The organism is Funiculus sociatus GB2-C1 (assembly GCF_039962115.1).
Taxonomy (GTDB): Bacteria; Cyanobacteriota; Cyanobacteriia; order Cyanobacteriales; family FACHB-T130; genus Funiculus; species Funiculus sociatus.
Genome location: NZ_JAMPKJ010000017.1, coordinates 1 through 95970 on the forward strand (window position 1 = coordinate 1; position 95970 = coordinate 95970).

Sequence of the window (95970 nt, forward strand, 5' to 3'; positions counted from 1 at the left end):
GTATTTCATCAGATATTCTTATGAATCAGACTGCGTGATCGCTCACCCGTTTTTTGCGAGCGCCTTTGTTTAGACCCCATATTACCTCAGCATCGACTTTTGCAAGAGGTCTAATCATCCAGCCTTGAAGACGACCGCTTGCACAGACATTGGCGGAAGTATAACCGTAGGTAACGCGAACCCAAGTATAACCATTGCCTTGCTGAGTGCCTCCGCTAGGATCGTTTAAAACATCGGCTCCCGGTCGAGCGACGCGCAAGATACGGCAGCTGGTGCTGGGACAAGAGCGGATATTAACGGTACTCAACACGTTATAAACCCGACCATCATCTGTCGCTGTCCCTGCCACACCTGCACCGAGTGCGTTTGCTGTACCTACTCTAGCTTTTATGGATTGGCGGACGGTATCGGCTTCACTAACCGCACCTCCTGCTTGTTCTGGTGCGACAGTTCTGGGAGCAAACTTATTACCTGCGTTAGATGGTTCGGCTAAATTTTTGGGAACGGCAACACTTAGTGTAATTCCTAATAGAGTAAAAGCTGTTAAGCCAGCGCCAATTTTTTTGAGAGTTCCTAGTTGCATAGCAGTTTTGTGTCCTTTAATTCAGTCTGCGAGTGTCTTTTCCTCGGCATGGTATTAGACACAAATACACAAACAAATTTTTCGGAATACAACACACTGTGCAATAGCAAATCACCCGAAAGGGTGATTCTTTATAAAGAAAGGAACATTTAAAGAGATAGACAGATCCCAGTGCTACCTAAAGGGTGAACCTTGGTGTTGTGGGTGTCAAAAAATCAACAGTTTGCTGTGGTAAAAATAGCGTCTTCAATCGCTTGAAGAGCATCTTTCAAGTCATCGTTGACGATCTGAATATCAAACTCGCTGGCGGCGGCAATTTCTGCTTGGGCGTGACTGAGACGGCGGGCGATCGCTACCTCAGAATCCTGTCCCCGGCCTCGTATCCGGTTTTCTAGCTCGCTTACAGAAGGAGGCATGATAAATATCCGCAATGCCTCTGGGAAATTTTTCCTGATCTGCCGCGCCCCTTCGAGTTCAATTTCTAAAATCACCCACTGTCCTTGCTGGATGTGTTCCTCTACCCGGCGTTTGGGAGTGCCGTAATAGTTTCCGGCAAACTCAGCCGATTCGAGTAGTTCACCAGCTGTTACCATTTCCTCAAACTGGCTGCGGCTGACAAAATAATAGTTTTTACCGTCAATCTCCCCAGGACGAGGGGAGCGAGTGGTGACAGATACAGAAAAATATAGTTCTGGATGACGCGCTAGAAGCGATCGCAGCAGCGTGCCTTTGCCTACTCCACTCGGCCCTGTCAAAACAATCAGTCTCCCTTTTCCCATACTCTTCTGACTCATGCAACAAACTGTAGACTTTCTACTTTAAAACATTGAATTGAGACTTTGGACTATAGGAACTATATATTTCCTTCGTCTCTCAATAAGAAAGCTTTCAGGCTATCCCCCAAGAAAGAAGCGCAGCAAAAATGAATAATTTTTGCCTTTTACATGATTGCCTTTTTAGTCTTTAGTTGTTGGCGCTACCGTCTTTGCCGATAACGAAGCGATGGGCAACAGTTTCCGGCTGAATAGCCGAGAGAATGACGTGGCTAGAATCAGTAATAATTACTGCTCTGGTACGACGCCCGTAAGTGGCATCAATCAGCTGGCCTCGATCCCTGGCATCGGTAATGATCCGTTTGATCGGGGCAGATTCTGGACTGACAATGGCAACAACTCGGTTTGCAGACACAATGTTACCAAAACCGATGTTGATTAGCTGGATGTCCATAAAAAACTAACGGCATAGCCGCATAAAAAGCTTCATAGAGTCTAGTTCCCATGTTATCTACAATAATATTGACTTACAAGCTTAAAATCCACGAAAAACCCCGTTTTTAGGTACTAACTGCTTTTTTTTACCTTTCAGTTCTTTTTAACTCTTCCAAAAGAAATAGATAAAAATACCGGTTTCATGTGAATTGCTTCCAGATCAGGTGACTTAGTTAGCAAGGATGGAAGTAAACTAATTGTGAGCTTGTAACAATAAAAACTACGTTCTCTCGTGCAACTTGTTGACTTTACTACCCTAACTGGTGCTTGTTGCGAACTGCGCGATGAATGGATACCAGCGCGCACCGAACAGGTTTATCAGCGCGATCGCTTTACAATATCTCTAGCACTGCGAACCTTGAAGCGACGGGGTTGGCTGACCATTTGTTGGCATCCGCAAGCGGCTAGAGTTTGTATAGGAAATCCACCGCCCCGGATACCGGATACATTTACCTTCAGCGACCAGCTGCGACACCAACTGGGAGGATTTGCCTTAGTGGCGATTGAAGCGATCGCGCCTTGGGAACGAGTGCTAGACCTGCAATTTGCCAAACGTCCCGGAGACCCGGTATTCTGGCACCTGTACGTCGAAGTCATAGGCAAATACAGCAACGTTATCCTCACAGGTGCAGACAACCTAATTGTCACCGTCGCCCATCAAGTTAGCAGCCAGCAGTCCAGTGTCCGTCCTATCCAAACCGGACAACCTTACGAAGTACCCCCAGCCCTCACCAATACTACTCCCAGTTTGAGAGAATCCCAAGAGCGCTGGCAAGAGCGAGTCAGTCTTGTACCAGGAACGCTGCGGCGGAACTTACTGAAAAACTACCGTGGTTTGAGTCCAGCGCTGGTGGTATCAATGGCACAAGCCGCAGGTCTAGATTCAGAGGCTACCACCGATAGCTTGATATCATCCGACTGGGATAAATTATTTCAAAAATGGCAAGAGTGGCTGCAAGTAGTTGAACTAGGGACTGGGGAAGAGGGGAACCGAGGTAGAGGGGAACAAGGAGAGAAGGAAGAAGCGTTGTCCTCCCTGTCCCCAGTCAACAGCCAGTTTGATCCCGGCTTTACACAAGATGGTTATAACGTCTTAGGTTGGGGTATTATCAAGCCTGCCTCATCAGTCCAAGAATTACTCAACCGCTACTACACCGACCAACTAAATCAACAAGAATTTAACCAGATCCGCCATCAGTTAAGTCAGAAACTCAGTAATATTCTGCAAAAATTGCGTCAGAAAGCTTCTACCTTCAAAGAACGCTTGCAGCAATCAGACCAAGCAGACCAGTACCGAGAACAAGCAGACTTGCTGATGGCTTACCTCCAAGACTGGGAACCAGGGATGAAGGCGATCGCACTCAACGATTTTGAAACAGGTAAGCCAGTCACAATTCCCCTAGATCCAGAAAAAAACGCTGTCCAAAATGCCCAATCTCTCTACAAGCGACACCAGAAACTAAAACGCGCTCGTACAGCCGTTGAACCTTTACTCCAACAGGTGCAAGAAGAAATTGACTACCTGGAGCAAGTAGAAGCAACCCTTACCCAGCTTGATGCTTACGACGACCCAGAAGATTTACAAACGCTCTTAGAAATCCGCGATGAACTGATTGGGCAGAAATATCTAGAAGATCCAGACAACCGCAGCCGTAGGGATGAGGAAGCGAGTCACCCCTACAATTACCAGACACCCAGCGGCTTTGAATTACTCATTGGGCGCAACAACCGCCAGAACGATCAGCTAACTTTTCGCATGGCTGGAGATTACGACCTCTGGTTCCACACTCAGGAAATTCCCGGAAGTCATGGCTTGCTGCGCGTCGCACCGGGAGAAGTCCCTGACGAAGCCGATTTGCAATTTGCCGCTGACCTAATTTCCTACTACAGCCGCGCCAGACAAAGTGACCAGGTTCCAGTGGTCTACACTCAGCCCAAACACCTCTACAAGCCTAAAGGTGCTAAACCTGGGATTGCGATTTATAAGCATGAGCGCATCATTTGGGGTCGTCCTCAGAAAGCCGTCAACTATCTTTAGTGTGAAGATTTCAACAAAATGTAAATTTTTATGATCCAAAGTTTGTATTTCCTGTTACAGTAAATATTAAGAAATCTTTTAGGCTGGCGGTTGGGAACGCGCAGGTTAGGATTTCCTCAGATCAACGACAACAGAATCAACGAGTTTTTTGCGCCAGCTGTGGTAACAGCTGGTCTTTTTTATTAGGTAGAGATAAATATCTATTGAAACATTAAATTTATCAATTAAAAACCCAATTAGTTTTCCGGCTTTTCGCCTTTTTTGAGCTTTTAACCCGTTCGCGCCAGTAGCAGACGGTATGGGTACGGTGTTACGCCCCAAAGCAACCAACTTGATCATCAAGCCTAACGACTAAAAATGGACGCGATCGCTATTGTTCAGAATATTACGCGATCGCTGCCCTGGATATCCTCTATTTTCGCTATTCACCTTTTTCCTAATCTGCCATCGGCATAGCCTTGCTTGAGCGGGGCTGTAACAATTAAGTTGCTAAAAATAACCAATACGGAGGGAAAACGGCTTTTTCTCTCCGTATTAGCTTTTTTAGCTTTCTCAGTCTTGCTCTGTCTAAACTTCAGCAGCAAATAAACATGAGAGTATGTAATAATTTATGACGCTAAAGTAATGATTTATTGCACCCAGCTAAGAATAACAACAAAATTGGCTGTATCCTAGCTTACAATTGGCAACAGAACCCCTGTGGAAATTACTGGCTGGGTTTATATATGCACCTAAACGGTTTGCCTATTCCTTCACTATCTCTAGAGCCTGCCATTGAGCGTCAACCTCTAACCGTTGCGCCTGACACACTTCTAGTCGATGTTCTGGCGCTCATGAGTCAGTTAAGGAGTAGTTGTGTGCTACCCAACAGGATAGAAACAGATGCCAATGACGTTTCAGAAGATCCCATAAGGAGGAATTATCAGAGAAGTGTCGCATCGTCCACCTCTGTGTTTCCAGAAAGGGAAAGTGTTCTTGACACCGCCGATTCTTCCGGTTGTTACGTATTGGTCATAAAAGGTACGCAGCTAGTGGGAGTATTCACAGAGCGGGATATAGTCCGACTGACTGCTGCTGGAACTTCCCTAATAAACGTAAAAATAGGCGATGTAGTAATAAAAACAGCGATTACACTGAGGAAATCGGAAGCTCAGGATGTTTTCACTGCCCTTTCTTTATTTCGTCAGCATCGGATTCGTCACTTGCCAATAATGGACGATAACGATCAAATTGTTGGGGTAGTGACAAACGACAGTATTCGCAAAGCGCTGCAACCCGTCAATCTCCTGACGCGATTGCGATATGTCTCTGATGTGATGACATCTAAAGTCGTTCATGCACCTTTAACCGCTTCTGTTCTAGATTTAGCCCAGCTCATGGCTCAGCAGCTAGTCAGCTGTGTAGTTATTACAGAACAGGGACTGGATATTGGGGACAAGGGACTAGGTAAGAGTCCTTGCAATCCCCAATCCCCAATCCCCAATCCCCAATCCCTAATCCCCAATCCCCAACCCCTAATTCCAGTGGGAATCGTTACAGAGCGAGACGTTGTGCAGTTCCAGGCGTTAGAGTTGGACTTATCAAAAACGCAGGCTCAAGATGTAATGAGTACGCCCTTGTTTTGCTTGCGTCCCTCAGATTCCCTATGGGATGCCCATCAAGAAATGCAACGGCGGCGTGTGCGGCGTTTGGTTGTAAGTAGCGATCGCGGACAACTACTAGGCATCGTTTCCCAAACCAGTTTGCTGCAAGTGCTGAACCCAGCAGATATGTATAATGTCATCGAAGTATTGCAGCAAGCAGTAGAAGAACGAACCAGCGCATTAAGAAACAGCAACGAGCGGCTGCGTTCCGAGATTGCTGAACGCAAACGAGCAGAAAATGCATTGCAGCAAGCACACGATGATTTAAAAATACAGGTAGAAGAACGAACTGCCGAACTCAATAAAGCCAATGCTCTCCTCAAACAAGACATTATTGAGCGCGTCTCAGTAGAAGCGGCATTGCGGCAATCAGAAGCGCAATTAAAACAACAAGCCCAGCATCTACAACAAACTCTTGACAAACTGCAAAAAACGCAAGCTCAGCTAATTCAAACAGAAAAGATGTCAAGTCTGGGGCAGCTAGTTGCTGGTGTTGCTCATGAAATCAACAACCCCATCAATTTTATCTATGGCAATCTCAACTACGCAGATAAATATGTCCAAGATTTGCTGAAGCTGCTGCAACTCTTTAGCAAGCACTATCCCCAGCCAACATCTGATATTCAGCGCCTTACTGAAGAAATTGACCTAGATTTTCTCAGTACAGACCTTCCGAAACTGTTAGCTTCGATGAAAGTGGGAGCGAACCGTATCCGGGATTTAGTGCTGTCACTGCGGAACTTCTCCCGATTAGATGAGAGTCTATTAAAATCTGTTAACATTCACGAAGGGCTAGATAGTACCCTTTTGATATTACAAAATCAGCTAGAAGCAAGAACAGGGCGTTTTGGAATTAGAGTTATTAAAGAGTACGGCAACCTGCCTCTTGTAGAGTGTTTAGGGGGTCAGCTTAATCAGGTATTTATGAATATACTGAGTAATGCGATTGATGCCTTGAAAATGCGGAGCGGAGAATTTGAAATTCCCTCTGAGGATAAGGGGCAATGGGAAATCAAGCATGGGGAGGAAAGTACCAATTACCAATTACCTACTATTCGGATTCGCACCGAAGTAGTAGACAAAAATCAAGTGGCGATTTGCATTGCAGACAACGGCATCGGTATGACAGAGGCAATCAGTCGTCAGATGTTTGACCCTTTCTTCACAACGAAACCTGTAGGCAAAGGCACTGGGTTGGGATTGTCAATTAGCTATCAAATTATTGTGGAAAAACACGGCGGTCAGCTTCAGTGTAATTCTGCGCTTGGTCATGGAACAGAGTTTATAATTCAAATTCCGATTAGACAGCAATCTCACCCCAAACCGGTTTATCGAAACCGACGATTAAAACCTACTATTGAACGAAGCGGAACACAGAAAATACACGAGAATGAGTGTGTTTGTGAGGGATTAAAAAGGCAAGATTAAAAATTAATAAAAAAATTCTATAGGAGCTTAATTTTTTGTGCTGGGGGCGATCGCATTCTGCCGTGAGAAATAACCCAAAAAAATGCGCGATCGCTATTTTATTATTTCTACAATTTCAATAGTAAATTGGTTACTCAATTTTATTCAGCAATTGAAGGGTTGGGTGTGATACGTATGTAGGGACATGGCATTGCCATGTTTTTACTAAGGTGGCGAAAACAAAACAATCGCGATATATTCCACCCGACTGAGAAACCCTATATTTCTACAGCCGTCTTATTTAATTTGTAACCTTTAGCCCTTTTAGCCTGTCGCTCTCGTGAGGAGACGCTACGAACGAAAAAATACTTTATAACTTCTGCAAGGATAGAGACAACTTCCCAACCTGCGAATTTTGTAGCGTCTGTCCTGGCTTAACAAGTGTGTCATTCTCTTTTGCAGCCTAGATATGCCCATAATGTCTGAGCTACTACAGAAACCGTATTCAGTCTATTTGCTGCTGCGGTGAAGAACTTTTTTGATTACAGTGGGATTATCTACTGTATTGCTGTCGTTCAGCGCAAAGAATATGAGTTTACTTGCCAAGCAGCTGACCACTTATCTCGCTTTGTTGGCTATCGGCGGTGGTGCAGGAATATATGCCAGTCGCTATTTTAATGCTGACGAAACTCGCGTTAGTAGCGGACAGCAGCAAATATTTCCCCCAGCGCTACAACAAATATCTCCAGGGCGCGGGTCGTCCCAAGATAACCTGAACTTTATTGCTGAAGCTGTAGAAAAAGTCGGCCCTGCGGTGGTCAGAATAGATTCGGCTCGTACCGTGTCCCAGCAAGTTCCGGATGCTTTCAGAAACCCCTTTTTCCGACGCTTTTTTGGCAACGAAATGCCAATTCCCCCAGAAGACCGAATTGAGCGGGGTACGGGTTCTGGATTCATTCTTAGCTCAGATGGCCGCTTGATGACAAATGCTCATGTTGTCGCTGGGGCAGATACAGTTAAGGTGACGCTCAAAGATGGCCGGATTTTGAATGGTCGTGTAGTGGGGACAGATCCAGTTACTGATGTGGCTGTGGTCAAAATTGATGCTAATAAGTTGCCGTGGGTACGGCTGGGAGATTCGGAAAATTTGATACCAGGTCAGTGGGCGATCGCTATTGGCAATCCCCTCGGACTAGATAACACTGTAACTGTAGGCATCGTCAGCGCTACAGGTCGTTCCAGTTTACAGGTGGGTGTCCCTGATAAGCGAGTAAGATTTATTCAAACTGATGCGGCAATTAACCCCGGAAACTCCGGCGGCCCGTTATTAAACGCCCGTGGCGAAGTCATTGGCATCAACACAGCAATTCGGGCAAATGCTCAGGGACTCGGTTTTGCTATCCCGATTGAAACTGCTTCGCGAGTCGGTAATCAGCTATTTAGCCAAGGTCGTGCTGAACATCCCTATTTGGGAATTCAAATGGTGACGATTACCCCAGACGTGAAAGAAGAAATTAACAAAAGTCCGGAAGTACAATTTAAACTCACTCAGGACAAAGGTGTTTTAATCGTGCGAGTCGTCAAAAACTCACCAGCAGACCGCGCTGGCTTACGTGAAGGAGATGTTATTAAAAGAATTAGCGGTCAACAAGTCAATAGTGCCGATCAAGTACAGGAACGGGTAGAAGCTAGTTCAGTTGGTGGCAAGCTGGAAGTAGAAATCAATCGCAACGGTCAAAACCAGAATGTCCAAGTCCAACCCGGTGCTTTCCCTGTTGAGTAGTTTGACGCTGACGATTTTCCCTCACTTCGCATCTAACCCAAATTCCGCACCTTCAATTGTCCTATGTGACAACTGGGGGTGCGGAATATAGGTAATAGGGCATTTGTTGGGTTTCGCGGTTGCACAGGCCCAAGCTACTAGGGCTTACTTGTCTACGATGTTAAAGGGCTTTGACATTGCCCCTGCTACTTACGACGACAGATAAGTGTACCGACTCAGACTCTGCTCGTAGTTTTGCAGTAAGCGCTGGGATTCTTGTATAGTAATCCGCTTGTCTAGTAGCGCCTGTTCGCATAGACGGCGAATCTGCTCAATCAAATCTTCAGAGTCGTACTGCACGTAACCCAACACTTCCGTCATCGTGTCTCCCTTGACTACGTGTTCAATTTTGTAGGCTTTGGGTGTCAGCTGAATGTGGACAGCGTTGGTGTCGCCAAACAAATTATGCAAATTGCCCATAATTTCCTGGTAAGCGCCATTCAGGAACATTCCCAGGTAGTAGGGTTCTCCCGGCTTTAGGTTGTGCAGCTCTAGAACTGACTTTACATCCCGCAGGTCAATAAAGCGGTCGATTTTGCCGTCGCTGTCGCAGGTGAGGTCTGCCAGAATCGCTCGCCGCGTAGGTTCTTCATCTAACCGATGAATTGGCATGATGGGGAATAGCTGGTCAATTGCCCAACAATCTGGCGCAGATTGGAATACAGACAGATTGATGTAGTAGATGCTCGCCATGATTTTTTCCAGGTCTTCCAGTTCGTCAGGAACGTATTCCTGCTTTCTGGTAATCGCCAGAATTTTCTCGCAACAAGCCCAGTAAAGCCGTTCGGCTCTGGCTCGTTCAGTCAGGCGTAAAATCCCCAAATTAAAGCGGCTGATGGCTTCTTCTTTGAATTGAGCCGCGTCGTGATACAGTTCTTGAAAGTTTTCCTCATTGATGGATTGGTAGGTTTCCCAGAGGTAACGAATAATTGCTGATTCGCCTTCTTGTGGGGGTTCGGGTGCGCCAGAGGGGACATCACTGGTGCCAAGAACATCAAAAATCAACACTGACTGATGGGAAGCGATCGCTCTGCCACTTTCACTAATCAGCGTTGGAACTGGCAAATTGTGTTCCGCGCAAGCTTCCTTCAACTCTGCCACGATATCGTTGGCATAGTTCTGCATATTGTAATTTTTGGAAGCGTAGAAGTTGGTTTGAGAACCATCGTAGTCCACTCCCAAACCGCCGCCGACATCGAGATATTTCATATCCGCTCCCAGATGGGCTAACTCGACGTAAATCTTGCTAGCTTCCTGAATTGCGTCTTTGATAACGTTAATAGCAGAAATTTGGGAACCAATGTGGAAGTGCAACAGCTGCAAACATCCCAGCAGATCGGCATCTCGTAACTCTTGTACCGCCTGGATAATTTCTGGAATGGTGAGTCCAAATTTAGCGCGATCGCCTGTAGAACTTCCCCAGCGCCCCACACCTTGGGTAGAGAGCTTAGCCCGGATACCCAAAATCGGTTTGATTCCTAACTGGCGACTAGCTTCAATACACAGCTGCACTTCTTCAATCTGCTCTAGCACAATCAGCGGCGTTTGTCCCAGTCTTGAAGCCAACATCGCAGTTTCGATGTATTCCCGGTCTTTGTAGCCATTGCAGATCAACAGCGCTCCTGGCGTATCCAACAATGCCAAAGCAATCATCATTTCTGGCTTAGAGCCAGCTTCCAAACCGAACTGATGCGGCTTGCCAAACCGCACCAGATCCTCAAGCAAGTGTCGCTGCTGGTTACACTTGACAGGGTACACCCCTTTGTAAGCACCGGGATAGTTGTAACGAGCGATCGCTTTAGCAAAGCAAGCATTCAATCGCTCGATCCGGTCTTCCAAAATATCAGAAAAGCGAATCAGCAATGGCAGTCCCAGATTACGCAACTTGAGGGCGTTAACCAGTTCAAATAAGTCTAAAGATCCACCGCGTTCCCCTTTGGGAGAAACCGTGACATGACCCGCTGCATTAATCGAGAAATACGGTTGACCCCAGCCTTCAATCCGGTATAAATTCTCACTATTTTCTATTGCCCAGGATTTAGGCGAGTCTTCGCGGGTCGTCCGCGACAAACTCATTTGAGGTTGTTTAACAATTGCCGATGCACGGTCATTTGATAACTTGTCCGTGTTGACTTCATCGGTTTGTGAATGTTCTGGAATTGCAGAAGTGACTTGCTCACCCATTTTCTTTCTAACCTCGCTATACCCTGTCGAGTAGCTAGTCTATCGTATCCTGCAAGATTAAACTGCCATTTTGTACCCAGCCTGTATCTATGGTTGGATGTCTAATAAACTCACCTCTATTGTTAACAAAATTTGCTGGGGGATTGGGGGCTGGGGACTAGGGGACTGGGGACTGGGGACTAGGGACTGGGTAAGATTCTTCGCAATTCCCAATTCTTAATTCCTAATCCCCAATCCCCAATCCCCAATTCTTAATTCCTAATTCCTAATTCCTAATCCCCAATCCCCAATCCCCAGTCCCCAATCCCTTCTTTTTGCAATTTGCCTCTGCTAAGTTATACCTGTTGTTCTAAACTTTGATATAAACTACCCAATGTTAGTCAGTTGTGCCAGTTGAGGGCGTTCAATGCTCAATCAGCCCGATAAGCCTCATAGACAGCGCCTCAGTGTTCATTTTCTGCACCAGATGCTCTACAACTACCCACTTGCCTTCTGGGGTGGCTTGTGGGCATCGGTAGTGGTAATTGGTGCAATAGCAGCGCTGGGTCTGGTCAGTACCGGCCCAATCAAGGAAGAGAAGCCTGTACTTGTTAATCCTGTACCTGCTCAAACAACGGTTCCGGAATCCTCAACGCCTCTACCCAGCTTGAGCCCGACTGAGGACTCCCAGACTGCCCTACCCGGCTTCACGGCGGTTCCAGAACCGGAAGTGGAAGCTCCAAAGAAAGAGAAAGTGCCTTCTTGGTTGTATGCTGCGATCGCGTTCGGCTTTTGTGGCGGTTCTCTTTTGATAGCGCTGAACGTAAATCGTACATCTCGGCGTAAATCGCTCAAACGTCCAAGGGCAGGTACAAAACCCGTCCCTAGTTCTAGTGTCGGCAAAAAGCGAATTGCTAAGAGCAACACCGCAACGCTGGCGCGCCCAATGCAACGCCGTCCCATGTTGCAAAATCAACCATCTGTAGATGGGATTCAAGTAGCGCCCATCCCAAGGACTGCATCCGCAAGGAGTGAAGTAACAGTGGTGCCTGCGGAGGAGAATCATCCTCTAGATTGGGGCGAGGAAAGTTTGGCAGAAGTTATGGATCTGCGAAAGCGGCAGCCTCTTGCAGCACTGCTAAAAAAGTAAAAAAAGAAGGGACTGGGAAATGGGGACTGGAGAATAGGGACTGGGTAAGATTTCTTCCAATTCCCAATTCCCAATAAAAATTCAAGAGGCAATTTTTAATTTTTATTGGCTTTTTGCCAATCTTGAATTATTTTTTCTGACCAGAGCCAGTTTTTACTAAGCGCCTCTGGTTGAAAATTAACGGGATCGTCTGTCATCACCTTTTGGCGAAGTTTTTTAGACTCGTCCAAAAGTTTTGTCCGCTTATCATCTGGCTGAGTTTTCGCCAATTCCTTCAGTCCCAGTGCTAAGCCAGCATAGGTAGTCAAGGTGTTTTGATTGGGCTTGTTTTCTCCAGTTAAATATAAAGCATCAAACAAAACCTCATTAGCACGCTTGAAATTGCCTTCAGCATAGTAAGCGAAACCCAAAGCATTGAGGTAGGCGATAGATTTGGGTTGTTTTTTGACAGCTACCTCCCAAAAACGACGGGCATCATCTAGACTGTAATCCTTGTTGCCAGTTTGAATAGATTGCCACGCCAAACGACCTCTCAAGAAACTAATTGCAGCGTCATCAATTTGCTGGCGAGAAACAGTATCTAGCGCTCCTTTGGCTTGCTGCAATGCTCCTCGGTTGAGCAATTCTTCTACAGCAGGAACTGCGGCGGCTAAGTTATTTTGACCGAACTGTTCAATTGCGGCAACTGTGACTGTGGAGGTGTTGGCTGTTTTCAAATCAACAGCTTTGAGATTTGAACTGGGTAGCTGGGTAACTGGCAAAGAGCTTCTTTGGGATTCTAAAAGTTCTCCAGGCTGGGGCGAGCGACTTTGGAAGAACCAGTATCCTAAAAGCGCGATCGCTACCGCCGATCCTAACGCCCCCAACACCACTGGAACGACCTTAACCCGTTGTCTCCCGCCCTCACCACGTCTCCAGAAGGGCGTTGGTGGCCTTATGGCACCAGAATATCCTAGTAGCGATGTCTCCGACACCGAATTCTTAGTAGGGGCTGACTGGGCAGTAGGGGCAGGCTGATTGGAGACTGGGGGCTGAGGGCTGGGGATTGGGGGTTGGGACACAGAGGGATGGAAAACTACATTGTCTCCCCCGCTCTGAGTCTCCCCAGCTGGCGTTCCCGGTTCAGGGTTGAGCTGGCGCAGCAAATCCGCGACTAGGGCGATGTCGTCCTCGTCGCCAGCATCGTCATATAGATCGTCAACCGGATCTGCCCAGTCTGGTTCGTCATACTCATCGTATAAATCATCATCCTTGGGCGGTAGATTTGAATTGTTGTCGGGAGTTAGGGAACCGGATCTAGACACAGGCGGGGCAACAAATGTAGCTTCTTCTTCCCCGGTGAGTGTACCAAGAATTCCCGCCCAAGGAAGGTCTGTACCAGCAGCGTCAGTCAACTGGAGGCGTTCGGCTCCCGCATTCATGGCGTGATGGGCTGGTGTCAAGTAACCGTCAAATTCCGGGTGCAGATAAAGGATGGGTAAAGCCCAGTAAAGCTGGCGAGAACCATAAGTAGATATTAAATTCTGCCGCGCTCGACTCAAGCTCAGGTCTATGGGATAACCTTGATTCAAATTGCTGTAAAACCGGCGCGCCAGCGTCAAAGCTACCCGATCCGGAATCCGTTCTGCCATCGCCAGCACGCTCTTGATTCCGCGCTTAACCAAAGCGTCTGCCAGGTTTCGCTCTGCTGCGCCATCGCCGGAATTTGACATTGCGGTATGAGCGCCGCGACAAGAGTTAAATACTGCCAGTTGAACGCCGTTATTTACCAGCAACCCAGCTAGGTCATCACCGCTTAAAGTCTCCGTTAAGCCAGTTTTGCGACTAACCAGGTAGAGAGCGCCGCCATCTGCGCCTTGGTCGCTATGCCCTGCATAGTGGAAAACTTGATACTGACCTTGTTCTAGTTCGTGCGTCAGTTGTTCTGAGCCTGGTTGATCCAAAACAGTGAGCTGAATTTCTGGCAAGCCATTATGAGAGCGTTTACTGAGTTCTGCTTGCAGATGGCTTGCTTCTTGTTTGAGATCCAAACTTTCCTGGTCAGTCGGGGCAGCGATCGCCATTAATATTTTTATTGGTTGATTTGCCTGGGAAGCTCCTGATAAGGCGGCACCTCTCAACCTGCTATTCACCTGATAACGGGAAAAGGCGACATCTGTGCCTGTTGCCAATGGGCGCTCGCCATCGTGCAGGACTTCCCAAGGTAGGCTGAGTAAGCGGGGGTCTTTGAGTCCCAGCCGCAACCGCAGCACTTCTTGTCGATGTTGCGCGATCGCTTGGGCAATCATCCAACTATCTCGCAGCGTACCTTGAAACAACGCCTCGTAAAGCTGCTGACCCAACGCCACCAGGTTTAGAGAAGATTGATGTGCCTGTGTGTTGTTCGATGCCGATCGAGAAGTGTCGCCTGGAGACAAAACCATCAACAACGGGTCATTCATCAAGTGCTTGGCATCGGCCAACCACCCCTCCACCTGCCACGTCACTTGCTCCTCGGCCAATGGCACAGCACCGGGTGTACCAACACATTCTGTCCGCACCCAATATTTATTTTCCCCTAAGGGATTTACAGAGATGTGAAATTCCTGAGCCACTGCTACCATGCACTCCTGCTTCAGTTAGAACATCTGTCTGCTCTGTTTTTGGAGGAGGAGTAATTTTTCCCCTCTTTTCCTAGATAGATTTAATTTACTTAAAGTTTCCATAAATTGCAGTTTCTCCTTCTCTGATGGTACATACCTGGTGAAGCGAACGAGAGAAGGATAAAAGACTTTTTTTTCTAAGTGCCTAGAAACGTAATTCTTGGAGGCTCTGCCTCCCCTAACGAGAGACGGAGTAGTAGTTTAAGTGAGGCGGTCGCCTCACAGCTGGCATTCCTTAGAACCAAAAAATTTTCCTGGGATTTCTCCGGATAAGTGGTGTAAGCCAGAGAAAAGTAGATTGGTAGATGCACCCTGATTGACATCCCCTGGCTCACCGGTTTGAGCCGGGGATTTTTTTTTCAAGGTCAGGATGGCTAACCAGAATACAATTAGCCATCCTGACCTTAGCCTTAGTCCGAACTCAGTTGCTCAAAAGAGTTGACTTCCAGAACCGGGCCAATCATGGCGAAAGTCATCACATCTTTTTTGACTTCACCTTTGACTTTTACTTTCAGTCCCGATTTGCGTAACTCTTCCGGGGGTTTCTGGAGTTCGTAGGTTTCGCCATCGTCGGTGACTAATGCCCAGGTTCCAGGGCCGAGTCCTTTGCGTTCGATGGTGCCTGTTACTGAAATGCTCATGCCGTTTGTTTCTCTCCTTGAGAGGCTAGATAGGCGAGTCCGTAACACAGAAGGGCGTTGGTAATCAGGAAGGTGCGAGCGATCGCGCCCTCACCCAACCACAATACTGCCGGATCTACTACGGCGCTCACCACTAAACAGGATGCCACACCGACGGCTGAACCGATAGCAAACCACTTCCAGCTGCGGTGTCCCAGTAGCAGTGCTACTAAAATAAAGGGAATTAACACGCTGGCAAAGATCGGATTCAATAAACCGCTTCCTTGAACTGCACTTCCCAACTCAGGAATCGAACTACCCATGACGCGGAACGGCCACTGGGGAAGATCGAAAATATAGAACCCTCGCAGGAAAAATAAGCCAGAACTCCCAGCAAGTAATCCACTGGCAAGCGACCAACTCCAACCGAAGGGGAAATAATTCCGCAAGAACCAAGCTAGGAGATAGGAACCCAGTACCATCGCCACTTTAGGCAACAGTGCCACAGCACCGCCATCAATCCAGAAGCGAGGATTGAGATAGCCATTGTCCCGCAGCCAGCGGAAGAAATCACGGAAGGTAATTTGTCCGCGCAGGGCAAGTTTTACAGCAGCACCAGCATCCAAATGGCCAGCACCGTAGTAGTTGAGTCCGTCATCCTGAACCGCCCGTGCTGACTCCTTAAGAACTTTCTCAATGTCATCTGGTTCTGTCACGCCAGCGGCTTTGATTAAAGCTGCAACTCCGGCTACGTGGGGAGATGCCATGCTGGTGCCTTGGAAGGCGGCAAAGACGGGGATTAAATTATCATTTTCGTCATAGCCGATGGTTTCTTGCAGAATTCCACCAGCTGCTGAATCTCCCTCTCCTTGCATTGCTCCACCGGGGGCGGAGATATCCACACCAGCACCATAGCTGGAGTAGAAGGCTTTTTCCCCAGATGAATCAATGGCGGAAACACCGATGACGTGGGGATAACGAGCTGGATAGGAGGCAGAATTCTCGTTAGAGTTGCCTGCTGCGGCGATGATGACGACACCTTTGCTGTGGGCGTAGTTAATCGCTTCTTGCATAATCTGGCTTTCACCGCCACCACCCAGGCTCATGTTAATCACATCAGCACCGTTATCGGCGGCAAACTTAATTGCTTCGGAAATATCGGCAACTGTACCGCCGCCACTGGAACTCAAAACCTTGAGGGGCATGAGGCTGGCTTCGTAGGCAACACCTGCGACACCGTAGTTGTTATTAGTAGATTGAGCTACGGTTCCGGCTACGTGGGTGCCGTGTCCGTTGTCGTCGTCGGCTTCTACTTTGTCGCTTACGAAGTCGTAGCCTTTGACGAATTTGGTATCTTTCAAGTCAGGGACTTGGCTGATTCCGGTGTCAATTACGGCAACTGTAATGCCTGCGCCTTTGGTTTCGTCCCAGGCTGGTTCAATGCTGACGTTACGCAGGTTCCACTGCTTGCCGTATAAGGGATCGTTAGCTCCTCTAAAGGCAGGCTGCGCCTCATCCTTGCTGGATGAGAATGCCCGGTAATTGGAGTTGCCGGGAGCTTCCGGCAACTTATACATATAATTCGGCTCGATGTATTCTGTCAGTTTGGCTAGACCGGATTTTCTCAAGGCTTTCAGGGTAGTGCGATCGCCTTTGACGATATACACATTATCCGCCTGGGAGAATTCGCTGTTTAGTTGTGCGCCGAGCGATCGCACCTGCTCCTGCCGCACCTCGGCTGGCACGTCCTCGCGGAAGTCCAGCACAATCGTCTCAAATTCTCCCTGAGCTGCTAATCCCTTGAAGTTAAACAGGGCAAATCCTAGCCCCAATAAAAACAAGCACGCTATCAAAAGCTTTCTCATAACCACCGTCTCGCGATCGCCAGTTTTCTCCCCACGATAACTCATGCCTCTGGCAGATGGTGTATTTATTTTTTTATTATTTTTTAGTTTTGAGATTTATATAACTCTTATGTTGATGTGCTTTATCGGCTTGTCTCCCTCTCCCCTAGCAAAGCAGCTGTTCTTTAACGCCTCCCTGCACCTTGGCTAATCTCTGGACTGCCATAATCGGCCGGTTCGTAGTTCTGAAATTCTATAATATTGTGCTGTTTTACTAGGGAAAATACCATTTTTATATTAATCATTTGCATCATAATAATTAAAAGAACTATACTTATAATTTTTAGGAAACACCCCATCACATCCCCTTGATAGTAGGTAACTTCTGCACTTTCAAATTGTTGAAAGGTAAAAAGCTTTTTGTTAGTTTGAATATTTTTTAAGGAATATGTTCCATAAGTTTTTCTCAGTGGTAATTAAGAAAAATTAACTTTTATAAATTAACAATTATTTGGCATTGTCAACTATCCAAAGTATGAGAAACATTTTGCTAAAATATAAATGCCTGGTAAAGTTAGACTCGGTTTTAATCGACAATTCTCAGTCTGCCAAGCTTCACAGCAACGAACATTTTGTCGATTAGAGTTTTCTCCAGGTCGCTGATGGAATCCTTGGATAGCAGCACTGACATCAGTAGATGCTGATCCATGCGGGAAATTCTACGAAAGGTAAATATCTGATGAATCACTTGTTCAATAGTGAACTGGGTTAGGTCAATTTGAGATTGCATCCTGATTCGTAAAATTCGATATTCTTAATATGAAGCTTTTATAAAGAACATCAAGTGATAGAAACCTGTAGCAAGATGTGACATTTTAGATGTAAATTTTTGATTGAAATCCCAAAGTTTAAGCGATCGCGTTGGCTAAGAGATTGTGACTACCTCTTACTGGCCCAAGTGATCCGGGTCACATTTGACTTTAGGGAAACCGGTCGTCTTCCTAAATTTTTCAGATAGCCTTAAGCCTCAAACCTTTACCTGGCAAAGGATTCGGATAATTTGATCGTCGTTCCCAGTCAGAAAATGGGAACGACGATCGGCGGTGAAAAGGAAACAGAGAATCTGAGGCGGCCGCCTTAGTGTAGGCATTCCCAGCCAGAAACTCCTCATGAGAGACAGCCCAAAAGTTTTGGATCTGGGCTTGCTTTACTTCCAACCTCTGCTAGGCTGCAAGATATTAGGATAATTTGAGGGCAAAAGTCCGACGATGGAACGAGGTCTCTTGTGGTTGCCCCTCTTGGCAGCATTTATCTGGCTGGCTTGGCAAGGGTGGAACGAGTATCAAAAAGTTGAAGCATATCGCCGCTGGGCAGGGCAGTTTGAACGGTCTAAGTATGATATCTATGCAGTGCTGGCGCAAAATGACAGTAATTTGACTTGGGGAAAACCCACGCGCAAAGGCCCGGTGGAGGTGCAGACATTTTCCCTGAATGATGTGCAAGCTATTCGGTTGCTGGTGGATGACAAGCAAGTTGACTTTGATTCACCGCCTAGTAAAGGTCGCGTTGCTTCGCTGGAATTTGTATTTCCACTTGCTGCTGTGAAAGTTCCTTTTACAGAAATCCCTCTGGCAGTGCAATGGGGAAAGTTTCTTCAGCAGGAATTAGAAAATATGGCAGAGGATAACGGGTAGCGATTTTTGTACCGTAGCTGTAGGTATTAGACAATAGCGTTTGGGATTAGCGACTGGAAAATGGGGACTGGGAAAGACTCTTCCCAATTCCCCATTTCTCTAGCTTGGTTGCAAGCCGTGATTGTGAATAATAGTGCAGATCCTGCGAGTTTATGAATGCGGCTCCAGAGGAGTTTGGAGCCGCATTCACAACAGCAGCATGGGCAGATCAAGCGCTCCAGAACTACTCGAAGGTTTCGAGTTAGATGTATTGTTGAGCGTGCAATGTCTGAAGATAACGACTACGCTTTAATCCGGAAAATTGCCAAATGATGCCAGACATGAAGATTGTAAACAAGCTCTCCTAGCAGGGTTCTAAATGCACGGTTGCCAGCCTATGGAACCTGCTAATTTAGTTGCATTAGTTGCGAAACTTGATGGACGTAATACAAAGGAGAGTTTCGATTTTTGAGTGACAAATTACTGGTTTGTAACTCCTGACTCTTGACGTGTTTTTGGGTGCTAAAATACAATTGCTTTATCAGGGTCTGAAGAAGCTTCCTGCATACGCGGACATACAGATGTAAACACTGGAATTGCCAATTGGCAACCTTGCCATCCAGCTTGAACTGAGACACCAAGAGTCTTACAACAGCCGCCTCTTCTTCCTATTGGATCGTAAAATTGACAGTACCGACAGGCTGAAACTGGAGAGTTTAAGGTGTTCATAAAAGCGTTTCCGTAAAAAAAGAATCACAAGTGCGATTGGTCTGTCTTTAATTAGTATGCAAGTAATTTTTTACAAGTAGCTATAAGTTGTACAGTTTCAACTTAAAACATTGCATTTCATCACAAAAAGTGATTAAGTTAGGTAACTCAATAGTGGTAGTTCACTGCAACGAAAGTTAAGCGATCGCAACATTCTTCTCGTTTCCGCGATCAGTCTGAAAACGCTTTTCAAGGGACGATTGCCTCCCATAAAGCAATAGAGTTCTCTTAAGAATATTTGTAGGAACGAAAGCCAAGACCCATAAGCACTTGTTGGTTGAGGTTATTGCGGCCCAACCTATAAAGGCTAAACATCTAAGCCCGGCAATTTTATTGGGTGAGGTTGCAAGGACTCAACCTACAACTGAAGCCCCATCCCTATTAAGGGTGGGGTTAGGGAGAGGTATAAATGAGCTATTTTTAAGTCAAAGTCTCCTATTAGGCATTCTCCAGGCTGAAGCCGGGGAACGCGGCACAAAAATGACTGCGAGTTGCCTTTTTTATAGAGAATTAAGTTTTTCAATCGCCGCAATCGGCAATAATAAAGTATCTTCAATATGCGATCGCACGGCGGGTGTCACTTCACAATCGCTATTTAAGCAATCTACAAGCAACTTATTGGCATCGTAGTATTGCCTCAACAAGTGCTTCTGCTGATTGCTGAACTGCCAATCGTAACTGGCATTATTATGTTCCACGATCGCGGCTGATAATAGCTCAGTCCAAGTTTGTCCCTGCGCTTGCCACCATGTCTTAAATCTTTGTAAACCTTTATCTGGATTAGGTAATTCAGCTTTGAGTTGTTGCAGGCTGCGCCGTAACTCGCGAGCGCGATCGCTATCCAAAGCCAGAGCAAAATCTATCGCACAATCTAGAACGCGATTAATCGCCCGATCCAGCGCATCAGTATTATTCAAACCAGAAGCATCGCGATTCAGAAAAAAGTCTAAGGCATAAGCAAAGTCATCATCCATCCCAACGTCACCGTCAATAGCTTGAGCAAGACAAAGGTAAAGCGGTAAGGGAAAGAAAGGAACGGTAGGAAAAGAAAAGCTAACAGGGCCAATGCTCAGGGTAGAAGCCAGAGAATGGTCAAAGGCGCAAGCAAGCGAAAAGTAAAATGCTCGAATAGCCGCAGGTTGCTGGATATATTCGACTGAAAGAGTTTTCTTATTGATACATCTGAGTAATTCCTGTACCTTTTCATCAGAAGCTGCGATCGCATCTATTTTTTGCTTCATCAATTGCAGCAAATGGTCAGCACTACGTAACATTCCCGTTGCCAGCAAAAACACTTCCCGCCAACGTTTTTCGCCAACATGATTAACCAAATGTTCCAAAGCTTGTGGATTAGAACTGGCAACAAATTGTCTCGCAGTCAAATACTCTTGAAAAGTTAAATGAGAAAACGAGTAAATTTGCCGCGCCCTTTCTACCAATAAACCATATTGAGACTCAATAGATTTCAGCACCGCTTCACTATCCAGGCGCAATGTTTCCGGATCGGACTGGGAATCGGGTAAAGTTCTCAAATAGTCTGCAATCAGTTGCTGGATTTTATTTTGTTCAAAAAAGTAATAACCTTGCTCAAAAGTGATAGCTGCAACCTGAGTCAGCAGCTTAATCTTGTGTGGCAAAGACAAATTTCGATAAACTTCATTTCGTTTAATGCCTTTAGCTTCATCTCGTTTAACAAGGAGAATATCTAATCCTTGCTCGTATAGATTAGAGCGTTTCGAGGGAAATTCTCCTTTCATCGCAAAAACTAAACAAGTCAAATTTAGTAAAATTGGCGTGACTGCTAGTTCTCGAATTTGTTTATTTTCTGGCCGCTTCAGCTTTTCTAGAAACCGATTTGCCGTAGCTAAACCTTCTGGGGGTGAACTTCTACCAACTTCTACAAACCACTTTTTTGAAAACGACTCAATCTGCTCTGGATTCAAGTCTGCAATTTCTACTTCTGTGAATCCCGGCAATCGAGGAAACTGGGCAGCAATTCGACAAGAGATAATTAGCTGATTCTTGTAATACTTTTGGGAAAATCTGCGAATTTGTTTCAGAACTTCTTCGCTATTTGGGTGCTGAACTTCATCCAAACCATCTAGCAAAATTAAAGCTTTACCTTGCAAAAGCAAAGTTTCCACAATAGCCTCCGAAACTCCGCAGCTACCAAGTTCTTGGCTAATGTAGTTTACTAAACTGAAACTGCCTTCATCGCTGGCATCCTCAGCAAAATTTTTTAGCCTAATAAAAATTGGTATTCGGTATTCTTGAAACTCGCCTTTATTACACTGAATAGCTACATATTTCAGAAATGTGGTTTTACCGGAACCCGGTTTACCCAGCACCATCAGCTTAGGATAACTTTCTACTGCCTCAAGCCCTAAAACTCTTGCTTGACGCACCCGACTCAAGCCAAAACGATCGAACTCGTCTGCATCTGGGTTGAACCCTTGCACCAAGTCCGAAATCTCCAACCAACGTTGGCTGGTGATCTCCTCTAGAATATTGACATCGATATAAATATTGTCTACGCCAACCCGTCGCGCAATATCCAACAGGCGCAGCGTACCGCACTGTTCTTGAATTTTGTCTCGGTAGAGCGATCGCACCTGCTCCACCAAAGTATCAATCTCCCAGCCATTGTTGCGAACATTCTCTATTTGCTCAGCTCCTTCACCTTTGATTGGATTGGCAATCTCTTCCCAATTGAGATCCAGCTGAAAGCAAAGTTCGATAAAGATCCGACGCTCCACAGGTTTGCCTGCCAAAAATCTCCCCACTGGCTGGCGAGTTCTTAACCCAACCTCAACAGCCAAATCTTCTTGCGTCCAGCCCTTGCGGGCAAAGGCTTGCCTTACGTGTTTGAGAGCTTGTGAAGAAACTTGAATAGAGCGTTTAGCCATAAATCAGAGGTCAACCCCTGTATTTTTTATATATTTTTTAGGCTACCATACTTTATTTTTTTAAATATACTGCGATTAATCTTAAGCTTCACTACGATTTTACAGCAATCTTTGTAAATAATTAAGAATTCTAAAACAAATGGTACAAATCATACATGATTTGATCCTTTGTCTAAACTTTATTTCATACACGAATATTTTATGCTATAAGGCAACCTGTGGAGGAGAGTCTATGCAGCAAGTTGAAGAACCAAGACCAGAGGTAGACAAACAATACTCCGTACAATCAGAATTTGCAAACCTGGAATCCATCTTTTTTGACACTGTAACTCAGCAATTTTACAGGTAGCTCAATGTCATCTTAGATGCGAATAAATCGCTAAAACGTGCCTGCGATCAATAGACGGAAGAATAAAAAGAATATTTTCGTCTGAGGTAATCGTCTGATCAAAAATTGCAGAAGCAACAAAACATTGCCTGATATTTATCAAGCCCATTAAAAACATTTTTGTCTTACTTCAACAAGAGTGGCTTGGCGAATCTAAATTTTTAGGAATATTACTAACTGTATTTACTACTTTAGCCCTTTTATTATCGAGGCGGAAGCTAAACTTACTCCAGCGGGTTACATTGATGATCTCGAAAAGGAAGGAACCAAAGGGATCGCCGTCCAAATTTAAAAGTCCAGCAAAAACAACTACTGTAGTTGAAAATGAAGTTTAATAAAACTTGAAAGGTAGATAAAATATTAGAAATAAATTATGAAGATATAAAGAATAATTATTTATACACATAAAATTTTTACTTGTTTAAAACTCGTTTTTGTGGGATTTTAAAATATGAGCATAACAGTTGTCAACCTAGCCTTGCCAATCGTAACTGATGAAATTGAAGCAACCTTAGATACTTATCCAGAAGACCCCTATCAAAAAGCCTTTGCTATTCCTGAGTTACGAGAAAAACTAATCGCTTATGTACTCAGCACAATTCCTAGCACTTACACAGTTGTTGAGGACGCGCAACCAGGAATAGTCTACCCTAAGTTTCCTTATCGTTCTTTAGAACTAAGACTCCACATAGAAAATCAAATTCATCAGGGTATAAAATACATTCTCCAATCTAATTTTGACTGGATCGTACACCATATCCCGCCAGAAACTTACCCAGGGAATGTTCCTTCTGACTGGTTTGGTTGATATCGATAGAGCTTATCTAGAATCGCTAGAGCAATTGGTTGGGTTGAAATGTAGGCTCAACTCAACCAACAATTGTCAGTGAATATTTACTCCTCGTTCCTAACTTTTTTATAATTCCTTAGTAAATCGCTGTAGAAGGTTTATATTTAACCATCAGTCGCGCTAATATTACTCCGAGCGCTAGTCCAATTCCATGCGCCCAGTAGGTAATATTAACTGGATTAACAGCGCTGGAAATTTTTAAGCTGCCAATTCCATAACATACCTGCTGTACAAACCACCAAAATAAGAAGAAGAGAGCAGGTAGTTCGATAGGAATAAAAACAACTATTAGGGGTAAAATAGTGTCAATTTTTGCTTTAGGGAAATTCAAAAGATAGGCACCAATGACAGATGCGATCGCTCCATTTGCCCCAACAGATGGCACACTTAAAGTAGGCTCAACTAAAACTTGCACAATCCCAGTAAGAAGACCGCTAATTAGGTAGAATATTAGATATCTCCTATGCCCTAAAACATTCTCTACACCCTTTCCAAAAACAAATAGAAATAAGAGATTACCCAGAATCTGACTAAAGCTGCTGTGGAGAAACATCGCTGATAACAGAGAACTAGAAACAATCAAAACAGCAAACCACGCAGCAGGATTATTCTCACTAAGTGCATCTGACATCACCGCACTTAAATGAGCTGGGACGATACCCCAATGTTGGATAAAATTGGTAAGTTCACCCGCAACTTCTAACTTTAGCTCCCACAAAAACAAAGCAATATTAATACCGATAAAGAAGTAATTAATAATCGGCTTGCGGCGACTGGCAATATTATCTGCAATAGGAATCATGAATTTTGGTGTTTTGAACGCCAAGGTAAGCAGAAAAATATTTTACTTTGCGTACCTTGGTGATTACCTTCGCTATCTGGAGCGTTTAAAAAAGATAATTTATTCCAACTGGCTAAACAAATCTGCCAAAATGACATTAGAAAACAAGAACCCCTCTGGATCGGTTAATTTTATCCGCCCTGATGCTGAGAGTTTCTGGGTTTGTGGTCTAATGGCTTCCCCATCGTCCGTTACGACTTCTACCCAACCTTGTTGATAGTAGGGTTGCAAACATTTGCCAATTTTTGAGAGCGTTTGTTCGCCAAACCGTTCAGCCAGGGTTGATAAACTTAAGCCTTCTGCCAAACGCAACCCTAACATCAATGTTTCTAACAATACCTCAGAGGCTGATATCTGAGGACAGTCCAACACCCCGCCAGCTTCACTCAGCTGTTGCACCCATTCGTAATATTCTCGTGTTTTGCGGGGACGGGTGAAACGGCACCCCTGCAAGTAACTTGCAGCACCCATACCAAAGGCGTAGTAAGGGCGATTCTCCCAGTAAACACGATTATGGCGGCATTGATGACCGGGCTGGGCGTAATTAGAAATTTCGTAATGTTCGTAACCAGCACCCGTAAGGATTTCGCTGGCTTGGCGATACATTTGGGCGGCGGTTTCATCCTCTGGTAAGGGTTTAGCGCCGGGTTGATATTGCCGCCCAAAGGCAGTTACAGGTTCTACTTGCAGATCGTAAATTGAAATATGGGTAGGAGCGATCGCAACTGCTTTAAAGAGAGAATCTTGCCACTGCTCTAAGGTTTGATGGGGCAATCCAGAAATTAAGTCCAAACTAAAGTTGGCAAACCCTACCTGACGGATTAGCTCCACAGATGCAAAAATGTCAGAGACAGTATGCGATCGCCCGCAGACTTCTAGCAACTTTTGCTCAAACGACTGCACCCCTAGACTGATTCGATTCACACCCGTTGAGCGGTAGCCTTGGAGTTGTTTCCCATCAAACGTCCCTGGATCTACCTCCATCGAGATTTCAGCGTCTGCGGCAATACCAAAGCAACCGTCTAGCTTATCCAAGATACGCCCCAGTTGTTCCACCGACAACAACGAAGGAGTACCGCCGCCAAAGAAAATTGTTTTCAAGGGAAATCCCAGCGCTGGTGTTATTTCAATTTCTTGCAATAGCACCTCAACATAATGCTCAATTGTGCCAGAGTTGTTGCCAGTCTTGCGATCCCCAACCACTGACACTGGAAAATCACAGTAAAAGCATCGCCTTCTACAAAATGGGATGTGTAGATAAGCGTTCCTGGGAACCTCAAAATCAATAAATTTCTTAGCTGGCTTTAAAGAATTTAATACCATGTTTGCATCAATACTCAATATAGCGATGAAATATTCAAAAATTTGATTAATAGTTGTAACTTTAATAAATTTATCGTCAGCTATTTAATTTTATACCTCACACCGCCCTAAGCTCAGACGCTAGTCTAGTCCAGGCTTCAGCAGGCTAAAAACTGCGAGAAATTTTTCGCTTCCCTATCTCTAATAAAAAACAATTGACTTCATTAAAAAAATCAAATTGTATAGAGATGCTGATATTAACTGAACCTCATCCAAAAAGTGAATGTCATAACACAAAAGATATAATATAACGGTAAATCTAAACAAGCATCAGTTTTTGAGATCCGCTCCCAGAAATTGAAGCATTCATCCCAATCAACTTGAAACAATGCTTGACGCACTCATAATTCTTTTATTCATCCTAGCAGCGGCGGGAGTCGGTTTCGACGCTATAGAATTGCTACCCAGTGGCATGCTGGATCAAGTCAGCAATCAGGACGCTTTACGCTGGGTATTCGCTGGGTTTGCCGCCATAATTGGGGGTGCATCTGGGCTGCTGGTGCAGACAACCTATCGCCGCCTAGAAAAGAAAGTCCGCGAAATGCCGATAGAGGTCATCCTGACTAGAGCAGTCGGCTTGGTGCTTGGCTTATTAATAGCAAACTTGATGCTGGCACCAGTTTTCCTGTTACCAATGCCCTTCGATTTTGCTTTTATTAAGCCTTTGGTTGCCATTTTAGGCAGCGTGATGTTTTCCTTCTTGGGTGTCACCTTAGCAGATACCCACGGTCGTTCCTTCTTGAGGCTGATTAGTCCCCACTCAGTAGAAACGATGTTGGTATCAGAAGGAACCCTCAAGCCTGCCTCCACAAAAGTTTTGGATACCAGCAGCATCATTGATGGTCGCATTGAAGAACTGCTGAACACTGGTTTTATAGAAGGTCAACTTTTAGTGCCGCAGTTTGTCTTGCAGGAACTGCAACAACTGGCAGATGGTTCCAACGATATGAAGCGCATCCGGGGACGACGAGGGTTAGATATCCTGAACCGAATGAAAACAGCTTACCAAGAACGCATTGTCATCCACCCAGCGGACTATGATGAAATCGCTACGGTAGATGCTAAGTTAGTGCGTTTGACGCAAGAAATTAATGGCACGCTGTTAACCAACGATTACAATCTCAGTAAAGTTGCCACCTTGCAGAAGGTGTCTGTACTGAATATTAACGACTTGGCTCAGGCAATTAGAGCAATTTATCTGCCTGGTGACACTCTTGAGCTGAAAATTCTCAAAGGTGGCAAGGAACCCGCGCAAGGTGTTGGCTATTTGGATGATGGCACTATGGTAGTTGTGGAAGATGGTCGCGACTACGTGGGTGGTGAAGTCCGGGTGGTGGTGACAAGTGCCTTGCAAACCTCGGCGGGACGGATGATTTTTGCCAGACCCCAGGCTTCTGTTCCTGTCTAGACAGATGTCGAGAGCCATACGAGTCAAATCATGCGACCGATGCAGCGAACCTGCATCGGTTCTTTTTCGAGTTCGTTATGATGAGTCTGAACAATGGATTTTTGTGTGCCAGCAGTGTTGGACTTCTATCAGCCAAAATAATCCATTTTACGTTTACGGCGGTACTTGGAAAGCTAGGAAAAAGGGATAGGGAGCGGGGATTTTATCGTGTTGAACATAGCGATCGCGCTTTCAAACGGATAATACCTGTCCTGCCGTTATATTTAACTCTGGGAAAGTCCGAGAGTTAAGCCGTTCAGTCCTGGTAAATTCCGTTGTTTCATAGCATTGCTCGTTTAAAAGCAATACAGAAACCTTGGATTGACGCAAGTCTACAATCCAATACTCATAAATCCCGACTGTTTTATACTCTTCCTGCTTGGTTTTGTAATCTGTCTTTTTAGAACCAGGGCTAACTATTTCCACAGCCAGTAACGGTGCAGTTCTCAAAACAGCGGCTCTAGTCTTATCTGCTTTAACAGTAGCCCACTGCGCGGTTGTTACCACACATAAATCTGGAGTACGAGAACGTTCTTTTCCCGTTTCCGGGTTAATGCCTATATAAACTCCCACATCGCGCTTGACTATCCACGGCTGCTGTTGTCTTGCTATTTCTGTCCTGATAGCATTTGAAAGTAAATCAATTACATCTGAATGGTCGTCCGTTGGCAATGCAACCATTGCCAGTTCGCCATCCACAAATTCATAACGATTGTCGGTTCCATCATCGTAAGTTAGGTATTCCTCAAAAGTAAGTTTTACTGGTGTTCGAGTCATAACCGAATCGCGCTTTTGAGCTTTGCGTTTTATTCTTGCAAAATGGTTTTAGACACGATCCGCGTCTTTTTCCTATCGGCTTCGGAGAGTTCTTCTCCTGATTGCAGGCGAGTGGCACTGGTTTGCAGAACGGTCGCGGCGCTATTGTCTCCCATTTGTAGGGCAGTTTTGGCGGCAGTTTGTAACATTGTCGCAGCACCGACGCGATCGCCTTGTTGCAATTTCGCTTCTGCCAGTTGGGTTTGCCTATATTTCGCCAACGCCAAAATAGACTGTTGTACCTGCTGGTTGGGCGCGGGTTGGTAACTCCGGACAACATTCGCCTCGACTGGCATCATTTGGGAAAGTAACCCAGTTTGATTCTGGGTGGGATCGTCGTAACGGATTTGTACACTCGCAATATTTTGACGACCTTCGGACAACTGGCTAACGTAAAGGTTAGCTAAGATGACTCGCGGCACATTCTTCATCAAGTCTCCCAGACGCACTACTAAGGAGTTGCCTTCTTGTTGCACTGGCAACTCAATTGTATCTGGAGCGACTTGGGCAATCGGTTTGAGTTCGGCAAGCCGTACCTTCGGCATCAGAGACAGTAGCAAGTAAGCGTTAGTTAATCCCACCGAAGAGATGCGATTAAACAATCGCCCAAACTCATCCACCGCCTGCTCTGGACGCTCAATATAAGACAGCATACCCCCCCCGGCGTCGGCAATTTTCTCCAATATGTCCTGGTTCCAGTGAGCGCCAAACCCCAACGTGTTCAACGTCAGATTGTAGCCAGTAGCTACTTGGGCAAATTTCAGACAGCGGTTGTTGTCGCCATGCTCATTTTCGCCATCGGTTAACAGGAAAACCTGGGAAACCGTTTCCTTTTTGCCCTTTGCCAGTTCTTCAATTCCCAGCTTTAGACCCTCATCAATGGCAGTACCTCCATCAGCAGTGAGCCGATTAATCTGCTTTTTGACGTTTTCTGGGTTGTCTATGACTTGGTTAGGGACGAGGACTTTGGCTCTGTGATCGAAAGCAACCACAGAAATGCGATCGCCTGGTACGAGACGCTCCACCAGTCGTACAGCTGCCTGTTTCACCGTTTCCAAAGGGCGTCCGTTCATCGAGCCACTGTGGTCAAGAACCAAACATAAGTTTAAGGGAGCGCGACCTTCAAACTCGCTGGCGATCGCAGAAATTGAAATCTCTAGTTGACGCTGGCTACTCCCTTGAGTTGCGTCAATATTGGCATCATTCAGGGTAGGCTGTAAACCAACTCTCATAACACTTGAATCCTGGCAGGAGAAGACACGATCTGACTAACCACAACGCAAAATACCGCCGCTACGGAAAATGAACCGCAAATAGTTACAGAACTTATTTTCCACAATAGCTTGTAGCCTAACCCTGAGGAAGCACTCACCACGAAAATTACCACTCTTGGTAGAAACGCTAAACAACACGGAAAAGTGGGACAGTGGTAATTACCGATTATCCATTACTAATCTCCCATACTGGCATCCTTAGATTCCAAATCCTTGTATCCTAAGACCGAACCTTAACCGTAAGCGGTAATGAAAGCAAAACTGCTAGAATCCAAGCAGTACGGTGAGGTACACCGGAATTTAATGTCAAATTAAAGATAGCGCCATTATTGACCGCTCATACAACGCCATGAACTCACCCATGAAGGCTGTTCAAGCTCCTTACTACGGCGATAACTTCTACCGTACACCGCCACCAGATTTACCCTCCATGATATTGAAGGAGCGGATTGTCTATCTGGGAACGCCCTTGGTGCCAGAGGTAACGAAACTAATTATCGCTCAGCTACTGTTTTTGCAGTACGAAGACCCCGAAAAACCGATCAAAATCTACATCAATTCCACTGGCACTTCGCGTTATGACGGTGAACCCGTTGGCTTTGAAACTGAAGCCTTCGCCATCTGTGACACGATGAATTACATTAAGCCGCCCATCCACACCATCTGCATCGGTTCGGCGATGGGGATGGCGGCGATGCTACTGTCAGCTGGAACCAAAGGCTTTAGAGCTAGTCTCCCCCATGCCACGATTATCCTGCACCAGACCAAGAGCTACGCTCGCGGTCAAGCGACGGATATTCAAATTCGCGCTAAAGAAGTGTTGGCTAATAAGGAAACGATGCTTGATATCCTATCGCGCCATACGGGTCAGCCAAAACAAAAAATCTCTAAGGATATGGATCGGCTCTACTACCTGACACCCCATCAAGCTGTTGAATATGGCTTGATTGACCGGGTTCTGGAGAGTAAAGCAGACTTACCAACACCGCTTCCCGCAGGCGTCATCTAAAGAATTAAAAATTAAAAATTAAAAAAGGAAATGCTTCATTTTTAATTTTTAATTTTGCATTTTTAATTCTTTAGACACCAATTTCAAAGATTCAAAAACGGAGTTTTGTACCATGCCTATTGGCTACCCTAGAGTTCCCTACCGGATGCCAGGGGGACAATATACTGATTGGATTAACATCTACGATCGTCTTTACCGGGAACGGATTATTTTCCTGGGTGAAGACGTGGACGATGAACTGGCTAACCAGATTGTTGCTGTGATGCTCTATCTGGATTCAGAAGATCCAGGTAAGGACATCTACCTCTATATCAATTCTCCTGGTGGTGTAATCACATCTGGCATGGCTATTTATGACACCATGCAGCACATTAAATCTGATGTGGTGACAATTTGTGTGGGCTTAGCTGCGTCGATGGGTTCTTTTCTGTTGGCAGCTGGCACAAAAGGCAAACGCCTTGCTTTGCCTCACTCGCGAATTATGATCCACCAACCCTCCGGCGGTACGCGGGGACAAGCCACAGATATTCAAATCGAGGCTAAGGAAATTCTGCGGATTCGTCACCAACTGAACCAGATTTATGCTGACAGAACAGGTCAATCCATCGAAAAAATCGAGAAAGACATGGATCGTGACTTTTTCCTATCTGCTCAAGAAGCTAAGGAATACGGTTTGATTGACCGCGTGATTGAAGAACGTCTGTAATAAGTAGAGACGCGATGCTCCTCGCGTCTCTACAATGGCAATGGAAACTATAAACAAAAATTGGAAGAAGATAGTTAAAGATACCTCTGATGAACCTCGCAGATTGTTACCGATTGTTGGGGTTAGGCTCAGGGGCATCTTTTGCAGAAATTAAAGCGTCTTATCGGCGTTTGGCACGAAAGTATCATCCTGATGCAAATCCTGGCAATCGCCAAGCTCAAGATAAGTTTATTGAGTTGACTGAGGCTTACAAGTTCCTTCTCGGCGTGGTGCAAACGTCGGAAACCCAAGAGGAGGAATCAAGCCAACAAGAGACAGTCGGAGAAACGCCACCTCAACCAACCGTCACCAAGATTACTCGCAAGGAGACGCAACTGCCAAAGACTCCCCAGTTGTCACAAATAGATCAACAACTGAAGTGGAGTTCTTATCAGCAGTTGCAACAGTTGCTGAAATATCGCCGTTTTGCGCGAGCGATCGCTCTGATTGAAGGACTCGCTCAACGTCTACCACAAGATCCGGAAGTTCGTCAGTGGCAAGCGATCGCATATCAACAGTGGGGTCGTCAACTAATCGCTGAAAAGCAACTTGATAAGGCAAGAATTTATCTAAAAAAAGCCTTGAAAACTGACCCCCACAACCGTTCCCTCTGGGCTGAGGTTGAGCGAGATTTTCGCCGCCTAGAGCAGCTTTTTTGAATCTTTATTTATTTTTTGCAATTCTCTAAGCTGTTAGCTTTCGGTGGGGGATAGTTCACAGGTACAAAAATGTAACTATCAGTTGAGCAATTAGCTCGAACTACTTTAACCAAAGTAGAAATAGGCTCATTGCGATCGCCACCTCGAAAACTAATCGTCCCTGTAGCTCCTTGGGCTTTAAAGTTTTTGTCTGCTAAGGCTTGTTGCAAACTAACACGGCTCGGTGATGATTGTTTTTCTAAAGCTATTATCAGCGCACGAGTAGCATCATAAGCCGTAGCTGTGCGCCAACTTACATCACCTTTCCATAAATTCCTAGCCGCTTGAGGAAATTCTGGGTTTTCATTGCTTTCTAAATGATGCCATGTTACAACCACCACAAAGCGGTCTAAAGCATCTTTTCCTAACAGCAGTAAAGTATCAGGACTGTAGAGGGTATTACCTCCAACTATCCAAGAACTACCTTGATTAGCTTTGATCAACCTTAAAGTATTGGGAATAGCAAAAGTAGTGGTTCCACCATCGGGAAATACACCCAACGCTGTAACTCCTTCCTTGCGTACTTGAGCGATCGCAGCACCCGCATTAAACAGAGGGTTAGATAGATCAAATTCCTTCACAACTTTGCCGCCACTAGCTTTAAAGCTAATAAGAAATTGCTCTCGTAGAGAACGGCTAAAATTACTCCCAGGAGCGTAAAAAACGGCTGTTTGTTGGTCACGAGATTGAGCTAGTAAGTAGCTTGCTAAATATTGGGCAGCCACTCGCGTATTCGGTATAGTACGAAAGAAAACGTGATTGGGAATATCGCCCCAGCGTGAAAGTTCTTCTGATGTGCTACCAGGGGAAATTACTACCAATTTATATTCTTGATAAACAGGCACAGCTGCCAGCGTCACTTCACTTGCATAATGACCGACAACTGCTAGAATATCCCCTCTTTTCACCAGTTTATTGGCAACTTCGTGAGCTTGTTTAGGGTTATTTGCATCATCGGCAATTAACACTTTAAGACCAATACCATTAATCTTTTTTCCCTGATTTATTTCATTTTGGGATTGGGCGACTCCTCGCATCATCTCCATTGCTGTGTCTGAACTCTTGCCTATGGGAGCAACAACCGCAATAGTGTAAGCTTTTTGGTTTCCAAGTTGGGCATTATTCAGATAAATCAAAGTTTCAGGATCGCTTGGTTGTTCTTCCCGTGCCTTTTTTAATAAGCTGACAGCTTCAGCATACTTACCCTCTTTGATTTTTTGCACTCCCTGTTGTTTAAACGATACTTCAGAATCGGGAACTAAAACTTCTTCTCCACAACTTAAATTGTCCCCGATAATTTTATCGCAAGCCTTGGGTCGGTTTATTAAATAAATTATTGCTGGTATTACCGACAGTAAAATTGCACCAGATAAAATTGCCAGTGTAAGTTTTTTGTTTCGCGGTTTAAAAAGCGTTGTAGTTTCCTCATTTATATTATTACTGCTAGGAGGAATTAGGGGCTTTCGGGAAGGTTGCATAAGCTGAAAGCTGCTACTGGTTCGTTTCTCAATTTGTTTTAACCGTTGCAAAATTTCGTGTGAATTTCTCGGACGCTTTGTTGAGTATGGAGGTAAGGGAGCCATCATGTCATCAATCAAATCTGCTAAGTTTGGCAAAACTTGTGGCGCTTTGTTTCGCCAAATTAAGCGGCCCGTCTCGCTGTCTTCAGGCAGCAAATCGGGAGATATCCCTGTGACCAAATGAACAAAAGTTCGCCCCAAAGCATAAAAATCAGATGCACGAACAGCTCTGCCATTTACTTGTTCTGGAGGCGTGTAACCACGGGAAATAATTACTGTGCAGCCTTTTCCTTGTAAGTTATGCAAGTAGGTTTCTGTAGCTTCTCGTACTGCACCAAAATCAATCAAGACCAATTGATTGTCAGGTTGCAGCATAATATTAGACGGCTTAATATCTCGATGAAAATAATTGTGTTGATGTATCTTGTTTAAGATTTCTGTTATTTGTTTTAACCAGTCGCAAGCTTGCGGTTGGGTGATGGGTTTGTTGTTTTGATTCAACCAGTCTCTCAAATTGCTTCCTTCAATTTTCTCCATTACCAGACAATGCAATGGCTTGTTGCTATTTACAATATCAATTTTGAAGTATCCATCTGACTCGACTCTGGGAATACCTTGATAATTCAGCTGCTTTAGTACCTCTGCTTCCCGCTGAAATAGGCAGATTGCCTTATCGCAATCAATGTGCAAAACTTTCAGGACTTTTCGCGTACCTCCGCGACACGTATCCTCCACCTCAAAGGTGTGAGCAAAGCCTCCTTTGTCCAGACGTTTAATTACTCGATACCGTCCTGTAACTAAGATTTCTGTCCCACAGCTAGGACAAGCGAGTTGATTCGCAGGATTATCGAAATGAAGGCAGGTGGGATTGATGCAATAACTCACGACGAATACACCATCCCGATTAAAGTGGGAATGTTATAGTATTATAGTTGCTGGCGCAAAGTAAGTTAATTTCTTAAATAATCGTTTAATTAAAGTTCCTTATAACATACTTTTCCCAACTGATGGAAGTGTGAAAATAGCTCCGTTGCTTTCAGGAGAGCTTTTAGCTCAGGGAATAACGTCCTAATGGTTGGATGGCTGAGCTTATGTTGGTGGAAAATTATAGTTAAAAATTATCCTTTACTTGAGATATTGAATTCGTCTGACAATAATTTTGTCCTAAATATTTGCCAAGCTTCTGTATGATTTAGATTGGTCTAAGAGGAAAGGACGAACCTGTATATCTCCCTACACTATTGCAAAAATCCCAGCGATCGCATTCTTAATGAAGGTTGTAGTAGATGCTCCCTCGCTGGCGCTCCATCCCTCTATACTAACTACTACCCAGTGGTTACTAAGGCGCGATCGCGTAAGCTAAAATTAGCGCGATCGCGCTAATCTAATGACAATCGAAGAGCATCAGTTCCTATGTCCCAAAAAGCGATCGCTATTACCGTCAAATTATTCGCCGCCTATCAAGAAGCCTATGGAGTTTCGGAACTGTCGCGAGAATTTCCGCCAAATACACCCGTCAAAGCAGTGCTAGATAGTTTCATGGCTGAGCATCCAGAACTCAACAAATGGCGCGAATTTACCCGCTTCGGTGTAAATCTCCAATTCGTTGATCCAGATACCATTATCCAAGATGGTGATGAAGTTGTGCTGATTCCACCTGTCAGCGGCGGCTGACCCGATGCAAGGATTTTGGATTAATCAAACGAAAAGACGCGATGTTTCTCGCGTCTTTTCGTTTAGCCTCGCATTGTCTGAGCTTGATAGATTAGGTTAGGTCGCTAAGTGTTGGCTTTTAGAGGATGTCTGAAAAGTCATAATCGAGACGCTTAAACGGTCGAGATCCCCCTTGCATCCCCGTTTTCAAGGGGGAATAAGACTTGATTCTCCCCCCTTGAAAAGGGGAGCTGGGGGGGATCAAGCTAACTTTTGACACTTGTGAGACATCCTCTTAGGCAACGCATTAGTTAACAACAGTTGTATTGATGGGAGTAGTCGTTTCCGAAAGCTGAGGTTGCTCGGCTATAATCGCATTACCCAGCAGGACGGCGATAACGATCATTATTCCAAAACCAAACCCGCCAAGGGCAGGCTCACGGCGCTGATTGCAGCAGCAGCATGACTGTTGAGAGAAAGAGTCGGATCTGCAAGAACATGGCATGAGAGCGAACACCTCCAAAGTAAATGCCGAAGGTAGATGGGAATTGCAAGCTGGAAACCTGACGCTATTGCTTAACGCACTCTCAAGAGGTTGTTATCGTCGATGCGCGATGCAGCTTGTTTTTGCTCTTTTATGGAGTAGAACCATCATCCTTTCAGTAATGCTGTCTACCAGCACAATTTGTTGGCGCTGTCAACTAGCATATTATTTTTCTTCACAAGTGTTGGCTGCGTTTCGGGAAAAAGCTGAAATTTAATTGAAAAAATCTTCACAGTCCGGGCCGAAGTCAGGGGCAAAGCGATCGCTTCCCTTCCTTCGGCTTATTTCAACCCCAGATTAAGGCATCCATTCCAAAACAATGCCAACGCGACTATCTTTTTGTTGTCGGGCGTTTTGTTTCTGGATGTCAGTCGATAAGCGGAAATTACGGGTGAAGGCATAGCCTACAGAAAGCGTTGTGATGCCGACTTCTTCACTGGTGGCTGGAGCAACCCAACTCTGAGTTAAAGAGATATCTGCGGCACCAGTGCGAGACAAAACTAGCAACACTCTTGCACCGACATTAACGCCATCCGTCGAATATTTGTCAGTTTCCAGATGCCGATAGCCTACGACGGGCGCAAAGTTGACGTAACTGCCCAAGGGACGCACGTAATATCGCAAGTCTACCCCGTAGGCACTCCTGTCCCCTTCAAAGGTTCCCTGATAGTCGCCACTAACCGTTAAACCAGTGCGACCAATAAACAAATCTTCTACACCAACATTTACTCCTCCCGCTTGCCCAGATGAGGGAAACTGAGAGTAACCCAGCCGTACTCTGGTACGGAAGCTGGGGTCATTACGAATTTCTTCTAAAACATTCGGTACTTTTTCCCGCCACCGCTGCAACGCTGGACTATTTTCCATTTTTTCCGGTGTCGCTTGTGGTTGGGTTTGACTTGATGCAGGCGGTATCCCGATCAAGCTTATACCGAACGTTAACAGCCACCAATAATTTAATCTCATGCAAAAATTTTGAGGTTTAAACGCTTTAGGTAGCGAAGGGAATCGCAAAGGTACGCAGAGCCAGATTAACCTCTTTGCATACCTTTGCGTCAACCGTACCTTTGCGTTAAAAAAAGTGGCTTTGCTTTGTGCAAAACCACTTCAGTTGAAGAAGCTTAAAATTAGCGTACTGTGCCGTGTACTGATGTCATGTCAATCGGCTTCATCAGGTATAACCGCAGCAATTGCCAAGCATTGGAAACGTAGAACGGTAGCTTCTGGAAGAATTGCAGGAATTTGGGGGTGTTGGAGTTAGCGATCGCGCCCAGTTTTTCGTTATTGTTGATGCAAACATCCAGCCGTTGATAAAATTCCGGCTTGGACACATCCAGAATTACTGGAAAAACACGTCCTGCTGTTTCATTGGTCTTTTCAATCACTTTGATATCATAGTCCCGTGCATCCAATCCCAGTGAGGCGTAAAAGCCGGAACGCTGAATATCGTTAAGGTACATTGTTGCAAACACTGACAGCAGGAAGAACCGACACCACAGCTTCGCTCTCCAATCATTCAAAAACTGGGGTTGCGCTCGCATTACCGCATCGAAAAAGTCACCGTGGCGGTTTTCATCCTGACACCAGTTTTCAAAGAACCGGAAAATCGGATAAATCCGGTTTTCGGGATGTGCTTCCAAATGACGATAAATTGTGATATAGCGCCAGTAGCCAATTTTCTCAGACAGATAGGTAGCGTAGAAGATGAACTTTGGCTTAAAGAAGGTGTATTTATGAGTCTTGGTCAAAAATCCCAAGTCTAGCGACAGGTTGAAGTCTGACAGCGCCTTATTCAGGAAACCTGCATGACGCGCTTCATCCCGTGACATCAGGTTAAAGCCTTCCGCCAACAGTGGATTTTTGTCTTTCAATCTGCGTCCCAGCTCTTTGTACAGCAGGAAACCGGAGAATTCTGCTGTGCAGGAACGTTCTAGGAATTCGATAAATAATTTGCGAGTTTCCCCGTCGATGCTATCCCACGATTGTTCAAATTCTGCATCTCTGACAAAGTGGTGACGGTTGTAGTCAGCGCGAAACTCTTCCAGCAGCGCTTTGAGTTCTTCTTCATTCGGCGAGAGATCCATCTTCGCCATTTCATCAAAGTCGGTGGTATAGAACCTGGGTGTCAGCAAAGTTTCTTTTGCTGGTACTTTCACCCCTGGTCTTAATTCTTCAAAGCTGGGTTTTTTGAGGGAATCCACCATATTCTCTTTCTCTCTTGTTATAAATTCTGTCGCTCTCACTCTTTGCCTGCGTTCCAGTCTACCAATCTCCAGGGTAGCGATCGCTCACCTGTTCGGTTAAGACTTGCTAAGCACTTTCAACTTTTGTCACATTTGCTGGGGACTGGGAGCTGGGACTGGGAGCTAGGGACTAGGGACTGGGTAAGATTCTTCCCTATTCCCAATTCCCAATTCCCAATTCCCAATTCCCCAATTCCCAATTCCCAAAACAAAATATCTATCATTGAAACCAGGATACCTGAAGCAAAGCGGGAATTTTATGAACAATGTCTCCACTGCCTATTTTCTTTGGCTCGGCTGTTTATTTTCCCCGCCCATAGCGGGGCTGCATCGCCTTTACAATGGAAAAATCGGGACTGGTCTGCTGTGGCTGTTTACTTTTGGTTTATTTGGTGTCGGGCAGGTAGTGGATTTATTTTTGATTCCTCGAATGGTAGAAGAGCATAACGCCCTGTCTAAAGCCAAATTGGGGGTATCTGCCAATGGTGTGCCTTTGTCGCAGCCTGCGATCGCTCTCACCAAGCAAGAGCTAACCCGTGACGAAATGATGCTCAAACTTCTGAAAGCCGCCGCTGTTAGAGGGGGCAAACTTTCCGTCACCCAAGCAGTGATGGAAACTGGGCTTAACTTTACCCAGGTAGAAGCCACGTTGAAAGACATGGTTAAAAGTGGCTACGTTATGATTGACAATCATCCCGAAACAGGCATCGTCATTTACGAGTTCATCGAGTTGTAAAAGGGTTTATCGAATACTTGCAATACCCCCTACAGGTGTTACCTGGGGCTAAAGCCGAATGTAGAGACGTTGTATATAACATCTCTACATTCGTCAGGCATTTTCACTAATTTCTAGTCAGCCACTTTTGAGCATTCAACCGCTGCGTAACCCCAAACACCAGTAAATCTAGCGTTATTTTACGCTCATCACACAAAAAAGGCTCAATCGTGCTAGGTTTAGAACCTTCATAACAGGAAAAAGCTCTTTGTTTTTGGATGTCTTCTTCAGGGAAATAAACGTTAAATTGACGTTTACCGCCTTGCCAACTACCGTAGACTTGCCAGCAGTCCGAGACTTCTTGAAGCGATCGCTTTTCCAACTTTAACTCTAAATCTTGAACACCCGTTTTCTCAAGTGCTGTTTTTAAAGCTGGCAAGTAGTCTTGTTGGATAAATTCCATAAATGGCTTATCTTCAACCGCCGGAGCTTTTTCTTTTTTTGCGGCTGCGGGTTTGGCTGCTGGCTTATCCCCATCTTTAGCGGGTTTGGCTGCTGGCTTATCCCCATCTTTAGCGGCTTTAGCCGCTGGCTTGTCCTCTTTCGGTACTTGTGCAGTTTTTTTAGGATTTGGCTGCACTTGAGCCGAGTCATCTGGAGTTGATGCCGCGGTAGAAGATTTCTCGCCAGCAGCGTTAGGGTTGACTTCTGGATTGGTGGATGCGGGGTCGGGGGCGTTTGCTGTAGGAATGTTGGTTGCTACATCCGCGTCGGTACTGGGAGCATTGTCCTCAGAAACATCGGGAGCTTGTTTATCAACAGTGCTGGGAGCTACCTCTTCAGCATCATTATGATTAATTTCTTCTGGCATTCTTCTACTCCAAGGCTTGACGGTTCCTTTATTGCCAATCCTAACTTGAATCAGCCTCCAGCCTGCGCTGCCACAATGCTTACTTCATCGCCTTCTTTGAGAGGTGTTTTGGCTCCTTCCAAAAAGCGGATGTCTTCGCTGTTAACGTAGAAGTTTACAAATCTGCGTACCTCCCCTTGTTCGTCGCAAAGACGCATTTTGATGCCAGGGAAGCTTTGCTCTAGGGATTCGAGCAATTCACTAATCGTACTGCCATTACCTTCGACAGCGGCTTGATTGTTTGTCAGCTTTTGTAGAGGAGTGGGAATTAAAACTTTGACGGACATAGTAATCAGTAATTGGTAATTGTCAATTTCTCGTTCCCAGCATCTGACTGGGAACGAAATAAGGAGGCTCTACCTCGGTGCTAAGAAAATTAGACCAGCACTTGCTGCCAGTCGAGACGCTCCAGTGTACGCGATCGCTCCAAGGCACGCTCGAAACTATCCAACTTCGCCTCAATTGTCAGCGGTTCACCAATGTATCCTTGCACGGCTTCCTGAGTTTTCAGCCCGTTGCCCGTGATATATACAACAGTGGTTTCCGAAGGATCAATCTTACCAGCTTCCACCAGCTTTTTCAGCACAGCCACAGTTGTGCCGCCAGCAGTTTCGGTGAAGATGCCTTCAGTTTCAGCCAACAGCTTGATGCCGTCAACAATTTCTGCATCGTTGACTGATTCGATGCTGCCGTTTGTTTTCTTAGCTATTTCCAGCGCATAGACTCCATCAGCAGGGTTGCCGATAGCGATGGATTTAGCAATTGTATTCGGCTTGACTGGGGTCACAAAGTCGCGTCCATCCCGATAAGCTTGGGCAATGGGGGAACAACCTTCTGCCTGTGCGCCACTGAAACGGACGCTCTTTTCGTCAACCAGCCCAACTTTGATAAATTCTTGGAACCCTTTGTAGATTTTGGTGAACAGAGAACCAGAGGCAAGAGGGGCAACGATATGATCCGGCAACTGCCAGCCTAGCTGTTCTGCAACTTCATAGCCAAGGGTTTTGGAACCTTCGGAGTAGTAGGGGCGCAAATTGATATTGACAAATCCCCAGCCTTGTGTATTGGCAACTTCGCAGCAGAGGCGGTTTACTTGGTCGTAGTTACCTTGAACTGCCATAACCGTAGGGCCGTAGATGAGCGTACCCAGGACTTTGCCAGCTTCGAGGTCAGCGGGGATGAAAACGCAGCAGTCTAGTCCGGCGTGGGCAGCGATCGCAGCTGTAGAATTAGCCAAATTTCCTGTACTGGCGCAGGACACCGTAGTGAAACCTAACTCCTGCGCTCTTGTTAAAGCCACCGACACCACCCGGTCTTTAAAGCTCAGGGTGGGCATATTGACGGCATCGTTTTTAATATAAAGATTTTTAATACCCAGGCGACGTGCCAAGCGATTTGCTTTAACTAGCGGTGTCATGCCAGTTCCTACATCAATCGGTGTTTCGGTGACAACTGGCAAAAATGGACGATAGCGCCAAATTGAGTTCGGCCCTTTCTGAATACTTTCACGAGTAACGGTGCGGCGCAGCGCATCGTAGTCATAGGTTACTTCCAAAGGGCCAAAACAAAACTCACATACATGAGTTGCCTTGGGTTCGTACTCGGTGCCGCACTCTTTACACTTAAGCGCTTTAAAGGTTGCCGTTGTTGACTGGGTTGCCTGGGTCATGGGTATTTACACTCTACTGAACTTCCGTCATCAGTTCGGTTGATACTAGCACAGGTAAAAATACCCGTCAAATATATCCGACTATTTTAGTCGGGATTAACAGAACGCTAGTTGTGTTAACTATTCCCCACGGTTAACAGGGTGTGTTGCTCTGGGGTGATGATAATCCAGAGCTTCTGGATAAACGAACCAAAATTATTGGCAGCCTGAGAATAAGATATATCTTTTGCCTTGGTAAATAATTCTTCACCGCGATCGCATCCCCAAAACAAAAAGCCCCCACACGGGGGCTTTTTGCGTAGCTGCGCCTTCTGGCGTTCGGCATTTTAATTAGTTGGGAAATTAGTACGCGATCGCATCCCCAAAACAAAAAGCCCCCGTGTGGGGGCTTTTTGCGTAGCTTGCGCCTTCCGGCATTCGGCCTTTTAATTAGCACCAATTTCCGGCGCACGCAAAGACACGGTTTCCGTACTCTGTCGCTGTTGCGCCAAAGACGGTACAGAATCTCGCAATCTTGCCGTCAGCTGTATCGTTGTCGCATCATAAATCTGCGTCAACAACTTCGGATAAAAACCAATGCCAATAATTGGCACCAACAGACAGGCAATAATAAACACCTCTCGTGGTTCAGCATCGATCAAGGCTTCGTGTTCAACTAATTCCTTGTTCTCCGAACCATAGAAAATTTCCCGCAGCATCGAGAGTAGGTATATTGGTGTCAAGATCACACCAACAGCCGCTAGGAAGACCACTATCACCTTAAAAGTCGAGTTATAAGCATCGCTGGTAGCAAAGCCGACAAACACCATCAATTCCGCCACAAAGCCGCTCATCCCAGGCAACGCCAAAGATGCCATCGAACAGGTAGTGAACATGGCGAAAATTTTCCGCATTTTCTGCCCGACACCGCCCATTTCATCCAGCATCAGCGTGTGAGTGCGATCGTAAGTCGCTCCCACCAGGAAGAATAAACTCGCCCCAATTAAGCCGTGGGAAACCATTTGCAGTACCGCACCACTCAAACCTAAATCGGTGAATGAGGCAATCCCAATCAGCACAAATCCCATGTGAGAGATCGAAGAATAGGCGATTTTGCGCTTCAGGTTGCGCTGGGCAAAAGAGGTGAGAGCAGCGTAGATGATGTTAGTAACACCCAGAATCACCAACGCTGGCGCAAACAGCGCATGAGCGTCAGGGAGGATCTGGGCGTTCATCCGAATCAGCGCGTAGCCGCCCATCTTCAGCAAAATTCCCGCCAGCAACATATGCACGGGCGCGGTAGCTTCGCCGTGGGCATCAGGAAGCCAGGTATGTAGGGGAATGATGGGCAGCTTAACGCCGTAGGCTATTAGGAATCCGGCGTAAATCCAGAGTTGGAAATTGAGGGCGTAATCTTTGGCAGCCAGCGCGCTCATATCGAACGTTACCGTATCGCCGTAGAACGCCATCGCCAGCGCTGCCACTAAAATGAACAGCGAAGCGCCTGCGGTGTAGAGGATAAACTTGGTCGCCGCATAAAGACGCTTTTTACCGCCCCAGATTGCCAATAGCAGGTATACCGGAATCAGTTCCAGTTCCCACACTAGGAAAAACAACAGCATATCTTGGACAGCAAACACGGCAATTTGACCGCCGTACATTGCCAGAAGCAAAAAGTAAAACAGCTTCGGCTTAAAAGTTACAGGCCAAGCTGCCAAAGTTGCCAGTGTGGTGATGAAGCCAGTAAGCAACACCAGGGGCATTGACAAGCCATCTACGCCCACCGACCATTTTAAATCCAGCTGCGGCACCCAAGAATAACTCTCTACCAGTTGCAAACCGGGGTTAGAAAAGTCGTACTGGGTATAGAAGGTGTATACTATGACCGCGAAATCAATCAGCCCGACAATCAGGGCGTACCAACGCACTGTTTTGCCATCTTTATCCGGCACCAGCGGCACCAGCAGAGAGGCAGCGACGGGAAACAAAATGATGAAAGTCAGCCAAGGAAAGTTTGCATTCATTGGTAATTGCTAATTGCTATTTGCTAATTGGCAATTGGGGAAAGGGTGATTGGGGATTGGGAATTGGTGAAAAGTCTTACCCAGTCCCTAGCCCCCAGTCTCCAGTCCCTAGTCCCCATTTCCCAATATCAAGTGACACCAAAGACAATCACGCCTACCAGCACCGCAGCAAACACAATCAGCGCATAGAATTGGACGCGACCAGTTTCAAAGTATTTCAGGCTTTCACCACTTAAGAGGGTAGCTAATCCGGTGAGGTTAACTGCACCATCGACAACTCGAAAGTCCACTTCCATAACTTGTCGTGCTATGCGGCGGCATCCCTGAACAAAAAGGTTGTCATAGATTTCGTCAAAGTACCACTTGTTGAGAGAAAGCTTGTACAGGAAGGGGATTTTGGATGCGATCGCTGCCGGATCGATTTTGCCATGCAAGTACATCAGAGAAGCCAAAGTAATTCCGATCAAGGCAATTCCTACTGAATTACCACCCATGATCAGAAATTCCGTCAAGTTGAACTCGGTTGCTTTTTCCAAAACTTCCTCAACGGACTCGCTTGGCGCGTGAATGAACTCCTCAAAGTAGTTGTGGAATGGCGTTCCCACCAAACCAATTAGCGCCGAAGGCACCGCCAAAATTAGTAATGGCAGCGTCATAGAAATTGGTGACTCGTGGGGATACTCACTGTGGCTGTGGTCGTCGTGGCTATCATGTGCTTTAGCCTTCAACTCTCTGGTATCCATTGCCCCCGGGCCAAAATTAGGACTAAGGGTTGCGGACTCAGAACCCAGTTCTAAGGTAGATTTAGCGCCTGCTAGAAGTTGCTTGCGAATATCCATCTCATTGCCCCGGAATTCGCCCTCAAACGTCCGGAAGTACATCCGGAACATATAGAAAGCGGTCATCCCAGCCGTCAGCCAACCGATGCCCCACAGCAACGGATTAGCGCCAAAGGCAGAACCCAAGATTTCATCTTTCGACCAGAAGCCAGCAAAAGGCGGAATCCCACTAATTGCCAAAGTTCCCACCAAAAACGTCATGGCGGTAATCGGCATATACTTTCGCAGTCCCCCCATCAGCCGCATATCCTGATTTAGGGCGGTATCGTGACCCACAACATCTTCCATGCCGTGAATTACAGAACCAGAACCCAAAAACAGCATCGCCTTGAAGTAGGCGTGAGTCATCAGGTGAAACAAACCAGCAGTGTATGCCCCTACTCCCATCGCCATCACCATATAGCCCAGTTGGGACATAGTGGAATAGGCTAGACCCTTCTTGATATCGTTTTGGGTAATAGCGATTGTGGCACCTGTAAAGGCGGTAACGGCTCCCGTCCAGGCAATCACATCCATTGCCACTGGGATGCCTTCAAACACCGGATACATCCGGGCAATTAGGAAAACACCAGCCGCCACCATCGTTGCCGCGTGAATCAGCGCAGAGATGGGCGTAGGGCCTTCCATCGCGTCTGGTAGCCAGACGTGTAGGGGAACCTGGGCAGATTTTGCCACAGGCCCCATAAATACTAAAACTGCGAACAGGGCGGCAAGACCGGCGCTGAGGTAGCCAGATTCGACCAATGTGTGCAAGCGATCGCCCATCACGTCGAACTCAAAGCTGCCAGTTGCCCAGTAAAGCCCCAGCATCCCCAACAGCAGACCAAAATCGCCAACGCGGTTGGTTACAAAAGCTTTTTGACAGGCATCAGCTGCCCCTTTGCGGTCATACCAGAACCCGATCAGTAGGTACGAACACATACCGACCAGTTCCCAGAAAATATAAACCTGTACCAGGTTTGGGCTGACCACTAGACCCAACATTGAGGAGCTAAATAGGCTCAGGTAGGCGTAAAATCGCACATACCCCGGATCGTGAGCCATGTAGCCATCGGTATAAATCATCACCAGGAAGGCTACTGTCGTCACGATGACCAGCATCAAGGCTGTTAAATGGTCAATCGTGTAGCCCATATTCAGGTGAAAATTTCCTGCTGCTGCCCATTCTAGGGCGCGGGTGTAGGGCGGGTGTCCGTGAAATTGACTCCAAAGCAAAGCTAAGGAGTAACCCATCGCCGCCCCCAGCAGGGAAACTATAACTACGGCGTTTAACTGCCGTAGACGGTTAGTAAGTTGGTTAATCGAAATTAGTCCCAGACCGACCAGCATCGCCCCAGCTAGTGGCAGCACCGGGATGATCCAGGCATACTGATAGAGTGGTTCCATCACTAACGCCTACTTTATATTTCTTCACTAATTTGGCAAGACCGTTTACATTGTGACATACACAGTCCTCTAAAGTATTTATAACTAAACGTTTAGGAAGCGACAAAGCAATAGAAAAAAATAAACCCATCGGTAGAGATAACCAATGGGTTCATTGTTTGGGGGATTGGGGATTGGGGATTGGAGATTGGAGATTTGGAAAAAGTCTTACCTAGTCCCTAGTTCCCAGTCCCCAGTCCCCTTTTTAGGCCGAATTCGGCAGACAGCTAACCATAATTTTCTCCAGCCCTAGCCGTAAATCATCCCGTCCTTGGAAGCCATCAATGCGGTGAACCGCTTTGCCACCTTCAAACAAGATTAGCGTTGGCAGAGTTTTCAGGCGATAAGTATTCGCCAGCTTCAAATTTTGATCGGCGTTAATTCCAACTAATTTAACTTGTCCGCCCCATTCCGCTTGAAATCGCGTCAGGAGAGGGTTGATCAACCGGCACACTCCACACCAAGGTGCCGAAAAATGAACTAAAACAGGGGTCGAAGATTCTAAAACTTCTTGTGTAAACGTCCGTTCGCTTACAGAAAGCACCATGATCCCTCTAGATTTTATGGTTTTTTACTATTAATAGCCTGCGTTATTAGGTTGTGGGCTATAGGAAACTTGGTCAATGGGTGGGTAAAAATACTTACTCCATATCACCTGTTACCTGTTAACTATTCCTAATTGATATGGCTATTTGGGATCATGCTACATCCAATTGGGATCGCGTGACGCTTTTTGATCGCTAAACTACCAATTGAGTTTTGCTGTCGATCCAATCAACAAGGGGTGCGCCCACCACAGCAGCAGGATGAAACCGACGACTCCCGCATAGGAGGGACGGAGAAATTCTTGCAACTTAAGGGTTTGACGACCTTGCAGAAGCGCTAAGAAGGGGATGACAGAGGTACGAGATTTGGCAGCAACAAAGGCTTCTCCATAGCGAGCTAAAAGACGGCGATCGCCATGCCATACTGCGAATAAATGGTGTAGCACTAATCCTACTGATGTCAATAGGGTGAAGCTGGTGCCAATCCAAAGCGTGTGGGCAATACACCAAATTACCTGTCCTACCATCTGGGGGTGCCTGGTGATGCGGATAATCCCAGTTTCGTACAGATGGACTTGGGGCTTTTCGATGGCGGCGATTTCCAGCAAATTGAAGGTGGCGGGATAGAGAAACAAAAAGGAGATGGCTGAGAGTACCCATACCAGGGTTTGCACGCCTGTCACACCTTGAACTTGCCACAGTTGGACGCCATCATAGCGATGATTGAAAAAGTAAATTATCAACACCACCGCCAAGGGAAGACTGACGAGGGCAAACAGGATGCGGTAGAGTCGGGGGCCAATTCGTTTTTCGCCCCACGGTCTTAGCGCCGCTAACCCACTGTGAGCGATCGCAAACCCTAAAAGTAGCGCCAGCATTACCCAGTGGCTAGGAGTAAGAACCTCAAATAACATAAACTTCGATTACACAATAGGGACTTTTGGACTGGGTAATGGCGAAAAAGGTAATAGGTTTATATAGGTAGGTGCCAATTTTCTTTTTCGCCATTACCGATTACCCATTCTCTAAGCAAAAACCATACCCCCAAATATTAAGCGCGGGACTTGATCTCGTGTTGTGTTACTGTCGATGACTGAGAGGCTTGACAAGGTCGTGGGCAATAAATCACGCTCAAAGGAAGCGCGATCTCCAAAATTGTTAGTTGCCTCAGTCGCTCCTTCCCCTGTTTCGGGTAAAGCCTGTATGTCTGACCTTCCTTTCACTTTAGACCAACTCCGCATTCTTAAAGCGATCGCCGCTGAGGGGAGCTTCAAGCGTGCCGCCGATAGCCTGTATGTTTCGCAACCCGCTGTCAGCCTCCAAGTGCAAAACTTAGAGCGACAGTTAGATGTGCCGTTGTTCGACCGGGGTGGACGCCGCGCCCAGCTAACGGAAGCAGGGCATCTCCTCCTCAGCTATGGGGAAAAAATCCTGACACTTTGCCAGGAAACTTGCCGCGCGATTGAAGATTTGCAAAATCTCCAAGGCGGTACGCTGATTATCGGTGCTTCTCAGACGACAGGAACGTATTTGTTGCCCCGGATGATTGGGATGTTTCGGCAACAATATCCGGATGTAGCAGTGCAATTACACGTTCACTCGACGCGCCGCACTGCTTGGAGTGTCGCTAATGGGCAAGTTGACCTGGCAATTATCGGCGGAGAAGTTCCTTCTGAGCTACATGACTCCTTAGATATTATTCCCTACGCCGAAGATGAGTTGGCGTTGATCTTGCCAGTCTTTCATCCCTTCGCCAAACTGGAAACCATCCACAGAGAAGATTTGTATAAATTGCAGTTTATTGCCTTGGACTCTCAATCAACCATTCGTAAGGTTATTGACCAAGTGCTCACACGCAGCGACATTGATACTCGCCGCCTCAAAATCGAGATGGAACTAAACTCGATTGAAGCGATAAAAAATGCTGTGCAAGCAGGATTAGGAGCAGCTTTTGTTTCAGTTTCGGCGATAGAAAAAGAGTTGCAGATGGGCGTTCTCCACAGGGCTCACATTGACGATGTAGTGGTTAAACGGACGCTGTGGGTGATTGTTAACCCGAATCGCTACCGCTCTAAGGCAGCAGAAGCTTTTACTAAAGAAATTTTGCCAGAATTTGCCTCACCTGGATGGGGAAAGGTGCTGGAGGAGTCATCTGTCCTTGAAGCAGATGCTTTTAAAGCAGCTGCTCCTAACCCAGCAGGAAGTTAAGCTTAGGTTAGTCATTAGCCCTTAGTCCTTAGTTTATGACCAATGGCTAATGACTAACGGCAAGGACTAATGACTCATGACTCATGGAAATTTATTGCACCCGTCCAGGCTGCCCCCGACCCCAAAACTTTTTTTCCGAGCTCGATAACAACACTATTCTCAAGACGGTGCAACAAAAGTATTGCACTACTTGTGGAATGCCCCTAATTTTAGATGGGCGCTATGTGCCAACAAAGCTGTTGGGGCGTGGGGGATTTGGGGCGGCGTTTCTCGCACGCGATCGCCGCACTCCTGGTATGCGCTACTGCGTAGTAAAACAGTTTCAACCTGTGGGCGACTTAAACCCAGAACAGCTACAAATCGCCCAAAATTTATTTGAACGGGAAGGAGAAGTTTTAGAAGACTTGGGCAGGCACCAGCAAATTCCAGACTTGTTTGCTTTCTTTGAAATAATACTGCCCAGTATGCAAACGGGAAAACAAGATCAGTTTTTCTATCTGGTACAGGAATTTATCGATGGACAAAACTTGGAGGAGGAACTAGCGGCTAAGGGACAGTTCTCACAAGCCGAGGTGTTGCAACTGTTGCAGGAAATCCTCCCGGTGCTGAAGTTTGTCCATGACAATAACTCGATCCACCGAGATATTAAGCTTTCTAACATCATGCGTCGTAAAGACGGTTTGATTTATCTGTTAGATTTTGGTGCCGTCAAGCAGGTGACGAAGGGAACGACTGGTGGATCGTCAACTGGGATTTATTCGATGGGATTCGCGCCACCAGAGCAAATGAGTAGGGGACAAATCTACCCGTCAACAGATTTGTATGCTTTGGCTGTGACTTGCATTACCTTGGTGACTGGCAAGCAGCCAAACGAGCTATTTGATACTTTCAACAACCAGTGGAACTGGAGAAGTCAGGCAAAAGTAAGCGATCGCTTTGCCGAAATCCTCGACCGAATGCTCTTGCCTGCACCTAATCAACGCTTTCAGTCCGCCCAGGAAGTTCTCAGCGCCATCAACGCCATCAACCAAACAACGCCACCGCCGCAACCAGTAGCACCCACTCAGGTTCCTTCGACCCGCCCAGTAGCGCCAGCAGCGCCTGTTAGCCTCCCAACACCCGCACCGACTCAACCGCCAGCCCCCGTCCCACTTCCCTCTAAAGCGAGATTTTCTCTAATAGAAATCTTGGCAGGGGCAGCTTTCACTGGGTTTGAGGGTGGCTTACTGTTGATAGCCTTGAGCAGTCTTTTGCCATCACCAGGGATTAGCATTGGATTATTGGGGATGGTTATCGGAGGTCTGATTTTTGCCCAATATCGCCGCCTAATTGAAGGCAAGGATTTGCCAATTATTGCTGGCATTACCCTGCTAGTTGTGATGTTCCTCCCCGGCGTGAAAACGTTGATTGCCAGCTTGATACCTGGAAATCCTGCGATCGCGGGTGTATTATTTGTGGCGATTGTAGCTGCGGCGGGCGCGATCGCAATTACAGCCCTGTTTCGCCTCATCTACAAATTGCTTTCTAGTATATTTTAAATCTCTTGTATAATTGACCGCTTTATGTCTCACAAAAATGAAACTGCGGTTCTAGTAACATCTTTATTTATCACTGCTATCTTCATAGCAGCTGTTGCTTGGTGGGTTACAAAACCGCAAGACAAACCTCCGGGTGTACCAACATCCCCAAATGGCCCGGTAGATACAACCCCAGAAAATCCGCTCAACTCTATCAGTTTTGGGGAAAAAATTTTAGTGGCAGAGGAGGTTAGAGGTGGGAGTCCTGCCTTCAAAACTTTAAAACAAGCGGGAGTAAATGACATTGCAGCCGGAAAATATAATGAAGCAGTTTCCCAACTATCAGCAGCACTAAGGGAAAACCGTAACGCTCCCGAAACGTTAATTTATTTAAACAATGCCCGAATTAATCTTAATCAGCAAAAATCTTACACGATTGCCGTAGCCGTACCGATTGGCAGTGACCCGAATGGTTCTTTAGAGGTATTGCGCGGGGTGGCTCTTGCCCAAAATGAAATTAATCAGGCTGGGGGAATTAACGGGGTACTGCTAAAAGTAGCGATCGCCAACGACAATAATCAAGAAGAACAAGCAAAAAAAATTGCCAGCGCCTTAGTTGACAATAAAGACGTTTTAGGAGTTGTCGGTCATTGGGCAAGTCAAGTTACTTTAGCAGTGGCTCCCATCTACGACTCTAAACTTGTTGCGATTTCCCCTATCAGTACCGCCGTTAGTCTTTCCGGCAAAAGTCTCTATATTTTTCGCACCGTCCCCAGCGATTATATGGCGGCTAGGGCGTTAGCGGATTATATGCTTACCAAATTGCAACGGAGAAAGGTAGCTGTTTTCTTTAATTCCAAAAGTACCTATAGTCAGTCCCTCAAGTCTGAGTTTGTCACGGCTGTTGGACTGGCAGGCGGGCAGGTGAAAAATGAGTATGACCTATCTGATTCTGCTTTTAGTGCTGCTGGGAGTGTAGAACAGGCAATTGAGCAAGGGGCAGAGGTGCTCATGTTAGCCTCAAACACGGGTGAACTAGACAAGGCACTTCAGGTAGTTCAGGTAAACCGGAAACGGTTAAGTATGCTGGCAGGAGATGATGTTTACGCGATCAAAACTTTGGAAATTGGTGCAGATGCGGCACTAGGAATGGTGGTGGCTGTTCCCTGGGACATTGACGGCGACCCAACTTCAGCCTTTCCCCGCCAAGCCAGAGAGCTTTTTGGATCTGATGTGAACTGGCGTACCGCCCTCGCCTATGATGCTGCAAAGGCTTTGATTGCGGCGATCCAGCGCAACCCCACCCGAACCGGGGTGCAACAAGCGCTCGCATCATCAGACTTTACGACAAAGGGAGCCTCTGGCACAATTGGTTTTTTGCCGTCAGGCGATCGCAATGGGACAATTCAACTGGTGAAAATCGTTGCCGATAAGCGCTCACCAACTACCTATGACTTTGTACCAGTACCTCGATGATAGAGCAACAAAGATTAAACTAAGGTTGCAACAGCCCTAAACTAACATCTGTCCATGTCGCAGAAAAACGAAACGACAGTTCTAGTCTTAGCCCTCCTGATAACGGCTGGGTTGTTAGGCGGCGGGTTCTGGTGGTTTACCAATCGGTCTGGTGTAAATTTGGGTGGTAAGCCCATTAATGCAACCAACCAATCTGCACAATCTACAGTTGAAACTTTTGCTCAGGTTCAAGGCGTTCCATCGGGACTATTTAGTTACGGTGGTAGCACAACTTGGGCCCCAATTCGTAAAGAAGTAGACTGGGGAATCCAAACTGTTTGGCCTAAGTTTGTCCTGCGCTACACCGATCCTACCAGCGGTGCGCCTGGATCTGGTGCTGGCATCAAAATGCTATTAAATAATCAGCTCGCCTTTGCACAATCTTCGCGCTCAATTAAAGATGAAGAATATCAGCAGGCACAACAACGGGGTTTTACTCTCAAAGAAATACCCGTAGCGATTGATGGAATTGCGATCGCAGTGAATCCAAATCTCAACATCCCCGGTCTTACCATCGCCCAACTCAAAGACATTTACACAGGCAAAATAACCAACTGGCAGGAAGTCGGTGGTTCTAATCTTTCCATTAAACCTTACTCTCGTCGCATTGAAGAAGGAGGCACAATCGAATTCTTTGCAGAAAACGTCTTACAAGGACAGAACTTTGGTGCCAACGTTCAGTTTATCGGCACGACAACCGAAGCCTTGAGAGAAGTAGCAACTAATCCAGGCAGCATCTACTACGCCTCAGCGCCGGAAGTAGTCGGTCAGTGTACCGTTAAACCCCTGCCGCTTGGTCGAACATCCGATCAACTGGTTCCTCCCTATCAAGAGCCTTTCGTACCCCTTGAACAATGCCCAACTCAGCGCAACGGCTTAAACTCCAGTGCCTTTCAAAGCGGTAAATACCCAATTACTCGCAATTTATTTGTCATTGTTAAACTAAATGGTCAACCAGACCAACAGGCAGGAGAAGCATACGCCAATTTATTGCTTACACAGCAAGGTCAACAACTGCTGGAAGAAGCTGGATTTGTCAGAATCCGCTGAAACCATTTTTTTACCACTGCAATCTACCCATGTCGCAAAAGAACGAAACACTGCTTCTACTTTTAACCCTCCTGATAACAGCTGGGTTATTAGGTGGCGGGTTCTTGTGGTTTACCAATCGGTCAAGCGTTGAATTGACTGGGAGGCGCATTAATGCAACCAATCAATCTGCACAATCCACATCTGAAACTTTTGGCTCTGTTCAAGGCGTTCCATCGGGACTAATTAGTTACGGTGGCAGCACTACTTGGGTACCTATCCGCAAAGATGTAGATTCAGCCATTCAAAGAACATGGCCTAAGTTCCAGTTGCGCTACACCAACCCCAGCAAGGGTGCCCCTAACTCTGAGACAGGTATTCGGATGTTATTAGAAAATCAACTGGACTTTGCTCAGTCTTCAGTTCCTATTCCAAACAAATATTATCAGCAAGCGCAACAACGTGGTATTAGCCTTAAAGAGATAGCAGTCGCGATCGATGCTCTGGCAGTTGTTGTCAACCCTAGCTTAAACATCCCAGGTCTGACTGTAGAGCAGGTAGATAAAATTTACGAAGGCAAGATTATTAACTGGAATCAAGTCGGTGGCCCCAACCTTAAAATTAAGCCTTACAGTAAAGCCCAGCAAAAAGCCGATTCTCATATTGAATTTACGGCGACTACGACCGAGGCTCTACGCGGGGTAGCTAGAAATCCCGGAGGTATTTTCTACGCTTCAGCACCGCTACTGGTAACGCAGTGTAATGTTAAGCCGTTGCCGTTGGGCCGTAATGCTAATCAGCTGGTTTCCCCTTACAAAGAGCCATTGGTTCCTCTGTCTGAGTGTCCTGCTAAACGCAACCAACTGAATATTGATGCTTTCAAGAGCGGTCAATATCCGAATACTCGGCGGTTGTTTGTTATTGTCAAACAGAATGGTCAACTCGACGAGCAGGCAGGTGAAGCTTATGCCAAACTATTGCTGACAGCTCAAGGACAAAAATTGATCGCAAAAGCTGGATTTGTCAGAATCCGCTAACGCAGATTTTGAAGAGGATATCAATACAAAGCACCATACGCCAATAGTTAATTTAAAAATCAGCTCATGTCTCAGAAAAACGAAACACCTGTTCTGATATTGGCTCTTTTGATTACATCTGCATTATTAGGCGGCGGCTTCTGGTGGTTTACCAAACGCTCTGGCGTTGACGTGGGTAACTTGTCCAAACCCACCCCATCGGCAAGTCAACCCGCGCAACCCGATAATTCTGCCTCCAGTCCCCCAGTCAATCAAACCAATCAAACAGCACAATCGGCGGGTGAAGGCTTTGCCCAAGTGCAAAATGTCCCCACTGGGCTATTTAGCTATGGTGGTAGCACCTCGTTTGCACCGATTCGCCTTTCAGTAGACTCAGCTATACAAGCGGCGCGACCTGAGTTTAAATTGCGCTATGTTAATCCAACCAGTAGTTCCGCCGGATCTGGTACGGGCATCAAGATGTTAATAGATGGGAAACTTGATTTTGCCCAATCCTCCCGACCAATTCTTTCACAGGAATATCAACAAGCACAGCAACGCGGTTTTGGTCTGAAAGAATTTGCCATTGCCATTGATGGATTAGCAGTAGCTGTTAACCCAAATCTCGATATTCCAGGTTTGACTTTAGACCAGTTGAAATCTATCTACACTGGCAAGATTACCAACTGGCAAGAACTGGGTGGCCCGAATGTGGCAATAAAACCCTATACCCGCCCAAACCAGGGCGGCACAGTGGAACTATTTATCGAAGAAGTTTTGGCCAATGAAAAGTTTGGTACAAATGTTGAGTTTGTCCCTGACACTACTACCGCACTACGAAAACTCGCTGCTAACACTGGCGGAATTTATTTTGCTTCTGCGCCAGAGGTAGTGCCGCAGTGTAGCATTAAACCTTTGCCACTGGGCAGTAAAGCGGGTGAATTTGTGACACCCTATCAACAGCCTTTGGTATCTCCTCAAGAGTGTCCCGATAAACGCAATCAGCTCAATATTGCGGCTTTCCAAAACGGGCAATACCCGATTACTCGAAAGCTGTTTGTCGTAGTTAAACAGAATGGTCAGCGAGAGCAACAAGCTGGAGAAGCTTATTCTAACTTTTTACAGACGCAGAAGGGTCAGGAACTGATTAGCGACATTGGATTTGTCCGCATCCGCTAAATAATAGCTAATAGCTATTATTTATAATTCGTCATAGCCCAACAACTAAAGGCTAGGAGCTAGAGCTAGCGAATAGCTGTTAAGTAGAGTCACTTAATTACTTGTAGGATGGGTAGAGCGATCGCGAAACCCATCAAACCTTTACCAATGTTTGATTTCCTGCCTCAAATGCCACCCATCAAAAGGCCGGGAAACAAAGCACCACGGGCGTAGACTGCCCAACCTACACGATGATATCGGTTAGTTTGGTTCTCCAACTTAGCTATTAGCTAGTTGTTATTATTGGAACCCAAAGTAGATATCGGTAAACACAGCAAATTATCTCCTTGTGTTCGGATTAATCCCTTTTGGCGTAACTTGCCCATTAACCGAGTCACGGTTACGCGAGTGGAACCAATAGCACTGCCAATTTGGGCATGAGTCAGAGGAAATGGCAGACAGTAACCGTTTTCATATGGTTCGCCGAATTCTTCAATTAACAGGGTCAAAAATCCCAAAAGTCGGTCAATTGTCCGCCTTTGTCCCAGCGTACTCAGCCACAGCAGCTTGCGCTGATGCTGATAGCGAAAGGCATCAAATACCTCTCGGCGAAAATGCGGCCAGTTGTCCAGGTCATGCCAGTACATCCACACCACAGAAGTTTGATCGACGTGGGCGTAAGCCTGGAGTGTAAATGGTGACTGCGCCACAATTTCAAATGGCTGTCCGGCACCAACAAAGCCTAAAAAAGCTTCTTCTGGACTCAAACGCATGGCTTTAGCAGCAGAATTACTGGTGGTAGCAGTAATTTGAGCTGTACCTACCAAGCGGATAGCACCCCTCTGCACTAAATACAACAGTCCTGGTCTGGCCGGAATCCGTTCGTCTTTGGTGAAAGTTCGATATCGATAATGTTCCTGCGCCCAGTCAAGAATTCTTTGCCAGGTTAAAAAGGGGCGAGATACCTCTGATGTGGAGGATGGTGAATGCATATAACGCAGCGATAATCTTTTATAGATTCTACCAAGATTTCAATGTAGCAAAAAATACTTGCTGCGGCTTCAGCTAAAATTAGAAATTATTCTCAAATAACTCTTCCATTAGATAGACGTAAAAACGATACTGATAATTAGGTTACGCCATTACAAACCTGCGAGGATCAAGGTGAGTTTATCAAACATTGGCTGCGCTAGTCTTCAGCATCTGCTGATTATTCAGCTACAGACAGCTATCGGTTTGTACAGAGAAAGAGAAACTTTGTATACACAAGCACAACAATTGTCTACAGCTGAGGAAAATTTGTCTTTGAGTGTTGGGTTGATGGCTGGGGAGGCAATTCCTTTAAAGCGATTTTGGCATACGGGCATTCTATACAGGTCGAGCGTAGCGCTGAAACTTGCACCCCTGTGGAACCTGCCAGCTCTGGAAATTGCTGCTGGCTTGGCTAAATATCTCTGTGCCACTACCGATACAAATCAGGAAAATATAACTTTACAAAGTTTTACAATTCAAGTTACTCCTCCCGGTTTAATTGAATTCCAACTAACCGATCGGGGAATGGCACTTTGCTTGCAGTTCTTGGTGAACAGAGACAGTGGGCAATTCCCAATTCCCAATTCCCAATTCCCAATTCCCAATTCCCAATCCTTATCAAGTTTCCCTATACAGTACGCCCATGCTCGTTGCTGCTCTCTGCTGCGCTTAGGAGAGCGGGAAGGTTTAATCCGGCTAGGTGTTCCGGCTCTGAGGATAGTCGAGCCAGACGTGATTCCTTGGCTGAATGAAGATTCCGTCCGCTTAGTTGATCCAACAGAACGCTCTTTGATTGCTCAGGTGCTGGGGTTGTTAGATGAATTGGACGGATGGGGTCAACCCGACTGGGTGAAACTGGCGATCGCTTTGAGTCAAACTTGGGAAAGCTTCTACCGTGAGTGTCGCATTTTTGGTGAAGTGAAGACCCAGACACCGCATCTGGCTCAAGCCAGATTAGGTTTAGTGGCGGCTACTGGCTCCATTTTGCGATCGCTGTTGCAAAATCGGTTATTCATCCTAGCACCGACAGAACTTTGATCGGAAAAAAGTATACCTAAAGGTAGAAAATTTGCTCAAGGGGAGTGACAAATTAAATTAAGTCGAATACTATTGCTCTTGTGTGAGGAGCGAACCAGATAGGGGAACCGAGACGAAACACGGCCAGTCGTCGGTTCCCTTTCTGATTTGTAGGGTAAGAATTAAAAATAAAGCAATTCAATGGTTGGATGACATAAATAGTAGGAGCATAGCAATGCCATGCCCCTACCGAAGGTAAGAACTGCCATATATTCCACCCAACTGAGAAACGCTATAAAAATTGAAGAGAATTTAAAGGGATGGGCGGGCAAGATGCCCACCTGACCAGAATCGAAAGATATTTTTAAAGTAGGAACTTCTCAATTGCGGTAGCAGCACCGTCTTGCTCAACACTGGGAGCTACCCAAGTAGCGATCGCTTGAACGTCTGCGGGTGCATTACCCATCGCTACACCAATTCCAGCGTATTCCAGCATCTCGAAATCATTAAAATTATCCCCAATGGCCATCACATTACTGGCTTCCAGTCCCAGTATCTCTTCAGCTAAGTAGCGCACCGCCGTTCCTTTATTAACGCTGGGGTGAGTTGCTTCAAAGAAAGTCGCCACCGATGTAGTTAAGTACAGTTCAGCCGGGGTGTAACGCGATCGCAACGTACCCATCAGGTTGTCAATTACGGCAGTATCCTCACACAGAGCCAAAACTTTCGTCGGTTCAGTATTTAAAACGTTACGCAGGTCGCCTACAGCGATAGGCTGGATACCAGAACGCTCTGAGTAAGCTTGTGTAGCTGGCGTAATTTCCCGGACATAAAGCTGGTCGTTGATATAGAAGTGGATAGAAAGTAGCGATCGCAACTCTGGTTCCTCAAAGTAATCCAACAACTGCAACACTAATGGTTTAGAGACAGGACAATGCCTGAGAACTTGGTTTTGTGCAGGATCTTGAATCCATGCCCCTTGATACGCCATCACAGGCAGCGTCGAGCCGACTTGCTGATGGAAGCGCAAAGTAGAACGATACATCCTCCCAGTCGCGATCGCTATCTGAATGCCCTTCGCCTGGGCGGCACGAATCGCCTGGAGTACAGGTTCCCGGATATCGTTGGATACACCAGCAATGGTGCCATCGATGTCTAGCACCAGTAATCGAATAGCATCAGAGTTTACACTGGGCAAGCTTCCCGCACTTACCTGGTTAGCAGAAGAAGGTTTTGGCATAAGTTGTTAATTATTCCTTGTTCGTTGTTAGAGTAACCAAACCTCTGAAAACTAACAACTAAAAACTAATAACTCCTTAAAGGCCATGACCGAGGCAAAAAATCGCTTTCGTGCCAGTCGTCGGGTTTTATATGTCACCCTTTGGCTTACATTGTTCATTTTGTCAGTCAAAGTTTCAGCCGCATGGGTGACGCAAAGTCTCAGTCTCTTAGCAGAGTCGCTGCATACCCTGATTACCAGCTTCAGTACCCTACTGAGTTTGCTCGCCGTTGCTGCACCTAACCGTCTGGCAGGGCGCGAAATCTATGGTCATAGCAAACTGGAAAGCTCAGCAACACTAATACTGGTGGCATTTTTGGGCTTTGCCTGTACAAATTTATTGGGGATGTCCGCCCAGCAACTGATAGCTGTCACTAATGCAGCCGATCTACCATTTCCCACCCGGGTAAGTCTACCCCTGATTCAAATCCTATCCGCACTTGCAGGCGTTACTATCCTCTTGGCTTTCTTAAACATCCACCAAGCCAAAGTGTTGAATAGCCCTACCCTACGTTTCAATGCTAACCAGCTGCTCAAGGATGTGTTGCTGACACTCGCCGTGGTGCTGTGTTTAGTAGGAGTTTTGTGGGGTGTGTTCTGGCTGGATCTGCTGCTGGCAGTTTTATTGGTAATCCAGACAGTGAGAAGTTGTTGGTACATGGTGAACTGGCAGTTACCACTGATGGTGCAACAAAGCGCGATCGCTCCTGAAGTTTTGGCTCAAATTGCCCGTCAGGTTGGCGGTGTCACCCACTGCTACCACATTGAGTCGCGGGGAATTGTGGGGCGCTTAGTATTTGTACAGATGCACCTGATTCTGCATCCAGACTTTGTGGAAGTTGCCTCCCAGATTGCCGAACGTATCGAATTAGCCATTAGAGAACGCTACGGCCCCATTCAAGCCATCTTCTACATTGATGACTATCTGCGAGAGCCTCCCGGCACCAGTCTGCCAAATCAGCCCTCAGAGGTCGATGGTAGAAGCGATCGCCACGATGAGACACACAGCCAAAATTAATTGAGCATCAGTTCAACTAAAACACCGAATTATTACTGATTCGCGTCAGGACTGCATTGCTGCGCTTATCGCGTAGCAAGCTCTGCCTCGTGCGTATCGCCAATTTATGCTTGCGTTTTCAGCTCAGGAGAAGCAATTATTCCAGTCTGGATAACACCCATTTCTAGTGTTTGACACTTGTTGAACAAAAAGTATTATCCGCAAAAACTCTTACAACTTCTCAGCAAATTTACTGATATTTCTTAGATAAAAACTCTTTTTTCAGGAAACTGTCTCCCGCTAAAAAATAAATATGAATTACTTTTACTGTAGTCAGCGAAATTACCGATGTTTTTTAAATAACGCTTTTCTTTAAACTGAGGAAATTACTGCTGGAAAAATCAATAATAATCAGTAAATTAGTAAGTAGATTCGGGCTTTGCGTAAATGTCGAAAGAGTATGAAGAGTTAAACAAGACTTGCAAGACTTGTAGACATTCAACTGCAAAGTCAGATATTAATAGAGAAGAAAAGCAAATCACTTCAACATCGGTTCTCTAAAAAAAAATAACTCAATTTTTTTTTAGGTTATATGCCGATTAAATGAGGTGAAGTCGTTCATCGCCTTGGTAGAGGTACTTAAATGAAAACCAAACTATTTACTACACTGTTTGCCGCTGCTGCTGCCCTGACCGGCGTCATCTCTGCAACTGCTCCTGCATCCGCTCAAATTAACTGGGGTCCTAATTCTTTAGATAGCGCGCCTACAAAGAAGACATTGAGTCAATCTTCTGATGCTTTGAACATTCAAAATCTTTTGAAGGGCTTAAACACTCAGCTCAACAAGACTCAAGAGAAAAACGCATTCCCTGACTTAAGCCTTCTAGGAGGTAAATCGTTTGATCTGAGCAAGTTAACAGTGAAAAATAACACTGATATTCGCGCTTACTTTGTCAATGAAGGCGCGGATTATAACAATCAGTTGGGTTATCAAGCGCTTGACACTAACGGCAACGTTGCCAAAGAAGGGCTGGCTTTTTGGGAACTCAACAGCACCGATAGCATTAGAGAAAACGACATTAGTTATACCAATCTCAAGCAAGGAGACTGGGTAAGCTTAGGCAGCTTCAGCAAAGGTACGACTCTGAATTTCCAGTTGAATGCCAATAGCTTATACGGCACACAAAACTCATACGGTATCTACAATTCTGTTTCTAGTGCTGCTAACCCAGATGGACTACAGCACGCCAAAGGCTATATGTTTGACTCTCGTTACCTAGTAGTTGGTTTCGAGGATTTGTATGGAGATGGCAGCTGGACTGGCGTAACTCCAGCATCTGACCGCGACTTCAACGACACTGTGTTCATCGTCGATTTGGGTGAAGGCGGTTTTGCAAGCGTACCTGAGCCTTCTGCAACCTTAGCGCTAGCGGGAATGAGCCTTGTTGGTATGTTTGGGGTGCGTCGCCGCCGCAACAGCCAAATCAACGGCTAATCTGCTGATACATCGCTGATGTTTATGTAAGTTTGATTAGTCAACACCCATTTTTTCTAGCCTGCTGTTGCGGGCTTTTTCCATTAGAGGTAATATTTGCAGCCGCAGTAGGTATGGTTGCCAGCAATCGCAGTCACCGCAACCAAGTTGATTAATTGGTTGTTGGAGCGTTCCTGAAGGATCTATAGTCAAAAAGCCGTTGAATATACCACTCAACGGCTTTTTGCTGTGAATTATCAATCTGAACCATATAAAAAACCGAATAAGTTTGCAAGCGGCTAGATAAAATAAGGCTATGTCTCAATCCACCTCTGCCTCATCCCAAAACCGACCTCTACTCATCCTAGTAGATGGTCACTCGTTAGCCTTCCGCTCCTACTTTGCGTTTGCCAAAAGTCGGGATGGGGGCTTAAAAACAAAAACAGGTATTCCTACGAGTGTCTGCTTTGGCTTCCTCAAGTCCTTGCTGGAGGTGATAGCATCTCAGCATCCGCAGGCGATCGCGATCGCATTTGACCTCGGCTTACCCACTTTCCGCCACGAAGCCGACGACACATACAAAGCCGACCGAGCCGAGACACCAGAAGATTTTATCACCGACCTAAAAAATCTCCACGAACTTTTGGATGCCTTGAATCTACCGATTCTCACCTCTGGTGGCTATGAGGCAGATGATGTCTTGGGGACTTTGGCAGTTCGGGCAAGTGCTGCGGGTTACAGTGTCAAAATCGTTACAGGTGATAGAGATTTATTTCAACTGGTTGACACCGCAAAGGAAATTAACGTTTTATATCTCGGTCAAACCTTCTGGCAACGCACCAGCACCGCAGGGCCAGTAGAATTTGGCCCAGAGGAAGTAAAACAGAAGCTAGGAATACTACCAGAGCAGGTTGTCGATTACAAAGCTCTCTGCGGAGATAGCTCCGATAACATCCCCGGCGTTAAGGGAATTGGCGACAAGACGGCGGTGAAGCTGCTTACAGATTATGGCTCTCTAGACGGGATTTATGCTTCCTTAGATGAGATTAAAGGAGCAGTCAAGCAGAAACTGGAAACTGGAAAACAAGAGGCCTATCGCTCCCAGCACTTGGCGAAAATAGTTCTTGATGTTCCTCTGGATTTTAGTTTAGAAGACTCCCATTTGAAGGGATTTGATGCCCCTGTCTTGAAGCAGCAGCTGGAAAAGCTAGAGTTAAACAAATTTTTAAGCAAAATCAGCGAAATCCAGCTAGCGTTTGGTGGTACAGATGAGGAACCTAATGTAGAGCAGGTTTCTAGCTTGCTAGAGGAAAAGGGTGGGCAGAAACCAGAGGATGCTCAACTGGAAGATGAAGACGGCGACCTGTGGTTTTTCAGTGCAGCGGACACCGAAGCGGCTGCAAAGACAGACAAAAATGCTGCTAGCACGATTACACCCCAAATTATTGATACTCCAGAAAAACTAACTCAACTGGTAAACCAGCTGAAAACTTGTACTGACTCAGCTTCGCCTGTGGCTTGGGATACGGAAACTGATTCCCTAGAGCCGCGAGATGCTTCTTTAGTGGGGATTGGCTGCTGTTGGGGAACCGAACAATCGGAAATTGCCTACATCCCTACTGCACATAAATCAGGCTCAAACCTGGATAAAACAACTGTTTTAGAAGCTTTGCGTCCAATTTTGGAAAGTAATGATTATCCCAAAACGTTGCAAAATGCCAAGTTTGACCGCTTGGTATTACGCTTTCAGGGAATTAAGCTTTCCGGAGTCATCTTTGACACGATGCTTGCTAGTTACGTACTAAATCCAGAAGATAGCCACAACCTCGGCGATTTAGTTCTGCGCTACTTGGGGCTACAAATAAGTAATTATACGGATGTAGTGCCAAAAGGCAAGAATATTGCCGATCTGGATATTCAGACTGTAGCTTACTACTGCGGGATGCAGGTTTATGCAACATTCCAGTTGGTGCCAAAACTAAGAGAAAAACTGAAGCAAGTTGAAGCTCTCCACAAGCTGCTGCTGGAAGTAGAACAACCTCTAGAACCAGTCTTAGCCCAGATGGAATACACGGGCATCCGGATTGATGTGGGATATCTCAAAGAACTCTCGCAACAGATGGAACCAGATTTAGAGGCGATTAAGCAGAAAGCTTATAACTCCGTACCCCGTAATATCTTCAATGAGTACGTCGAAAAACTCTTGTCACAGTTGGAACCAGATTTTGAGGCGGTTAAGCAGAAAAAATACGACTCTGTAGCCAGTCCTATTTTTAAGGCTTATCTCAAAAAAACCTCACAAAGCAAGGAAACGGATTTAGCAGCGATTAGGCAAAAAGTTTACGAGACCGAACCCAGCGTTATTTTAAATTTGAACTCGCCTGCTCAGTTGAGTGAATTGCTGTTTGAGATAGTCAAGCTGGAAAAAAAGAAGTCTCGCAAAACCCCAACAGGGCTTTACTCCACCGATGTCTCCGTTTTGGAAAAATTGCAAGGAGATCATCCAATTATTGATGCTCTCTTAGAGTACCGCACCCTATACAAGCTTTATTCTACCTATGTGGAAGCGATACCAAAGCTGGTGCGTAGCGATACTCAGCGAGTACATACTGATTTCAATCAGGCGCTTACTGATACTGGGCGGCTGTCTTCTTCTAATCCAAATTTACAGAATATTCCCATCGGCACGGAATTTAGTCGGCGGATTCGCAGAGCATTTTTACCAGAACCGGGTTGGTTACTGCTTGCTGCTGACTATTCGCAAATCGAGTTGCGAATTTTGGCTCACCTGAGCAAAGAGCCAGTGTTAGTTGAAGCATATCGGCAAAATGAGGATATCCACAGCGTTACTGCTCGGCTGTTATTTGAGAAGGACACAATAACATCCGAGGAACGCCGCTTAGGGAAGATTATAAACTTCGGCGTGATTTACGGGATGGGTGCGGCGCGGTTTGCGCGGGAAGCTGGAGTAAAGGCGACAGAGGGTAGACTGTTTATCGATCGCTTCAACGAGCGTTATCGCAAAGTTTTTGATTATTTGGAGCAAGTCAAGAGGGAAGCGATCGCGCACGGCTACGTTGAAACTATTTTAGGTCGTCGTCGCTACTTTAATTTCGAGGGCGGCAGTCTCCGCAAGCTCAAAGGTAGCAACCCGGATGATATCAAACTTGATGAATTCCGGCGGTTAGGACAATCTGATGCCCAACTTTTGCGAGCAGCTGCTAACGCACCGATTCAGGGTTCTAGCGCCGATATCATCAAAATTGCGATGGCGCAATTGCACGAAGTTTTACAGAATTATCAGGCACGTTTGCTGTTACAAGTTCACGATGAATTAGTGTTTGAAGTTCCTCCCTCGGAGTGGGAAGAATTACAGATGAAGATTCGTTCCACAATGGAAAATGCTGTTTCTTTGAGCGTTCCTCTATTAGTTGATGTTCGTGCTGGACAAAACTGGATGGAAACGAAGTAAATCTACATCTATAATTAAATATAGCGTTTCTTGATCGCATGAGTTACACCAAAACTCCTACGATAGCAAGCATTCCAACCTGTCAGTTTGTACCTCGGTAGATTGAGAACCGCTATAGTTAGAATGTGACTAATAAAAATTAAGGAATCAGTAGCTAACTGGTTTATGTTTTTGTAGGTTCAGGGTTCAAGAGTCCTACCTTGCATACGCTTTGTGTGAAGCTATCTTCGTAGCGATCGCGCCTATCCCATAGCGATCCAGAGCAAACGCATCTTATTTCTGAAATGCTTACTAGACAAGGGCTTCAAGCATTTAGTATTTATCATTATCAAGTTATCAAATCCTTACGGGGAAGGAAATCCAGAATTTAGATGCGTTTGCCCTGCATAGCGATCCGAGTAGAGCGATCGCTATTCCACTCTTGAACAATGAACGACTGATACCATTTCCCTGTCTGCCATGAATCCGTCTATTGCCCTTTGTTTTTCTAGCGTCAGGGAAGCGGTGCGTTAGCACGGGGTTGGGGACTCGTAAATGTGGCATCAAAACAGTGATTTGGTATGACAACTAATAACTGTAGCGGTGCGGCATTGCCGTACTCCTACCAACTACAACTCTCAACCAATAGTTTAATTTCACTGACCTATTTATAACTTCCAGTTCTTGGCTTTTGCGTTCCCAGTCTGCTCGCCTAGCAGCAACCCTAGCTTCTACAATCTCTGCAAACTATGTCGGGTAAGGCTTTTTCCTATTGGGTTTGCTCAGCACTAACAGTCAATTACCTACCTAAGCATAGTCTGGACGCAAGAACGCAATTCTTAGGCTAGGGTTAAGTTTTAATAAACTATTTAAAATTGTATGTCCCAAAAACAGATAGGCTATAGTTTTTCATATTAATAAAAATTTAATAACTTTTAATATTGTTTCTTAATTGGTGTAAAGTAAGGTTTTTAGCTTGAGTTAAAATACTCTGATCCTCAAATAGAACCGTAATTTTATAAACTTTTTATAAAGTTATTTTAGTTATTTTATATAAAATTTATATTACGAAATTAAGATCAGAAAATTTACTGATGAAAAAAATCTCATTAATTCTGTATACTTCGTGACATAGGCAGTATTTGAACTAATTTAATAAAAATGAAAGCCACTACATTAAGTTTGGCAAAGATTGTTCAGTTAATAGATTTAGTCAGCCAGCGACAAGGAACGGGGAAATTGCTCCTTGTTAGTGGCGATAAGTTGCAAAACAATACGCCAAGCGATTCGCCGACCGAGGTGCTAAGCCAGAGCGATCGTCAATGGCACTTATACTTCTTTCAAGGGCATCTTTTTTATGCCACTGACAGCCACCACTGCTTCCGCCGTTGGCAAAGGGCGTTGAAGCAATCCTGTCCTGAGTTTGCCCCTGAGGTGTCTTTTGCTAATCAACCTTGGGAGTACCAGGTGCTGGAGGAAGGCATTAAAGAAGGTAGCCTAAATCTAAATCAAGTCAAGGCTATTGTTCAAACCAACGCTTTAGAGGTGTTTTTTGAACTGGTTAGTTATCCAGCCCCTCTTACCAGCCATTGGCAACCGTGCAAACTATCAACTGCTCCCATAGCTTTGCTTCCAGCAAAACAAGTTTTTCAAAAAGCTCAACAAATGTGGGAACAGTGGCAAGCGAAAGATTTAGGACAAATTTCCCCTAACCTGGCACCTGTTTTAAAACAATCTCCTCAAAAACCAAATCAAGATTCTAAAGAAGCTTCTTTAAGCCTAATTCAGCTGCTCAATAGTCAAAACACCCTTTTGGATATTGCTTATCAGCTGCGGCAACCTGCGTGGGCAGTGACACTATCCTTACTTACCTTGGTTCGTAAGAATCTTGTGGAATTCAAAGAAGTTCCAGATTTACCCAAACCCGTTTCACAAAAGCAAAAGCCTGCTGCTATAAAAGTGGGTGCATCTCCAACGCCAAATCTCTGTGGCCCTTTAATTGCCTGTATTGATGATAGTCCAGTTATTGGTCAGGTATTAGAAAAAATCCTCATACCCGCTGGATATCGGCTGTTGAAGATAACTGAGCCGTTGCAACAGATGGGTATCCTCGCGAAGCAAAAGCCAGACTTAATTTTCCTAGACTTAGTAATGCCGGATGCTAACGGCTATAGCCTTTGTGCCTTCTTACGCCAGACGCCAATATTTCAGAAAACGCCGATTATTATCCTCACCAGTCGGGACAACCTAATTAACCGCAGCCAAGCCAAACTTACTGGGGCTGTAGATTTTTTAAGCAAGCCACCAGAACCGAAAAAAGTGCTGCAAGTCATTCAAAAGTATCTAGCTCCAGAAAAGACACCAAGATCTGCTTTGAAATCATCAGCAGCCAACGCAGGTGGAGCGGAAGTAGTGATGAAACAAAGTTTAAACGGCGCTAGTTAAAAACCGTATTAAATAAAAAGTTTATTAAAAGTAAAGCTTGTAGAAATTTGTACTTTTAATAATATTTTAATGCTGGTTATTCTGATAGATGTAGTAACACGCTAGAATCATCTTCCCTAAGAGGTTAACACCATGCCTACTGCTTTAGTTGTTGAAGATACTTTAACTGAAAGAGAAATTTTTAGTAGCTGTTTGCGGCGGGGCGGATTAAATGTTTTGACAGCTAATAACGGAGAAGAAGCCTTAGAAAAAATTCTGGCTTATAAACCTGATGTCATCATTCTAGACGTGGTGCTGCCAGGTCGTAGTGGATTTGAACTATGCCGCGAGCTGAAAGCTGATGCAGAAACTAACAAAATTCCAGTTGTAATGTGTTCCACGAAAGGAACTGATATGGATAAATTCTGGGGTCTGAAACAAGGAGCAGATGCTTACATCCCCAAGCCAGTGGATCAAGAAGAACTGTTGCGTACTGTTAAGCAATTAATTAAAAATTAGCGTTCGCCCTTACTAAAGGGCAAGGAGACAAGCAATGGAATCGGAGTTGTTGTCCACAAACACGACTTTAGCTGAGCTATTTAAAACTCATACCCCAGGACATACAGCAGTTGTGGGACAGCAGTTTTTGCGGTTCCATCTTTTGCCTGATACTACAGCGCTCTTACCTGTGCATCAGATGACGGAAGTATTGACCATTCCCATAAATCAAATTGTGCCTATTCCTCATCTGCCAGCTTGGATAATGGGAGTTTATAACTGGCGTGGTGAGATTTTATGGATGGTAGATTTGGGGCGCTTGGTAGGACTAACCCCTTTATATCAACACGCAATTAGCCGCTCAACCTACACAGTAATTGTGATTCATAGCGCACAGCAAGTGTTAGTAAAACAGCGAATAGGTACCCAAATTACGGGTAGAAAAATGCTGGGACTGGTGGTTAATCAAGTGGAAGATATGGAATGGTGCGATCCAAATTTAATCCAATCTCCCCTTCAATCGGCTGTAACTCTTGAACTGCTGCCATTTTTACGAGGTTATTGGATAAAATCCACTGGAGAGATGTTGGTAGTTTTAGACAGCGAATCAGTTTTTGCGGGAATGCCCAACCAAAAATGTTAATCTTTTTAACCAATTTATTTTTTGAATTTAGTTGGTTTTACCCTATTAAATTCTCAATTTATTAGCCCAGTCAAATAGCCATAATTCTCTATAGCTGAGAGAACTTTCATATATGCATCAACCATCCGATCCTCAACCTAACACAACAAAAGTCACAACTAACGGTCGCGGTCGCCTAAATGGTCGCAAAGTAACTGCTAAGCATCAAGAGCCTATTCCTCTTAAACTAACTGCTACTCAACAAGACTTTAACGAATACCAGAGCCTTGAGCAAAATGCAGATAACTTGGTGAGGGATGGACTAGAGCAAAAAAAACAAGAAAAACCTAGTCAGCAGCCGCAAAAACTAAGTTTACCAAAAAAAAGCTCCACCCTCCGCAGCCAATTGCTAACAACAATCCTACCTGTGGTATTGGCACCTCTGGCTATAGCTGGAGCGGCGTTCTGGGCAATAAATAACTATCAGGCAGCTCGTAGCACTGACTCAAAGTTATGGAATGACGCTATGCTATCCTCCGACCTAGCTGGCAGCAAGGTTAAGGATGCTTTTACCGTTCCATCCTCTTTAGCAGAAAATCCTTTAATTATTAATGCTGCTCGCGCTGCTACTAAATCAACCCAAACCGTTCAACCTAATCAGTTAACACCTTCTCAAGCAAAGGTGAATTTGGCAGTTCCAAAACCACCCCAGCCTAGCCCAACATTAAATTATTATTTGCAGGCAACCGCGAAAAAACAGAATTTTCCCGAATTATTGTTTACCGACCAAAATGGGTTAGTTGTTGCTTCAGCGGCTCCTGTTGAAAATACTGTCCAGAGTGGCAATGAATGGTGGCAAAAAGCAAAAAGTGAAGGTCAGTGGATTAGTGAATTTAAGCTTGAGCAAGGCAGAAATCCTAGTATTGAACTGAGCAACGCAATTAAAGATCCAAATTCAGGCGAATTTCTAGGTGTCATTAAGAGTGTAATGACTGCTGCCAACTTTGACGATTTGGCAGAGCCTTTAAAACATATAGGTCTCAGCGCATCGGAAAAAATTCAGATTTTAGCTCCTGCAAGCAAAGCCGTTATCAGCACAATAACGCCTAATGGCACTATTGGTAACGCAGAGCTGCTAGGGGGTGAGCCGATTTTCCAAAAGGCAACAGCTCTGTTAGAAGAACTAAAAGCACAAAAAACTGTTTTTGGAGAAAAGCCAAGTTTAGGGAGAAAGCCTAGCTATTTTACTACTAGAGATCAACTCCAAGGACTAACTATTATTCCCTTTGTTCACGAACAAGGACAGTTAGTTTTAAGCACCTCCTTCAATTACGACGACAGAAAGTATACCCTTGCCGTCGTTCCCGGCATAGACTTAGTCAGCGTAACCTCGATTGAGCTTTCTGAGATTGGAGCCGCAGGGAATGAGCATGGCCTAATATTTGTCCTAATTTTCCTCACCCTAGGAGCAGTTGGTACAGGGATTGTAGTGAGCTTAGCACGCCGTTGGTCTGCACCTTTAAAAGAATTAACGGGTACATCAGAGCAGCTAGCGGCTGGAAATTTGGATGCCTACGTTGAACCTCGCGGTACTGCGGAAACCCAAACTTTGGCTCTTAGCTTTAATAACCTGGTGGCTAGAGTCAAAGACTTGTTACGCAAACAAGAATTTGAAGCAAAACGGGCAAAGTTATTTGCTGAGATCTCCACCAGCGCTAGAGAATCGCTAGATGTCAAGGAGGTATTTGAAAAAGCAGTTACTGGCGCTCAACAAATCCTCAACGCGGAACGAATGTTCCTGTATCGCTTCAACCCGGACTGGAGTGGGAATGTAGTTGCTGAAGCAGTGGCACCCAGTTGGCCTTCGTGCTTGAATAAGGTAGTTAATGACACCTACTTTACACAATCAGACGTAGGAGTAGAACTATACCGCAATGGTCGTGTCTTTGTCATTGATAACATTTACAAAGCCAATCTCAATCCTTGCCATATCAGGTTGTATGAGGAATTTGGCATCAAGGCTAATATAATTACGCCAATTGTCAGCGGCGATAAACTACTAGGCTTGATGTGTACCCAGCAGTGTTCATCTCCTCGAAATTGGCAGCAATATGAAGTCGATTTCTGCACGCAGTTGTCCACTCAAGTGGGGCTAGCTTTAGACCGGATTAGCTATTTAGAAAAAAAACAAGCTGAAGCCAAACAGCAAGAAGTTGAAGCCAAGCGCATACAACTGTCTGCTGATATTGCTACCAGCGCGAGGGAAACTTTAGATGTCAAGGAGGTTTTCCAGAAAGCAGTTACTGGCGTTCAACAAATCCTCAATGTAGAACGGGTGTTTCTGTATCGGTTCAACGCTGACTGGAGTGGGGATATTGTCGCCGAAGCAGTTGCACTTGGTTGGCCTTCTTGCCTGAAGATGCAAGTTAGTGACACATACTTCACCGACTCTAATGTGGGAGTAGAACGGTATCGTAATGGTCGCATATTTGTCATTGATGACATTTACAAAGCCAATCTCACGGATTGTCACGTAGAGTTGTATGAGCGACTAAAAATCAAGGCCAATATAATCACGCCGCTAGTTAGTGGCGACAAGTTATTAGGCTTGATGTGTACGCAGCAATGCTCATCTTCTCGGAATTGGCAGCAGTATGAAGTTGACTTTTGTACGCAGTTATCTACCCAAGTAGGCTTAGCTTTAGACCGTATCAATTTCCTCAAACAGAAGGAAGCTGAAGCCAAACAGCAAGAAGTTGAAGCCAAGCGCATACAGCTGTGTGCCGACATTGCTACCAGTGCGAGGGAAACTTTAGATGTTAAAGAGGTGTTTGAAAAAGCGGTGACAGGCGCTCAACAAATCCTCAATGCAGAACGGGTATTCTTATATCGTTTCAACCCGGACTGGAGTGGAGTTGTGGTCGCTGAAGCGGTGATGCCAGGTTTGCCTTCGTGCCTGCAAATTAAGGTGACAGATACCTACTTCACCGACTCTAATGTGGGAGTAGAACTGTATCGAAATGGGCGCGTATTTGTCATTGATGACATTTACAAAGGCAAACTCACCCCTTGTCACATTGAATTGTATGAGCGATTAAAAATCAAGGCAAACGTAATTACGCCGATTGTCAGCGGCGATAAACTACTGGGATTGATGTGTACCCAGCAGTGTTCATCTGCTCGGAATTGGCAACAGTATGAACTCGATTTCTGCACTCAGTTGTCTACTCAAGTAGGATTAGCTTTAGACAGGATAACTTTCCTAGAACAGAAGGAATTTGAAGCCAAACAACAAGAAGTCGAAGGCAAGCGAATACAACTATGTGCCGACATTGCTACTAGCGCTAGGGAAACTCTAGACGTAAAGGAGGTTTTTGCGAAAGCAGTTACTGGCGCTCAACAAATCCTCAACGCGGAGCGAGTATTCCTGTATCGATTCAATCCAGACTGGAGTGGAGATGTTGTTGCTGAAGCAATGATATCAGAATTGCCGACCTGTATGAACCTGACCATTACTGACACCTACTTTACCGATTCACAGGTGGGGATAGAGAGGTATCGTAAGGGTCGTGTATTTGTCATCAATGATATTTATCAAGCCAATCTGACGGGTTGCCACATTGAGTTGTATGAGCGATTAAAAATCAAGGCAAACGTAATTACGCCGATTGTCAGCGGTGATAAACTACTCGGCTTAATGTGTACCCAGCAGTGTTCAACGTCTCGCAATTGGCAGCAGTATGAAGTTGACTTTTGCACGCAGTTGTCCACTCAAGTCGGGCTAGCTCTAGATAGGATCAATTTCCTGAAACAAAAGGAAGCTGAAGCGAAACAGCGAGAAGTCGAAGCCAAGCTAACACAACTGTTTGCAGACATTGCCAATAGTGCGCGTGAATCTCTAAATGTCCAAGAGGTTTTCGACAAAGCAGTTGTTGGCGCTCAACAAATTCTCAATGCAGAACGAGTGTTCCTGTATCGCTTTAACCCGGACTGGAGTGGAATTGTGGTTGCGGAAGCGATGATGCCGGGATTGCCGAGTTGCATGAATATAAAAGTTGCTGATACCTACTTCACCGACTCGCAGGAGGGGGTAGAACTGTATCGTCAGGGTCGTGTATTTGTCATTGATGATATCTATCAATCGAATCTCACGCCTTGTCACATTGAGTTGTACGAGCGATTAAAAATCAAAGCCAATGCGATCGCCCCGATTGTCAGCGGTGATAAACTACTGGGGTTGATGTGTGTCCAGCAGTGTTCATCTCCTCGGGTTTGGCAGCAGTCGGAAGTCGCCATCTGCACGCAGTTGACTACTCAAGTCGGCTTAGCGATAGACCGGATTGGTTACTTGGAACAGAAGGAAGCTGAAGCCAAGCGATCGCAACTTTTATCAAATATTACGCTTCGCATTCGCGAATCTCTTAAGCTGGAGGACATCCTTAGCACAACAGTCGAAGAGGTGCGACACGCATTTAACACAGAGCGATTGATCGTCTATCGCTTCGATGCTAACTGGGATGGGACAGTGATCGCAGAATCTGTGGAAACGGGTTGGATGCCCACTCAAGGAGTCAAAATTGAAGACACCTGCTTGAAAGAAACGAGCGGGGGAAGCTACAACAAGGGGCGCATCCGTGCCATTGACGATATTTATCAAGCTGGTTTGAACGATTGTCACATCAAGATGTTGGAGCGCCTTCAAGTCAAGGCCAACTTGGTCGCGCCGATTATGTTAGACAACGAGCTATTCGGCTTGATGATTGCTCATCAGTGTTCCAAAGCTCGCACTTGGCAGAAGGGTGAAATCGATTTGTTCATGCAGTTGGCAACTCAAGTAGGTCTTGCGCTGAACCAAGCAACTCTCGTAGAACAGATTCAAACTTTGCTGGCAGCTCAAGAGGAAGCTACCCGTCAACAAGCTGAAAATGCCCAACAGCAAAGGTTAGCGAAGGAAGCCCTACAAAGACGGGCGCTGGAACTGCTCTTGGAAGTAGATCCGGTGAGTAAAGGCGACCTTACCATTCGGGCGCAAGTGACTGAGGATGAAATCGGCACTATTGCTGACTCCTATAATGCGACGATCTCTAGCTTGCGGAAAATCGTCAATCAGGTGCAAACCGCCGCTAAACAAGTGACAGCAACTACCAGTAGTAATGAAGTTTCTGTCCAAGAGCTATCGACAGAAGCCCTGCGGCAAACTGAAGAAATTTTAGCGGCGCTGGATCGAATTCAGGAAATGTCCAGCTCAATTCGAGCGGTTGCCGCTAATGCTGAACAAGCGGAGGCTGCTGTGCAACAAGCTACCCAAATTGTGAAAGAAGGTGACGCTGCCATGAACCGGACGGTGAACGGAATTTTGGCAATTCGGGAAACCGTAGCAGAAACCTCTAAAAAGGTCAAGCGTTTGGGCGAATCTTCGCAAAAGATTTCCAAAGTGGTGAACCTAATTGGCACCTTTGCTGCCCAAACCAACTTGTTGGCGTTGAATGCTTCTATCGAAGCTGCCCGCGCTGGAGAAGAAGGTCGAGGCTTTGCTGTGGTTGCGGATGAAGTGCGATCGCTTGCTCGACAATCTGCGGCAGCAACGGCTGAAATTGAAAAGTTGGTAGCAGGCATTCAGGCGGAAACTAATGAGGTGGTTGCAGCGATGGAATCTGGCACCGAGCAGGTGGTAACAGGTACGAAGCTGGTGGATGAAGCCCGCCAGAACCTGAATAAAATTACTGCTGCCAGTGTCCAGATCAGCTCCTTGGTGGAGGCGATCGCTCAAGCTGCGGCGGTGCAGTCCAAAGCTTCCGATGAAGTTACTCAAACAATGAGCAACGTAGCAGCGATCGCCAATAAAACTTCAACAGGAGCTACTGAAGTATCCGCCTCCTTTAAGGAACTGCTGGCGTTGGCTCAAGAACTGCAAGCTAACGTTGGTAAATTCAAAGTGCAATAAGGGTTGAGAGTTGAAAGGTTGAAGGTTATCCCATAGTTGAAAGTTGAAAGGTTGAAGGTTTTAAATAGTTGAGGGTTGAAGGTTTCAATGTTGAAGGTTCAAAAGCCAACCTGCAACCTACAACCTTCTAACCTGCAACCTACAACCTTCTAACTTGCAACCTTCTAACTTGCAACCTACAACCTTCTAACCTGTAACCTTCAACCGTTTAAAATCTTCAACTCTTTGATATGGCGATCGACTCTGATATCCGCGACCAAGCCTATCAGTTTTTTATTCAAGAAGCTTCAGAACTGTTGCAACTAATTGAAGCCGAGTTGCTGACACTGAAGACAGAGCGCAGTACCCCTAAAGTTCACAACCTAATGCGTGCCGCCCACTCAATAAAAGGTGGAGCTGCTTGCGTGGGACTGGAAACAATCAAAATCTTAGCTCACCGCCTAGAAGATTTCTTTAAAGCACTCTACAACGAGGAAATTCAGATTGATGATGAATTAGAAACCTTGCTGTTGCAGGCTTATGATTGTCTCCGCCTGCCTTTAATGGATGAAATTACCACTGGTTATTTCAATCCAGAGCAGGCAATGGCAATAGCAGAACCTGTGTTTGCACAAATTGAGGGGCAATTAGGAGATTTTCTGGGAGGAGAAGACCCCATTCTCAATCCAGTTGAATTGGGAATAGATATTACCTTATCTATATTTGAAGTGGACGTAGCGCAGGAACTGGATCGCCTTACCAATGTTGTGATCTATCCTGAAGGCAACGAAGTAGCGGGAGAATTACGTGCAATAGCAGATGTATTTACCGGAATAGCAGAACTATTGAATCTGCCAGGATTTGGAGCGATCGCCCAAACTACTATAGCGGCTCTCAATGCTCATCCAGAGCAAACTCTACAAATTGCACAACTAGCATTAGCTGATTTTAAGGCAGGTAGGGAAGCAGTGCTGGCAGGCGATCGCGCTGAAGGCGGTGTCCCCTCCCCTGCTTTAGCACAACTTGCTGTACCCACACCCACGGTACTTACAGTAGCAGAGCTACTTACTCAAGAGAAGACAACAGAGGCAATTCCTTCTGTGGATGAACTTTTTGGAATCTTTGACCTGACATCCCAGACGAAAGAACTAACAACCCGCTCCAATATTGATGTATCAGATACGATTTCCGTCACCTCACCAGAGGAAGTCCATGCGATCGTTTTAGTTCCTCAAGAAGAAGAGATATTAACTCCGATTCTTTCTGTGGATGAGATTTTGGCTCTCTCTGCCTCGCCACCCAAAACTACAGAGATTTCCCAGGTTTCTAAAAGTAGCAAATCAGACTGGAGTGCGGTTCTTTCAACAGAAGATAATTTTCTAGGAAGTGACTTATTGATTCAAGAGGAAACTATTGATTTCACCTATTCTTTAGAAGAGCTCATTGATGATTTTCTGTCTAGCCAGCAATCTCCAGAAAATTCAAATTTATTGGAAGTTGAAGAATTAGAGCTAATGACGATTGCAACAGAAGAAGTTTCAGAAAGTGATTTAATAATTCAAAAAAGTATATTTGATGAAGTTCATTGCTTAGAAGAATATTTAATTAACGGTTTTTCAGAATTACCAAATACAGAAATTGCAGATATAGTTGGTGTAAAAACTTCTAATGACATCACTACAGAAGAGCAAATTACTAAAATAGAGCTAGCCAAAGAAGAAACTGAGTTGGTTAGAATTCCGCCGCTTCCAGCCACCCCAGTTTCTACACCACCTCAAGAACTGTATTCGGACTTAGTTGAAGCGCCATCCCCAGATAAAATTAAAAATTTAGTTAAATCAATTGAGCAGGTATTTGACAGTTTGCCTCTGGTAGAAGAGTTTCCTGCTACTTATATCGCACAAAAAGACTCTTTAAAGGAAGTTTCTAATATAACTACTCCCAATTCTGAATTGGGGGATACTGCCAACAATCAAAAATCTAACCTTCCCGTACTCCCATTAACCAAATCCGCCCGCCAAAATCCAAAAACGATTCTTGAGCCTGCTGTCCAAGAAAACAATGAAGCCACTTCATCTCCCACAAATCCGACCCATCACCTTTCCGTCAGAGTTGATCTAGATCGGCTAGAACGAATGAATAATTTGGTGGGTGAATTATCCATCAATCGAAATAGCCTTTCTCTACAAAATGAGCAATTGCAGGGGACTGTTCAAGAGCTGCTGCGTCGGTTGGGGAAATTTCAGGAACTAGCAAATCATCTTCGCGATTTATCAGACGAGATGCTAGTAGCTCCTTCGAGGGTGCTGTTAGCTGAGCGGCACGAAGTTCGTGACCAGACACGAAAGCTGACTCAGGGAAAGAAAGATTTATCTCTAAACTTTAAAATTTCAGGGGAAGGCAAAGAATCCTTACTCAGCAATGCCAGTTCGCTCAACGGCGGCAACCCACCCACGCGGCTGGCTCCTCAGGACGCACTTCGTGCTGAGGAGCTAACAACACTCAGCACTCAAACTGAGTTTGACTCTCTAGAGATGGACAGCTATGGAGAACTGCACTCCCTGCTGCAAGACACTCTTGAAGAAATGGCGCAACTCGAAGAAATAGTGGGTGACGTTGCACTGCTAGCTGGGCAATCCAGCCAGACTATAGAAAGCCAACGTCAAATGGTCACACATCTGCGGGACGATCTGATGTGGGCGCGGATGCTTCCCCTTGGTGAAGTTTTGACTCGCTATCCTCGCACATTACGCGACTTATCCACAACTTACGATAAACCAGTCGATCTGAAATTGAGCGGGACAGGAGTTTTAGTTGATAAAGCAGTCTTGGAAAAACTCTACGACCCTTTATTGCACTTACTTCGTAATGCCTTCGATCATGGCATTGAGCCACCAGAAGTGCGCCGTCAGCAAAAAAAACCGGAGCGGGGTCAGATTGAAATTCGCGCCTACCACCAAGGAAGTCAAACCGTTATTGAAGTGCGGGATGACGGTCAAGGCATCAATTTGGAACGCATCCGCAATCGAGCAGTAGATTTAGGGTTGCTGTCATCAAAACAACTAGCTACAACTCCGACAGATCAACTCTTTGATTTGTTATACGAGCCAGGATTTTCAACAGCAACTCAAGTGAGCGAACTTTCTGGTCGAGGAGTTGGCTTGGATGTGGTGCGATCGCAATTGCGATCGCTCAAAGGCACGGTCACGGTGACATCTACTCTCGGACGAGGTACCACCTTTACCTTACGCATCCCACTGACGCTGACTATTGCCAAATTACTCGTTGGTTTGGTGGGTTCAACTGCCTATGCCTTACCCTCTGACAGCATCGAAGAAATTTTAATTCCTAAATCTGACCAGGTGAAGCGATCTGGGAAACAGAGATTCTTGCACTGGAGGAAGCGAATTGTCCCTGTCTATCATTTATCTGAACTACTAGATTATGCAGTTCCATTGCCGGAATCAATCCCTAGCCAAGCATTGGTAGCCGTTCCTTCTCCAGAAGATTGGGCATCACCGATGCTGCTGCTGCGCCAAGATAATCAATTTCTAGCTTTAGAAATCGACCGCTTAGTCACAGAGCAAGAACTGGTAATTAAACCCTTTGGTGGAGCGATCGCGCCTCCGAGTTATATCTATGGCTGCACTATTTTAGGGGATGGTAGTTTGATTCCAGTGATTGATGGCGCAACTCTTATCAACCAGTTTATTGGGCAAGGTCAGAATGCGCTTGTCACTACCACTTTACCCGATTTGCCAGCTTCTACCCCAATTAAAACTGCATTGACTGATAAAACTAAGGTATCAACCAATACTGCCAAATCTCCCCTAGTTTTAATCGTAGATGACTCAATCGCTTTGCGACAAACCTTAGCCTTGACTCTGCAAAAAGTAGGTTATAGAGTTTTGCAAGCAAGAGATGGTCGCGAAGCTATCGAACACTTGCAGCAAAACTCAAGCATCCAAATGGTAGTTTGTGATATTGAAATGCCTAATATGAATGGCTTTGAATTTCTCAACCATCGTCGTCAAGAACCACTGCTATCAAAAATTCCAGTTATCATGCTGACGAGTCGCAGCAGTGATAAACACCGACAACTAGCGGCTCACTTGGGAGCCAGCGCCTACTTCACCAAGCCTTACTTAGATCAAGAATTTTTAGCAGCAATCAAAACTCTTATTGACAAAGAGGGTAGTAGGTAATTGGTAACTATCCCTCCCCTCTCTTTTTCTCCCTCTCCCACTCAGCCAAGAGCAATGAGTAATCAACCGGAAACAACATTAGACGCTTCCCATGCTGCACCTTCTCTCAAAGTGCTTGTCTTTAGTATGGGTAGCCTAAACTTGGCTTTGCGCGTTGAGTTAGTCTACAAAGTCCTCAATTCTACGCCCATTTATGGTGGTGGTGTCAATGGAGTGGGGATTGTCCATATGGGCGATCGCGAAGTTACTGTTTTGAATCTACAGCAGCGATTATTTCAATCCTCTAACACTAACGAAAACTATAAACAAGGCTACCTAATCGTTATCCAAAATACAGTAGGTGAACTTTATGGTATCCCCGTTGAAACCGTCCCAGCTTTGATGGATGTACCATTATCCAGCATCCGAGTTTTACCAGAATCTTTCCGTAACTCTGATACTCTTGGGATAGCCAGTCATGTCGCTGTCATTTGTCAATTAGAGACTAATCTAACCTTATTTTTGTTAGATGTTGATAGTACAACCAAACTTTCTTGAGGAATATAGTTACCAATGGGCGCTCTCAAATTCGCTTAAAAATGGACAGCACTGTCTCTGTGAGTGTTTACCTTGCGGTTGATGTCTGTTCAGGACAGAATTGGATGTAAATAAAGTAATTAAATCCAGCAACTTCGACAAACACGGATGATTGACCATAACCGCTTGTTTAAAGAACTCCTTACCACCTTTTTTGTGGAGTTCATAGACTTATTTTTGCCAGATGTAGTAACTTATCTAGAATGCAATTCGATAGAGTTTTTAGATAAAGAGGTCTTTACTGATGTAACCGCTGGAGAACGTTATGAAGCTGATTGAATCGTCAAGGCTCAATTTCGAGGTCAGGAATCTTTTTTCCTAATTCATGTAGAGAACCAAGGACAACATCAAACTAATGGCAAGCGGATGTTCCGCTATTTCTCTCGCTTGTCTGAAAAATTCGACTTGCCTGTGTACCCTGTGGTGGTGTTTTCCTATAACAGCCCCAAAACTCCAGAACCTAATGTTTATGAGGTAGCATTTCCTAATAAAGTTGTTTTGCAGTTCAAGTATGATGTCATTTAGCTAAATCAGCTTAATTGGCGAGATTTTGTGCGGCAACCCAATCCAGTTGCTAGTGCGTTAATGGCGAAAATGAACATTGCTATGTCAAGATAGAAAAAATCTGTGCTGCTGAAAGCTTCATTATTTATAAATACTTGACGATGACTCGCACGCGAACATTATTTCAGAACTCCCTCAAATTGGCTGGTGCTGCTGTCCTTATCCTTAGCTTGGTGGCGTGTGAAGCTATTTTTGGCCCTCCCACGTACCCAGTTAACAACGTTAGCGATGGGGATACTATTAATGTGAAGGATGGCGGTGGGAAAAACATCAGCGTGCGCTTTGCTTGCGTGGATGCTCCAGAAATTCCTCACACCAAAAAGGAAAAGGAAAGCAAAAAAACAGCGGACAAAAACCAATTTCAGTGGGGATTTAAAGCGCAGCAGCGTTTGCAAGAACTGGTAAAACAAGGTGGCGATCGCGTCCGCTTAACTATCACCGATACTGACCAGTATGGGCGCAAAGTGAGTGAGGTGCGCCTGCCTGATGGCACTTTTGTTCAAGAAGTTCTGGTCAAAGAAGGGCTGGTGCTGGTGTATCGCGAATACATAAAAGATTGTCCCAGTGCGGCTATTGTTGAGCAAGCAGAAGCTGAGGCAAAAAAGGCGAGACGCGGTGTCTGGCGAGACACAAAATTTGTGGAACCTTGGGACTGGCGGAGTGCAAGTAAATAGCGGAATCTGCCCACACCTTGAAGGGTGGGGCTACACAAACTTGCGTCCGCCTGCGCGGACTAAGAGAAAAATGAAGCATTCTGAAACCTGCCGGGGGTAGGTTTTGTTTGAATAGCCGGGATTTCATGGGCAATAGCTATTCAAAATCTTCTTCGGCGTACTCAGATTGCAGCTGCCTGTTGCCACGCGACCAGAAAAGAGGCGCGATCGCACCACCAATTGCTCCCACACCAGCGCTAAAAGCCAGCACAACGCCTACTGGCATCTGAATTGACTCAAATGTAAAAAATTTCAGCGACACTGATGTGGCGTTCTGCACGGCAAGGATGGCGATCGCGCCCGCCCAAATCGCTAAAATTATGGATGTGAGTAAATTGGTAAAGGTTTTCATTGATTTTGTTAAACCTTGATTTACCCTAGATAGGGCGTCTCGCCTGCCATTATAAAACAGGACAGAAACCTGTTTTACGAATATTAAGAAAGGCAAGACACCTGTTCTACGGATATTAAGAAAAGTCCCGGATCGCGGACACTCCTAACTCTTCCTTTCGCCTAAACTTTTGCTGGTTCCAACTTGTTAATCGTTTGTTCCATTTGTTGAGCGATTTGGCTTTGTTTTTCGGGAGAGTTTGTTTCCAGATAAACGCGCATCAGTGGTTCTGTACCTGAGGGACGCAAGAGTACCCAACTGCCATCTTCCAGGTAAAGTTTGATGCCGTCTTTGCGCCCTACTTCTTTGACTTTAATTCCCGCAACTTCTGTTGGGGGATTTTTGGTGAAAGAATCGATGACAGCGGCTTTGTGGGCATCCTCTAAGTGCAAGTCTAGGCGTTGGTTGTACAGAGGGCCATCAGCTTCAGCGATCGCTTCTTCTACCAGTTGTGACAGTGGCTTACCTTCGTAGGCGATCGCTTCTGCCACTAGCATATCGGCTAAAATTCCATCTTTTTCGGGAATATGTCCGACAATGCTCAGTCCGCCTGATTCTTCACCGCCAATCAGCACCTGCGTCTCGCGCATTTTCTCGCCGATGTATTTGAAGCCGACAGCAGTTTCGTAGATTTCCAAACCGTATTTTGCAGCAAAGTTATCTAGCAGGTGGGTAGTAGCAACTGTACGAACAATCGCCCCAGTTTTGCCTTTATTTTTGATCAGGTGACGCGCCAGCAATAGCAGCACAGTGTTAGGTGTCAGCACATTGCCTTGTTCGTCTACAATACCGAAGCGATCGCTATCTCCATCCGTCGCCAAACCCAAATCCGCTTGATCGCGGCGTACCGCTTCGACCAGTTCCTCCAGCTGTTCCCCTTTCGGTTCTGGCATTCCGCCGCCAAATAGGACATCGCGGTGTGTGTGGAATGACTCAATTTCGCAACCGCAGTGTTCTAACACGGTATCCAAATATCCGCGAGAGGTGGAGTACAGAGCATCGTACTTCACATTCAGTCCGGCGCTCTTGATTCGCTCTACATCCAGCAGCGTGTAAATAAACTGGAGATAATCTGGCTTCGGGTCAAAGGTAGAAATTTTATCGGTATTTTTGCCCGAAGCCGGCTCATCTGATGCCCCTTCAATATTGGCTACAATCGTGTCTGTAATTTCCGGAGTAGCTGGGCCAGCATAGTCGGGGATATACTTAATGCCGCAATAGGGTGCAGGGTTGTGAGAAGCGGTGAACATCAGCGCCCCTGCTGAGTTGAGAATTTTAGCGTTGTAAGCAATTACTGGAGTCGGACAATCCCGATCGACAATTTTTACTGTCCAGCCTAAGTCTACAAGAACTTCAGCAGCAGTACGGGCAAACTGGTCAGCTAGAAAACGGGTATCGTAAGCAATTAAAACTGGTCGGTCTTTAGAATAGGCGGTTTCGAGATAACTAGCGATCGCCCGCGTTACCTTACACACATTGGAGAAGGTAAAGTCCGAAGCGATAATTCCCCGCCATCCATCGGTGCCAAACTTAATTTTATTGGAACTGCTGGCTACACTCATCTTGACCACTTCCTCTTTATTCCACCTAAATACTACAAGACACCCATCGCTTTGAGATGTCGCCGCCAATCACAAATAAGTGTGTTTACACAAGTTATTTGAATTTGACGGTAGAAAATCCGGATGGATCTGAGAATACGATAGAATTTACCCTTAATTTCAAACAAGAGTACCAATCAGGTGTCAATTGCCCTAGCAAATGGTAAATTAGCTGCAACAGCAATATGAGTAATACGCGATCGCATCGCTTCCTCGTATGGGGAAAATCATCTCAAGAGGAGTTCTAAGCCATTGTGAGCCAGACTGACACCCCTACCCTACAAACACTTCAAGTTGACGTAACTCGCCTGCGCGAAGAGTTGCAAATGCGAGACCAATTGGTTCAGCAGCTGTCTCAAGAACTATTCCGGCTGGTTAAGGGCAATGCCAACTTTATGCCCAAGCCGGAAGTTTCTGAGCGTCACATGGCTCAGATGAGAGCGCTGCGAGAACAACTGCAAGAAGTTGAACAGCAGGTAACTTTTTATCAAGAGCAGATTACTTCCCGCGATACGGAAATTTATCAATTGCGGCAGTCGGTACAGGAATTAACTGACCGTAGCCGGATGTTAGAGCAGGTGGTACAGGAGTTACCGCAAATTTATAAACAGAAATTTGCTGAACGCATGGCACCAGTCCGGGAGAAAGTGGCGATGCTGCAACGGGAAAACCGTCAACTCCACGCGGAGTTGCAAAGTGTCAGCTATCGTCTAGCGATAAGAACCCGCCGCACGACAACAACGGGCATTGATTTGCCTAGTTTCCCCCGCATGGGTAATGCTCCTGGCCCTATTCCTACCTTTGGTCATGCGTAAAGTTCTGATTGTGGTTGATGCGGAGGTTGATGAAACTGGGGCAATAATCGCAGCATCGCCCACAACAGCGCAAATGGTGTCCGCGCTTAAGGCAAATAGCCTGACGATAGGCGCAACCGCCCAAACAAAGCCCGCTTTTGCGGGCTTACAAAACCAAGCAGAAGCGCTAGTAGTAAGCACTCAGTGGTTAATTATCAACAAACAACTGACCAGTGACAACAAACTAATTTGGTGTCCTTTGACGTTGAATTTACCGGAAAATTTGGATTTTCCAGCTCAGAGCGTCTACAATGCTTGCCGCGATGTAACAGGTTTGCGCCAGCTGGTTGAGCAATTAGGATACGCCACAGGTGTCGGAAATTTCTGGTTAGCAGTGGTTCTCACCGCGAAAGGGCCGCTCTACAGCGAGGTAATTGGTAAAGATGAGGTGAGTGAAGGCTTAAAATACCGGATGCCTGTGCATCTATCGGACTCGCAGCGTCAGCCACTTTACCAGCTAGGGTATAAGCTGCTGCAATATTTATCAGCTCCACCAAGCGTTTATTTATTACAGTTCGGGTTTAGCGATCAAAATCTGGTTTTTGACCGACTTTTGCCGTTTCCAGCTCCAAGCGCGATCGCCAGCATCGGCATCCAAAAGCCAGATTTATTTGTTTGTCACTGGCACTGCTTGACTGGGCAGCCAATTTATGATCTAGAAATCATCCCAACAAAATTATAAAAATGTCAAGCGATCGCTCCCTGTAGGCTACTGAGTATGGATTCCGTGCAGTTTAATTCCAATAAATACGGCTTAGCACTCCACACCAGCAGCCCCGAACTGGGTTTAGCCTTAAGCAATTTTGCGGGAAATTCGCGTTCTTCTACCTGGGATTTAGGGCGGGATTTATCAAGTCATTTACATCAACATCTAGCTGAGTTCATGCAGCCCCAAACGTGGGCAGATTTGGCGTTTATTGCCGTAGCAATTGGCCCCGGTAGTTTCACCAGCACTCGCATCGGTGTCGTCACTGCCCGTACACTAGGGCAACAGTTGAATATTCCCGTGTTTGCCATTTCCACCTTGGCAGCTGTTGCTTGGTCGCATTTAGGATTAGCAAAGGACAACGGAAAAAATGCGATCGCTATCCAGATGCCAGCCCAACGCGGTCAATTATTTGCCGCCATTTATCAAGTTTCCCCATCCGGTTCAGGACTTACCCAATTGTTGCCAGATACGGTGCTAACACCGACAGCATGGCACCAAACCCTAGAAACGCAGTCTAATACCTCCTATCAGCTAATTGACATCCCTGCTGGCGGTGGACTGGGTGATTCAGTTTCCAGCGTATTAGAACTTGCCTATCTAGATTGGCAAAAAGAAAAGCGCCCCCACTGGTCGGAAGCGCTACCGTTTTATGGTCAACATCCAGTTGAAGACAAACCAGCTGGGTAGGTCTAACAACAACCCCAACCAAAAATAATCACCAAATCTGATTCTGATAAAGATGTCTCAAGCAACTTGCTTGAATACTTAGAACTACCGCCGCAAACTCCGGGGATCGAGGGCATCCCGCAAACCATCTCCCAGCAAATTAAACGCCAACACCGTGAGGATAATCAACAGCGCCGGAGGCCAGATCAACCAAGGCTGCAACACTAAAATTGAAGCATTAGTCGCCAACGACAGCATATTTCCCCAAGAAGGGTCGGGCTGCTGAATGCCAAGCCCAATCAAACTGAGTACCGATTCTGCCACGATAAACCCAGGCACCGCCAGCGTTGCTGAGATAATTATGTAAGTAGCTGTCTGCGGCAAAACGTGACGCACAATAATGTAAAGTGGTTTCGCGCCCATTGCTCGTGCGGCTTGCACAAATTCTCGCTCTTTAATTGATAGCACCTGTCCCCGAATCACCCGCGCTAACCCAGCCCAGCCGATGAACGAGGTAATCAGCACAATCAACAAAAACCGCTGGGCGCTGCTGAGGCCAAGTGGCAGCACTGCGGCAAGGGAAACTAGCAGATACAGGCTGGGAATGGTCATCAGCACTTCCACGGCACGCATTAAAATGCCGTCAACCCAGCCACCGACGTAGCCAGAAATCCCCCCCGCTAACATACCCAGTGGGAAGGAAATGATAATTCCCACTAAGCCGATGCTGAGGCTTATTCTGCCACCATGCAGCAGGCGGCTGAACTGATCGCGCCCCTGTTCATCGGTGCCTAATAAGTTCAGTTTGCCTTCTCCAACAGCGCCGAAGAGGTGCCAATCCAAAGGAATGCCCGGAAATATTTCTACCTCATCAAATTTGGGCGGCAATGGCAGGCGCAGCTGAAACAGTTGGTATTTTGCTCCCCGGACAAAAAAGCGTACTGGTGACGGTTTTTGGAAGTTTACAGTTAATTTGCGATCGCCTGTCTCGATATCTGTTGGCCCCTGAGTCGTAGGATAAACGTGAGGCCCAATAAACTCTCCTGCTTGGTTGCGCCAGTATATCTTGGTAGGTTCCAACAAGGAAGTATTTGGCTGCACGTCACACAGGCCATTAGACAGGTCATAAGTGTCACACGGACGGTAAGGAGCCACAAAATCAGCGAAAATTACTGCTAAATAGAAAACTATCAGCAACACAGCCCCTGATCTTGCCAAGGGATTATTTTTTAATTTTTGCCACCAGTTCATAAAGTTATGAGTTATAAATTATGAGTTCTGAATTAAATGATAAGCCAGTATCTAGAATTTCATAGTTTATTCTGATTCCTAACTTATAGCCGTTCTCGGTTGATTTAAATACAGTCGGAACCTTTCCCCCAAGCCCCTTCCCACCTCTCCCTATTCCTCCCCTACCAGGCGAGGGTAAAGGAAAATTTTGTTCTTGGAAGGGGGCTAATTTGAAAGCCTCTCTCCGGAATTGGAGAGAGGTTTAAAGAGGTCAAAATTGTACCGCATACCAATGAGAGCCGCTATATTTGCTTTTAACTCAAAATTCAAAACTTAAAACTCTTACCTAAGCTGCCCCTCCAGTTGTCTCCGCTCATCTTCAGCACTTTCGTGTTCAACAACAAACACATTCGAGTAGAGGTTAGCAATGATTTGTTTACCTTGCTGTGTTAGCTGTAAGTAACGGAGCGCATCCTGAATATACGGGAATACTCCATGCCAGTAAAACTTGGGATAGTTCCGCCGCAAATCTCCCGGATGCTTATAATTCAGGGCTTTATTCACGCCCGTTTCTTCAAACTCATAATACAGCGCCCCGATTTTCTTTAGATAGCGGGGATCGCTGAGCTGACCAATCAAGTCAGAGGCACGAACCAAGCCTGGATAATTGACAGTATCTTGATGATCCTCTGCTGTTGGCACCGGGAAACGGGTTAGTTCGATATTGTGCTTTATCACCTCAGCGTCAATCAGCTTATGACCGCCAAAGCGTTCCTCAATAAATTGTTTTGCTCGATCTACATGGTAAGGTGTCAAAGAAGCATCGCTCGATCCGCGAGGCACAGAAACCATTTCTCCATCTTTCCCGGTGGAGTAAAGTCGTTCCTCGTCTCTATCTTGGCGACACACTCCTTTAACGTAGCCGATGTCATGGCAAACTACGGAGATGATGAAGTGTAACCAGTCTTCACAGGACACTCCACCCTCACGAATGTGTCTCCCCCGTAAGATTTCCTGTCCCACCAGAGCTACTAAGATCGAGTGTTCTACGTTGTGATAGAGGGCATCGCTGTTAGCAATGTTTTCCAGAGCCATAGACCCCGCCCAGGCGATGATGTCTTCGTAGTCGGGCTTATAGCCGCCGTAGGTGCGACGATAGCCTTCACGAATGCTTTGAACAAAACTGTCAATTAAAATTTCTGTTGCGTTAAACATTCTGGGTACTCGCGCTTTTCTCAGTGCCGTGAGAGGGGAGATACTGAAATCTAGGAATAATTGAGCGGCGAGACTCTAACTTTACAAAAGACGCGATCGCTTTTAACTTGGCACTAGGCCAACAATACAGCGCATCTGAGAATAAAGCATTTGTCTCTGTCTTACGAAATAGATACACCCCCTACACCTTCAGGATGCACTAAATTTCGGCGGTTGGTGTTGTCAACTGTCATGGTGCTTTGTGTTTCTCATCACAACCGCCAGCTTTGGTTTTGAAAGGTTCACAGATGAGGTGGGAATCTAGATTCTTCGATTCCTACCTCATCCTTTTAGAATAGGGGGGCGCAAAAAGTTTAATAGTTCTCGGTTGACAGTTTGGGGAACTTCCTGCTGCATCCAGTGACCGCAGTGACTAACGAATTTGAGCTTGAAAGGCGCATTTATCAAGCGTTCCATGCCTTCGGTGAGTTTTTGACCAAAAAAGGCATCTTCTTCGCTCCACAGCATCAAGGTGGGTACAGTGATCGGTTCAGGCGATCGCCCCCAATGGTGCAACCAACTCTGCGGCGACAGGGAGGAGCGATAATAGTTCATCGCCGCCGCCAGCACCCCAGGTTTTGCCAATGCCTCTTGATACCGCTGGGTATCTTCTGCGGTAAACGCTCCTTTGCGAACCGCTTGTTCCCGAAACACGTTGTTCACAAAATCTTTTAAATTTTGTCGAATCAGCCACTCTGGTAAACCAGGAATTTGAAACGCCAGCACATACCAGCTGCGACGCAGTTGATCTAAGTTTCCAGCAAGTTCCTGCCAAAACCTGTATGGGTGCGGCGCATTCAAAATTGCCAGTCTATTCAGAACTTGGGGAAACTTCTGGGCAAGATTCCACGCGATTAATCCACCCCAGTCGTGACCTACAATATGCGCCCGGACATAGCCTAAATTTTCAATCAATCCCCGAATATCAGCACTTAGGGTATCCAGGTCATAACCGCTAAGCGGCTTATCCGAATCGTTGTATCCCCGCAAATCGGGAACCACTACTTTAAAATGACGGGCTAGTGCTGGTATTTGATGCCGCCAGGAATACCAAAACTCTGGAAATCCGTGCAGCAGTATCACCAGCTCCCCCTGTCCTTGGGTCACGTAGTGTAAGTGAATGTCGTTCGTCTCAATAAACTGGTGTTGCCATTCAAAATTGACAGCAGTCATAAACAGTAGCAGCCGTCCCTCGCCTGCGGATAGGACATAGGTTTCCCCTTTTTCAGATTAGCAGTCCCAAGAGCCAATCTGTCTAAAGATAGTAGCGAAACCTTGGCAACGAGTTTATCTCCGCTGCGGCACAACGGGACGATACTCCGAGGGGTTGATTTTATATTTGACTAGATTGGCTAGGTCTTGCAGCTGAGAAATGGCTTCAGCGCCCTCTAGCTTCATAAGTTCGCGGTCATCCCGCATTTCTGTCCAGGTGATGCCATAATCTGACACCAAAAAGCGAATCAGATGATTCTCCCCCAGACTGACCATAAATGATGCGCTATTCATTTGACCTCCGCAGGTATAGCAAGAAGCCAAATATCCCCGTTGCTCTAGCACAATTGCCATAGCTTGGAGGTTCATCACTAGATCATGTACAAATTGACGGTGTTGCTCTGCAAGTCGTAGAAACACGGTTGTCCTCCAACCACCACACCTAAGTGTAAACGTTTTATACTTTCTTAAGATTTTTACCCTCAACCTATGCGCTATGTTAGGTTAAGAGAATTGAGTCTATCAAGAAACTGAATAATACCAGCTTTGCACCAAGTTAGCTTAAGTATCTAGGAGTGCAAAGTATCAACAGTAACAATGAGCTTCACTCAAGAGCGTTGTAAACACCCTGAGTGACCATTAAAATTGTATCTACCGCTGGCTCGGTAACAATAAGCTTCACTCAAGAGCATCCTAAACAAGATAGAGAAAGCTTAGTTCTACCTAAAGGATGACTTGGGGGTGAAGTGGTGCGATGTTTCAAAAGGACGAACCTTTTAGCGAGGTTCGCGCTGAATAAGAATTAAGAATCACATACATGAACTCAGCTTATATAAGCTGAGTTTATGTACGGGGAAGCATTAAGGCAAGTCTGGCAAATGCTTCACCGCTAGAAACTTCACCCAAGTAGGCTGTTACCAGACCCTAGTTGACTTGCCACCAACCAAAGGAAGGGCCGATGAAGCGGATAGTCACCCAGGTACCTATCAGGAAGCTGATACCAATCCAGGCCCCCCGGTTGCTCCATTTGACGAACTGTTGCGCTTGAGTTTTAGTAATCGGTAGCCAGGGAAGAATGTAAGCCTGTTGACCGTATTTCTCTCCGAGTGCTTCTTGACGACGCTTGGAATCACCCATAATTGATAGTTTTAAATACTTGTTAATAATAACGCTGGGGTTAGGCCCGTTGGCGGAATTGTTTATAGAAATTACGAAATCGGGGCTGGGGACTGGGGATTAGGGGCTGGGGACTGGGTAAGACAATTCCCAATTCCCAATTCCCGATTCCCAATTCCTAATTCCCAGTCCCCAGTCCCCAGTCCCCAGCCTCTAGCGATCGCCTGTAAACCAGTTGGTGTCCAAATAGTTGATTCGTGCTAGAGGACTAAGCGCTTCCAGTACCTGAGAACCATAGCTGCGGTGATTTACGCGGCTATCGAGTAGAGCAACAACGCCTTGAGATTCTCGCACGGGCGCGATCGCTCGCTGTAATTCACTCAACGCCACGGGCAACAGATACAGACGAAACCAGTCTTGACGCTGCTGTTTATAATAAATTACCCGACCAGCTACCAAAGGATTTTCTAGAGAAGGTATGGGCAAAGTCGCAATTACTAGCAACTGGGGAGCAGGTAACGTCTCCTGATGATGTCGCCAGAATTCCCAGCCTGTTACTAAAATGCCATTGTTTGACACGCGGGTTTTTTCTACTTGTACGCGGGAGCCAAACTCACCAGCCAAAGCTGCTGCTACCTGCGCCCTGAGTGGTGTATCCTCGACTAAAATCACAGCTAGTTTGTGGACGTCCGTATTATTTACGGGCAATTTATCAATTTCTTCGATTAGCCTCCGGACTTCTTGAATCAAAAACCCTTGAAATTGGGGCGTATTGGGGAAAGGTAGGCGATCGGGGAGGTACAGATGAATTAATTCATTTTGTCTGTCTGGAGAAAATTTTATGCAAGTTAAATCTTTTAGTCCTACGCGCTGACGATAGACTTTAGCTTCCGTCTCCAAATCCAGTGCTGCACCAATTAACACTACCGGATCTTGATGCCAAATTTTCTCTAAGGCGGTTGCTACTTCAACCGGGCCACAATACAGAGAAAACTGCCCTTTGGATCTCTTCATTTCTGCCCACATCAGTTGGTTTGAGGAGCGCGATCGCTCCCAGAAATTCCGCCATGCTGGGGGTAGTTTGTCTTCCGCTGTCTGCTGTCCGTTGTCAGTAGCGATCGCGCCTAGCACTGAAGTGATAAAATCCGCATTTCGGTCTACTGAACCGTTACTAGGAGGCATTGTTAATGACTCGTAGAGATGCTGCAAAAATCCTTGCTCTGATCGAGAAATCAGATAGCATTCATAGGGATTTACTGGATGCTGGAATAGTTCCTTTGTCAGTTGTACTCGCGCATCCAAAATCGGCTCTGTCTGGTGAGGAAAAGCCCGCATCAAATCGTCCCAGTCTTTGGGTTGCAAGCAAACTGTTAACTGCTCCCGCGCCAATTCTTCCAACTCATCAGCACCATCAAAGATAGTAGGGATGCCAGTTGGTATGCTTCCTAAATTTTTTAAGCGATCGCTTAACCAAATTTCCGGAGATATCAGCAGCAACCCTTGGAAGTTCTCAGGCAAAGCGTAATCTGTAATTATCGCCTTATCCGTTTTCATCCATTGTTGTAACTGGGGAATTTGCACTTCTATCAAGCGCTGTTGCACCGATTCTGGAGCTACCACAATTACTGGGCCCTGCCACAACAAAGCAGGGCTGAGGTAACTCAGACGGTAACTTCCCATACTCTGGGGTGATCCAGTTTGTATCAGGGCAGAACGCCCCAATCGCAAAGCCCGCGCCACCAGCCTCGCCATTGTTAGATGATGCGGCCAAGCTCGGTTTCCCTGCTCGCGTAGGAATGCACGTAGTGAGGAATGAACTTCTACCTCTATCACTTTAGTTAGATGCTAATGGAAGGATTCCTAATTGCTAATTGAAGGATTACTAATTGCCGCCTTTAGCAACTAGCCAATCTACTTATATTAGCTCTGCTGAGATTTTTCCAAATAATTAAATTCTTTGATAAATTCAATTACCGTACCTACAGGAGGCAAAGTGGAGTTTTGTATTTCTATGGAGGGATTTTTTGGAGGGCTGCCTAAGTTAGACAAATTCATAAACCGTTTGCCAAAAACCGGGTGATGATAAACATTTAAAGTCTGATCGGTAGAGTTGTTTAAAACGGTTTGGGTAGGAGCGTGAAAGAAGTTTACTTTGTCTTTGAGTCCTGGTAGAGCTTGGAAAATATCTATAGCGCTAACCTGGTTAATGGTTTTACTGAGGGCTGCGGTTAATTGCTTGATTCGATAATTATCTTTAAGGCCAAGGGTGTCTATATTTTGGGATTGGAGGATGTGCAATAGGGCGATGATATTTTTGTGAGTAGCTGCTGCATCGTAAAAGGGAAGAATCGCAACGTAAGCGAGGGGAAATAATTGATCGTTGCTGTCCATTCGGAAGGTGAGAATGGTTTTTCTTGAGCTTACCTCCAAACTTGGGGGATTGCCGATACCGGGATAGTGCTTAGCGATGTGATGATAAGTGGTGGCTAAAGCTAAATTCGCCTCCATATCTAATGGTGCATCAACGATAATCCGAACGGTGGGGAGGGTTTCATTAAAGAACTTTTTTGATTCTTCGGTGGTGAGGCGGAAAATTTCAGTGCGATCGCCATCGGGACTCAAATCAACCCACTCGCAAGTCATTCCTTCTGTTTTTAGGCCGAAGCGCGACACTGCATAAAGTTTTGCTCCTGTCAAGATAGCACCTGTCAAGTCGGCTCCGATCCAATCAGCTTTAATCAATCTAGCTTGAGTGAGATCCGCATGAACTAAGCTGGCATTAAGTAAATTAGCGTTGCTTAAGTCTGCCCCGATTAAGTTGGCTCCGCTTAATTTAGCGCCGCTTAAGTCCGCCCAGCGCAAATTCGCCCCGCTTAAGTCTGCCCAGCGCAAATTCGCTCCACTCATGTCTGCGCCGCTCAAGTTGGCGCGAGAAAGATTAGCTTGTCTGAGTTCAGCTTCTCGGAGATTTGCCCCACTCAAATCGGTTCGGCTTAAGTCGGTTCCATTCAAGTTAGCCTGTTCCAAGTTAGCACCAGTCAAGAAGGCTCCCCGGAGATTGGCTTCATTCAAACTGGCACGCGAGAGGTTGGCTTGTCTGAGGGTTGCTTCTCTCAAATCGGCACCGCTGAGGTTAGCCGATCTGAGATTGCACCCACTGAGTTCGGCGCGAATTAGTTCGGCGCGAATTAGTGCCGCCTGAACCAGTTCGGCTCCCCCCATGTCTGCCCGAATCAGGTTAGCTACGTTAAAGTTTGCCTGGTTTAAGATGGCTTTGCTGAGATTGGCCCCACTGAGTCTGGCGACATTGAGTTTCGCGTGACTCAGATTGGCACCACTCAGATTGGCACCACTGAGGTTGGCAACACTTAAGTTAGCGTTACTCAAGTTAACACCACTGAGGTTGATGCCACTCAAGTTAGCCTCAGCCAAGTTAGCCGCGACAAAGTTTCTGACCCCGGCTGCATATTTTACTATCAATTCATCGACATTCATTGGAGCCACCTCGCCAGCATTCTCATTTTATGGTTAGGAGTAGTGTGCTAAAGCCAAGCCTTGCGGGTCATTTTCCATTTTGAGTAGCTGGATGGGTGTGCAGCAGATGAACCCTCGCTTTGCTTCTATTATTCTGGCTTGTTCTAGCATTTATCCAAAGTTGTACAAAGTTGTACAAGCCTTAATCTAGCGTGTCTATCTGTAAATCTTAGTTAGAAGTTTGGTGTGAGTATCCTCAGGATGATGAACGATGAATAAAGAAATCCATTATGCCGCGTCATAATAGCGGCGGGAAGGGCGATGAATATTGGTATTGTAGGGCTAGGACTAATTGGCGGATCGCTGGGTTTGGATTTACGAGCGGCTGGCTATCAGGTTTTGGGAGTGAGTCGTCGAGACAAGGTTTGTCGGGATGCGATCGCTCGTGGCGTTGTGGATGATGCGGCTGTGGATATGGCGCTATTGGCAGCAGCGGATGTAGTTTTTGTTTGTACGCCCATTAGCGCGATCGCATCCACTGTACAGCAGCTAATTCCCCATTTGTCTCCTCATGCCATCATCACTGATGTTGGTTCGGTGAAAAAGTCGGTGGTTGAGGAAATTACACCACTTTGGGCTAATTTTGTCGGGGGACACCCGATGGCTGGTACTGCGGAAAGTGGTTTAGAAGCAGCAGTGCAAAATTTGTTTGTTGGTAAGGCTTATGTGCTTACACCAGTGGCGACAACACCGCCAGGGGCTGTAAAAACGGTTGAGGAAATTGTGCGAAGTCTGGAAGCTAAAATTTATCATTGTTCTCCAGAGAACCACGATAAAGCTGTGGCTTGGATTTCTCATTTGCCAGTGATGGTGAGTGCTACTATAATTGATGCCTGTATAAGCAAAACCGATCCAGTTGTGCTGGAATTAGCGCAACAGTTGGCTAGTTCTGGTTTTCGGGATACCAGTCGCGTTGGCGGCGGAAATCCAGAGTTAGGCTTGATGATGGCGCGGTACAATCGCCTTGAGTTGTTGCAAAGTCTCCAACAATATCGTCACTGTCTCGACGAAATTATTTCCCAAATTGAGCAAGAAGATTGGAACAGTTTGCACTCAAAACTGACAACTACTCAAAGTAAGCGATCGCAATTTTGTTAAAAAGCTGACGGGGTTGATTACCCCGCCAGTTTGTCACCTCCAGGCGTTGTCTTTCAATAGCGCCTAGAGAAATAAACTCTTATATTTTCTGGGCAATGTGAAAAGCTGAAATATAGGATGCTTGAATACTTCCTGTGCGTCTTTCTAGCATTTCCCTCAAACCTTTAAACAAAGAATCTCTCTTGTGCGGTAAAAGCGCAATGTACGGCGATAACGTACTTAAAAGCATCAAATAATCATCAATACTATAGGTGACTTCACAGGCCATCTGTTCGTACACTACGTTCTTAAACCGACCTGAGTCAATGAAATTCTGTCCCAGCCCTCTGAGGATTTCTCCCTGAGTTTCGCTGTCTTCATAACGTGCAAGCTCCGGAGCCTGAGCCTGATAGACTTCATTCAACGCTTGGTAAACTTCATACGGGGGTTGGGGTTCTTTGTTCCACAGCAAAATCAGAGAACCGTTGTCTTGTAGCGCAGCAGCAGCTTTTGGACACCTAATTTCTGATGAAACCCAGTGAAACGAATTTGCTGCAAGAACGGCATTAAATCTCTCAGGCTCTAGCTCCCACTCTTCAAAGGTGGTATTTCTAATCTCTACAGCCGGATAGGTTGCACAGTTGTGTCGCGCTAGTTGGCAAGCCTCCTGGCTTGGTTCCAGGCATACCATTGAGAAGCCCAATTTGGCAAATTCTACAGTTGCAGTCCCAGGGCCGCATCCGATCTCAAGAGCGATCGCGTCTTTATCAAGTTGAGCTAACTCTACAGCACGACGAATTAGTTCTTTAGGATAGCGCGGTCTTGCCTTGTTGTAGGCATCTGCTACCTCCCTATACCAGGTTTTTCTTTGCTGCAAGTCTTTGTCATACCAGATTTTTTCTTGTTCTGAATCTTTCACCATCTATCTGTCTAAAAGCAAATATTACTCCCTCCGCACGGAGCTGATAAATGCAGTGTAGGACTTTCGGTAAGCAAATATAGGAATTCAAGGGTTGGGTGCGATACATCTGAAGGGACATGGCAATGCCATGTCCCTTCCACCCATCTGAAAAACCCTATAGTGTCGGGAAATTGGTTTTTTTAACTTCGCCAGCAGTTGTGACAGTTAGACAACTGTCTGGCTTTGAAAGTGATGCTGTCTAGATTTGTTAGCGCGATCGCTTTTGAGTTTTTGAGGCTACAAGACTTGACCAGCAAGGGTTTAGCGCGTTCAACCGTAAAAAGTCAGCCTTGTAAAGACGCGATCGCCTTTGTCTCAACCTCTAAAAGTGACACAGAAGCATCCCAAAGATTCTCTAGAGTTTTTTAATGTAAATCCAGAACGAGAATTCGGTATTGAACAAGCATAAACGGTCTTTTGTGTCAACACGTTTTGAATAATAGGGCATCAAACTAATGCAAAAAGATATGAACTTCCCAATGGTGGCTATTGTTAACGATTTAGATGCTCTGATCACAGAAATCGATGAAAACCCGCACCTTTCTTCATGGGTGGTTCGTTTGGTACTCAAGTCCATTAAAGATAAAGCTAAGAGAATGGCTACTGAGATACCTCAACCAGAATATTTGAATCAGCCAATTCAGAGCAAATATTTCAAAAGTTCAAGTAATATTAGCTACCAAAAAATCAAAGTTTTACGGCAAGGGTCGTAGATTGTGCTGGGATGCGATCGCATTTTTAACCGCTTCATGCCAACTTCCAAAAATAAAACAACCGAAATTTTCTCCGGCTCCCCTCTCCGCCTGCGGAAAGGGGTTAAGGGTAAGGTGAAATTTCTGCCGTCTTACTTATTGTTAACAACATTTTGAGGTTTGTTTTGAGCAAACGCCAAAATGTTTTCCACCGTTGTCTTGATAATTCTTTCTCTCGCTTCGCGGGTATTGAAAGCACTATGAGGCGTGACAATTACATTAGGCAGACGCATTAAAATTAAGTCTGCTAACAGCGTTTGCAAGTCGTCTTGCTTACGGTCAACAGCCTGTAGCAATTCAGAATCTTTCCGCAAAACAAGTTCTTGTGGCAATACATCCAAACCCGCAGCAGCCAACTTACCTTCTATAAGTGCGTGCAGCAAAGCTTGAATATCTACTATACTTCCACGGGCTGTATTAATTAAAATCGCCCCATTTTTCATTTTAGCAAATTGCTCAGCGGCAATTAGGTGATGGGTATTCTTGTTAGCTGGAACGTGCAGCGTAATAATATCAGAAGTTGCCAATACCTTTTCTAAATCAGCATATTCAAATTTCAATCTAGCGGCTAATTCCTGCTTTGGATGGACATCAAAGGCAACAACTTCCATCTGAAATCCCTTGGCAATCTGAATTACATATTGCCCAATGATTCCCGTACCAACTACACCCAAAGTTTTACCGCGTAGGTCAAAACCTTGTAGTCCTTTAAAGGAGAAATAACCTTGCCGGGTGTTATGGACTGCCTCAATAATATTGTGGCTGATTGCCAGCAATAATCCAAAAACGTGTTCAGCAATAGTATTTTCTCCGTAATTGGGAACGTTGCAGATTGTCACGTTCTGAGTTTGACAATATTCTGAGTCGATGTGGTCAAAACCAGTTGAACGGGTGGCAATTAATTTGAGTTGGGATAACTGTTGGAGAACTTCCGCATTAAGCTGGGAATCGATGAAGGTGGAGACAACATCGGCATCGGCATATTGTCCAGCATTCGCGTTTTTTAGTTGCTCGTCCACGAACTTAAGTTCATGTTCCTTACTCAAATCATTGAACGCCTCTTTTTCCCAATCTTCGACTTCAAAAATAACTACTTTCATCACTTTACCTCTGACGTATAATTAATTCAGTTTCGTTTGATTCTTGAAAGTTATTCAGAGTGCCGTGCCATTCGCTCAAGAATAATTGTAAGTTGGGTTTAGCCATCAAGCAAAAAAAAAGGATAGGTTAAGAAACCCATCCTTTGTAATCTGTCTTACCTGACTGCCTGACACATCTTTGTAGATGCTTGGTAGATCAAGGGTGACAGGTTAATGAACGGATGCGAGAGAACCAAATCTGGTCATAGAAATCATGCTCAGCCCGTTTAGAT

Annotated in this window: 77 protein-coding genes and 1 pseudogene; 39 read left to right on the forward strand and 39 right to left on the reverse strand. The window is 45.6% G+C overall.

The window, feature by feature from the left end; all coding sequences use genetic code 11:
- Nucleotides 1-25 precede the first annotated feature (25 nt).
- From NDI42_RS10450 to remA, 3 genes are all read right to left on the reverse strand, one after another.
- Nucleotides 26-583, reverse strand: a complete 558-nt coding sequence (locus tag NDI42_RS10450) for a hypothetical protein (RefSeq protein ID WP_190452472.1) — start codon at nucleotides 581-583, stop codon at nucleotides 26-28.
- 215 nt (nucleotides 584-798) lie between these two features.
- Nucleotides 799-1377 carry a guanylate kinase gene (gmk, locus tag NDI42_RS10455; RefSeq protein ID WP_348231400.1) on the reverse strand — a complete coding sequence of 193 codons (579 nt, stop codon included), beginning with the start codon at nucleotides 1375-1377 and terminating at the stop codon, nucleotides 799-801.
- A 169-nt stretch (nucleotides 1378-1546) separates the two neighbouring features.
- Entirely contained in the window at nucleotides 1547-1810 is a 264-nt protein-coding gene (gene remA / locus NDI42_RS10460; protein WP_190421478.1) for an extracellular matrix/biofilm regulator RemA, read from the reverse strand.
- A 273-nt stretch (nucleotides 1811-2083) separates the two neighbouring features.
- On the opposite strand from remA, the gene NDI42_RS10465 reads away from it, so the two are divergent.
- The 3 genes from NDI42_RS10465 to NDI42_RS10475 all read left to right on the forward strand — a co-directional run bounded on the left by NDI42_RS10465 (nucleotide 2084) and on the right by NDI42_RS10475 (nucleotide 8722).
- A complete protein-coding gene (locus NDI42_RS10465) occupies nucleotides 2084-3889 on the forward strand; it encodes an Rqc2 family fibronectin-binding protein (protein ID WP_190452474.1) in 1806 nt (601 codons plus the stop codon).
- A 725-nt stretch (nucleotides 3890-4614) separates the two neighbouring features.
- Complete coding sequence (locus NDI42_RS10470; protein WP_190452599.1) at nucleotides 4615-6960, forward strand: CBS domain-containing protein; 2346 nt, start codon at nucleotides 4615-4617, stop codon at nucleotides 6958-6960.
- A 568-nt stretch (nucleotides 6961-7528) separates the two neighbouring features.
- A complete protein-coding gene (locus tag NDI42_RS10475; protein WP_190452475.1) occupies nucleotides 7529-8722 on the forward strand; it encodes an HhoA/HhoB/HtrA family serine endopeptidase in 1194 nt (397 codons plus the stop codon).
- Between the two features lie 189 nt (nucleotides 8723-8911).
- Here the strand turns inward: NDI42_RS10475 and speA are convergent, their stop codons facing one another.
- Nucleotides 8912-10945 carry a biosynthetic arginine decarboxylase gene (gene speA, locus NDI42_RS10480; protein WP_190421494.1) on the reverse strand — a complete coding sequence of 678 codons (2034 nt, stop codon included), beginning with the start codon at nucleotides 10943-10945 and terminating at the stop codon, nucleotides 8912-8914.
- 406 nt (nucleotides 10946-11351) lie between these two features.
- On the opposite strand from speA, the gene NDI42_RS10485 reads away from it, so the two are divergent.
- Nucleotides 11352-12074, forward strand: a complete 723-nt coding sequence (locus NDI42_RS10485) for a hypothetical protein (RefSeq protein WP_190452477.1) — start codon at nucleotides 11352-11354, stop codon at nucleotides 12072-12074.
- Nucleotides 12075-12169: 95 nt separating this feature from the next.
- On the opposite strand, the gene NDI42_RS10490 is transcribed toward NDI42_RS10485, so the two are convergent.
- The 4 genes from NDI42_RS10490 to NDI42_RS10505 all read right to left on the reverse strand — a co-directional run bounded on the left by NDI42_RS10490 (nucleotide 12170) and on the right by NDI42_RS10505 (nucleotide 17970).
- The gene (locus NDI42_RS10490) at nucleotides 12170-14677 is read right to left on the reverse strand and encodes a CHAT domain-containing protein (protein WP_199311042.1); all 2508 of its coding nucleotides are present in this window, start codon (nucleotides 14675-14677) and stop codon (nucleotides 12170-12172) included.
- A gap of 449 nt (nucleotides 14678-15126) precedes the next feature.
- Entirely contained in the window at nucleotides 15127-15357 is a 231-nt protein-coding gene (locus NDI42_RS10495; protein WP_190421498.1) for a DUF5818 domain-containing protein, read from the reverse strand.
- Nucleotides 15354-17201 carry a DUF5942 domain-containing protein gene (locus NDI42_RS10500; RefSeq protein WP_190452603.1) on the reverse strand — a complete coding sequence of 616 codons (1848 nt, stop codon included), beginning with the start codon at nucleotides 17199-17201 and terminating at the stop codon, nucleotides 15354-15356. The genes NDI42_RS10495 and NDI42_RS10500 overlap by 4 nt, the downstream gene beginning before the upstream one ends.
- A 565-nt stretch (nucleotides 17202-17766) precedes the next feature.
- Nucleotides 17767-17970 (reverse strand): hypothetical protein, encoded by a 204-nt coding sequence (locus NDI42_RS10505; RefSeq protein WP_190421500.1) that lies wholly within the window; start codon nucleotides 17968-17970, stop codon nucleotides 17767-17769.
- 478 nt (nucleotides 17971-18448) lie between these two features.
- On the opposite strand from NDI42_RS10505, the gene NDI42_RS10510 reads away from it, so the two are divergent.
- On the forward strand, nucleotides 18449-18874 hold the full coding sequence (locus NDI42_RS10510; protein WP_190452479.1) for a hypothetical protein: 426 nt from the start codon (nucleotides 18449-18451) through the stop codon (nucleotides 18872-18874).
- 1247 nt (nucleotides 18875-20121) lie between these two features.
- Here the strand turns inward: NDI42_RS10510 and NDI42_RS10515 are convergent.
- Nucleotides 20122-22527 carry an NACHT domain-containing protein gene (locus NDI42_RS10515; protein ID WP_190452482.1) on the reverse strand — a complete coding sequence of 802 codons (2406 nt, stop codon included), beginning with the start codon at nucleotides 22525-22527 and terminating at the stop codon, nucleotides 20122-20124.
- A gap of 569 nt (nucleotides 22528-23096) precedes the next feature.
- Here NDI42_RS10515 and NDI42_RS28900 point away from each other — a divergent pair.
- Both NDI42_RS28900 and NDI42_RS10520 read left to right on the forward strand, forming a co-directional pair.
- Nucleotides 23097-23207 (forward strand): DUF1816 domain-containing protein, encoded by a 111-nt coding sequence (locus NDI42_RS28900; RefSeq protein WP_313930835.1) that lies wholly within the window; start codon nucleotides 23097-23099, stop codon nucleotides 23205-23207.
- A gap of 159 nt (nucleotides 23208-23366) precedes the next feature.
- Nucleotides 23367-23723, forward strand: a complete 357-nt coding sequence (locus NDI42_RS10520) for a hypothetical protein (protein WP_190452484.1) — start codon at nucleotides 23367-23369, stop codon at nucleotides 23721-23723.
- Nucleotides 23724-23841: 118 nt separating this feature from the next.
- Here the strand turns inward: NDI42_RS10520 and NDI42_RS10525 are convergent, their stop codons facing one another.
- Entirely contained in the window at nucleotides 23842-24567 is a 726-nt protein-coding gene (locus tag NDI42_RS10525; RefSeq protein ID WP_190452487.1) for a rhomboid family intramembrane serine protease, read from the reverse strand.
- Nucleotides 24568-24666: 99 nt separating this feature from the next.
- Nucleotides 24667-25929: a radical SAM family heme chaperone HemW gene (gene hemW, locus NDI42_RS10530; protein ID WP_190452489.1), complete on the reverse strand. Its 1263-nt coding sequence runs from the start codon at nucleotides 25927-25929 to the stop codon at nucleotides 24667-24669.
- A 367-nt stretch (nucleotides 25930-26296) separates the two neighbouring features.
- Between hemW and NDI42_RS10535 the strand changes: the two genes are divergently transcribed.
- Nucleotides 26297-27376 carry a PIN/TRAM domain-containing protein gene (locus NDI42_RS10535; protein WP_190452491.1) on the forward strand — a complete coding sequence of 360 codons (1080 nt, stop codon included), beginning with the start codon at nucleotides 26297-26299 and terminating at the stop codon, nucleotides 27374-27376.
- 4 nt (nucleotides 27377-27380) lie between these two features.
- Nucleotides 27381-27566 carry a hypothetical protein gene (locus tag NDI42_RS29070; protein WP_488656609.1) on the forward strand — a complete coding sequence of 62 codons (186 nt, stop codon included), beginning with the start codon at nucleotides 27381-27383 and terminating at the stop codon, nucleotides 27564-27566.
- Between the two features lie 41 nt (nucleotides 27567-27607).
- Here the strand turns inward: NDI42_RS29070 and NDI42_RS10540 are convergent, their stop codons facing one another.
- Together NDI42_RS10540 and NDI42_RS10545 are read right to left on the reverse strand one after the other, a co-directional pair.
- Complete coding sequence (locus tag NDI42_RS10540; protein WP_190452492.1) at nucleotides 27608-28192, reverse strand: Uma2 family endonuclease; 585 nt, start codon at nucleotides 28190-28192, stop codon at nucleotides 27608-27610.
- A 29-nt stretch (nucleotides 28193-28221) separates the two neighbouring features.
- On the reverse strand, nucleotides 28222-29463 hold the full coding sequence (locus tag NDI42_RS10545) for a vWA domain-containing protein (RefSeq protein WP_190452494.1): 1242 nt from the start codon (nucleotides 29461-29463) through the stop codon (nucleotides 28222-28224).
- 391 nt (nucleotides 29464-29854) lie between these two features.
- Between NDI42_RS10545 and NDI42_RS10550 the strand changes: the two genes are divergently transcribed.
- The 3 genes from NDI42_RS10550 to NDI42_RS10560 all read left to right on the forward strand — a co-directional run bounded on the left by NDI42_RS10550 (nucleotide 29855) and on the right by NDI42_RS10560 (nucleotide 31918).
- Complete coding sequence (locus NDI42_RS10550; RefSeq protein WP_190452496.1) at nucleotides 29855-30514, forward strand: ATP-dependent Clp protease proteolytic subunit; 660 nt, start codon at nucleotides 29855-29857, stop codon at nucleotides 30512-30514.
- 112 nt (nucleotides 30515-30626) lie between these two features.
- Nucleotides 30627-31220: an ATP-dependent Clp protease proteolytic subunit gene (locus NDI42_RS10555; RefSeq protein WP_190444705.1), complete on the forward strand. Its 594-nt coding sequence runs from the start codon at nucleotides 30627-30629 to the stop codon at nucleotides 31218-31220.
- Between the two features lie 89 nt (nucleotides 31221-31309).
- Nucleotides 31310-31918 carry a J domain-containing protein gene (locus NDI42_RS10560; RefSeq protein ID WP_190452498.1) on the forward strand — a complete coding sequence of 203 codons (609 nt, stop codon included), beginning with the start codon at nucleotides 31310-31312 and terminating at the stop codon, nucleotides 31916-31918.
- 8 nt (nucleotides 31919-31926) lie between these two features.
- Here NDI42_RS10560 and NDI42_RS10565 read toward each other — a convergent pair whose 3' ends face one another.
- Nucleotides 31927-34362, reverse strand: a complete 2436-nt coding sequence (locus NDI42_RS10565; protein ID WP_190452500.1) for a bifunctional serine/threonine-protein kinase/ABC transporter substrate-binding protein — start codon at nucleotides 34360-34362, stop codon at nucleotides 31927-31929.
- A 528-nt stretch (nucleotides 34363-34890) separates the two neighbouring features.
- On the opposite strand from NDI42_RS10565, the gene NDI42_RS10570 reads away from it, so the two are divergent.
- Complete coding sequence (locus NDI42_RS10570; protein WP_190452502.1) at nucleotides 34891-35151, forward strand: MoaD/ThiS family protein; 261 nt, start codon at nucleotides 34891-34893, stop codon at nucleotides 35149-35151.
- A gap of 482 nt (nucleotides 35152-35633) precedes the next feature.
- Complete coding sequence (locus NDI42_RS10575; RefSeq protein WP_190452503.1) at nucleotides 35634-35891, forward strand: hypothetical protein; 258 nt, start codon at nucleotides 35634-35636, stop codon at nucleotides 35889-35891.
- A gap of 80 nt (nucleotides 35892-35971) precedes the next feature.
- On the opposite strand, the gene NDI42_RS10580 is transcribed toward NDI42_RS10575, so the two are convergent.
- Both NDI42_RS10580 and acsF read right to left on the reverse strand, forming a co-directional pair.
- Nucleotides 35972-36640: a hypothetical protein gene (locus NDI42_RS10580; protein ID WP_190452505.1), complete on the reverse strand. Its 669-nt coding sequence runs from the start codon at nucleotides 36638-36640 to the stop codon at nucleotides 35972-35974.
- A 161-nt stretch (nucleotides 36641-36801) separates the two neighbouring features.
- Nucleotides 36802-37878 (reverse strand): magnesium-protoporphyrin IX monomethyl ester (oxidative) cyclase, encoded by a 1077-nt coding sequence (gene acsF / locus NDI42_RS10585; protein WP_190424573.1) that lies wholly within the window; start codon nucleotides 37876-37878, stop codon nucleotides 36802-36804.
- Nucleotides 37879-38176: 298 nt separating this feature from the next.
- On the opposite strand from acsF, the gene NDI42_RS10590 reads away from it, so the two are divergent.
- Nucleotides 38177-38653, forward strand: coding sequence for a TM2 domain-containing protein (locus tag NDI42_RS10590; RefSeq protein ID WP_190424571.1), 477 nt, complete (start codon nucleotides 38177-38179; stop codon nucleotides 38651-38653).
- Between the two features lie 106 nt (nucleotides 38654-38759).
- Here the strand turns inward: NDI42_RS10590 and NDI42_RS10595 are convergent, their stop codons facing one another.
- The 8 genes from NDI42_RS10595 to NDI42_RS10630 all read right to left on the reverse strand — a co-directional run bounded on the left by NDI42_RS10595 (nucleotide 38760) and on the right by NDI42_RS10630 (nucleotide 46937).
- A complete protein-coding gene (locus tag NDI42_RS10595; RefSeq protein WP_190452507.1) occupies nucleotides 38760-39503 on the reverse strand; it encodes a DUF2996 domain-containing protein in 744 nt (247 codons plus the stop codon).
- Nucleotides 39504-39553: 50 nt separating this feature from the next.
- Nucleotides 39554-39829, reverse strand: coding sequence for a MoaD/ThiS family protein (locus NDI42_RS10600; protein ID WP_190424568.1), 276 nt, complete (start codon nucleotides 39827-39829; stop codon nucleotides 39554-39556).
- 89 nt (nucleotides 39830-39918) lie between these two features.
- Entirely contained in the window at nucleotides 39919-41211 is a 1293-nt protein-coding gene (gene thrC, locus NDI42_RS10605; RefSeq protein WP_190452509.1) for a threonine synthase, read from the reverse strand.
- A gap of 116 nt (nucleotides 41212-41327) precedes the next feature.
- A complete protein-coding gene (locus NDI42_RS10610) occupies nucleotides 41328-41483 on the reverse strand; it encodes a hypothetical protein (RefSeq protein WP_190452510.1) in 156 nt (51 codons plus the stop codon).
- A gap of 153 nt (nucleotides 41484-41636) precedes the next feature.
- Entirely contained in the window at nucleotides 41637-43214 is a 1578-nt protein-coding gene (gene ndhD1, locus NDI42_RS10615) for a photosynthetic/respiratory NAD(P)H-quinone oxidoreductase subunit D1 (protein WP_190452512.1), read from the reverse strand.
- A gap of 128 nt (nucleotides 43215-43342) precedes the next feature.
- Nucleotides 43343-45439, reverse strand: a complete 2097-nt coding sequence (locus tag NDI42_RS10620) for an NAD(P)H-quinone oxidoreductase subunit 5 (RefSeq protein ID WP_190452513.1) — start codon at nucleotides 45437-45439, stop codon at nucleotides 43343-43345.
- Nucleotides 45440-45683: 244 nt separating this feature from the next.
- Nucleotides 45684-46025, reverse strand: a complete 342-nt coding sequence (locus NDI42_RS10625) for a thioredoxin family protein (RefSeq protein WP_190424558.1) — start codon at nucleotides 46023-46025, stop codon at nucleotides 45684-45686.
- A gap of 198 nt (nucleotides 46026-46223) precedes the next feature.
- The gene (locus NDI42_RS10630; RefSeq protein ID WP_190444692.1) at nucleotides 46224-46937 is read right to left on the reverse strand and encodes an NnrU family protein; all 714 of its coding nucleotides are present in this window, start codon (nucleotides 46935-46937) and stop codon (nucleotides 46224-46226) included.
- Nucleotides 46938-47226: 289 nt separating this feature from the next.
- On the opposite strand from NDI42_RS10630, the gene NDI42_RS10635 reads away from it, so the two are divergent.
- From NDI42_RS10635 to NDI42_RS10660, 6 genes are all read left to right on the forward strand, one after another.
- The gene (locus NDI42_RS10635; protein WP_190424554.1) at nucleotides 47227-48231 is read left to right on the forward strand and encodes a LysR family transcriptional regulator; all 1005 of its coding nucleotides are present in this window, start codon (nucleotides 47227-47229) and stop codon (nucleotides 48229-48231) included.
- 83 nt (nucleotides 48232-48314) lie between these two features.
- Nucleotides 48315-49769 carry a serine/threonine-protein kinase gene (locus NDI42_RS10640; protein ID WP_190452515.1) on the forward strand — a complete coding sequence of 485 codons (1455 nt, stop codon included), beginning with the start codon at nucleotides 48315-48317 and terminating at the stop codon, nucleotides 49767-49769.
- 24 nt (nucleotides 49770-49793) lie between these two features.
- On the forward strand, nucleotides 49794-51224 hold the full coding sequence (locus tag NDI42_RS10645; protein WP_190452517.1) for an ABC transporter substrate-binding protein: 1431 nt from the start codon (nucleotides 49794-49796) through the stop codon (nucleotides 51222-51224).
- A gap of 54 nt (nucleotides 51225-51278) precedes the next feature.
- Nucleotides 51279-52313: a PstS family phosphate ABC transporter substrate-binding protein gene (locus NDI42_RS10650; protein ID WP_190452519.1), complete on the forward strand. Its 1035-nt coding sequence runs from the start codon at nucleotides 51279-51281 to the stop codon at nucleotides 52311-52313.
- A 29-nt stretch (nucleotides 52314-52342) separates the two neighbouring features.
- Complete coding sequence (locus NDI42_RS10655; RefSeq protein WP_190452523.1) at nucleotides 52343-53329, forward strand: PstS family phosphate ABC transporter substrate-binding protein; 987 nt, start codon at nucleotides 52343-52345, stop codon at nucleotides 53327-53329.
- A gap of 66 nt (nucleotides 53330-53395) precedes the next feature.
- A complete protein-coding gene (locus tag NDI42_RS10660; RefSeq protein WP_190452525.1) occupies nucleotides 53396-54487 on the forward strand; it encodes a PstS family phosphate ABC transporter substrate-binding protein in 1092 nt (363 codons plus the stop codon).
- 269 nt (nucleotides 54488-54756) lie between these two features.
- Here the strand turns inward: NDI42_RS10660 and NDI42_RS10665 are convergent, their stop codons facing one another.
- Nucleotides 54757-55458 (reverse strand): Crp/Fnr family transcriptional regulator, encoded by a 702-nt coding sequence (locus NDI42_RS10665; protein ID WP_190452528.1) that lies wholly within the window; start codon nucleotides 55456-55458, stop codon nucleotides 54757-54759.
- Between the two features lie 172 nt (nucleotides 55459-55630).
- Between NDI42_RS10665 and NDI42_RS10670 the strand changes: the two genes are divergently transcribed.
- Nucleotides 55631-56536 carry a DALR anticodon-binding domain-containing protein gene (locus tag NDI42_RS10670; RefSeq protein ID WP_190452530.1) on the forward strand — a complete coding sequence of 302 codons (906 nt, stop codon included), beginning with the start codon at nucleotides 55631-55633 and terminating at the stop codon, nucleotides 56534-56536.
- 343 nt (nucleotides 56537-56879) lie between these two features.
- On the opposite strand, the gene NDI42_RS10675 is transcribed toward NDI42_RS10670, so the two are convergent.
- Nucleotides 56880-57755 (reverse strand): Cof-type HAD-IIB family hydrolase, encoded by an 876-nt coding sequence (locus NDI42_RS10675; protein ID WP_190452532.1) that lies wholly within the window; start codon nucleotides 57753-57755, stop codon nucleotides 56880-56882.
- A gap of 85 nt (nucleotides 57756-57840) precedes the next feature.
- On the opposite strand from NDI42_RS10675, the gene NDI42_RS10680 reads away from it, so the two are divergent.
- Nucleotides 57841-58812, forward strand: a complete 972-nt coding sequence (locus tag NDI42_RS10680) for a cation diffusion facilitator family transporter (protein ID WP_190452534.1) — start codon at nucleotides 57841-57843, stop codon at nucleotides 58810-58812.
- A 622-nt stretch (nucleotides 58813-59434) separates the two neighbouring features.
- The gene (locus tag NDI42_RS10685) at nucleotides 59435-60286 is read left to right on the forward strand and encodes a DUF4114 domain-containing protein (RefSeq protein ID WP_190444683.1); all 852 of its coding nucleotides are present in this window, start codon (nucleotides 59435-59437) and stop codon (nucleotides 60284-60286) included.
- Nucleotides 60287-60322: 36 nt separating this feature from the next.
- On the opposite strand, the gene NDI42_RS10690 is transcribed toward NDI42_RS10685, so the two are convergent.
- Complete coding sequence (locus tag NDI42_RS10690) at nucleotides 60323-60502, reverse strand: hypothetical protein (RefSeq protein WP_190452536.1); 180 nt, start codon at nucleotides 60500-60502, stop codon at nucleotides 60323-60325.
- A gap of 79 nt (nucleotides 60503-60581) precedes the next feature.
- Here NDI42_RS10690 and NDI42_RS10695 point away from each other — a divergent pair, with 79 nt between their 5' ends.
- The 9 genes and pseudogenes from NDI42_RS10695 to NDI42_RS10735 all read left to right on the forward strand — a co-directional run bounded on the left by NDI42_RS10695 (nucleotide 60582) and on the right by NDI42_RS10735 (nucleotide 79202).
- Nucleotides 60582-63737, forward strand: coding sequence for a DNA polymerase I (locus NDI42_RS10695; RefSeq protein WP_190452538.1), 3156 nt, complete (start codon nucleotides 60582-60584; stop codon nucleotides 63735-63737).
- Nucleotides 63738-64877: 1140 nt separating this feature from the next.
- A complete protein-coding gene (locus NDI42_RS10700) occupies nucleotides 64878-66161 on the forward strand; it encodes a response regulator (RefSeq protein WP_190452540.1) in 1284 nt (427 codons plus the stop codon).
- 132 nt (nucleotides 66162-66293) lie between these two features.
- Nucleotides 66294-66659 carry a response regulator transcription factor gene (locus NDI42_RS10705; RefSeq protein ID WP_190422746.1) on the forward strand — a complete coding sequence of 122 codons (366 nt, stop codon included), beginning with the start codon at nucleotides 66294-66296 and terminating at the stop codon, nucleotides 66657-66659.
- A gap of 34 nt (nucleotides 66660-66693) precedes the next feature.
- Nucleotides 66694-67281, forward strand: a complete 588-nt coding sequence (locus NDI42_RS10710) for a chemotaxis protein CheW (RefSeq protein WP_190452542.1) — start codon at nucleotides 66694-66696, stop codon at nucleotides 67279-67281.
- A gap of 112 nt (nucleotides 67282-67393) precedes the next feature.
- Entirely contained in the window at nucleotides 67394-73204 is a 5811-nt protein-coding gene (locus tag NDI42_RS10715; protein WP_190452550.1) for a GAF domain-containing protein, read from the forward strand.
- 230 nt (nucleotides 73205-73434) lie between these two features.
- The gene (locus tag NDI42_RS10720; RefSeq protein WP_190452552.1) at nucleotides 73435-77388 is read left to right on the forward strand and encodes a hybrid sensor histidine kinase/response regulator; all 3954 of its coding nucleotides are present in this window, start codon (nucleotides 73435-73437) and stop codon (nucleotides 77386-77388) included.
- A gap of 54 nt (nucleotides 77389-77442) precedes the next feature.
- Nucleotides 77443-77925 carry a chemotaxis protein CheW gene (locus NDI42_RS10725; RefSeq protein WP_190452554.1) on the forward strand — a complete coding sequence of 161 codons (483 nt, stop codon included), beginning with the start codon at nucleotides 77443-77445 and terminating at the stop codon, nucleotides 77923-77925.
- A gap of 147 nt (nucleotides 77926-78072) precedes the next feature.
- Nucleotides 78073-78570, forward strand: a pseudogene (locus NDI42_RS10730) (Rpn family recombination-promoting nuclease/putative transposase); the annotation flags it as partial.
- Nucleotides 78571-78629: 59 nt separating this feature from the next.
- Nucleotides 78630-79202 (forward strand): thermonuclease family protein, encoded by a 573-nt coding sequence (locus tag NDI42_RS10735; protein WP_190452558.1) that lies wholly within the window; start codon nucleotides 78630-78632, stop codon nucleotides 79200-79202.
- Between the two features lie 136 nt (nucleotides 79203-79338).
- Here NDI42_RS10735 and NDI42_RS10740 read toward each other — a convergent pair whose 3' ends face one another.
- Both NDI42_RS10740 and NDI42_RS10745 read right to left on the reverse strand, forming a co-directional pair.
- Nucleotides 79339-79593, reverse strand: a complete 255-nt coding sequence (locus NDI42_RS10740; protein ID WP_190422764.1) for a lipopolysaccharide assembly protein LapA domain-containing protein — start codon at nucleotides 79591-79593, stop codon at nucleotides 79339-79341.
- A 161-nt stretch (nucleotides 79594-79754) separates the two neighbouring features.
- Nucleotides 79755-81194, reverse strand: a complete 1440-nt coding sequence (locus tag NDI42_RS10745; protein ID WP_190452560.1) for a phosphoglucomutase/phosphomannomutase family protein — start codon at nucleotides 81192-81194, stop codon at nucleotides 79755-79757.
- A 293-nt stretch (nucleotides 81195-81487) separates the two neighbouring features.
- Here NDI42_RS10745 and NDI42_RS10750 point away from each other — a divergent pair, with 293 nt between their 5' ends.
- Genes NDI42_RS10750 through tsaB form a run of 3 tightly spaced genes read left to right on the forward strand, consistent with a single transcriptional unit; the run spans nucleotide 81488 to nucleotide 83483 of the window.
- A complete protein-coding gene (locus NDI42_RS10750) occupies nucleotides 81488-82048 on the forward strand; it encodes an Npun_F5560 family protein (RefSeq protein WP_190452562.1) in 561 nt (186 codons plus the stop codon).
- Nucleotides 82041-82769: a hypothetical protein gene (locus NDI42_RS10755; protein ID WP_190452564.1), complete on the forward strand. Its 729-nt coding sequence runs from the start codon at nucleotides 82041-82043 to the stop codon at nucleotides 82767-82769. The genes NDI42_RS10750 and NDI42_RS10755 overlap by 8 nt, the downstream gene beginning before the upstream one ends.
- Before the next feature lie 36 nt (nucleotides 82770-82805).
- Nucleotides 82806-83483 carry a tRNA (adenosine(37)-N6)-threonylcarbamoyltransferase complex dimerization subunit type 1 TsaB gene (tsaB, locus tag NDI42_RS10760; RefSeq protein ID WP_190452565.1) on the forward strand — a complete coding sequence of 226 codons (678 nt, stop codon included), beginning with the start codon at nucleotides 82806-82808 and terminating at the stop codon, nucleotides 83481-83483.
- 84 nt (nucleotides 83484-83567) lie between these two features.
- On the opposite strand, the gene NDI42_RS10765 is transcribed toward tsaB, so the two are convergent.
- The 8 genes from NDI42_RS10765 to NDI42_RS10800 form a co-directional block, all read right to left on the reverse strand.
- Nucleotides 83568-84713, reverse strand: coding sequence for an ABC transporter permease (locus NDI42_RS10765; protein WP_190452568.1), 1146 nt, complete (start codon nucleotides 84711-84713; stop codon nucleotides 83568-83570).
- 321 nt (nucleotides 84714-85034) lie between these two features.
- On the reverse strand, nucleotides 85035-85907 hold the full coding sequence (locus NDI42_RS10770; protein WP_190422775.1) for an Npun_R2479 family HD domain-containing metalloprotein: 873 nt from the start codon (nucleotides 85905-85907) through the stop codon (nucleotides 85035-85037).
- Nucleotides 85900-86085, reverse strand: coding sequence for a hypothetical protein (locus NDI42_RS10775; protein WP_190452570.1), 186 nt, complete (start codon nucleotides 86083-86085; stop codon nucleotides 85900-85902). The genes NDI42_RS10770 and NDI42_RS10775 overlap by 8 nt, the downstream gene beginning before the upstream one ends.
- 143 nt (nucleotides 86086-86228) lie before the next feature.
- On the reverse strand, nucleotides 86229-87119 hold the full coding sequence (locus NDI42_RS10780) for an alpha/beta fold hydrolase (protein WP_190452572.1): 891 nt from the start codon (nucleotides 87117-87119) through the stop codon (nucleotides 86229-86231).
- Nucleotides 87120-87233: 114 nt separating this feature from the next.
- The gene (locus NDI42_RS10785) at nucleotides 87234-87578 is read right to left on the reverse strand and encodes a DUF1815 family protein (RefSeq protein ID WP_190452574.1); all 345 of its coding nucleotides are present in this window, start codon (nucleotides 87576-87578) and stop codon (nucleotides 87234-87236) included.
- A gap of 504 nt (nucleotides 87579-88082) precedes the next feature.
- The gene (locus NDI42_RS10790; protein WP_190452577.1) at nucleotides 88083-88295 is read right to left on the reverse strand and encodes a DUF2839 domain-containing protein; all 213 of its coding nucleotides are present in this window, start codon (nucleotides 88293-88295) and stop codon (nucleotides 88083-88085) included.
- Between the two features lie 192 nt (nucleotides 88296-88487).
- Nucleotides 88488-90107, reverse strand: coding sequence for an ATP-dependent DNA helicase (locus NDI42_RS10795; RefSeq protein WP_190452579.1), 1620 nt, complete (start codon nucleotides 90105-90107; stop codon nucleotides 88488-88490).
- An 87-nt stretch (nucleotides 90108-90194) separates the two neighbouring features.
- On the reverse strand, nucleotides 90195-91769 hold the full coding sequence (locus tag NDI42_RS10800; protein ID WP_190452581.1) for a pentapeptide repeat-containing protein: 1575 nt from the start codon (nucleotides 91767-91769) through the stop codon (nucleotides 90195-90197).
- Between the two features lie 300 nt (nucleotides 91770-92069).
- On the opposite strand from NDI42_RS10800, the gene NDI42_RS10805 reads away from it, so the two are divergent.
- Nucleotides 92070-92906: a prephenate/arogenate dehydrogenase gene (locus tag NDI42_RS10805; RefSeq protein WP_190452583.1), complete on the forward strand. Its 837-nt coding sequence runs from the start codon at nucleotides 92070-92072 to the stop codon at nucleotides 92904-92906.
- A 79-nt stretch (nucleotides 92907-92985) separates the two neighbouring features.
- On the opposite strand, the gene NDI42_RS10810 is transcribed toward NDI42_RS10805, so the two are convergent.
- Complete coding sequence (locus tag NDI42_RS10810; protein WP_190452585.1) at nucleotides 92986-93807, reverse strand: class I SAM-dependent methyltransferase; 822 nt, start codon at nucleotides 93805-93807, stop codon at nucleotides 92986-92988.
- 231 nt (nucleotides 93808-94038) lie between these two features.
- Here NDI42_RS10810 and NDI42_RS10815 point away from each other — a divergent pair, with 231 nt between their 5' ends.
- Both NDI42_RS10815 and NDI42_RS10820 read left to right on the forward strand, forming a co-directional pair.
- A complete protein-coding gene (locus NDI42_RS10815) occupies nucleotides 94039-94215 on the forward strand; it encodes a hypothetical protein (RefSeq protein WP_190452587.1) in 177 nt (58 codons plus the stop codon).
- An 86-nt stretch (nucleotides 94216-94301) separates the two neighbouring features.
- Nucleotides 94302-94559: a hypothetical protein gene (locus NDI42_RS10820; RefSeq protein WP_190452589.1), complete on the forward strand. Its 258-nt coding sequence runs from the start codon at nucleotides 94302-94304 to the stop codon at nucleotides 94557-94559.
- 131 nt (nucleotides 94560-94690) lie between these two features.
- Here the strand turns inward: NDI42_RS10820 and NDI42_RS10825 are convergent, their stop codons facing one another.
- Nucleotides 94691-95698, reverse strand: a complete 1008-nt coding sequence (locus NDI42_RS10825) for a hydroxyacid dehydrogenase (protein WP_190452590.1) — start codon at nucleotides 95696-95698, stop codon at nucleotides 94691-94693.
- Between the last annotated feature and the right edge of the window lie 272 nt (nucleotides 95699-95970).

Coding starts and splice junctions, on each gene's coding strand:
- NDI42_RS10450 (WP_190452472.1), bottom strand. CDS start 583: ATGCAACTAGGAACTCTCAAAAAAATTGGCGCTGGCTTAACAGCTTTT.
- gmk (WP_348231400.1), bottom strand. CDS start 1,377: ATGAGTCAGAAGAGTATGGGAAAAGGGAGACTGATTGTTTTGACAGGG.
- remA (WP_190421478.1), bottom strand. CDS start 1,810: ATGGACATCCAGCTAATCAACATCGGTTTTGGTAACATTGTGTCTGCA.
- NDI42_RS10470 (WP_190452599.1), top strand. CDS start 4,615: ATGCACCTAAACGGTTTGCCTATTCCTTCACTATCTCTAGAGCCTGCC.
- NDI42_RS10475 (WP_190452475.1), top strand. CDS start 7,529: ATGAGTTTACTTGCCAAGCAGCTGACCACTTATCTCGCTTTGTTGGCT.
- speA (WP_190421494.1), bottom strand. CDS start 10,945: ATGGGTGAGCAAGTCACTTCTGCAATTCCAGAACATTCACAAACCGAT.
- NDI42_RS10485 (WP_190452477.1), top strand. CDS start 11,352: ATGCTCAATCAGCCCGATAAGCCTCATAGACAGCGCCTCAGTGTTCAT.
- NDI42_RS10490 (WP_199311042.1), bottom strand. CDS start 14,677: ATGGTAGCAGTGGCTCAGGAATTTCACATCTCTGTAAATCCCTTAGGG.
- NDI42_RS10495 (WP_190421498.1), bottom strand. CDS start 15,357: ATGAGCATTTCAGTAACAGGCACCATCGAACGCAAAGGACTCGGCCCT.
- NDI42_RS10500 (WP_190452603.1), bottom strand. CDS start 17,201: ATGAGAAAGCTTTTGATAGCGTGCTTGTTTTTATTGGGGCTAGGATTT.
- NDI42_RS10505 (WP_190421500.1), bottom strand. CDS start 17,970: ATGCAATCTCAAATTGACCTAACCCAGTTCACTATTGAACAAGTGATT.
- NDI42_RS10510 (WP_190452479.1), top strand. CDS start 18,449: ATGGAACGAGGTCTCTTGTGGTTGCCCCTCTTGGCAGCATTTATCTGG.
- NDI42_RS10515 (WP_190452482.1), bottom strand. CDS start 22,527: ATGGCTAAACGCTCTATTCAAGTTTCTTCACAAGCTCTCAAACACGTA.
- NDI42_RS10520 (WP_190452484.1), top strand. CDS start 23,367: ATGAGCATAACAGTTGTCAACCTAGCCTTGCCAATCGTAACTGATGAA.
- NDI42_RS10525 (WP_190452487.1), bottom strand. CDS start 24,567: ATGATTCCTATTGCAGATAATATTGCCAGTCGCCGCAAGCCGATTATT.
- hemW (WP_190452489.1), bottom strand. CDS start 25,929: ATGGTATTAAATTCTTTAAAGCCAGCTAAGAAATTTATTGATTTTGAG.
- NDI42_RS10535 (WP_190452491.1), top strand. CDS start 26,297: ATGCTTGACGCACTCATAATTCTTTTATTCATCCTAGCAGCGGCGGGA.
- NDI42_RS29070 (WP_488656609.1), top strand. CDS start 27,381: ATGTCGAGAGCCATACGAGTCAAATCATGCGACCGATGCAGCGAACCT.
- NDI42_RS10540 (WP_190452492.1), bottom strand. CDS start 28,192: ATGACTCGAACACCAGTAAAACTTACTTTTGAGGAATACCTAACTTAC.
- NDI42_RS10545 (WP_190452494.1), bottom strand. CDS start 29,463: ATGAGAGTTGGTTTACAGCCTACCCTGAATGATGCCAATATTGACGCA.
- NDI42_RS10550 (WP_190452496.1), top strand. CDS start 29,855: ATGAACTCACCCATGAAGGCTGTTCAAGCTCCTTACTACGGCGATAAC.
- NDI42_RS10555 (WP_190444705.1), top strand. CDS start 30,627: ATGCCTATTGGCTACCCTAGAGTTCCCTACCGGATGCCAGGGGGACAA.
- NDI42_RS10560 (WP_190452498.1), top strand. CDS start 31,310: ATGAACCTCGCAGATTGTTACCGATTGTTGGGGTTAGGCTCAGGGGCA.
- NDI42_RS10570 (WP_190452502.1), top strand. CDS start 34,891: ATGTCCCAAAAAGCGATCGCTATTACCGTCAAATTATTCGCCGCCTAT.
- NDI42_RS10575 (WP_190452503.1), top strand. CDS start 35,634: ATGAGAGCGAACACCTCCAAAGTAAATGCCGAAGGTAGATGGGAATTG.
- NDI42_RS10580 (WP_190452505.1), bottom strand. CDS start 36,640: ATGAGATTAAATTATTGGTGGCTGTTAACGTTCGGTATAAGCTTGATC.
- acsF (WP_190424573.1), bottom strand. CDS start 37,878: ATGGTGGATTCCCTCAAAAAACCCAGCTTTGAAGAATTAAGACCAGGG.
- NDI42_RS10590 (WP_190424571.1), top strand. CDS start 38,177: ATGAACAATGTCTCCACTGCCTATTTTCTTTGGCTCGGCTGTTTATTT.
- NDI42_RS10595 (WP_190452507.1), bottom strand. CDS start 39,503: ATGCCAGAAGAAATTAATCATAATGATGCTGAAGAGGTAGCTCCCAGC.
- NDI42_RS10600 (WP_190424568.1), bottom strand. CDS start 39,829: ATGTCCGTCAAAGTTTTAATTCCCACTCCTCTACAAAAGCTGACAAAC.
- thrC (WP_190452509.1), bottom strand. CDS start 41,211: ATGACCCAGGCAACCCAGTCAACAACGGCAACCTTTAAAGCGCTTAAG.
- ndhD1 (WP_190452512.1), bottom strand. CDS start 43,214: ATGAATGCAAACTTTCCTTGGCTGACTTTCATCATTTTGTTTCCCGTC.
- NDI42_RS10620 (WP_190452513.1), bottom strand. CDS start 45,439: ATGGAACCACTCTATCAGTATGCCTGGATCATCCCGGTGCTGCCACTA.
- NDI42_RS10625 (WP_190424558.1), bottom strand. CDS start 46,025: ATGGTGCTTTCTGTAAGCGAACGGACGTTTACACAAGAAGTTTTAGAA.
- NDI42_RS10630 (WP_190444692.1), bottom strand. CDS start 46,937: ATGTTATTTGAGGTTCTTACTCCTAGCCACTGGGTAATGCTGGCGCTA.
- NDI42_RS10635 (WP_190424554.1), top strand. CDS start 47,227: ATGTCTGACCTTCCTTTCACTTTAGACCAACTCCGCATTCTTAAAGCG.
- NDI42_RS10640 (WP_190452515.1), top strand. CDS start 48,315: ATGGAAATTTATTGCACCCGTCCAGGCTGCCCCCGACCCCAAAACTTT.
- NDI42_RS10645 (WP_190452517.1), top strand. CDS start 49,794: ATGTCTCACAAAAATGAAACTGCGGTTCTAGTAACATCTTTATTTATC.
- NDI42_RS10650 (WP_190452519.1), top strand. CDS start 51,279: ATGTCGCAGAAAAACGAAACGACAGTTCTAGTCTTAGCCCTCCTGATA.
- NDI42_RS10655 (WP_190452523.1), top strand. CDS start 52,343: ATGTCGCAAAAGAACGAAACACTGCTTCTACTTTTAACCCTCCTGATA.
- NDI42_RS10660 (WP_190452525.1), top strand. CDS start 53,396: ATGTCTCAGAAAAACGAAACACCTGTTCTGATATTGGCTCTTTTGATT.
- NDI42_RS10665 (WP_190452528.1), bottom strand. CDS start 55,458: ATGCATTCACCATCCTCCACATCAGAGGTATCTCGCCCCTTTTTAACC.
- NDI42_RS10675 (WP_190452532.1), bottom strand. CDS start 57,755: ATGCCAAAACCTTCTTCTGCTAACCAGGTAAGTGCGGGAAGCTTGCCC.
- NDI42_RS10680 (WP_190452534.1), top strand. CDS start 57,841: ATGACCGAGGCAAAAAATCGCTTTCGTGCCAGTCGTCGGGTTTTATAT.
- NDI42_RS10685 (WP_190444683.1), top strand. CDS start 59,435: ATGAAAACCAAACTATTTACTACACTGTTTGCCGCTGCTGCTGCCCTG.
- NDI42_RS10695 (WP_190452538.1), top strand. CDS start 60,582: ATGTCTCAATCCACCTCTGCCTCATCCCAAAACCGACCTCTACTCATC.
- NDI42_RS10700 (WP_190452540.1), top strand. CDS start 64,878: ATGAAAGCCACTACATTAAGTTTGGCAAAGATTGTTCAGTTAATAGAT.
- NDI42_RS10705 (WP_190422746.1), top strand. CDS start 66,294: ATGCCTACTGCTTTAGTTGTTGAAGATACTTTAACTGAAAGAGAAATT.
- NDI42_RS10710 (WP_190452542.1), top strand. CDS start 66,694: ATGGAATCGGAGTTGTTGTCCACAAACACGACTTTAGCTGAGCTATTT.
- NDI42_RS10715 (WP_190452550.1), top strand. CDS start 67,394: ATGCATCAACCATCCGATCCTCAACCTAACACAACAAAAGTCACAACT.
- NDI42_RS10720 (WP_190452552.1), top strand. CDS start 73,435: ATGGCGATCGACTCTGATATCCGCGACCAAGCCTATCAGTTTTTTATT.
- NDI42_RS10725 (WP_190452554.1), top strand. CDS start 77,443: ATGAGTAATCAACCGGAAACAACATTAGACGCTTCCCATGCTGCACCT.
- NDI42_RS10735 (WP_190452558.1), top strand. CDS start 78,630: ATGACTCGCACGCGAACATTATTTCAGAACTCCCTCAAATTGGCTGGT.
- NDI42_RS10740 (WP_190422764.1), bottom strand. CDS start 79,593: ATGAAAACCTTTACCAATTTACTCACATCCATAATTTTAGCGATTTGG.
- NDI42_RS10745 (WP_190452560.1), bottom strand. CDS start 81,194: ATGAGTGTAGCCAGCAGTTCCAATAAAATTAAGTTTGGCACCGATGGA.
- NDI42_RS10755 (WP_190452564.1), top strand. CDS start 82,041: ATGCGTAAAGTTCTGATTGTGGTTGATGCGGAGGTTGATGAAACTGGG.
- tsaB (WP_190452565.1), top strand. CDS start 82,806: ATGGATTCCGTGCAGTTTAATTCCAATAAATACGGCTTAGCACTCCAC.
- NDI42_RS10765 (WP_190452568.1), bottom strand. CDS start 84,713: ATGAACTGGTGGCAAAAATTAAAAAATAATCCCTTGGCAAGATCAGGG.
- NDI42_RS10770 (WP_190422775.1), bottom strand. CDS start 85,907: ATGTTTAACGCAACAGAAATTTTAATTGACAGTTTTGTTCAAAGCATT.
- NDI42_RS10780 (WP_190452572.1), bottom strand. CDS start 87,119: ATGACTGCTGTCAATTTTGAATGGCAACACCAGTTTATTGAGACGAAC.
- NDI42_RS10790 (WP_190452577.1), bottom strand. CDS start 88,295: ATGGGTGATTCCAAGCGTCGTCAAGAAGCACTCGGAGAGAAATACGGT.
- NDI42_RS10800 (WP_190452581.1), bottom strand. CDS start 91,769: ATGAATGTCGATGAATTGATAGTAAAATATGCAGCCGGGGTCAGAAAC.
- NDI42_RS10805 (WP_190452583.1), top strand. CDS start 92,070: ATGAATATTGGTATTGTAGGGCTAGGACTAATTGGCGGATCGCTGGGT.
- NDI42_RS10810 (WP_190452585.1), bottom strand. CDS start 93,807: ATGGTGAAAGATTCAGAACAAGAAAAAATCTGGTATGACAAAGACTTG.
- NDI42_RS10815 (WP_190452587.1), top strand. CDS start 94,039: ATGCTGTCTAGATTTGTTAGCGCGATCGCTTTTGAGTTTTTGAGGCTA.
- NDI42_RS10820 (WP_190452589.1), top strand. CDS start 94,302: ATGCAAAAAGATATGAACTTCCCAATGGTGGCTATTGTTAACGATTTA.
- NDI42_RS10825 (WP_190452590.1), bottom strand. CDS start 95,698: ATGAAAGTAGTTATTTTTGAAGTCGAAGATTGGGAAAAAGAGGCGTTC.